Here is a 115,343-nt window from a genome sequence, read left to right on the forward strand (position 1 = left end):
TCCCCCTCCGAGCCATGAAGTCCCTCCTCATCAGCCTCCAGTTCCATCACAACGCCGCAGAAGGACGGCCCATCAAAAAAAATCCACTATGAAAAACCCCGAAACTCGTCCTGGACTGGGCCTCGGCGTCTTCACGCTGGTCATGATTACCCTGCTGATCGGGCTCGGCGTATGGCAGTTGCAGCGCCGGACCGAAAAGCATGCTCTTATAGCGGCCCTCTCCGAGCGCCTCGCGGAAAGCCCCTCCGCCTTGCCAAGACAGTCCGACTGGGCGGCGTTGTCGCCGGCCAAGGATGAATTTCGTCGCGTGAGCTTCTCCGCGACCTACGAAGCGCGCCCCGACGCCATGGTCTATACTTTCGGCTCGGCGGTGCGCCCCGACGTCGCGCTCGGCACTTGGGCATTCCTGCCCGCGCAACTGCCCGGCGGCGGCACCGTCGTTGTCAATGCGGGCTTCGTGCCCAACACCAAGCAGGACCGTGGCCAACAGGATCGCGCCGTCAGCCCGCTGGTGACCGGTCAGCCTGTTACGATGACCGGTTATCTGCGCTTTCCGGAGAAAGCCGGTCTGCTGACACCCTCACCGGATCGCGACAAGAGGCTGTGGTTCTCCCGCGATACCGGCACGATGGCCAAGGATCTCGGCTGGGAAAATGTTGCGCCATTTTATATCGACCTCGAATCGCCGGTGCCGGCGAGCGGGGTTCCGAAGCCAGGCCCGCTCGACGTGCATCTGAGAGATGACCACATGCAATACGCCATCACCTGGTTCGGCCTTGCCGCTGCCGTGACGTTCGCCTTCGGCGTCTGGTGGCGCAACCAGCGGCGCTCTGCATAGCTCACAAACCCAATATAATTCATATGATGGTCGCTCCTGTATCCGGTCGGACAGTTCGGCGACTTACCTGGAACGGACCCGCATCATCCGACCCGTCGTGGCCGCGTTCCGCGAAACGGGCTTTCGTCAGAAAACGCCAAAGCTTCTGCTGTCGAACCCGCATTCCGTGCGGCCTCATGACCGACGAATCGAAAACCGGCTCGCTGGTGCTGTAGCGTTGTCGAGCGAAGCATATCGTCGGGTTTCACTTGTGGACGGATCCCGGTTGGCGTGAAGAAAAACGCGTCAAGTCAAAATCATAGAGCGTTTTCAAGCGAAGTGGCTACCGGTTCGCGTGAAGAAAACGCGTCAAGTCAAAATCATAGAGATCGCGTCTGATTCCGCCAGGAGCGGAACTCCTGGTGAACGTCGAATGCCGTCGGCGATCGATTGCAGATGGCCAGAACACTTCGGTCGTGGAACCTCGTCCGATCGGAGGACGCCGTTGGTGGCAAGATGTAGCGAACGAGGGTCGTCGTCGCATCGCCGCTGTTTACATCATGCGATAATAGCGACCGAACATCATCCACAGCGTGCCGCCGACCAGAACAATGAGCACGACGGCTGCGAAGCCAAGCGCGGCAAGTTTGTTCTGCGACGACGGTTTCAGGTCGAGGCCCAGGAAATACAGCAGGTGGACGACAACTTGTGCAATTGCAGCGACGCCGATGACGGCGAAGGTCTGCTTCGGCGGTAGCGCGCGGGCGGCGACGAAGCCGAATGGAACAGCGGTCAGGACTGACGCCAGGACGACGCCGACCAGGCACGACCCGATCGTGACGACCTTGCAATGCCGCGAGGCGGGTCTGTCCGGCGGTCGCGGCGCGGCCGCCACGTTAGAGAAATCCCGGAAGGTAGACGAGGGAGAAGATGTTGATCCAGACGATCACGAGGAAGTGCCAGAACAGACCCAGCCGATGAACCCGCGAGACGACACAAGGGGTCAGTCCGCGCAATGCGACCTCGCATCCCAAGAGGACGATCCAGACCAGGCCGGCGCCGACGTGAGCTCCATGGGTGCCGACCAGCGTGAAGAAGGCCGAGAGAAAGCCACTTCGTCCCGGGCCGGCATCGGCGACGGCCATGCCATAGAGTTCCCAGATCTCCGCGGAGACAAAGCCTAATCCGAGCAGGAACGTCACGCCCAGCCAGAGCACCGCGCGCGGGCCATTTCCGGCTGCAATCGCAACGCCGGTGACGCCGAAGGTCGCGCTGCTCGCCAGCAGCAGCAGGGTTTGGACAAAAATGCGCGGGAGCTGAAATTGAAATAACGTATGTCCGGTTGGCCCCTCAGCCGTGCTATGCGCCATCGCCACGAAGATCGCGCACAGCAGCGCGAAGATGATCGCGTCGCTCATCAGGCAAATCCAGAAGCCGTAGATCTTCTCGTCGATCTCTTGGGCGGCTTCGGCTTGCTCGGCATGCTCGTCGGTGATGACGGCGTCGGTCACGTCGGCGCCCCGACTGCGAGTGCGGGGGATGCCGCGCGGCGGCTCTCGATCGCTTCGACCTCGCTTGCCGGAATACGATCTCCGTCATGATCATTGAATGTCTGCGACAGGACCGCGGCAAACATGCCCAACCCACCGAGGGCCGCCAGCCACCAGATGTGCCAGATCATTGCAAAGGCGAACACGAACGACATCGCTCCGAGCAGGATTCCGATGCCGCTGTTGCCGGGGATGACGATGTCGTGGAAGCGCGCGGGTGGCCTGCGGTTGGCAGTTTCCACCTGCTTCATGGCCCACCAGGGATCGATGCCGTGCACCTGTGGCACGACGGCGAAATTGTAGGCCGCCGGCGGCGAGGCGGTCGCCCATTCGAGCGTCCTTGCATTCCATGGATCGCCCCCGGAGACGGCAAGCGCCGTTCGATTGCGGATGCTGACGGCGATCTGGATGGCGAGGCAGGCGATGCCGCACAGGATCAAGAGGACGCCGAACTGGGCGACGATGAGATATGGCTGCCAGTCGGCGACGGCGGCGCGATTGAGGCGCTGCGGCATGCCCATAAGGCCGAGAACATACAGCGGCATGAAAGCCAGACAGAAGCCGACGATCCAGTACCAAAAGGCGCGCCGGCCCCATTTTTCATCAAGACGAAATCCGAACGCCTTTGGAAACCAATACTGGCAGCCGGCGAAATAGCCGAACAGCGCGCCGGGGATCAGCAGGTTGTGGAAATGCGCCACCCGGAAAGTGGTGTCGTGGATATTGGACGGCGCTACTGCGAACAAAAACCCGGAGATGCCGCCGACGAGAAACGTCACGATGAACCCGATCGTGAACAGCATCGACACCGAGAATTGCACGCGGCCGCGATACATCGTGAGCAGCCAGGCGACGATCGTCACGATTGTCGGCACGGCGATGAGCGGTGCGGCGCTGCCAAAGAAGGCATTCACGTCGGCGCCGGAACCGATGGTGAAGAAGTGGTGCAGCCAGACGACGAACGAGAGCGCGGTGATGGCCACGGTCGAGTAGATGAGCGCGGTATAGCCGGACAATCGCCGGCCCGAGAACGTTGCCACGACCTCGGAATAAATGCCAAACGCCGGCAGGATCAGGATGTAGACGTGAGGATGGCCCCAGATCCAGAACAGGCTGACATAGTTCTCGACGTTGCCGCCGCTTTCGCCGCCGGTGAAAAAATGCATGCCGAGGTGACGGTCGAGACCAAGCAGGGCAGCGGCGACGATCAAGGCTGGATAGGCGAATATGATCAGGATGCTGGTGCATAGCGCCGCCCAGGTGAACAGCGGCATCATCATCAGTTGCATTCCTGGCGCGCGCCGCTTGACGATCGTGACGAGAAAACTGATTCCCGTCAGCATCGCGCCAACGCTGCTGAGCAGGACCGCCCAGATCCAGTAATCGACGCCGACGCCCGGATTGAACTGTATTCCCGATTGGGGCGGGTAAGCGGTCCAATAGGCGGTCGAGAATTTGCCGATAACCAGCGAGATCATCACCAACGCAGCGCCGGACGCGGTGAGCCACAGCCCCACCGCGTTCATGAACGGAAACGCCACCCGACGCGCCCCGATCTGTTGCGGAACGACGATGTTGAGCAGGCCGAGCACGAACGGCATCGCCACGAAGAACATCATGATGGTGGCATGGGAGGTGAAGATCTGATCGAAATGGTCCGGCGGCAGATAGCCGTGCGGTTCGAATGCGAACGCCTGCTGTGTGCGTATTATCAGGGCATCGATGACGCCGCGCACCAGCATGATCAGCGCCAGCGCCACATACATGATGCCGATTTTCTTGTGGTCGAGGCTCGTCAGCCATTCGCTCCACAGGTAGCGCCATCGACCGAGCCAGGTGATGAGCGCGACCGCGCCCAGCGCGGCGCACACGACGGTCAATGCACCTGCCATGGCGATGCCGCTGTAAAACGGCAGGTCGTCAATCGTCAGCTTACCGAGCATACCAACTGGTCTTCAGACAGGGAGCAATGCTCGCACGACCTGGGCGATTCATTCTCCAGCGGTTCGAGAGTATCGGGTGGGAGCACGAGGTCAATTGAAATCGGGTGATACGGGTGATGAATCTTATCATAAGCATATCATTGATAATATTGATGAATCTAGATCATTTGTGGCCGCCGCCAGCGAACGGATCAGCGACGGGTGTATGACGCAATTCGGTTATCAGATCGCATCATGAGGTCCACAGGGGTCATCCCGGGGGCGTGATCTCGACCATGCTTATCCTGTAATGAGTTCTTGCGGAGACGACGTCACTTTGTCGACGAATTGCAGTTCCGGTCTCATCCGGGACAGAGCCGCTCATGCTCGGAACGCAAAACCGCGACCGCCGACATCTCCAGCGCAGCCAGATCGTCTAACGATTACCCGTCGCGTAAACCAGCATGTTTTGAGCGGTTGAATCTCCGTCCGCAAAGCAGAGACGGCCCGACCGCTCGTGGAGCGTGGCCATGGTCGTTTGAGCCTTTCCGCTTCTGGTGCCCACTTCGCTCGAAAACGCGATAGTGGGTTTTGAATTTGACATTCGCTTGCCAGGCTTGCGGCGAAGCGGATTTTGAACGTCAAATCCACTCCACCAGAGTCTGGTCCAACGTCGTTGAATCAGACTCTAGCCTTGATCAGAGCCTTAATCGTTTGAACGAGCTTGATCGTATCCGAAAACCGGTTCTCACCCCGGATCAAGTCTGGGGCAGGCTTTTTCGGGCTCATGACCTAACGGACTCATGACCTAATCGTCTTGCGCGCTCTCCAGGTCCTTCACCTTGAGGCCATGCTCGATGAAGAAGCGGTACTGTCTGGAGTTTTCCTCGTAGAATGGTTTGTCTTCCACCGGCCCGTACAGCTCAAAGGCATAGTTGTTGAACTCGCCGGATGGCGACTCGTCCTTGACGGAGGCCATTTCCAAGATCACGCCGAAAGACGGAGCGCGGAGGATCTTCAATTGATCGATCAGCTTGGTCGCCGCCTTGACGGATGCCCGCTGCAAAGTCACCACCGCCGGCGGCCAATTCTGGTGATCCGGAAACGAACATACGATCGAATACATGCGCGTGGCGGCGGGCGGCGAATTGGGATCGTTCGGATTAGAGCTGCCCCGTTTGTGCAGACCCGATGCCGCCACCGAGCGGCCGGTTCGCCACGTCACTTCATCGCCGCTCTTGAGCTTGACTATGAATTCGGAATCGGCGGGCGTCCAATGCTTGCCGTCGTCGGAGCGGGCGAGAATTCCGCCGCCGGCTTCCCGCGGACGCCACAGAATGAAGCACCAGTTGATGAAAACCGGGCAAATGCGAACGGTCGAACCGATGTTCCTGCCGAGCATGCTGTGCCAAAACTCGCCCTGTTTGGCCGTGTCGAATTGAGCGAGTTCGGGTGAGGAGGCCTGAAGCAGCTTCAGTCGCGGCACCTCCACGTTGTCAAGACTGCCAAGACCCGGATGGTCTTGCAGGAACGCGGGCAAGCGCGACTTGGCCATGATGTTCTCCTTGAACATAGGGGATGGAGTTCCGACGCATGATTGAAGATTCCGCGCCGGGCTTCAATTTAATTGATGGACTGTTTCGGACGGCCCGCCGGCCCGCCGCAGGCAGTTGACGGAGAAATCCGGTCTGGACCGCCGTCGCTGCCGCGGCGCGGCCAAGAGTCGCAACGGTCGGCTGGCCTGGCAAGTCCTTTCGTCAGTGCGGTGGAGCAACTTCGAGCGAGAGCTGCTTGTGAAGCGCTCTAAGCGACCGAGTAAAGCAGGTCTCTTTCGAGATTCGAGACGCAATCGGATCGCTCGATCCGCGGCGCTCCGATTGCGTTTACCCGGTCATGCCATGGCGTGCGCACCTGTTCGTGCCACTTTATCTCAGTCGATTTGAGTGTAAATGCTTGATAAACAGATGAGCGGGCGCCGCAATCGGAGTCGAGTGTGCCGGTTTTGACCGATGCGCTCGCGCAGCCGGGAAAAACAGGGCGACGGAGCATTGACGCAGGCTCTCTCGTTGCGCTGATCTTACGTTTGCTGTTGCGCAATGAGGCGAAAAAAATACACATTTCTGGGATCAACGCCCTTGCGCTTTCTAACGATTCTAGTCTAGCATAAACCTACCGTCGCCGATCATGTGGGTCTGAGAACGGCGGGTCACGAGCGGGAAACGTCTGTTGTCTAACATAAACTTAATGCCCGCCCGATCATATGGATCTGAGGACGAGGGATCATGAGCAAAAAGCCCCTAGCGTCATGGCGATTAATGCCACTTGTTGCGCTAGCTACGACTACAGCCATATGGGCAGCGTTGCCGACCGTGGCTAACGCAGCCGATGCAGCGGCAGGTAAAAAATTATTCGAGGAAAAGACGTGTAGTGCATGTCACTCCGTCGGCGGGGGGGACCTTGTTGGTCCCGACCTGAAGGGTGTCACGAAAGAGCGCTCCAGCGAATGGCTGCATGCCTGGATTTCGGCGCCGGACGCAATGATCGCCAAGAAAGATCCGATCGCGGTCGAGCTGGTCAAGAAGTATAACGGAATGGAGATGCCCAATCTGGGCCTCAATCCGTCCGAGATCGACAACATTCTTGCATTTTTGGGTTCGGGCGGGGGTGGCGGCGCGTCGGCCGCTGCGGCGCCTGCTCTCAAGGGAAATGCCGAGAAAGGCAAAGATCTCTTTACTGGCAACGAGCGGTTTGCGAATGGCGGGCCGCCGTGCATGGCGTGCCACAGCACCGGCGGCCTGGGAGCCTTCGGCGGCGGACACCTTGGTCCGGATTTGACCGAAGTGGCAAAGCGCCTCGGTGGAGCGAGCGGATTGACGGCTTGGCTCGGGGGCTTGCCCACGCCGACCATGAAGGCGGTCTGGTCGAAACAGCCGCCGACTCCTCAGGAGCGCGCGGATGTGGCTGCGTTCCTTGCTCAGGAAGGTTTGGCTGTCCGTTCGGCTTCGGCAATATGGCAGTTGGCTGGTCTGACTGGGTTGGGTGCTGTGATCCTGCTGCTGATTGCGGGGTTCCGGTGGCGCAATCGGTTGAAATACGGGGTGCGGCGTCCGATGATGGCGGCGCCTACGACGGGACGAAGCACTGGCCCGTATAACGGTGGTTGGTTTACGGGAACGTATGCCGACGGCTGGATAGCTAGGTTTAAGGGTATGGATGGTAGCAGGCCTCGCGGCCGGACGAATGCACCGAGGAGACACTGATGAGCTGGATACTTGATCTCGTTAATCCCCGGGAGCGCAAGTGGGAAGAGTTCTACCGCAACCGCTGGTCCCACGATAACGTCTTCCGCAGCACGCATGGCGTGAACTGCACCGGTGGCTGCTCCTGGGCGATCTACGTCAAGGATGGTATCATCACCTGGGAGATGCAGCAGACGGACTACCCGCTCCTCGAGCGCAGCCTGCCGCCTTACGAGCCTCGTGGCTGCCAGCGCGGCATCTCCGCCTCCTGGTACGTCTACAGCCCGATCAGGATCAAGTATCCGTACGTCCGCGGTCCGCTTTACGACATGTGGAAGGAAGCGAAAGCCTCGCATCCGGACCCGGTGCAGGCCTGGGCCTCGATCGTCGGAGACGAACAGAAGCGCCTGCGCATGCAGAAGGCGCGCGGCAAGGGTGGTTACCGCCGCGCCAAGTGGGAAGAGCTGAGCGAACTGATCGCCGCGGCTTGCTTGTATACCGCGCGCAAGCACGGACCGGACCGGGTGATGGGCTTCTCGCCGATCCCGGCGATGTCGATGCTGTCGTTCGCGGCCGGCACGCGTTTTCTGTCGCTCTTCGGCGGCGGGTTGATGAGCTTCTACGACTGGTACGCCGATCTGCCGACCTCGTTCCCGGAAATCTGGGGCGACCAGACCGACGTGTGCGAAGGCGCCGACTGGTACAACTCGAAGTTCATCGTTTCGATGGCGTCGAACATGAACATGACGCGTACGCCGGACGTGCACTTCATCGCGGAAGCCCGCACCGAGGGAACCAAGTTCGTCGTTCTTGCGCCGGACTTCAGCCAGATCGCAAAATACTGCGACGAGTGGATTCCGATCCAGGCGGGCCAGGACACGGCGCTGTGGATGGCGGCCAATCACGTCATCCTCAAGGAGTATTATATCGACCGCCAGGTTCCCTACTTCATCGATTACGTCAAGCGCTACACCGACCTTCCGTTCCTGGTGGAGCTGGAGCCCAACGGGAATACCTACAAGACCGGGCGTTTGTTGCGTGCCAAGCGCGTCGCGCGCTACCAGGACGTCGAGAACGGCGACTGGAAGATGCTCGTCATCGACGAGAAGAGCGGCGAGCCGCGTGCGTTCAAGGGGCAGGTCGGCGACCGCTGGGGCTCGACGCACGGCAAGTGGAACCTGTCTCCGGAGGATACGCTGGACAACAGTCCGATCGATCCGGTGCTGAGCTTCATCGATCATTCCGATGGCGTGGTGCAAGTCGGGTTCGACGACTTCGCGAACGGCCGCATCATCTCGCGCGGCGTGCCGGTGAAGCGCATCGCGACCGACAAGGGCGAGGTGCTTGTCGCCACCGGCTTCGACATCATGATGTCGCAGTTCGGTCACAGCCGCGGGCTGGAGGGTGCGTTTGCGACCAGCTACGATGACGAGGACGCGCCTTACACGCCGGCATGGCAGGAGCGTCACACCGGCATCGGCCGTGAAACCGCGATCAGGTTTGCCCGTGAGTTTGCGACCAACGCAGAGCTCACGAACGGCAAGTCCATGGTGATCGTGGGCGCCAGCGCCAACCACTTCTACTACAACAACCTCTGTTACCGGTCGGCGACGGTCGCCTTGATCCTGTGCGGCTGCTGCGGCGTCAACGGCGGTGGCATCAACCACTACGTCGGCCAGGAAAAGCTCGCGCCGGTTGCGCCGTGGGCTTCAGTGGCTCTGGCTCTCGACTGGTCCAAGCCGGCTCGGCTCGTACAATCGTCGACTTGGCACTATGCCCATAGCTGCCAGTGGCGCTACGAGCAGGAGTTTACCGAGTATGCCTTGACGGCGCCGAATCCGCGCTGGGCCAAGGGTCATTCGATCGACCTCGAGGCGAAGTCGGTTCGTTGCGGCTGGATGCCGTTTACGCCGAACTTCAACCGCAATCCGATCGAGGTCGTGGCTGAAGCCGAGCGTGGCGGTGCGAAGACGACGGAAGATATCGCGGCCTACGTCGCGGATCAGGTCGCGAGCAGGAAGTTGAATCTTGCGATCGATGATCCCGATGCCGCGGAGAACTGGCCGCGCGTGTGGTTCATCTGGCGCGGCAACGCGGTGCAGTCGAGCGCCAAGGGGCACGAGTTCTTCCTGCGTCACTACCTCGGTGCGCATGACAACGTGATCGCGGAGGATCGTGCCAGAGGCAAGACGACGACGGTCAAGTATCACGAGACGGCCCCGCGCGGGAAGTATGATCTGGTGATCGACATCAACTTCCGGATGAACACGACGGCGCTATACTCTGACATCGTGTTGCCGACGGCGTTCTGGTACGAGAAGAACGACCTCAACACGACGGACCTGCACTCGTTCCTGCACGTATTGGGGCAGGCGGTTCCGCCGGTGTGGGAGTCCAAGACGGACTGGGAGATCTTCAAGCTGCTCGCCAAGAAGGTCAGCGAGCTGTCTCCGCTGGCGTTCTCCAAGCCGGTGCGTGACGTGGTCCTTCAGCCGCTGATGCACGATACCCCCGACGAAATGTCGCAGCCGGAAATTCTCGACTGGGCGGAGGGCGAGTGCAAGCTGGTGCCGGGCAAGACCTTCCCGCACGTGCGGGTGGTCGAGCGCGACTATGCGAACTTGTACAACAAGTTCATCTCGTTCGGACCGAAGGCGCGGGAGGATGGTGTCTCTTTTGTCGGCGTGAATATTCCGATCAAGAAACAGTACGACCAGATGCTCGACAACCCCGTCATGCCGATGCCGGATGCAAGGCATATGCGGTGTGTGGAGTGGGGCGGCAAGCGGTATCCGAGCCTTGAGGACGTGCTCGATGCGTGCAACACGGTGCTGATGTGCGCGCCGGAAGCGAACGGTGAGGCTTGTTACCAGGGCTTCGTTCATGAGGAGCATCATGTCGGTCTGCCGCTTGCCGACATCGCTGAACCGACGCGTGGTGTCTCTTGCACGTTCTACGATCTGACGCGTCAGCCGAGGCGTCTGCTGACGAGCCCCTGCTGGACGGGTATGATCAACGACGGTCGCGCCTATTCTGCGTGGTGTATGAACGTCGAGCGCCTGGTGCCTTGGCGGACATTGACCGGCCGGCAGTCGCTGTACCTCGATCATCAGTGGTATCTCGACTTCGGCGAGCACATCCCGACCTACAAGCCGCGGCTGAACCCGCGCAAGACCGGCGATATCGTGAAGAGCCGGGTGGATGACCGCTCTCTGGTGCTGAACTACCTGACGCCGCACGGGAAGTGGAACATTCACTCCACCTACAAAGACAACCACCGCATGTTGATGCTGTCTCGCGGCATGGATCCTTGCTGGATCAATGACAGGGATGCCGAGAAGGTGGGTATCGAGGATAACGACTGGGTCGAGGTCTACAACGACAACGGTGTGGTCGTGACGCGCGCCAACGTGAGCCGGCGAATTCAGCCTGGCACCTGCATGTACTACCACGCGGTCGAGCGTACGGTGTACATTCCGAAGTCGCAGGAGCGGAAGTGGCGTGGCGGCGGGCACAACAGTCTGACGCGTATCCGCATCAACCCGCTGTTCCTGGCCGGTGGCTATGCCCAGTTCACTTACGGCTGGAACTACTGGGGACCGACCGGCATCTTTACGCGCGACACCCATGTCGTCGTGCGTAAGATGGAGAAGCTGGAATGGTAGGTGATCTCACGACGCATGATCATGACCACGATCATGATCATGAACCGGCTCCGGCGCATCTTGGTGCGCCTGAGCGGGTTAGCGTCGGGAAATACGTGACTATTAACTACACGCTGCGAACTAACGGTCAGATTCGCCACATTCGGTCTGCTGTGTGGGGCGACGAGCCGTTGGAGTATCAGCATGGGAGTGGACGACTGCTTCCTGCCCTTGAGCGAGCGCTTGAGGGCAGGGTTGCGGGCGAGCGTTTTGAAGTGACGTTGCCTCCAGAAGAAGCTTATGGAGAGCGAGACAAGGCGTTACAGCAGCGTGTGCCGGCTGAAACGTTTGGCGGTGTCGATCAGATTGAGGCGGGAATGTGCTTTCTCGCGCATAGTGATGACGAGCGTCGGGTCGAAAACGTAATGGTCACCGAGGTGGACGAAGATAACGGGTATGTGGTGGTTGATACCAATCATCCGCTCGCCGGTATGACGCTCGAATTCGAGGTGAGCGTTGTTGCGGTGCGGGACACCCCTACACCAGCGGGACATAGTCAAATTGACCCGACAATGGCCAGCATGGGTGATGGACTTGCGCTGGCTGCCGCAGAAGCGACGGTCGCGTCGCGGCGCAAGTCGAAGAGCGACGATACAACCAAACCGTCGGCGCCGAGCACTGTCGATGATACCGGCAACGCATAAGCGCCAAGCGATAACCGAAAACGAAGCCATAAGAACGAAGCCATAGGAACGAAGGAGTACTACAACATGGACATCCGAGCTCAAGTTTCGATGGTCTTTCACCTGGATAAGTGCATCGGCTGTCACACCTGCAGCATCGCGTGCAAGAACATCTGGACCGATCGCAAGGGCACCGAGTACATGTACTGGAACAACGTGGAGACGAAGCCGGGCACCGGCTATCCGACCCGTTGGGAAGACCAGACCAAGTATCGCGGCGGCTGGGTGGTCGACGGCCAGAGGCAGAAGAGCCTGCGGCTGCGGCTGCAGGGCAAATGGGGCACGCTGAGCAACATCTTCTACAACCCCTATCTGCCGACGCTCGACGATTACTTCGAACCTTGGACCTACGACTACCAGAACCTGATCAATGCGCCGCTGGCCGACGAGCAGCCGACCGCGCGCGCGATCTCGATGGTGACCGGCAAGTACATGGACACGATCGAGGCGGGCCCGAACTGGGACGACGACCTCGGCGGTTCGCAGGTCTACGCCAACAACGACCCGAACTTCGACGGCGCCTCGGACGAGGAGATGCGCCAGATCAACGAGATCAACAGCACGGTGTTCTTCTATCTGCCGCGCATCTGCAATCACTGCCTCAATCCGGGCTGCGTTGCGGCGTGCCCGCAGGGCGCGCTCTACAAGCGCGGCGAGGACGGCGTGGTGCTGGTGAGCCAGGAGCGCTGCCGCGCCTGGCGCATGTGCGTCTCGGGCTGCCCCTACAAGAAGACCTACTTCAACTGGTCGACCGGCAAGGCCGAGAAATGCATCCTGTGCTATCCGCGCCTTGAGAGCGGCCAGCCGCCGGCCTGCTTCCACTCCTGCGTGGGCCGCATCCGGTATATCGGCCTGGTGCTTTACGACGCGGACGCGATCGAGGAGACGGCGAAGTCGCCGCAGGATCAACTGGTGATGGCGCAGCGCAATATCATCAAGGATCCGTTCGATCCGGAGATCATCGCGGCCGCGAGGGCCAACGGCATCCCCGATGCCAAGATCGAGGCAGCACAGAAGTCTCCCGTCTTCCAGTTCGTGAAGAAGTGGGGCATCGCGCTGCCGCTGCATCCGGAGTTCCGCACGCTGCCGATGCTGTTCTACGTGCCGCCGCTGGGGCCGGTGCTCGCCAAGGTGGAGAACGGCGTGTACGACAACATCGCCTCCGAATCGAGACTGGGCCCGTTGATGAGCTCGCTCGAGCGGTCGCGCATACCGCTGCGCTACATGGCGAGCTTGCTGGCCGGCGGCAACGAGGAGTTGATCAAGGACGTTTACCGTAAGCTTGTCGCGGTGCGGGTATACATGCGTTCGAAGAAGGTGAAGGACATCCCGGAAGAGGAGGTGCAGCGGGCGCTTGCCGAAGGCAAGACCACGGGGGCCGAGGTCGAGGCGATCTGGCGCCTGACGTCGATGCCGACCTTCGAGGAGCGCTTCGTGGTTCCGCCGATGGAGCGCGAGACGGCGGTCGATGCGCTGTTCCCGCAACTCGATCCGGTGTCGCATAACTACCCGATCCGCAAGGGCGCGGTCGGCGTCGGCTTCCACACCGACCCGGCGAGAGGACCATAGGCCTTCTTCGTGCCACGGTGCGCGAGACGGCGGTTGGTTTCGGATGTCCAACCCAGTCTCGCGCAACCGCCCGGTTCGCAAAAGGCTTGGTCTGTGTTTGTTGCCACACTTAGTTTCTGTAGATGACCATGAGCCGCTTTTCGCATCGAGCAGATGTTTTGTATTCGAATCGCTCCAAGATCTTGGAGTTGTTCGCGGACATTCTCGACTATCCTGCTCCAGATTTAGGTCGTAAGGCTTTGGAATGTGCGGCATTGGTGCGTGCTGTACAACCGCAGGCGGCTGCGTTGTTGGAGAGTTTTCGAAACTTTGCCCAGGAAGTTACGGTCGGGAAGTTGCAGGAGGTCTATAGCGGCTTTTTTGATTTGAACTCGATATGCCATCCATATGTCGGCTATCAGCTATTTGGCGAGAACTACAAGCGTAGTATTTTTTTGGTGGAGCTCAAGAAGAGCTATCGTGCAAGTGGATTTGAGTCGAGTGCCGCCGAAATTCCAGATCGTCTCTCGATTATGTTGCGCTTCGCCGCACAGAGCGATAGCGAGGATGTTGATGCCTTGCTTAATAAGGGGTTATTGCCGGCGCTCGAGCGCATGACGACGAAGCCGGAGACCGACAGTCACCAGCACGGCCATGCCGATATCGATGGCGACACAGGCATTGAGCGCGCGAAGCTGGATGACCGGGAATTGCGCAAGCAGCTAAAGGACCAGCAGCGCGAGGCTCGAGAGGCTCTAAAGCTAGTTGAAGGGCAGGGCCAAAAGGACGACCGAAAGCAGATGACGGGCCAAAGCCAAGGCGATGTCCTTGAGGGCGGCTTCTTGCTCGCGCTGAGCGAAGATTACGATATCGAGGAAGTCGAAAAACGTACGCACCCGTACCACCAGGTGCTTGATGCACTTCGCCTGCTGTTGAATGAGGGCATGACGAAAAAGCGCGCCGATCGATCGGCAGAGCAAGAACGTGTGCTCGGGTGGACGCGGGAACGATTTAATCTCGATGAGGATGAAACCATTATGGTGTCGGAGCTTCCGTGTTCCGATCCTGGTTGTCCTCCGGTCGAAACACACGTCGTGTTCTGGACGCAGGCTGGGCGTCAGCACTTCAAGGTTTACAAGCCACTCGCGGAGGTCGCGGCAGACGACCTGCTAGATTGGCGAGCGTGAGAGGCACATCCCATGTATGACGGAGGCAGATTCTATGTTTGACGTATTCCTGTTTGCGGTTTGGCCATACTTGGCGATCGTAGTAGCAGTTATTGGGGGCGTCTATCGTTACCGCACCAATCGCTTCTCCTACTCTACTCTGTCCTCCCAACTGCTGGAGAACCGTCGACTGTTTTGGGGCTCGGTGCCATGGCATTACGGTATTGTCGTTGTTTTGTTTGCACACTTGCTGGGGTTCCTCGTACCCGGTATGTGGGCGAGTTTCACTTCTAACGCGACGACGCTGTATACGATTGAGTTAATTGGCTTTTCCTTCGGGTTGCTCGCGCTGATCGGGTTGATCGTATTGATCGTGCGCCGTTTCACGACGGAACGCATCCTCTCCGTTACCAGTCCGATGGACGCGGCACTGCTGGTGGCATTACTTGTGCAGGTGGGACTCGGCGTCTGGGTTTCTTTGGGTTACCGCTGGGGCGCTGACTGGTTTATCGATACGGCCGTGCCGTGGCTCATTTCCCTGGTCTCTCTAAACCCCCAGACGCACTATATTTCAGCGTTGCCTCTCCCGGTCAGAGCCCACATGGTTATGGGGTTTGTGGTGATCGCGTTGTTCCCGTTCTCGCGCTTGGTGCACCTGATCATGTTCCCGTTCTGGTACTTGTGGCGGCCGTATCAACTTCAGATCAGAAATACAGTAAGGCAAGCTCACTGACGCTTGGTGTGAGTGCCGGTAGTCTGATAAATAGCGCGAAGTTGAAGTTATCGCCGGCGAGTATTGCTCGCCGGCGAGTGTTATGTGCCTCGTCTCCGAGGATGAGGAGGGAACGACGGACGCATGTCTCTGGCATTGGCCCAGATCGCGAAAGTGGGACAAAGTGGGACGGTGAGCTTCTTAAGGGTCTAAGCCAACAAAAAGATCGCCTTGTTGATATAAACAGCACAAACGTTAGATTTTAGGAGCTCTTCGTGGAACATCCAGGTGTCGGGCTTGAGAAGACGGACGAGCCTAAGGGCAATGCCAGGATTCTATTTATATCGACTATGGCGTTTGCTCTCGGCTTTGCAATTTGGGGAATGTTTTCCGCGCTCGCCCCGTTTCTCATTGAGTGGTATCATTTCACGAGTACGCAGGTGCTCATTTTGGCTGCGATGGAGCCACTTTTTGCTGCTGCCATTAGCATTCCGCTGGGTATTTGGACGGACAAGTATGGTGGTCGTACCGTATTCACAATTTTGCTCGTCTGCCTTTCGGTCGTTCTGATTTTTGGGACCTACGCCGAGGGCTATTATTCCTTCCTCTTTCTCGGATCGATGCTCGGTCTCGGAGGTGCGACCTTCGTGGTGGGGAACGCTCACGTATCGTCTTGGTATCCGAAATCAAGGCAGGGTATGGCTCTAGGTCTCTTCGCCCTGGGCAATATCGGAATTACTGTCGGTATGATGCTCGTTACGTTCGTGATTACCAATGTCGTAGACGCAAATGACCCGGACGGTTGGCGTATCATTTTCCCGATTTTCGCCATCCCTACGCTGTTGATGGCGGCGGTCTACATGTTCTTCACGTCTGATCCGCCTAACAGAAAGCTCAAGAATACGTCGATGAAGGAGATTTTCGCCGTATATCGTTCCGGCTTGGTGGTATGGCTGGTGCCCGGACTCTACTGGGTAGCCTTCGGAACGCTGGTTTTCTTCGCATCCACGATGCCGACTTATCTGGTTGATCACTGGCATGTGGACGCTACCAGCGCATCAGCATTTTATACTCCTCTTCTCGTGGTCTGTGTTGCCATTACCCGACCTCTTGGTGGCTGGCTCGCTGACCGGTGTGAAGTGTTGTCTATTCTGAGCTGGATGTTCGGTATGATGTCTGTTCTGGCTGTGCTGATGGCCTTGCAGTTGTCGTTGAGCTTGGAATTGATTGCCATCTATGGGCTGGCGTTGCTATCCGGCGCAGCGGCGGCAGCGGTCATCAAGCTGATCCCGATTTACTTTGAGCATGTCGGTGCTGTGAGCGGACTTGCGAAAGCTGCCGGCGCGGCCTGCGGCTTCACGATGACGGCAATTCTGGCGGCGAGCAACTTTCTCTTGGGCGGTTATACCTTGGGTTTTGTTGTTTGGGCGTTGATGAACATCGCCGCGTTCTATGTGTCGTTCTCGCGCGTTGGCTTCAAGGATGCGAAGCCGGTCCGCGACGCCGTTGCCGAAGCTGTTCCTGCACATTGAGGGCAGAGCGTCCCACGGCGCGGCCTCTCTATTGATGTCCGACCAGTTAAAAGACAATCGCTACCGCCCCTAACGAAGGGCGGTAGCACTGAAGCGGTGCTTGAGCTTAGGGTTTATAAAGTCTAGTGCAGCCGTTCGATCAATCGAAACGTCGCTTCCGGCTTCGCATGCGCGGTGCCCGCCGCCTTTCACCCGCCTATTTTGCATTGGTCATGGCTACCGGTATCGTCTCCATTGCCTCGGAGCGGGCTGGTTTTCATCTGATTGCTGTCGTCTTGCTATGGTTGAATACGACACAGTTTGTGGTGCTCTGGGTTCTTACGTCGTGGCGGCTCATCCGCTACCGCCGGGCACTCATTGCAGATTTGACAGATCATCGATCGGCACCGGGATTTCTTTCCGCTGTGGCCGCGACGGGCGTGATGGCAAATCAGTTCATACTCGCCGGTGCCTTAAACCTTGCGCTGGGACTTTGGATTTTCGGTATCCTACTTTGGATCGTACTGACTTACACGATTTTTGCTAATCTGACGATCATGGAGAGCAAGCCGACGATCGACCAGGGAATCACAGGGGCTTGGTTGCTTGCCGTCGTCTCGACCCAGGCAATCTCGCTTCTGAGTGCGCTGCTTGCGCGACACATCAGTCAACCCCTCCGCCTGGACGTCAATTTTCTCGCCCTTTCGATGTTGTTATGGGGCGGTATGATGTACATCTCGATTATTTCGCTGATTTTTTATCGGTATATGTTCTTCAAGTTCTCTCCAGCCGATTTTGTCCCCTCCTATTGGATTAACATGGGAGCGATGGCCATTTCGACGCTCGCCGGCTCGACCTTAATTGAGAATGCAGCGGATGCATGGTTCCTTGACGAGCTGCTTCCTTTTCTCAAGGGATTTACGATTTTCTTCTGGGCTGCTGGAACTTGGTGGATTCCACTCCTTATTATCCTAGTCGTTTGGCGCCATTTCCATCGACGGTTTCCGCTCAGATACGATCCTGCATATTGGAGTGCAGTCTTTCCGTTGGGTATGTACACGGTCTGCACTTACGAGATGGCTAGCGCGATGCGGCTTGAATTCCTACGTCCTATTGCGGATGTGTTCGTTTATGCGGCTCTGCTTGCCTGGACGGCGGCCTTTATCGGCCTGGTCAAGAAGCTTGCAAGTAATTTGATTCCAGCTCTTAATCCTCGCTGATGTGAGGAAGGAGTAGCATGAAGCTACGAACTTTCGCCAACGGCTGAGTTCCGAGATCGAGGTCGGTCGTCTGGACGCATGGCGGAGTTTTACAGATCGATCGCTACGAACATCTCGATTTCGCTAACCCGCGGGGGCTTGGACGAAAGGATGTCTACGCCGTTTTTCGATCGGCCGTTCCCTATACGAAGCTATCGGACTGATTCCGAGTGACGTTGCCTCCACAGTTTCTGTCCCAGTTCGTTTGGTTTTGCCGTATTGGATGGTGGAGCGACGGACTGGCGCGGAGCCATTGAGGCAGCGCAGCGCGAGCGACCGTCGCGGGGTGGAAGGTGCTGGCGAACTCGTCCGGTCTCTGCCAGAAGCGGTGATGCTCGTGCGCGACCGCCTTCATCCGCTCACGGACCTCTCGATTGTCGGGACGGTTGGTCTCGTAACAAACCGTCATGCGGCAGCTCGCCGATGGCTTTACACGCCCGCCGTTTGCTCATTCCGAGGGCTCCTTCAGGCGAGCGATAGCTTTCCGCCTGCCCGTGGGTGCACCGCTCCTGTCCCAGGAGATTCTTTTGCCCGCATTGTCGAGCATAGCATCGACCAGCAGACGCTTCAGCCGCGTGTTCTCACATTGCAAGCAGGCTGCGCGCGCCTTCGAGGTCGTGAACGTTTCCGGTCGTGATCAACAGGGCGCGCCGGCGGCCGAACGGCGGCCTTGATGAGGTGGCATCCGCTGAAGCCGATCCGTACATGCCCGTCAGAGCATAAAAGATATCGGTCCAAATTCCCTGACGGCTCCAGCGATTGAGCGATTGTAGATCGTCGTGTAAGGCCCGTAGACTTCCGAGCAATCACGTCAGCGCGCCCCGCATCGCAGCATGTGAACGATGCCGCTGATCACCCGGCGATCGTTCGACCAGATGTGCCCCGCTCTCGCCCGATCATTCCCCCGAGACGCTACAGCAATACGCTCCCGGCGAACCGTTCGACGCGTCTGGCACAACCAAGAGGGCCCATGTCTCCTTCCGCAGCAGCCTCTGGAAGGTCCCGAAGCCTTCCGCGGCGAGACCTCGCCATCGGTCCGCCTGCCCAGCGGATGCTTTGCGGTCTGCTTCGGTGCAAACGAGATCGCAACCATCGATCTCAACGATCCGCGTAGCCACCAATAAAAATGTGTCAGGCATCACTCCGGGTTTTACATCAAGCCCGGCAATGACGGCCTGTTCCGTTTCCGTCAAAACATGAAATGCTATAGTTTGTTCTACTGATCGAGCCAGACTTTTAGCGGAATCTTTAAGCGGGAGTTTTTTCCGAAGCCGGTTTGCACTTTATCAGAATCATGCTCGAAGATAACCGCCGACAGTGAGGCTGGCGCGTGCGTCGTAAAATTGAGAAAATGTGGCCGCAGCCCTTTCCAAAGTAAATCGATGTTGCTACATACGCTTCGCGCTGCAGGCAATTGCCTGAGTTGCCTTCTCCGGAATTTTGGACGGAATTTGTCGGTGCGCGTGCGTCGATGAAGTGTCTCCTGCCTGGATCTTCGAGGGTGCGCAGAGGCTTAGCGCGGGGTGGAGCAGCCCGGTAGCTCGTCAGGCTCATAACCTGAAGGTCATAGGTTCAAATCCTATCCCCGCAACCACCGATCCCTGCGATAGCAGGTCATCCAAAACCCCGGCTTCCGAAAGGACGTCGGGGTTTTTCTTGCCTGCCACAAAGCGGAGGATTGCCGCCAAGTCGCCGCGCAGGACGATCGCGAGCGTTCCGCCGTCCGGAACGAGATCCACTTGGTTGACCAGAGACCGGAAGGTCTCGGCAGCCTGGGGCTCCGTTTTCCCACTCTGGAGTTCCCGGTGAAGGGCAGCGATCTTCTGGTGATAGATTTCCGCCATGTTTGGGTGCAGCAGGGGCGGCGGCTCTTGGGCGCTGGCCAGCAGTTCGGTCAATTTGGCCTTACGCGCTTCGAGCGTGCCAATCTTGTCCTTCAACCTGGCTCCGGGTACGCCATCAAGAATGGCCTGGATGGCTTTATCTAGCTCGCGTTCGGTCCGCTCCGATTCTCGCCGCCATGCTTCGAAATCGGTGCTTCGCTCGATCCGACGACGGTTCACCTCCCGCGTAAATTCCTGACAAAATTCCTTGAACAGGCCGGGCTCCATTAGGTGGGTATTCAACCCGGTCAGGATCGACTTCTCAAGTGCATCGCGACGGATATTCAGCCGGTTCTCGCAAATGCCCTTGTTGCGGGCGCCGAAGCACCCGAGCAGGTCCTTCGAAATCATGGTGTAGCCGTTGCCACAGCATCCACATTTGACGAGGCCGGTGAATAGATGCTTTGGCCGCCGGCGCTCGTTCAGCGTGTTTTCGCCCGGCTCCGTCGGCGGCTCATAAGCAAGGCTCTTCTGGCGCGCCTTCGCCGCGTCCCACACTTCCTGGTCCACAATACGCAGTTCTGGCACGTCCTGAATGACCCACTCGCTCTCCGGGTTGAGGCGCGAGACACGCTTACCTGTGTCCGGGTCCTTCAGATAGCGGAGCCGGTTCCAGACAAGCTTGCCAACATAAAGTTCGTTGTTGAGGATGCCGACGCCGCGCTTTGGGTTGCCGTGGATCGTCGTTGGGCCCCATTCGCTGCCCTGCGGCCCCGGCACACCCTCCTTGTTCAGTGTCATGGCGATCGTGCGCGACGACTGACCGGCCAGATAGTCCACGAAAATGCGACGGACAATGGCCGCCTCGGCTTCGTTGATCGTGCGGTCGCCGCGGATCGCTTCGCCATTGGCGTCAAATTGCTTGACGACATCATAGCCGTAACACAACCCGCCGCCCGACTTGCCTTCCGCGACACGCCCGCGAAGGCCGCGTCGCGTCTTGTCGGCCAGGTCCTTCAAGTAGAGCGCACCCATCGTCCCCTTGAGACCGATGTGCAACTCATTCACTTCGCCTTCCGACAGCGTCACAATGCTGATGCCGACAAAGCGCATGCGCTTGTAAAAGCCGGCGATGTCTTCCTGATCGCGTGACAACCGATCGAGCGATTCCGTCAGGATGAGATCAAATCGGCGCTTGAGGCCGTCTGCGATCAATTCCTGAACGCCGGGACGCAGAAGCGACGCGCCGGAAATGGCGCGGTCGGTATAGCTGCCAACAATCTTCCAACCTTCGCGGTCAGCGCGAGCACGGCACAGCCGAAGCTGATCCTCGATCGAGGCGTCGCGCTGATTGTCCGACGAATAACGGGCGTAAAGCGCGACTCTCATGAGATGACCTCCCTATTTACGGAGGCGATCGCGGGAGGCGCGCTCCCATTCCGTGTCAACGAACTCCCGTGCGGCTTGTCGCGCAAGCAGGCGGACCAGCGCGACGAGGCGCGGGTCGGGCGTTGCGGGGTCGTAAGCCTCCGCGCGCTCGGACGGCACGAGAACCAACCGCACGCTTTCGGCTGTCGTCCTTCTTGGTCTTGCCACCACCATCGCCTCGTCGCCGAGCAGCCCATTCCACTCACGGCGGACAGTGACCCCAAGGTTGGCAATTTAGAATGCGAATTTCCGGTCACGTCAGCGGTCTCCCGCGTAGAGCGCTCGCCGACTATGCTTTGCTTCGCAGATGATCGTAACGTCTGCGGCGACAAGAGCGAGCGTTGTCGTAAAAATACTTGATTTTGGCGGTTTGTCATGCGGCAGATGTCCAAATCCATACAAACCGAGAATGCTTCTATTTTACTCTGCGTCGAAGCCATTGCGTACCAGATCCTTGATACGGACAATCATGCTGCGACGCGGATCGTAAGGTAGCTCCTCGAAACCGAAACTTTGATAAAAGCTGCGTATCTCGTCATCGAGTGGATGCGTCAGCACGCCGTAGCAGCCGATTTCCCGCGCCACGCCCGCCGCGGTTTTCAGCGCGTAGAACATCAGCGATCGTCCAATCCCCATGCCCTGAAATCGCGTGTCGACGGCAAGTTGGCCGAGCAGGAAGATCGGAATATTCTCCGGTCTGTTCCGTTGCGACGCCTTTGGCAAATACTCGCGCTCGATATGTCCCATGCTGAGCGTGACGTACCCGGCGATCATTCCGGTTTCAACGTCGCATATGACCGTGCTTCGCGACACGTCGGTCTGCTGGTTGCGCCAGGCGTGTCGACGAAACCATTGGTTCATCGACTCGCGACCGCAATCGAAACTATTGCAATCGTCAACTTCCTCAAGCTGGCGCGGTGGCGTCAGTCTTGCCATACCGGGCGGCTCTTCGAGAGCTTTTTCAGCGCAGGAATATCCTTGGCTGGGCTGTTCACCCACGCCTCGAATTTCTTCCACTTCGCGGCCGGGATAATCACGCGATCCTGCTGAAGAAGCTCGATCTCGGCCGCTTCCACCGCCTTACGGCGAATGAAATCACTCAGATTGGTGCGGGATTGATCCGCTGCAGCCTCAAGCAGCTCACGTTCCTTTTGGGATACCCGCACGCTCACAGGCGCGAGATTGGACATGATGGCTTCCCTTTCTATTCGTATGACAATAGCATACGAATGCGCTGAGAGCGAGCAATTTTTTTGACGATCGTCAGTGTCCGACAGCAGCCATTGAATAGAGGCTACGGAGAGCCCCGCTCGCTTTGTCTTGATCGGCCGCGGCTGACGCCTTGCCGATCGTTGGTGGGGAGAGATGGTCTTAGCCATCTCTCCCCCGCGACTACCGCCTGCGCGATGGCAGGGCCGCGCGCTCGCAAAGCGGCGCTCATTTTCCGCTGTCCAATCATCCTGATCCGCCTCGCTCGCGGCGCAGCCCGGCCATGCTCGCCGGGGCAGCCGCCCCCCTCTCTGCCGCGCGCTCACGCGCCCCCGGGAGGCATGCCAGGGACATGCCTCCCGGCATGAACAGAGAAAGGATCAGGACAATGGCAAGGACATCGAAGAAGGCGAAGGTCGTCACGGTTACGACGGCAGATGAGGTTGCAAACTCGGTGGCGGAGATCGTCGGCGCGCTGCCCGCACCGGAAGCGGAAGCTGTTGCGGCGACCGAGACCGGGAGCACCCCGGAGATGGTAGCAAGTGGCGAGATAGCTTTTATTCCGCTCAACAAGTTGAAGAAGTCACCTCGCAATGCGCGGAAGACTCCGCACAGCGAGGCCGATATCGAAGCGTATGCGGCCAGCATCGCCGCCAAGGGCATCCTGCAAAACCTTGTGGTGGAGCCGGAGCTTGATGCGAACGGCGAGCCGATCGGCTTCTATTTCGTCACCATTGGCGAAGGCCGCAGGCTGGCGCAGTTGCTGCGCGCGAAGCGCAAGCAGATCAAGAGGACCGAACCGATCCGCTGCGTCATCGACACGGCGAATGACCCGTTCGAGATCAGCCTGGACGAGAACGTCACGCGCACGGCCATGCACCCCGCCGACCAGTTCGAGGCGTTCCGCGAGCTTGCGGAACATCGCGGATGGGGAGCGGAGGAAATCGCCGCCCGCTTTGGCGTGACCGCGCATGTGGTGAAGCAGCGGCTTCGCCTTGGCGCTGTCAGCCCGAAGCTGATGCAGGTCTATCGCGACGGTGGCTTGACGCTCGACCAGTTGATGGCCTTCGCCATCACCGAGGATCATGCGCGGCAGGAGCAGGTTCATGCGAACCTCTCCTATAATCGCGATCCGTCCTTCATCCGTCGCGACCTCATGAAGACGCACATTCCGGCAACGGATCGGCGCGCGATCTTTGTCGGCGCGGAAGCTTACATGGAAGCAGGCGGCAACATCGTTCGCGACCTGTTCACGGAGGATCGTGGCGGCTTCTATGAAGATGCCGCGCTACTGCACCGGCTTGTCATCCAGAAGCTGGAACGCATTGCTGCCGACATTCAGGCGGAGGAAGGCTGGAAGTGGGTTTCGGTCCATATCGACTATCCCCACGCCCACGGCCTGCGCCGTGCCTATCCGCAGCCGGTGGAGCTTTCGGAGAATGACGCCGCTGCCTACACCGCCGCGCAGGAGGAATACGACCGCCTGTCGTCAGAGTATGACAGCGCCGAGGAACTTCCCGACGATGTCGATCAGCGTTTCGGAGAACTTGAAGCCGAGATCGAGCGCATCGACGCATTGCGTCATGCCTACGATCCCGACGACACCGCGCGCGGAGGCATATTCGTCATGTTGTCCCATGACGGCGAAGCTCGGATCGAACGCGGCTTCATCCGCGCCGAGGACGAGAAGCCGGAGGAAGTGGCAGACGGCAGCGTGATCGACGGCGTTCGCGTCAACGATGATGGCGAGATCATCGAGGACGACGAGGACGGGAACGATGTTTCCGCGCTCGATGCCGAGGACGACGAAGCGGACGAAGACGGCAAGACGCTATCTGATCTTCTTATCCGCGACCTGACGGCGCACCGGACGCTTGGCCTGCGCCTCGCCCTTGGCGCTCAGCCGGATATGGCGTTGATCGCCGTGACGCATGCCTTTGCCACGCAGACCTTCTATCACGCCGTGAACGCCCATTGCCTCGACATCCGTCCTGTCAGTTCCGACCTTGGCGGGCATGCGGATGGCATCGAGGACACGGCGGCGGCGAAAGCGCTGGCGGATCGTCATGCCGGGTGGGCTGCGGACATGCCGCGCGACGTGGCGGGCCTGTGGGGCTTCATCGCTGGACTGGATCAGACGAGCATCATGGCGCTGTTCGCGCATTGCGCCTCGCAGACCGTCAATGCGGTGAAGCAGCCTTGGGAGCGCAAGCCCCGCGCCCATGAGACAGCCGACAGGCTGGCGACGGCGACTGCCCTCGACATGACGGCGCATTGGACGCCCACGGTGCGGACTTATCTCGGTCGGGTCACCAAGGCCCACATCCTCGCCGCCGTGCGCGAAGCTATCAGCGACGAGGCGGCGGATCGGATCGCCAGCATGAAGAAGCAGCCGATGGCGGAAGCCGCCGAGCAGCTTCTTGCCGAAACTGGCTGGCTTCCGCCGCTTCTGCGGACGGCGCAGCCCGCGTGGTCGGACGAGCCGCAGGCTGACGTCGATGCACGGATGGACGTGGCAGAGCCGGAGGCGGCGGACCTTCCCGCCGAGAACATCGGTGCGGCCGAGGAAGGCGAAACCTTCCACGAAGCGGCCGAGTGAACCGCCACGGCCGGAGCCGCCTTGGCGGCTCTGGCCAGCCTTTCGACAGCATCGAGAATTTTCCGGCCGCGCCTGATCGGCGCGGCCGGAGACCTCGACCGCACGACAGCAGGAATCATAACCATGAGAAGCTATTCAGAGCAGCGGGCGATGCTCGCCAGCATGGAGAGAGCGGAAAGAGCGCCACCTTTGCGTCATCGAACGGCAGATCGAAGCGCGCGCCAAGCGGATGACCATCAGCACCCGCGTCAAGGCGCGGCAGGCCGGAGCCATCGCGGCTTTCCACGTCCGCTACCGGATCAACGAATCGGCGCGGGAGAGCGGGTCATGACACGGCGCTTTCCCCGTACCGAACCGCTGATCCCCGACGAGTTGCTGGCCAAGCTGATCGAGAATGGCCGCACCAGCGAAGAACGGGACGACTTCGATCCGTTCCTAATCGGCATGGGCTGTCCAGAACTCGGCTACCTCTCAGCGAGATTGAGGATGTACGCGGCAAACTTGGCCTGCCGGTCGAACGCGACCTCTATTTCAGGGTCGAACACCGCCTCAGCACCTATCAAGCTCGCGCGCAGCGCCGGGATGATCTTCACTTGAAATCGCGTCCGGCGCGTCGTTGCGATGCGCCGGATCGTATCCATCGTAGAGGGAGGCCTCGACAAGACCGCAATGATCGTCGTCGCCGTGATGCTGATCGGCATGATGTGCGTCCTCGCTTATACGCTGGCGATCTACGCGCTGCCGTTCATGCTGGGGCTCGCGGCGATGCGCTTTGCCTACGGCACCGGAGCCGGCTGGCTCGGAGCGGGAATCGTCGGCCTTGTCGCTGGCGCGGCATCCTTCGGAATCCTGACGTTCCTGTTCGCAACGCTGCGCCCGCCGATCCTACGCATCGCCTTGGCGCTCATATTCGCCGCGCCCGCCGCCGTCGCGGGATATGCGCTTGTGCATGGCGTGACCGGCGAGGCCGTTCCTTTGCCGGTCTGGCGGCGACTTTTCTGCCTTGCAAGCGGCGCATTGGTGGGTGCGGCCGCCGTGATGCGACTGGCAACGTCCGCCGGTTCGCAAGGCTAAGTCGGTTCGTCGAACGCCGAAGCTATCGGCGCACCGCATATTCCGTGTTGTCCATGAGCGGATCAACATGGAATCGAAGCCGTTGGCGCGATCTCGCAAATAGGCGAGATAGTCTTTGCAATGCCCCGGAAGCCGCCAACGTCATCGGTCAGCACCACGCCGCCCGGCCGGATGCGCGACGCCAGCAGCTTCACAATGTTGAGCGCGCGCATCGGAAAGCCGTCGTTGAGCACGAGTCGATCTCCGCCGGATCGGTCGCAAGGCTTCCATCGCATGGCCTTCGCGCACTTCGGTCACAATCCCTTCTGACGCAAGAGAGGGCGGCAGCGGACATTTCGCCGGTCGCCCCGGCTCGCGCGAGCATCGCGTTGGACAGTCTCAAGCAGCACCGCAGCGGCAGATATCCACATGATCGAGCCATCCTCGCCGTCAGCCACCATGCCCCGCACGACATCGAGACGGGAGCGAGTCGTCGCAGCGGCTTGTGTAGCGAGGTAGTCGCTACCTTTGCGGAACTGTTCTTCCCGCGCCCAACACAATGGCGACGCGAGTGAAGGGCGGAGAGTCCGACTCCTTCCGTGTCGTCGATGACGACGACGTTGAGGACACATCATATCGGCGTTGAGGTTCAGGTGTTTGCTTGATGGAGCCGGAATAGCCGTGTTCGGTGCGAAGCGAGAAGTGTGCTTCCGATCCTTGTCGCCACATCGCGGTTTCTTCTGACTGTCTTTTTCAAGCCGCTCCCACGGGCGTCCTCGATTGGTTTGGTCTGACCGAAGACCGGCGACGAAAGCGTCGCCTCGATCTTGAACCTGCAACGTCCGCCGCCAGCTTTTTTCCGCCGCCTTCGGCTTTGCATCGCGAGCCAAAAAAGCTGTCGCCGGCCGCCCTCCATGGTGTTTCGGCCCCAAGGGGTGCAGTCCGATCGTCCCCGGTCTGTCGACCACCATCGAGGTTGCGATGGGCGCGGCCCGATAAGCAGAAGGAAACCACGTGATGGCTACGATCGGCACTTTCTCCCGCACCGAGAACAATGGCGGATACAACGGCTCGGTCAAGACTCTCACCCTCAACGTCAAGTCGGTAAAGTTCGTCCCAGTCGAAGGCGACAACGAAAAGGGTCCGCACTTCCGCGTCATCGCGGCTGGAACAGAGTTCGGTGCGGCCTGGAAGAAGAAGTCCGACAAGGGCAACGACTACCTCTCCGTCAAGCTCGACGACCCGTCGTTCCCGGCTCCGATCTATGCGAGCCTGGTCGAAAGCGAAGGCGAGGAACTGGCGCTCATCTGGTCGCGTCGCCGCGCCGCCGACTGAGGCCGGCCACCGGCGAGGCCCCGCCGAAAGCGGGGCTTTGTCATGCTCATGTCCGCGCAAAGCAAGATATAAGGTGAGCTGCGCTCCCTTTGTCTTGATCGGCCGCGGCCGGAGCCTTGCCGATCGTAGTGGGGAGCCAAGGGGTCTTACCCCTTGCTCCCCGCAAATGCCGCCTGTTGCGGAGCCGGGCCGCGGCCTCGCAAAGTGGCCGATACCCACGACTTCATCAGCATTGTCATCCGCTCCGCTCGCCTCGCAGCCCGGCTCCGCGCGCCGGCATGTGCCCCCTCCATCCCCGCGCGCTCACGCGCCCCCGGAAGGCATGTCGGGGGACATGCCTTCGGCATTAACGGGAAAGGAACAGAACAATGAATTCCATCAGCAGCAGCCAGAACCAACAGCAGGCAGTGAATAGCGGTTTCCGCGTGGACATCTCGCGCGGGCAGCGCATCGGCCGCGTGTCGTCCGAATGGTTTTCGCGCCCGGACGACGAGCGTTATTTGTCGCTCACCGAGCTTTACGATGCGGTGAAGACGCGCGCGGGTCGCGCCAAGACCCGCACCGTGGAAAGCCGCGCCGTGCGCGCGGAGGCGAGCCGGGAGAATACGGAGCGGCTTTCGCTCATCGTCCCCGGACAGGAGCGGCCCGTTGCGCCCACGCATTGGAGCTTCGGGCAGTTGTGCAGCCTTGTCGGCGCACCCGTCACCTATATGCGACAGCTTCCCGCGCCGCTCGCAGGCATCAACCTGCAGCACGGTTTGTTGTCGCATCGCGCCGAGCTTGTGAAGACTCTGGAAACAGAAGACGGACGCGTTGAATTGCGCGCCGTCACCGGCCCGGATTACGGGCGCATCTGGGATCACGAGCTTGTCGCCTCCGTCATGCGCATCGCCGGAAACGGAACGGGCGATACGATGTGGAAGGTGCCGGGCGTGTTGGATTGGGCGACCATGACGCACAATCCGTTCGTGGACATCACGAAGGACACCACCACGCTTTACGCCAGCGACCGCGACGTGTTCCTGTTCTTGGTGGATGATACGCACCCCATCGAAGCCGGACGCTTGCCAAATGGCGAGCCGGATTTGTATTTCCGGGGCTTCTATGCGTGGAATAGCGAAGTCGGGTCGAAGACGCTTGGCATCGCCTCTTTCTATCTGCGCGCCGTGTGCATGAACCGCAATCTTTGGGGTTGCGAGAACTTCGAGGAAATCAGCATCCGGCACAGTAAGTTTGCCGCGCAACGCTTCGCCCATGAAGCAGCGCCCGCGTTGACGAGCTTCGCCCATTCCTCGCCCGCGCCATTCGTGGCAGGCATCAAGGCGGCGCGGGAGAAGATCGTCGCCCGCACCGACGACGACCGCAAAACCTTCTTGCGCAAGCGCGGGTTCAGCAAGGCCGAGACGGCTAAAATCATCGAGACCGTGTTGCAGGAAGAAGGCCGCCCGCCGGAGTCGATCTTTGATTTTGTCGCGGGCATGACGGCCCACGCTCGCATCAAGGCGCATCAGGATGCGCGGCTTGAACTGGAGGGGAAGGCAAAGACCTTGCTGGAGAAGGCCGCATAAGCAGAGAAGCCCGCGCCGTCATGATCGACGGCGCGGCCGGGCATAAGGCCGTCTCGCACGGTTTCCGAATAGGCGAAGATTAGCAATTTTCCGCGGATCCGTGAACCCGGATCGGCAGCGGGGCCGCGCCTAGACGGCACGGCCGCCGCTCGCCGGGCTGAGCCCGGCTCGCGATTCACACACGAACTTGCTAATCATTCCGATGGGAAACGTCGAGCGCCGACGTGGGGTCAGCGCTTTGGCAGCCGGATCAGATCACAGGGATCGACGCCGAGTGCCTCCGCGATCTTGCCCAACACGCTCACGCTCGCTGACACCGCGCCGCGCTCAATCGAGCCAACATAACGCATGCTCAACCCTGACCGCGCGGCCAGTTCCTCCTGCGTCAGTTTCCTGTCATAGCGCAGCCGACGTATATTGATCGCCATGACCTCCGTGAGGTCCATGACGTATCGGAGCCAGAATCGGAACGATCGTTCTAGGAATGATCGTTCCTATTCGATATAGAAGGGATCAAACCCGACAGGAAAGTGGTTGTGATGTTTGGTCTTGTTGTCGCATCCGCTGCATAGCGGTATTCCGATTTTGGGGCGGGAGTTGCTGTCTAAATCCTGTTGCGAGCGACGCGAACTATCTATTTGGAAGCTAAGTCGCCGAAATTTGGAAATACGTCGATGACCAAAACCACCTTCAAGGACAGTCCGCCGCTGACCGAACGGGTGAATTCCTACGATGAAGCGCATCTTGCTACTTATCTTCGGCTTCTCGATGCGGCGGAGGAAGGGGCCGATTGGCGGGAGGTGGTAGCAATCGTGTTCGGCCTCGACGTCGATGTCGATCCGGAACGGGCGAAGCGCGTCCACGACAGCCATCTGGCCCGTGCGCGCTGGATGACTGAGAAGGGCTACCGGCATCTTCTCGAACGTCGCATGCAGTAATCGCCAATTGTCCACTTGTCGTTTACCCAGCGCCAACCCTACGTTGCGCGTTCCGGTTCAGCACTCTATTCCAAATATCCATCTTCCGACGCTCGCCGTCCCTCAATAGTCATCCGATGGCAACGGCTGCGCGGGGAGGCAGATATGGAGCCGCTTCAGGATTGGCGATCGCCGCAATTCGAGGATGAATTGAGCCAGCTTGATCGTGGCGGCGTGAGTTTTGAGTTTCTTCGTCGCAATCAAAGCTACCGGCGGGATCATACCGCGGCGCTGACGGAGATCGCCGCCGGCGGCACGACCAAAGCCGAAGCCATTGCGCGCCTCTCGCGCCGCTGGGGGCTTGCCTTTCCCGGCGGACCCCGCTGTATCGGCCCTCGCCGCGCGACCGATCTGGGAGCCGACACGCTCCCCCGCGGTGCTCACTGTCACGGCTGCTCCAAACGGCTTTGCAGCGTCTTTGCTTCCTGATTCACAGACACTTCCTGTCCGTGGACAATTAACCGGCGATGGATTGCATGCCGTCGCCGACGATGATGAGGGCGACCACCAGCTCTGGTTTGAGAACGGCGCGGGGTCAACGAGAGCGGCGATCTTGCTGCCGCTTGATCCGTATTTCTGGTGGCGCTACCGCAATGCAGGCCGTTTGATGCGACGGCTGGAGGGAAAGCGTTCTGGCCGCTGGCCACGTGAACAGCACCTGTCCCCATTCCAGCTTCATCGTGCAGCGCTCATGCTGCGCGCCTGGGACGGTGTGGAAGCCGGTGCATCGCGTCGCTTCATCGCCCGTATCCTTCTCAACAAGGACGTCGAAGCCCTGCGCGCGATCGACTGGAAAAATGCGCCGGAACGACGCCGGCTCGCGCGCATCCTGAAAGCTTGCCGTGACACGATCGAGGGCGGTTATCTGCGCTGGCTCGCGCCGCCCAACTCCCGCCGCTGATGCACCGTCGATGTCGCCGGGGTAGGGGGGACACTTTCCTTAGAGACCCCGATTTTTGTCACTCCGCCGAGCCGCTGATTTTTCGCCATCGTCGCAACCGACTCGCCGCCATGATGGCGGCTGCGACGGAGGCTCGCAATGCCGGAGAAGACCGAGAAGACTTGGCCGCGTTTCGTGCGCACGCCCGAGGCCGCGCGCCTTCTCGATCTCTCCCCACGCACACTTGAGAAGCATCGGTGTGATGGCACCGGCCCCGTCTATCATAAGCTCGGCGGCCGCGTGGTGTACGCCGTCTCCGACCTTGCGGCATGGGTCGATGCCTGCGCCCGCCAGTCCACAGCGGAATCCGCTGCGGGCCATGCAGCCGACACAGCGGGCTGATCGTCGCCATGTCCGCGCGCCGAACATACGACAACCAGCAACTCGAACTCTTTCGGGCACGCTCAGGCGGGATCGCCGCGCGTGACGCACAGGACCTGATGTCCTGGCCGTTCTTCTCGCTCGCCAAATTCCGTCGCGTGACGCCGATCGACTTTCGCATGGGCGAGGTGTCGATCCGCGTCGAAGCCACCCCCGAGCACGGCATGGCGACGATCTGGGATGCCGATGTGCTGATCTGGGCTGCCAGCCAGATCGTCGACGCGCGCGACCGTGGCTTGCGCACGTCGCGTCTGATGGCCGCCACGCCTTACGAAATATTGGCGTTCATCAGCCGCAGCGATTCCGGACTGAGCTACGACCGCCTGAAGGCGGCGCTCGACCGACTGCAATCCACCACCGTCGTCACCTCGATCCGCCAGCCGTCCGAACGCCGGCGCCACCGCTTCTCCTGGATCAACGAATGGAAGGAACGGCTCGATGCGACCGGCCGGCCGCTCGGCATCGAACTGATCCTACCGGACTGGTTCTATGCCGGCGTCCTCGACGACGCACTGATCCTCACCATTGACCGCGCCTATTTCCACCTGACCGGCGGGCTTGAGCGATGGTTGTATCGCCTCGTGCGTAAGCATGGTGGAAGCCAAACTCACGGCTGGAGCTTCGATCTTCCGCACCTGCATCTGAAATCCGGCAGCCTGTCGCCGCTACGCCGCTTCCGCTTCGAGCTGCGCGCCATCGTCCAGCGTCAGCCGCTGCCCGGCTACCGCCTGGCGCTGATCGACGATCCCGATGGACAGCAGCGCCTGATCTTCCAGCCAACGGAATCCGATTGCGTCGTCGCGCCGCGTAGGCGGCGGGGAGGCACGTGATGAGCATGTCCTGTCCCGGTGCAAAAGGTGTGGACGGACCCGTACTATTGGGAACGCCGACACCCGTACTATTCGGAACGCGACTCCCGTACTATTGGGAACGCGCGCGCCCCGTAACCATTTGGCGCGACAAGGCGGATTCGCCCCCCTCTAACTCTCCTAACTCAGAGTCCTTCGGACTCTTGCTAACGCGACCCGTCGGTTCGCGGGATTGTGGACGGTCGCACCGTGCCATCCAGACCTCGGGGCGCGTCGCATCAGGGCTGCCGTTCGCCGAAAGAACGCAGCCATGACAAAGGATCTCCGCGCAATCGGTCAACCTGGTGATCACACGCTGGTCGAACTGACCTGGCGCGAGAAGCGCATCGAGCATCGCATCCGCTTCGGCCGGATCGTCGACGAACACCGTCTCGATCGCCATCGGCGCATCGTCAGTTTCGCGCCGGACAGCGTCTTCGCCTTCGTTCGCTGGGCAGGCAACGAATACGGCACGATCATCTCGCGCATCGACATCGTGCGCACGGTGTCCTACGGGCAACCGTATCAAACATTACCCTTCGTGCGCCCCGGTGGCGACATCCTGTTGCGCATCGTCGGATGGCCGAAAGTCGAGCGCGTGCTTGGCGCGATCGAAGCCATCGAGGCGCTGGGCATCGACCCGGCTGAGGCAGCGCCGGAGCACTGGCGGCATCTCAACCATCGCATCAGCGTCAACGAGCCGTTCCGCGTCTATTCATTGGCGCAGCATCGCGCCTGGTTGCGCCGTCGCGAGGTGCTGCGATGATCGCGCGTCGCCTGATGCTGCTTGCGATGCTTGCCGGCGCGGCCTTGATCGTCGCTCCAGCCTGGAGCCCCCCGAACATCCGCTTCATCTGGAACGCGTCCGCCAGTGTGCCGGTCGGGCTCTATCGCATGGTGCCCGGCAACCATGTCGCCGTCACCGATCTCGCTGTCGTCATGCCGCCGGATGATCTCGCTGTCTTCCTCGACGAGCGCCGCTATCTGCCGCGCGGCGTGCCGCTCATCAAGCGCGTGCTAGCGCTTTCCGGCACGACTGTCTGTCGGCGCGGCAGCACCATCATTGCTTATGACGCCATCTACGGACAGGCGCTTACGCGCGACACGCGCGGTCGTCCGTTGCCGGACTGGCAGGGCTGTCGCACGCTCAGTGCCGGCGAAGCCTTCTTCATGAACTGGGACAGCCCCGACAGCTTCGACAGTCGTTACTTCGGTCCGCTTTCCCTCAGCACCATCGTCGGTCGCGCGATTCCGGTCTGGACTACCGACGACACCGATCCGGCCACGGAATCCCTCCGCGAGCCGGTCTCCGACGAGCCGTGACAGCTCGTTTCTCCAACCACGAAAGGACGACCACGATGCCTCAGATTGGCGCCTTCAATCGCAAAGACGACGGCTTCTTCGGCCGCATCCACACGCTCACCCTCGACGTGGAAGTCAGTATCCTGCCGGTCGAGGAATCGGAGGCGGAAAACGCGCCGAACCATCGTGTCTTCTTCGACAAGTTAGAGGTCGGCGCGGCTTGGGATCGCACCGGCGAGAAGGCCGGCGCTTACCTCTCCGTGACCATCGACGATCCGATGTTTTCCGATCCGATTCGCGCCCGGCTGTTCGAGTCCGACACCAAGAAGAACACATGGAGCCTGCACTGGGCGCGCCGGAAGAAGAACGACGGCGAGGCATGACCCGTCATGCGCTGCCATCGGTCTCGCGCGTGTTCAGATCCAATCCCCTTGATCGATCGAACGCCGATCAATCCCCTCGACCCGATCGCCCAACAGGCGGCCGGCGCGCGCGCGAAGGTCAAGGGCGGCAGCCAGTTTTCCTGGGGCAAGGCATGTCGTCCGACGATGGTCGTCCGGAAAACGTCGGCCGCCGGCGCAGCTTTGTCCTTGACCGAAGCGAGCACGATGGCAGGCTCATGACGTATCGGAACGGCGGCTGTTGCGCCGTCCTGTCGTCGATCATGACGATGCTGACCGCATGTATCGTGATCTTCTGCACGACGGCGGAAGCAACTGCAGAGTCGCCGTTTGCGACTCCGCCAGCGCACGCCGCGGTCACTGCTCCATCGTCCGATCCGTGGGGGGCGAATATCGCCGAGGCGGCAAAGCGCTTCGCCATTCCCGAGCGCTGGATACGAGCGGTCATGGCGATCGAAAGCACGGGCGACTCGACCGCGCTGTCGCCGAAAGGCGCAATCGGCCTGATGCAGATCATGCCGAAGACGTGGAACGAGTTGCGCGCGCGATACGGCCTCGGCAATGATCCCTGGCAACCAGGCGACAACATCCTCGCGGGCGCGGCGTATCTGCGCGAGATGCACGACCGGTATCGCTCTATCGACGCGATGCTGGCGGCCTATAACGCCGGGCCGAAGCGCTATGACGCGCATCTCGCGAGCGGTCGCGGGCTGCCGGCCGAGACCGTCGATTACGTCGCGAAAATCGCGCCGATGATCGACGGCACGGTCCCTATCATGCGCTTCTTGATCCTGTCATCACGACCGTCATGGTCGCGTGCGCCGCTCTTCGTTGGACGATCTAGCGTCCCCAGTGACGACGGTTCCGAGACGGCCGATCATCCTTCCGGCCGACCATCGAACGCACCCATAATCGTCGATCTGTCGGCGCTCGTGCCGCCGTCCGATGGCCTCTTCGTGCGAAGACCGGACGCGGGCGGAGAACAGCGATGAGCATCGTGTTTCCACGCTTCGCGTCAAACGCAATCGTAGACATGGCGAAGGGCTGCGGGGCAGCGCAGGCAACAACCGCACGAGGGCGGGATAAAAAGCCGCACATTGCGGCTCGGTCGGGCGGTTGTTGTGATTACGATTTCTGGAGTTTTGCGCACATCGCGGAGACCGCCCGCGAGGTGCGCGCTGCCAATTTATCGAACGCATTCAATGAATATTGCACATCGCGGTATTGGCCATGAGTCGGGACGATGATTTCCACGTCCGGCCAGGCCGTATCCGCTCATCGAAGGCGCAGCGAGCAAAACCCTTCGTCGCCCAGGCGCTCGCTGCCGCGCAAAGGGCCGGGGGACGCATCTCGCGCTCCGGCAAGATCACTTCGAGCCGCGGCTCGCGCTTCGGCCGTGGCCGCATCGCCAGCATCCGCGCCAATCGCCTTATCAGCAGCCGCTCACGGGGTGCGGTCATCAAGACCCGCTTGGTCAGGCACACCGCGCGCTCCGCACCGCTCACCGCCCATCTCAACTACCTGCGCCGCGACGGCGTCACGCGCGGCGGCGAGAAGGCGCGCATGTTCGGACCGGAAACCGACGACGCCGACGTCAAGGACTTCGCCGAGCGTTGCAAGGACGATCGCCACCACTTCCGCTTCATCGTTTCGCCGGACGATGCCTTGGAGATGTCCAATCTCAAGACTTTCATCCGCGAGCTGATGACACAGATGGAAAAGGACCTGGGCACCAAGCTCGATTGGGTCGCCGTCGATCACTGGAACACGGAGCATCCCCACGTCCATGTCATCTTGCGCGGCCGCGCCGATGACGGCCAGGACCTCGTAATCGCGCGCGACTACATCAAGGAGGGCATGCGCAATCGCGCGCAGGATCTCATTACCCAGGAACTGGGCCCACGGACCGATCTCGCTATTCGCCGCTCGCTCGAGCGCCAGGTCGCAGCCGAGCGCTGGACCCAGCTTGACCGCCAGCTTGTTCGCGATGCCGACCGGAACGGCGTCATCGACCTCGCGCCGGTCCCGGACCAGAAGCCCGACGAATATCTTGCCCTCAAAGTCGGCCGGCTGCGCCATCTCGAAAGTCTCGGCGTCGCCGAGTCGATTGGCGCTGGCCAGTGGGCGATGGCGGAGGGGGCGGAGCCGACGTTGCGCGAGCTGGGCGAACGCGGCGACATCATCAAGCGGATGCACCGCGCATTGACCGAGCGCGGCATCGAACGCGGCCTGACGGACTATATGCTCTCCGGAGAAACCCACGGTCAGCCGATCATCGGCCGGCTGGTCGATCGCGGTCTCGACGACGAGTTGCGTGGGTCAGCCTATGTGGTTGTCGACGGCATTGACGGCCACACCCACCACATCAAACTCCCCGATCTCGACGCCGCCGGCGACAGCGCGCCGGGTTCGATCGTCGAGCTGCGGTCCTTCGAGGATGCGCGCGGCGAGCGCCGCGTGGCGTTGGCGACCCGCTCCGATCTGTCGATTGAAGCCCAGACCACGGCGAGCGGTGCGACTTGGCTTGATCGTCAGCTCACCGCCCGCGATCCGGTCGGCCTTGGCGGCGGTTTCGGCCTCGAGGTGAAGCAGGCGATGGAGACCCGGACCGGACACTTGATTCAGGAAGGAATGGCGCGGCACGATAGCGAACGCATCCTGTTCAGCCGAAACCTCCTCAGTACGCTTCGGGAACGTGAGCTGGACGCTCTCGGCGACAAGCTCGCAAATGAGACCGGCCTGCCATTCCTGAAATCCGCCGACGGGGAATATGTCGTCGGCATCTACCGGCAGCGCTTCGCGCTCGCCTCCGGCCGCTTCGCCATGATCGACGACGGATTGGGCTTTAGGCTCGTGCCCTGGACCCCATCGATCGAGAAGTACATCGGCCAGCACATCGCCGGTGTCGCCCGCGCCGACGGCGGCGTTGACTGGTCCTTCGGCCGCAAGCGGGGACTGGGGCTTTGAACTATATTCTCTCGTGGAGAACGGTCCGCCAGTAGACGTCGATGATCCGATCGTCGTTGCCGCGGCGGTCCTTGAGTCTTGGCGGCGGCATCGGCTAATAGTAGATCACTTTTCGGCCCCGGCTCCTCCATCTTCGGCGGCGGCGACTGTGGTGTCGGCGCGGACTGCGGCTGCGGCCAGAACTGCGCGAGCTGCGCCATTATCGCCGGCAATCGCACACAGGCCGAACAGGATCGCCTCGAACAGGCCGGCGAGCAGCGGCCAGAAATAATTGCCTTTCGCCTCGAGCACGATTGGCATTATGCCGAGAGACGTCTGGCCCGAACCAAGCCGGCGTCACCGCAGAACGTAAGTATTTTTTCGCCGCTGTACGCGGCTTTACGCCAGCGCGGCCAAAAAATGTTGAAACGGTGCGGTGATTGTCTTTCTTCGGCAGTCTTGCGTTTCGGAGGGGTCAGCTCGCCGTGTCCGCCAGCCGCGTCATGTGGGGCCAGATCATGGTCGTGTTTGCGATCGTGCTTCTTGCGGTCTGGATTGCGACGCAGTGGATCGCATGGCGGCTCGGCTTTCAGGCCCAACTTGGCTCGCCCTGGTTCGAGCTTGCCGGAGTACCGGTCTATTCCCCACCCGCTATCATGTGGTGGTGGTTCTTATACGACGCCTATGCGCCGCACATCTTTCTGGAGGGCGGTGCCATTGCTGCATCCGGCGGCCTCGTCGCGATCGCCGCCGCCATCCTGATGTCGATCTACAGGGCGCGGGAAGCGAAGGATGTTCGCACCTTCGGCTCCGCCCGCTGGGCCGAGCGGCATGAGGTCGAAGCCGTCGGCTTGCTCGGTGAGGATGGCGTCGTGCTCGGCAAGGTCGATCGCGACTATCTACGCCACGACGGCGCCGAGCATGTCTTGTGCTTTGCCCCGACGCGGAGCGGGAAGGGCGTCGGTCTTGTGGTGCCGACGCTGCTGACCTGGCCCGGCTCGTCAATCGTTCATGACATCAAGGGGGAAAACTGGGAGCTGACCGCGGGCCTGCGCGCGCGGTTTGGCCGCGTATTGTTGTTCGATCCCACCAACGCGAACTCGGCCGCCTACAACCCGCTGCTCGAGGTGCGCAAAGGAGAGTGGGAGGTACGCGATGTTCAGAATGTTGCCGACGTGCTGGTCGATCCCGAAGGCTCGTTGGAGAAGCGCAACCATTGGGAGAAGACGTCCCATTCGCTTCTGGTCGGCGCGATCCTCCACGTCCTTTATGCCGAGAAGGACAAGACGCTCGCGGGCGTCGCGGCCTTTCTGTCGGACCCGCGCCGGCCGATCGAGTCAACATTGTCCGCCATGATGACGACGCCGCATCTCGGCGAGAAGGGGCCGCACCCCGTCATCGCCAGCGCGGCGCGTGAGCTGCTCAACAAGTCCGATAACGAGCGCTCCGGCGTCCTCTCAACCGCGATGTCCTTCCTCGGCCTCTATCGCGACCCCGTCGTAGCAAGCGTCACGGCCCGTTGCGACTGGCGCATCGCCGACATTGTGGCCGACGCAAAGCCCACGACACTCTATCTCGTTGTGCCGCCCTCGGACATCAGCCGGACGAAACCGCTCGTGCGCCTGGTGCTCAACCAGATCGGCCGTCGGCTGACCGAAGACCTGCACGCGAAAGGCCGGCGCCACCGCCTGTTGCTGATGCTCGACGAATTTCCGGCGCTCGGCCGGCTCGACTTCTTCGAGAGCGCGCTTGCCTTCATGGCTGGTTATCAGATCAAGGCGTTTCTCATCGCACAGTCATTGAACCAGATCGAGAAAGCCTACGGTCAGAACAATTCCATCCTCGACAATTGCCATGTACGTGTCAGCTTCGCGACCAACGACGAAAGGACTGCGAAAAGAGTGAGCGATGCGCTGGGCACCGCCACCGAGATGCGTGCGATGCAGAACTATGCCGGTCATCGTCTCGCGCCCTGGCTCGGCCATCTCATGATTTCGCGCTCCGAGACCGCGCGGCCGTTACTCACCGCCGGTGAGGTGATGCAGCTCCCCCCCGACGACGAGATTGTCATGGTCGCCGGCGTTCCGCCGATTCGCGCCAAGAAAGCGCGCTATTTCGAGGATGCGCGGCTCAAGGAAAGGCTGATACCTGTGCCTGACAATCCGAAGATCGGCCTTTCGCCGAAGCCCGATGACTGGTCAGCCTTGAAGCCGGTCGCCGTGCCGACTCGGACGGACAAGAACGCGGCTGTCCCGGACGTGCGCGCGATAAATGGTACAGGCAAGCCAGATGACGATTCGGCTAATGCGGGTCTTCGCCGCGAACCTGGGCTTGAGCGGCATAAGGACATCGCTCCGGAGCCACTGAGACCGCCCGCCAACGAGTTTGATCCCGATGCCGACGAGCCGGAGCGCGAGATTGTAACGAATCGCGCGCTGGCGCGCGACATGCGGCTGATGGCGCGGCGGATCGCGCTGGACCCCGGCGACGGAATGGAGCTGTGATTCATGTCCCATCCTCCCGACAAGGCTGGGCGAACCGATAAGAAGAAACGGCTGTCCGTCTATTTGGACCCGGACTTGATGCTTCTGCTGGCCGATTTCGCCGATCGTCGCGAGCAGTCGCGCTCCATCATTGCCGAAGCGGCCATCGCATCGTTCTTGTCGCCCGACGCAGATGAGCGGCAGGAAGCGGCCATTGCGAAGCGTCTCGACCGCATCGACCGTAACATTCAGCGCCTAGAGCGAGACGTCGGCATCGCCAACGAAGCCTTCGCCATCTTCATCCGCTTCTGGCTGACGTCGACTGCGCCGCTAGCGGACGCCGCCCAGGCAGCGGCCCGTGCCAAGGGTGGCGAGCGATACGATAAATTCCTCGAAGCGCTGGGGCGCCGGCTCGCCAAGGGACCGAAGCTCAGGCAAGAGATCGGGGATGATGCCGATAGATCGACGCCCGACCCATGATATCTGTGGGATGATGGAGATACGCGTTGCGTAAACAATGGTTGAGATCGCATTGCTACTTCATCGAACGATCAGTGCATGAAGCGACCGCCTCAGCGTCGATGTTGTCGCTCACGTCACCACCTTAGCGATATCGATCGCGCGGCGACAATGGTGGATTTTATGCGCGGTGGTGTATTGCCCCGAAACCATCGCTTGTTCTTGTAGGGTCAGATAGGCGTTTCCGTATTCTGCGTCTTTGTCTTTTGGTTTGGCGCACGCTTCGCAGTAGGTTGCCGCGTCCTGTTGCATTTCTTTGCCTGTTTGGCCGATCCCGCCCGGATCGATGACCAGCGCATAACGCAGGACGGAAGTTGGCGCGTTGGAATCGATGTCAATCAGGGCTTCAAATTCACGATAGTTCTTATCTGAAGGACACTTATCGCTAGACCGCGCAGCATTGTCCGAGTCCATCTCTACATGCCATGGAAAACGACTCCAGCTAAAGCGAGCAGGACAACTACGATCCATGGCGGTGATTTCCAGATAGTGAGGAAAAGAAAGCCAGCCAACGACAGGGCAAAATCATGGGGCGCAAGCACGGCGCTGGTCCAGACAGGATTATAAAGCGCCGCGCCGAGAATGCCGACCACCGCAGCATTCGCACCGCGCATGGCCGCTTGTGCTGATGGCTGCAGCCGCATCGCATCCCAAAATGGCAGCATCCCGTAGACGAGCAGCAGACCAGGAAGAAAAATGGCAACGAGCGCGATCGCCGCTCCGGCGAAACCGTTCGGCTCGGGTCCCATAACAGCGCCGAGATAGGCGGCGAAGGTGAAGAGCGGTCCTGGAACCGCTTGTGCCAGACCGTAGCCGGCGAGGAAGGAGTCATTACTCACCCATCCGGGTGTCACCACTTCCGCTTGCAGCAGAGGCAAAACTACGTGGCCGCCTCCGAACACAAGCGCGCCCGAGCGATAGAATGCGTCGAACAAGGCCACGGTTTGATAGCCCGTCGTGCTCGCGAGGAGCGGAGGGATCACGAACAGGCCAAGAAAAATGACCAGAGCGATCGCGCCGCTTCTTCGCGAAACCGGAACACTCAAGTGACCGGTGGCGGGTGTACTGTCGTCGCGACAGAGCCAAAGCCCGAGGACGCTGCCGCCAGCGATCGCGGCGATCTGCCCGAGCGAACCAGAGGCGCATACCGCAATGGCAACTGCGATAAGCGCTATTGCAGCGCGAGGCTTGTCTGGCGCCAGGCTTTTCGCCATGCCCCAGACTGCCTGGGCGACGACGGCGACGGCGACAAGTTTCAAACCGTGTAGGAATCCCTCCGCGAGAGGTCCTGTGAATGCGGACGAACCCAGCGCGAAAGGGAGCAGGACGATGGCCGAGGGCAGCGTGAACGCAAGCGACGCAGCGAGGCCTCCGACCACGCCATTGCCACGTAGTAGACCGAGAGCAAAAGCGACCTGACTCGACGCCGGCCCCGGCAGGAACTGGCAGAGCGCAACGAGATCTGCGTAGCCCGCCTCGTCGATCCACTTGCGGCGCACCACCAGTTCGTTTCGGAAGTAGCCGAGATGCGCGATTGGGCCGCCAAAAGAGGTCAGGCCGAGCTTAAGAAAAGCAAGGCAAATTTCGAGAACGGATATCTTGGTAAGACCTGCGGATAGGTTGGAACTATCGCCTGTGCTCACCTCAACCTCCCAACGAGATCGAGCGGTCATCGCTCGTGTGCGTGATTTTCATTCCATCATCTCGTCGCTCAGTTCGCGACAACTCCGACTTGCGCGTCGCGATTTTCTTTGGTTGAGAGCGGGGTTCTGTCAGATACTATGCCCGACTCTAGCGCGAGCGACCGGTTGCGCGCTTCGTAGCGCGCGTTTTCGCCTTGTTGCCTGGCGTACGCTTGGCGACGGGCTGCCGCGTCCTGGCGCGTTTCTTTGCCGGTTTGGCGATCGTTCCCGGATCGATCAGTTGCGCCCAGCGCGGGACAAACGGCGGTGTGGTGGAATCGATGCCAACCAGCGCCTCGAACTCCCGATAATGCTTTTCAAGCGTCTTATTGGTAATGCGCTCCATTTCTCGATAGCGTCTGACTACCTCCTTGCCCAAGGGTGTCAAGAACGCTCCCCTGTTGCGCCCGCTTCGTCGGATATCGACGACCGGTTCCTTGAATTGCGTATTGAGGTCCTGCACTTGTCGCCAGAACTGCTGAAATTTGAGGCCGACAGCAGGAGCACCGGCCGAGATCGAACCATATCGATCAATCGCTTCAAGGATGCAGACTCTACCGGTACCCATCCCCGCCAAAGATCCGAACTTCTCGCATCCTTTTGGATTCACGCGCGTGAACTCGATGCGGAAAAAAAGCCAGATCGACATGCCCACCCTCGAATCAGATTCAACGAATGCACGTTAGTAATCCAAGCGTTCGGAGAAAACCCCCGCTCTGAAACCTGAGTCTGCAAGGTAGATACCTTATTACGGTAGATACCTTATAACGGTATATACCTCTTGACGGTATAACGTAATCTTGCTTAGTAACGCTGTGTTGGTGTGGACATAACGACGGATCACGCACCATCAAGCCCGGACGATGGGGGTTGTCCGGCGAAGCGTTGGGCATTGCCCTGATCGACATGATTACGGTCACTGCTCCGCATTATATTAAAATGAATATAGCGTTACTACCGCTGGTCCCAGGAAGGACCAGTAACAAGGAAGCAGGGACACGAGATGAATGGGGCAACGGGGTTCCTCAAGGCCATCGGCCTGGGAGCGGTGAGTTCACTTGCGTTGATGGCCGGCGATAGTGGGCCAACCTTCGCACAACAACAGCAGCAGTCGGACCTTCCCGCGATTTACGTCGATCAGCCTCGCCGGACGACGCATCGTGCTCGTTCTTCCCGTCCTGCGCGCCGCGTCGCTGCAAGACGCGCGCAACCCTCACACGTGCGGCAACATGTTGAAGTACGTCCGATCAGGACGAACAACACCGTTTCGTCCGATGATCTGCACGAGGGCACGGCGGCGCAGGGCTACAGGGTCGAGACGGCCAAGACCACTGGCCCCTGGGGCGACAAACCTATTCTCAATACACCGTATTCGATCGGCGTGACATCAGCGGAGCTGCTGCAAAACACGATCGCGATGACGGACGATCAACTCTTCAAATTCAACCCTCTCGTCCAGGTCACTTCGGGCACCTCAAACTCGGGTTACGGCCTGAACCCCGTCGTAAGAGGCTTCACTGCAGGTAGAGCATTTGATGGCATCCCCTTCACCGGGTTCCGGTTTGCCAACAACGACCCAGAAGGCCTCGAGCGCGTGGAAGTTTTCTCTGGGGCCTCCGGCTTTCTTTACGGTACAGGCAGCGTCGGCGGAATGGTGAATTATGTCAGCAAACGTCCGACCGCGACTCCTCTGGTCAATTATACGGTTGGCAACGCTGGCGGCACGCAGTTTTTCAACCATCTCGATCTAGGCGGGCCGATCGATAAGGAAGGGAAGTTCGGCTACCGGTTCAACGTAGTTTATCAGGACGGCGATAACGCCCTCGGCGTCGGTGAGAAACGAGTCTACGTCAGCGGCGCGGTGGACTGGCATGTGACCGACTCTCTCAAAGTCTCGCTTAACATGGCACATCACGACTATTGGTCCACCGGGGACGTCGCAACCTGGTTCAATGTCGCACAAGCAGGACGAATTCCCTCCGCTTCGGATTTCGACACGCACAGGCCAATCTTGCCGAATTGGGGCACCTCCCATGACGTGTACGACTTGGTGGGCGCCAATGTTCGATGGGACATCGATGACGACACGACGTTGCGGGCGGCTGTCATCTCTAACAAAGCGAACAGAACCTCCACGGGACCGAACAGGTTGTTTCTACGAGCCGATGGGAAGTACTACTACCAAGCCTACTCCCAAGAGGGACCTCTATCCGAAGCGGCGGGCAGCTATCTCTACGTCGACCGGAAGTTCGACACGTTCGGCATTCAGCACAAGCTCACGTTCGGAGCAAACGGTAATACAACCGACTTCTTCGTCCCAACACCAACAGCCGCCTATTTTCAACTCATCACCAGCGCCGTATTTCCAACCCTTACAGCTCTCCAGAACTCCGCACCATTTGTGTTCGATCCTTTAGAAAACGGCCGCAAATACCGTTATAACAATCTCTCAGCCACCAATATCGTTATCGGCGACGACATTACCCTCAATCGATATTTCTCGATTCTGGTCGGCGCAAACCGCGCGACGATTCTTTCGACGAACTACGCGACAACGGCTGCCGTGACCAGCAGTTACGACAAGTCGGCCGTCACGCCGACCGCGTCACTGATCTTCAAGCCGACGTCCAACGTCTCACTCTACGGCACTTATATCGAAGCGCTCCAGAGCGGTGGCATCGTTCCCCTTCAGCCTATCTATACGAATGCCGGAGCGATTCTGCCGCCCACGATCAGCAAGCAGATCGAGTTCGGGGCAAAGGCCAATGTCGGCGGCGTTTTCCTCACCCTGGCGGCCTTTCAGATCGACAAGGCAAACAACTATATTGCCACCAATCCCGATGGCACATTGACCCAGAATCAGGACGGCCGTCAGATCCACAAGGGAATCGAATTCACCGCAACCGGCAAAGTCACCGACGACCTGACCATCAGGGGCGGCGTCACCTATCTCGATCCGAAAGTAACGAAAACCAATGATACAACTCTTCTCGGAAAACTACCACAGGCTGTGTCACCATGGAGAGCGTCACTTTATGGCGAATACCGGTTACCGTTCCTTCAGACGCTGTTCCTGACCGGAGGCGTGAGCTACGTCGGCTCGTCTTATCTCGATGCGCAAAATGCACTCCTTGTTCCGGCCTACGCTGTCGGTGACGTAGGTCTGCGCTACGAGACGGCCTTCAACGGCACACCGGTGATCATGCGCCTGAACGTGCAGAATGTCGCCGATCACCATTATTGGATTCAAAACGGCGCAGGCGCCATCGCCCTTGGATTCCCGAGAACTTACACGTTTTCGGCCACCGCCAAATTTTGATCCACGCGTATCAAGGTCATGTCGGGGCATGAGGAACGAGGAGTTTGCGTTTCGGTTCGATGGCCTTGCCTCGTCGATCCCATGCGCCCGGCGCAAAGGCCGCTCCCATGAGTAACCCTGCGCAGCCGAGGCATGAGACGAGTCCGCGCCGTCGCGTGATCGTTCTGGCGAAGGCCGGCTGGCGCATCGGTGTGCTTTGGCTCCGCTCGGAGGAGCGCTGGCAGGCGCGGGTGCTGCTGGCCGGGGTGGTCGCGCTCAACCTTGCCGGCGTGGGCGTGACGGTGGCGTCGAGCTACTGGAACGCGGCGCTGTTCAATGCGGTCGGCGCCAGGGATTGGAATGCCTTCCTGTTCCAGCTCTTTGTTGTCTTCAGTTGCATCACCATCGTCAACGTTGTTCTTGCGTTCGGGAATATCACGCTCAACAAATGGCTCACGATCCGCTGGCGGCGCTGGCTTACCGGACGCTATCTCGATGCCTGGCTCGCGGACGGCGCGCATTACCGGGTGCAGCTTGCCGGCGACGCGCCTGACAATCCGGACCAGCGCATCGCCGAGGACGTAAACCTCTATGTCACCTATGCGATCTCGACCGGCCTCGGCCTTCTGACCACGCTGGTGACGCTGGCTTCCTTCGCCACCGTGCTGGCGACAATCCCTGCCAACGCTCCGATCAAATTGATGGGGATCGCGGTCTCCATGCCCGTGTTGCTGGTGACGACCTCGTTTCTCATCGCGGGCCTGGTCACCTGGGTGACGCATCTCGTCGGCCGCTCGCTGGTCGGCCTCGACGCCGCGCAGCAGAAGGCGGAAGCCGATTTCCGCTTCTCGCTGGCGCGGCTGCGTGAGAACGCCGAGGAGGTGGCGCATTTCAACGGCGAGGCGGCCGAGCGCGCCGGGCTCGACCGGCGCTTCGGTTTCATCATCACCAACTGGTACGAGCTGCTGTCGCGGCAGCGCTGGCTGAGCGTCGTCGCGACCGCCTTCAACGGCATCGCGAACATGTTTCCTTATCTGATGTCGGTGCCGCTTTACTTCGCTGGCGCGATGCAACTCGGCGGCGTGACCCAGACCTCGGGGGTGTTCTTCCGCATCCGCTGGGAACTCTCGTTCCTGATGCGCAACTACACCAAGCTCACCGATTGGGGCGCGGTGATCGACCGGCTGTCGGGCTTCGAGACCGCGCTTGCGGTGGTGCAGGAGAGCGCGGCCGGCCGGATCGAGCATGTCGCGCATGACGGCGACGGTCCTGCGCTGCTTGCCCGCGATCTCGTGGTGCGGCGGCCGGACGGTGCGCCTATCGCTTCTGCTACTCACCTCGCCTTGGCCCCCGGCGAGCGCGTCCTGCTTCGTGGTCCCTCGAGCGCCGGCAAGACCAGCCTGATCCGAGCGCTGGCCGGCATCTGGCCGTTCGGCGAAGGTAGCGTGAGCGTGAAGCGCGGCGCGCGCCTGATGGCGTTGCCGCAACGCGGCTACCTGCCGCTCGGCAAGCTTCGCGACGCGCTTGCTTATCCTAGTATCGCAGATTCGATCTCTGACGGGATGCTGCGCGACGCGTTGGTCGCGGTCGGGTTACCGACGCTTATCGCTCGGCTCGACGACGATGACATCGCATCCGCATCCGGCCTGTCCGGCGGCGAGCGGCAGCGTATCGCCTTCGCTCGCGCGCTATTGCACCGGCCCGACATCCTGCTGCTCGACGAGGCGACCTCGGCGCTGGACGAGGAGTCCGAGGTCGCGCTCCATCGCCTGCTCGCCGAACGGCTTCCCGATGCGGCGATCCTGAGCGTGGGACACCGCGCCTCGCTCGCCGCCCTGCATACCCGCATCATTTACCTCGCCGCCGGCGAATGCGGCGGGTCGTGGCTTTCCGATATGCCGATCGCAACCGTTCATTGCTGCCATCGCCAGCTGAACCCTGCCGACCTGACTGAAAGGAACACTTCGTCATGAACCTGTCGATTCCGTCCTCCATCTTCGCGCCTAGTCATCCCTCCGCAGCCACGCCGGCCGAACTGTCGCCCACCCAGGCCGAGGCCCTCCAGCGACTGCGGGAGACCGTTCTCGCTGTTCCCGTGACCGTGCTCATCGGTGGGGTCGGGGCTGGAAAGACCACCTTGCTCAACTGGCTGATCGAGGAATTCGGTGGCAGCCGCATCTCCTGCCGCGACGTGCTGCAGGCTTCCGAAGGGGCGAACCATCCTTCGTATGAAGAGGAGCTGCACCGGGTGGTCGACGCCGCGCTCGACAGGGCCGACATCGTCTTTGTCGAGGACCTCGACCTGTTTTGCTTCACGAACAAGTTTCCAATGGCCTATCCGCGCCCGTATTATTTGAACATAACATTACAGGCGTTGTTCGAAACCGCCCGCGCCAAAGGCAAGCGGTTGGTGTTTACCGTCACAGATCGCCTCAAGCTGGTTCCCCAACTCGACGGGCGCGCGGTGTTCTTGCCGCTCGGTGCACTGACGCCGGACGACTACAGCTTCTTCCTCGAGTGCAACCTTGGTGCGGAGCGGGCCAGAAGGCTCGATGCCAGGCGCATCTTCAGTTTCGCCTCCAAGCTATCCGTCTATCAGCTCAACGAGGTCTGTGCGCTGATCCGCGATGATGCCGCGGCCGACGACCAGACCGTGCTCGACCTGCTCGACACCCGCATGCTGAGCAGCAACGTCTCGCTCGGCGAGGTCGCGAAGGTGGACTTCTCGAGCCTGAAGGGCTTCGAGGAGATCGCCGAGAAACTGCAGACCTTCATCGTCAATCCGATGATGTTCGATTCCCGCTTCGCCGATCTCGGCCTCACGCCGAAGAAGGGAATTCTGCTTTACGGCCCTCCCGGCACCGGCAAGACCAGCGTCGGCCGCGCGCTGGCGCATCGCATGAAGGGCAAGTTCTTCATGATCGATGGCACCATCTTCAGCGAGTCGGCCGATCCATTCTACAACAAGGTGCGGGCAGTGTTCGACCAGGCCAAGCTCTGCACGCCGTCCGTGATCTTCATCGACGACGCCGACGTGCTGATGCAGAGCGAGCGATTGCATGGCCTCAATCGCTACCTTCTCACCATGCTTGACGGGTTGGAGACGGAAACCGCCGGCAAGGTCGCGGTGATCCTGACCGCGATGGATCCCAACCAGATGCCCGCGGCACTGCTGCGGGCCGGCCGCGTCGAACTATGGCTGGAGACCAAACTGCCCGACGCGCGCGCCCGCCAGGAAATTCTCGACGGTAATCTTGCCAAGCTGCCGGAGAGGCTCGGCGCTTATGACGTAGAGCGGGTCAAGGCGGCGACGGAAGGCTTCAACGCCGCCGACATCAGCCGCGTCGTGGCCGATGTCAAGGCGCTTTACGCCGCCGATGTGATCCGCGACATCAAGCCCGCGACGCTCGACAGTTATTTCGACCGCGCCGCCGCGGAAATCCGCCGCACCAAGGAACTGATCGCTTCGGCTCAGGCCGGCACGCTCGAAACCTCCGAGCCACGCGGCAATTTTTACGGAACGAAATCACGGAGAAGTTCCGAATAGACCTCCGCCTGAATTCAGAACGGTGCGACGTCCTGAGCCTGAGTACCTGGGCAGACAGCAATGGCAGCCCAGCCTCAGCCCGCAGGATTTACCTGAAGCGGATTGTGATATGCACAAGCACGCGACATCCCAGCCTTCCTTGTCTCTTCGCATCGATCTTGCGATGGACGCTCGCATCGGCCCCGGTAAAATAGAACTGCTTGAGGCCATCGCAGACTGCGGGTCGATCTCGGCTGCCGGACGCGCAATGGATATGTCATACAAGCGAGCCTGGGATTTGGTCGACGAGATCAATCAAATCTGCGGCTGCAAAGTCGTGGCTCGACGAATCGGCGGCAAGAATGGTGGCGGCACGGTCCTGACGCCGTTCGGCACTTCCCTGGTTGCGCGCTATCGGAAAATCGAGCGCATTGTGGCAAGCGCCGTCCAGCAAGATCTCCTGGAACTGCAATCCGACATCGGACCCGTAAAGAAGTCGCGGGCACGCAAAACATATCGTTTTGAGTCCCGATCCCAACATGGACGTGGGTGCGAAGCTTGCGCAAGGCGTGCCCGCCCACTCCCGCATTGTACGGTTATCCGACGTCAATGAACCGGGTGCTACTGGGTATGGCGAGCTCTACTAGCGCATGGGACCGCGAGTCGATCGGTTGAGAAGCCACCAAGAAGATCGTTTTCTCCTGGTTCTTCACGCTGATCCTCGCAACAATGCTGGGCGATTGGCTTGCCGTCCATGCTAACGCTTAATTACTGACCAGGCGGCATTGAGTGCGCCGCAGTGCCGATAATCGTATCCCGCGCATGGCGGTCCTTGCGTCAGACGCTATTTCTTGTTCGCGTGCCGGCGTCCAGACGGGGCCTTCGTCGTCGACTTTTTTGCCTTTTTGATAAGTTGCCGTGTCTTTGTGCGTTTCTTTGCCGGCTTGGTAATCGTGCCCGGATCGATCACTTGTGCAAAGCGCGGAATACGCGGCGGTGCACTGGAATCGACGCCAACCAGTGCTTCGAACTCACGGAAGTCCTTTTCAAATGTTTGATTGGCAACACGCTCCATTTCGCGAAAGCGTGTGACCACCTCCTTGCCCAGGGGTGTCAGAAACGCGCCGCTGCTGGGTCCGCTTCGCCGGATCTTTATGACCGGCTCCTTATACATCGTATTGAGGTTCTGCACGATTTTCCAGAGTTGCTGGAATTTGCGGTCGACAGCAGGAGCTGCTGCCGAGATCGAGCCGTATCGGTCAATCGCTTCAAGGATGCAGACCGTACCGGGACCCATCCCCGCTGCAGACCCGAACTTCTGCCGCCCCACGGGATCTACGCGCGTGTGCTCTATGCGGAAAAAGAGCCAGATTGACATGCCCCACCTTCAAATCTGCGATTCCAAGAAGATCGACACCTTATCGAGCCAGGCGCTCGGAGAAAACAAGCCTCTCAAAGGGGGGCCGACCCATCGCTACGTTTTGATATACATCTTGACTATATATCAGAATCCTGCCTAGTGTCGCTGTGTTGATGTGGACATAACGTGGATGTCGCACATTCGGGGTGCCGGACGACGGGAGTTGCCCGGCAAGATCGTTGGATATGTTCTGATCAACGTGATCGTCGGTGACGGAACAGAAACACGAACTTCAACTCAGGTCCGGGAACGGTCAGCAACAGGGAAGCAGGGACACCAAGATGAATGGGGCGACGGGGAATTTCCTCAAGGCGATCGGCCTTGGGGCGTGGAGTTCTATTGCGTTGATTGCTGGCGCTAGCGAATCAGCCTTCGCGCAACAGCAGTCGCCGGATCTTCCCGCAATTCACATCGAAGAGCCCCGTCGGACGACACATCGTGCTCGTCCTGCCCGCCGCGCCGTCGCTGCAAGACATTCGCGAGCCTCGCGTCAAGCCGTGGTGAGGCCGGCCGGTACAGTTTCGCCGACTATCGTTCAACGCGCAAGCAATCCCAACTCGACGATGACACTAATGCCGCCTTACGCAGGCGGTCAGGTGGCGACCGGCGGACGGGTTGGCATACTCGGAAATCGCAGCGTGATGGACACGCCGTTCAATCAGACCAGCTATACGAGCAAGCTGATCCAGGATCAGCAGGCACAGACGCTGGACGACGTCTTGGCCAACGATCCGTCCGTGATTTCGGTGTACCCGCGACGAAGTGCCATGAATCAAGTCTATTTCCGTGGCTTCCCTGGTGGGGGCAACTATGGCGAAGGCTTCAGCGTGAATGGCCTGCCTAGCATGGGCGGTGGCTTTACGCAGCTAACTCCTATGATCGAGCGTGTCGAGGTTTTCAAAGGTCCAAGCGCGCTCTTGAATGGCATGCCGCCAAGCGGCAGCGTTGGCGGTACCATCAACCTTGTCACCAAGCGCGCTGGCGATGAGCCTCTGACGCAGCTCACTACAAGCTACATATCTCGCTCGCAGTTCGGCAGCCAGATTGATGTCGGTCGCCGCTACGGCCCCAATAATGAGTTTGGAATCCGCTTCAACGGCGCCTATAGCAACGGTGATACACCGGTCTCTCCGGAATCCGCCGAACATGGCGTCGGTGCTCTCAATCTCGACTATCGGGGTGAGCGCGTGCGGCTGTCCGCTGATTATTTCAATCAAATGGACAATTTACAACCTTACGCGCAACCGCTCGGGGTGACCGCCCTCACGACCGTTCCTGTTCCTCCGGACGCGAGCAGAAGTCTCCTGCCGGATTGGGCTTATACCAAAAATTCGTCTCAAACCGCCATGGTTCGCGGTGAAGTCGATCTGTCGGACAACGTGACCGCCTATGCCGCTGCGGGTGAGCGCAGGTATGAGCGCAACCTGCTCCTGGTCAATTTCCTGAATGCTCTCAATTCGAATGGGAGCTATTCAGCCAACACGGTGCCTCAGCAAATTATCATTCACAACCAGTCCGCCGAAGCCGGCATACGCGCAAACTTGACGACGGGGCTGATCAATCATGCCTTGAACTTCAATTATACAACAACCGAGCAGCGTCTCGGTTCGAGTCAGGGTGCTGGCGTTAGTCGTATTTCCAACATTTACAATCCGAGCCTCGGCCCACTGCCGTATTTCGCTCCTCTTGCGCCGGCGCAAGATAGCACTGTCGTTTCTTCTTCGGGTGTCGGCATAGCGGACACAATGTCGGCCTTCGATGGGAGAATCCAGTTCACGGCAGGTGTTCGCCGTCAGCAGGCGGCATCCGTCCTTCTAGCTCGGCCAGACTTGAACTACGACGCCTATGCATGGAGCCCGGCTTACGCGCTGGTGGTGAAGCCGTGGCAAAACGTTTCTCTCTATGCCAACTACATCGAAGGGCTCGAGCAGGGCACACTGGTCGGTAACACCTTCGCCAATTTCGGAGACGTGTTCCCACCTTATCAGTCGAAGCAAGAAGAAGCCGGCGTGAAGGTCGACTGGGGGAAGACGATAACCACCCTCAGCTTTTTTCAGATCGCGCGGCCCAGCACAATCTCGATCCCCGGCACACCGCTGCCAACACTCGCGCTGGACGGCGAGCAGGTTAACCGTGGTATCGAACTCAATGTCTTCGGCGAGCTGACGCCGGAATTGCGTCTGCTCAGCGGTGTGACATTCTTGGATGCAAGACTGACCAAAACGCAGGGCGGTGTCCGTGACGGCAGGCGAGCTCAGGGTGCGCCGGCGGTTCGAGCCATTCTCGGCGCTGAATGGGACACGCCTTTCCTGCGAGGCTTGACGATCAGTGGCCGCGCCACATGGTCAGACTGGCAATATGCCAGCAACACCAGTGATACACTGATTATCCCCTCCTGGACGCAAGTCGATCTTGGTGCCCGCTACACATTCGATGCGCCGTGGAACGGCAAGCCGGTGACGATCCGCTTCAATGTCGATAACGTATTCAACAAGAACTATTGGGTCTCGGGATTCAACGGGATGCTGGCTCTCAGCGAACCCCGCACTTACCGCCTCTCAACGACATTCAATTTTTGATGTGGGGTGCGCGGAGCGAGGAGTTCGCGGATCGGCCATATGGTTCGGTATCGTCATTCCTCAGCACCAAGGACTCCTTTCATGGGTAACCCCGCGCAGGCCGCGCACGAGGCGAACCCGCGCCGTCATGTGATCCTTCTGGCAAAAGCCGGCTGGCGCGTCGGCGTGTTGTGGTTCCGCTCGGAGGAGCGCTGGGAGGCGCGGACGCTTCTGGCTGGAGTAGTCGCGCTCAAACTCGCCGAGGTCGGCGTGTGGGTGCTGGGGAGCTACTGGAACGCGGCCCTGTTCAACGCGCTCGGTGCGAAGGACTGGGACGCCTTCGTCTTCCAGCTTTTAGTCTTCAGCGGTATCGCCGCTGCCGCTATCCTACAAGCGTTCGGGGACATCACGCTCACGAAATGGTTCACGATCCGCTGGCGACGCTGGCTCACCGACCGCTACCTCGATCCTTGGCTCGCAGGTGGCACGCATTATCGGGTTCAGCTTTCCGGCGATGCGCCTGATAATCCTGACCAGCGTATAGCCGAGGATGTACGCCTTTATATCACCCATACCATCTCGATCGGCCTTGGCTTTTTGACCACGGTGGTCGCGCTGTCGTCATTCGGCACCATCCTGGCAACGATTCCGGCAGCCGCCCCGATCGAGCTGATGGGCAGAGCGATCCCGATGCCCTTGTTGCTGGTGACGGCCTCAGTTCTCTATGCCGGTATCGGGACCTGGGTGACACATCTCATCGGTCGATCGCTCGTAGGCCTCGATGTCGCGCAGCAGACGGCGGAAGCCGATTTCCGCTTCTCGCTGGCGCGGCTGCGCGAGAACGCCGAGGAGGTGGCTCACTTCAAAGGAGAGGCGGCCGAGCGCGCCGAGCTTGGTCGGCGCTTCAGTTCCATCATCACCAATTGGTACGCGATATTGTCGCGCGAACGCTGGCTGAAGGTGTTCCAGGTAGTCATCAACCAACTCGTGGCCATTTTCCCTTATCTAACGGCCGTGCCGCTCTACTTCTCTGGCGCAATGCCGCTCGGTGGTGTGACCCAGACCTCGGGTGCGTTTATCCGCATCCGCCATGAAGCCTCCTTTCTGATCCGCAATTACACTGACCTCGCGAATTGGGGCTCAGTGATCGAGCGGTTGTCGAGTTTCGAGGAGGCACTTACAGCGGTGCAGGAGAGCGCGGCCTGCCGGATCGCGCATGCGGCGCATGACGGCCACGGTCCGGCACTGCTCTCACGCGATCTCGTTGTGCGGTTGCCTGGCGGCGCTCCCATTGTCTCCGCCGTCGACTTCGCATTATCCCCCGGCGGGCGCGTGCTGCTTCGCGGCCCCTCGGGCATCGGCAAGACCAGCCTGATCCGGGCGCTGGCCGGGATCTGGCCGTTCGGCGAAGGTAGTGTGAGCGTGAAGCGAGGCTTACGCCTGATGGCGCTACCGCAACGCGGCTACCTGCCGCTCGGCCGGCTGCGCGATGCGCTCGCCTATCCCGGTCTTGCCAACTCCCTCTCTGACGAGATGCTGCGCGACGCGCTCGTCGCGGTCGGCCTGTCGGCGCTCGCCGAACGACTCGGCGACGACATTGCCGCCACCGCCGGCCTGTCCGGCGGCGAGCGGCAGCGCATCGCCTTTGCGCGCGCCCTGCTGCATCGGCCCGACATCCTGCTGCTCGACGAGGCAACCTCGGCGCTGGATGAGGAATCCGAGGCCGCGCTTCATCGCCTGCTCGCCGAGCGCCTTCCCGATACGGCGATCCTGAGCGCGGGACACCGCGCATCGCTCGCCGCCCTGCACACCCGCACGGTGTGCCTCGCTGCCGGCGAGGGCGGCGGGGCGCGGCTTACCGACTGTGCTGTCGCTCATAGGCCGATCGAAACCGTTCGTTCCGCCGTGGCCGGATAAAACCTCCAGAACTGACCGAAAGGACCGCTTCGTCATGAACCTTCCGATCCCGTCCTCCCTCTTCGCGCATGGTCAGCGCTCAACCACTGCGCCAGCCGAGTTGTCGCCAACCCAGGCCGCCGCCGTCGAGCGACTGCGTGAGACAGTTCGCGCCGTTCCCGTGACCGTGCTCCTCGGTGGCGTTGGGGCCGGCAAGACCACCCTGGTCAACAGGCTGGCTGGGGAATTCGGTGGCATCCGCATCTCCTGCCGTGACGTGCTGCAAGCTGCGGAAGCGGCAAGCCATCCCTCCTATGAAGAAGGGCTGCACCGGCTGGTCGATGCCGCGCTCGACAAGGCCGACATCGTCTTTATCGAGGAACTCGACTTGTTTTCCTATACGAACAAGTTTGCGATGGCCTATCCGCGCCCGTACTATCTCAACACGGTGTTGCAGGCTCTGCTCGAGACCACCCGCTCCAGAGACAAGCGGCTGATCTTCACGGCCACCGATCGCATCAAGCTCGTACCCCACCTCGACGGGCGGGCGGTGTTCCTGCCGCTCGGCGCGCTGACGCCGGATGATTACAGCTTCTTCCTGGAGCGAAATCTCGGCGTGGCGCGGGCCAGGCAACTCGACGCCAAGCGCATCTTCAGTTTTGCGCCCAAGCTCTCAATCTATCAGCTCAATGAGGTCTGCGCGCTGATCCGCGACGATGCCGCGGCCGACGACCAGACCGTGCTCGACTTGCTCGACACTCGCATGCTGAGCAGCAACGTCTCGCTCGGCGAGGTCGCGAAGGTGGATTTCTCGAGCCTCAAGGGCTTCGAGAAGATTGCCGAGAAACTGCAGACCTTCATCGTCAATCCGATGATGTTCGATTCCCGCTTCGCCGATCTCGGCCTCTCGCCGAAGAAGGGCGTGTTACTCTACGGCCCACCCGGCACCGGCAAGACCAGCATCGGCCGTGCCCTGGCCCATCGCATGAAGGGCAAGTTCTTCATGATCGATGGCAGCATCTTCAGCGAGTCGGCCGATCCCTTCTACGCGAAGGTGCGAACAGTGTTCGAGCAGGCCAAGCTCAGCACGCCATCCGTGATCTTCATCGACGACGCTGACGTGCTGATGCAAAGCGAACGGCTGCACGGCCTCAACCGCTATCTTCTTACGATGCTCGATGGGTTGGAGACGGAAACCGCCGGCAAGGTCGCTGTGATCCTGACGGCGATGGACCCCAACCAGATGCCCGCGGCCTTGCTGCGCGCCGGTCGTGTCGAACTCTGGCTGGAGACCAAACTACCCGACGCTCGCGTCCGCCAGGAAATCCTCGACGCCAACCTCGTCAAACTGCCGGAGAGGCTCGGCCCCTATGATGCAGAGCGCGTTAAAGCGGCGACAGACGGCTTCAACGCCGCTGACATCAGTCGTGTCGTGGCCGACGTCAAGGCGCTCTACGCCGCCGACGTGATCCGCGAGATCAAGCCCGCGACGCTCGACAGCTACTTCGACCGAGCTGCTGCGGAAGTCCGCCGCACAAAGGAGCTGATCGCCTCGGCTCAAGCCGGCACGCTTGAAACCTCCGAGCCGCGAAGCAACTTCTATGGAACAAAACCGCGGAAGCGGGTTGACCAGACCGTCGTCTGAGTTCGAGACGGTATGTTGTCCGGCGTGCCTCGGCAACGCCGGCATCATTGTCTACGGGCGCAGGCCTTACTTGATGCGGGTTGTGATATGCACAAGCACGCGACGTTCCTGCCTTCCTTGTCTCTTCGCATTGATCTCGCGATGGACGCACGAATTGGCCCCGGCAAAATAGAACTGCTTGAGGCCATCGAGGCCTGCGGCTCGATCTCGGCTGCCGGACGCGCGATCGATATGTCGTACAAACGAGCTTGGGATCTGGTCGACGAGATCAATCACATCTGCGGTCGCAAAGCCGTGGACCGGAAAATCGGCGGCAAGAGCGGCGGCGGATCGGTGCTAACGCCGTTCGGTGTTTCCCTGGTTTCGCGCTATCGGAAAATCGAACGCATTGCGGCACGCGCTGTCCGGCAGGATCTGCTGCAGCTGCAATCCGACATCGAACCTGTAAAGAAGTCGCGGGCCGGTAAACGCACATCGTTCTAAATCGGACGACGGGCTGGGCGGCTTCCATCAGCGCCGATCCCGACAGAATTGAGAGCCGTCGCCTTCAACGTCTCGCTGAACGGTTTCAGCGCCGCTCACGCGGCCGATCAGGAGCCGAATGGAAAGGTAGCAAGCGCATGGACCTGCGCCACCTTCGCTACATCGTTGCCAGCGCCCGCAACGGCAGTTTCAGTGCTGCGGCGCACGAGTTCAATGTCAGGCAGCCGATCGTCAGCAAGCGTATCAAGGAGGTCGAAGACGAGCTTCACGTCACTTTGTTCGTTCGCTCAACCGCAGGCGCCCGTCTGACACTGGCCGGCGAGGCCTTCGTCGTCGAGGCGCGACGCATCATCGAGGACTTCGACCGCCTCGCAGAACGCGCGACAGCGAGCGGCGCCGGTACGCTGGGGCGGATCGTCGTTGGCTTATACAAATCGCTCTCGACCGGAGCGCTGCGCACATTCCTGAACGACTTCCGGCAATGCTATCCCGACATCAACCTCGAGCTGCTCGAAGCGCCGTTTACCGAGATTATCGCCGGCCTTCATTCCGGAAGGGTCGACGCGGCTCTCATCCTCGGCGATCTCGGCAAGGGCGAGGTTCTCGATTCCATTGCACTCTGGTCGGAGCATCTCGTGGTGGCGCTGCCTAACGGACATCCCCTTGCGGAAAAACCCGTCGTCTATTGGCCTGAGCTGAAGGGCGAACGCTTTCTCATCGGCCATCACGATCCCGGCCCCGATATCCGGAACATCCTGCTTCGCCATTTGGCAGCGCCGTCGGACCACCCTGAAATCGTCACGCTCCATCTCAACCGCGATAATATCCTCAGCGAGGTCGGCAGCGGCGAGGGCATCAGCCTGCAATGTGAATCCGCGTCCGGATTGACCGGCCTCGGCGTCGTCTTCCGGCCCCTGCATGACGGCACCGGGGCCACCCGACTCGACTATATCGTTTGCTGGAAACCGGACAACATCAATCCGGTGCTGGAAATTCTCCGCAATGCTTTCAAGGATGCGATGTTGATTCGGTCGTGACCCGAAGTTGCATCGGAAGCCGTCAGCGGCGCCGAGTATTTCAAGTATTTTTTCGATCGTCTACGACGCACTACGAAATTTAAAATTATCCTGTTGCTCACCTGTAAGTTCTGCCTTTCTTGATTGTCCCCGTTGCCATCCAGCCGTCGTGCGGATGGCCGGAACGGGGACACGATGGCGGGGCATCATCACAGCAGCGAAGGACTGTCGCGTGGCGCACGCATGTTGCGCACCGCGCTCGGCCCGGCCATCGCCCGCTATCTCGAAGACCCCGCCATCGTTGAAGTGATGTTGAATCCCGACGGCCGGCTGTGGGTCGATCGGTTACGCGAAGGTCTTGTCGCCACCGACGACGTGCTGATCCCGGCCGATGGCGAGCGCATCGTGCGCTTGGTCGCGCATCATGTCGGCGCCGAAGTGCATCCCGGCTCGCCGCGCGTCTCGGCCGAGTTGCCTGAGACCGGCGAACGCTTCGAGGGGTTGCTTCCCCCTGTCGTCATGGCGCCGACCTTCGCGATCCGCAAGCCGGCCGTCGCAGTGTTCACGCTCGCCGATTACGTCGCAGCCGGCATCATGACGGCGGCGCAGGCCGAGGTGCTGCGGCTCGCGGTTGAGCGTCGCAAGAACATCCTCGTTGCGGGCGGCACCTCGACCGGAAAAACGACGTTGACGAACGCTTTGCTGGCGGAGGTCGCGAAGACCTCCGACCGCGTGGTGCTGATCGAGGATACCCGCGAGCTGCAATGCGCCGCGCCGAACCTTGTCGCGCTGCGGACGAAAGACGGCGTCGCATCGCTCTCCGATCTCGTGAAGTCGTCGCTGCGCCTGCGCCCCGATCGCATCCCGGTCGGCGAGGTGCGCGGCAGCGAAGCGCTCGATTTGCTCAAAGCCTGGGGGACCGGCCATCCCGGCGGCGTCGGCACCATCCACGCCAACACGGCGCTAGGGGCGCTGCGCCGCCTGGAGCAACTCGTGCAGGAGGCCGTCGTCACGGTCCCACGCGCACTCATCGCAGAGACCATCGACATCGTGGCCGTGCTCTCCGGCCGCGGCACTGAGCGGCGTCTCGCCGAGATCGCCCATGTCGACGGGCTCGATTCCGCCACCGGCGATTATCGCACGCTCAACGCGCTGCTCCCATTCCCATCACCCCCGAAAGGAGACTCTGAATGATTCAGCCTGCTTTTTTTCATGTGCGCCGTCGCCTGGCCGAGGCAACCGCGCTTGCCACCATCACGCTGCTGACAGCGGCGCCCGCCCATGCCTCCGGCTCATCCATGCCGTGGGAAGAACCGCTGCAAAAGATCCTCGATAGCATCGAGGGTCCGGTCTCCAAGATCGTGGCGGTCATCATCATCATCACCACCGGCCTGGCGCTCGCCTTCGGTGATACGTCCGGCGGTTTTCGCAAGTTGATCCAGATCGTCTTCGGCCTGTCGATCGCCTTCGCGGCCAGCTCCTTCTTCCTCTCCTTCTTTTCTTTCGGCGGCGGGGCGCTGGTCTGATGGACGAAGACGTTCGCGGCTTCTTCGCGCCGGTGCATCGCGCGCTGACCGAACCCATCTTACTCGGCGGTGCGCCGCGCACGGTCGCCATCGCCAACGGAACGCTCGCCGGCGCGGTCGGCCTCGGCCTGCGTTTGTGGATCGCCGGTCTCGTCATCTGGGCGATCGGGCATTTCGCGGCCGTGTGGGCCACGAAGCGCGACGCGCAGTTCGTCGACGTCGGCCGCCGGCACCTTCGCTATCCCGCGCACATGGACGTGTGAGGTGCGCCGATGCTGAACCTCGCCGAATACCGGAAGAAGAATGCGCAACTTGCGGACTTCCTGCCCTGGGCCGCCTTGGTTGCGCCGGGCGTCGTGTTGAACAAGGACGGCAGCTTTCAGAGAACAGCGCGCTTCCGCGGCCCGGACCTCGACAGCGCCACGCCGGCCGAACTGGTCGGCACGACCGCACGGCTCAACAACGCCTTGCGCCGGCTCGGCTCCGGCTGGGCAATCTTCGTCGAGGCACAACGCCATCCCGCCACCGACTATCCCGAAAGCCTGTTCCCGGAATCCGCGTCCGCGCTCCTCGACATCGAACGGCGGGAGCAATTCGAGGACTCCGGCGTCCTGTTCGAGTCGAGCTACTTCCTCACCTTCGTCTGGCTGCCGCCAGCCGAGGAAGCCTCGCGCATGGAAGCCTGGCTCTACGAGGGCCGCGAGCACACCGGCGTCGATCCTTGGGAGTTGCTGAAGGGTTTCGTCGATCGCACCGACCGCGTGCTCAATCTGGTCGAAGGCTTTGTGCCGGAGGCTGACTGGCTCGATGACTCGGAGACGTTGACCTACCTGCATTCGACCATCTCGACGAAGCGGCATCGCGTGCGCGTGCCCGAGACGCCCATGCACCTCGACGCGCTCTTGGTCGATCAGCCGCTCGCCGGCGGGCTGGAGCCGCGGCTTGGCGATTTCCATGTCCGCACGCTCACCGTCATCGGATTTCCGACCACGACGTTCCCCGGAATCCTCGACGACCTCAATCGGCTCGCCTTCGTCTATCGCTGGTCGACGCGCGCCATCATGCTCGACAAGACCGATGCGACGCGGCTGGTGACGAAGATCAGGCGGCAATGGTTTGCGAAGCGAAAGAGCGTCGCCGCCATCCTTAAAGAAGTGATGACGAACGAGCAGTCGGTGCTGCTGGACACCGACGCCGCTAACAAGGCGGCCGACGCCGATGCCGCCTTGCAGGACCTCGGCTCCGATCAAGTCGGCGAGGTCTATGTCACCGCGACCGTCACGGTGTGGAGCACCGACCGCACCATCGCCGACGAAAGGCTGCGCCTGGTCGAGAAGGTCATCCAGTCACGCGACTTCACCTGCATTGTCGAAGGCGTCAATGCCATCGAAGCCTGGCTCGGCTCGATTCCGGGGCAGACCTACGCCAATGTCCGTCAGCCGCCGATCTCGACGCTCAACCTCGCGCACATGATGCCACTGTCGGCGGTCTGGGCCGGGCCGGCGCGGGACGAGCATCTCGGCGCGCCGCCACTGTTCTACGCCAAGACCGAGGGGGCGACGCCGTTTCGCTTCGCACTCCATGTCGGCGACGTCGGCCATACCATGATCGTCGGGCCGACCGGCGCCGGCAAATCGGTGCTGCTCGCGCTGATGGCGCTCCAGTTCCGCCGCTATCGCAATTCTCAGGTCTTCGTCTTCGATTTCGGTGGCAGCATTCGCGCCGCGACCCTGGCGATGGGCGGGGACTGGCAGGACCTCGGCGGCACGCTCAGCGACGACGCAGAGTCCACATCCGTCTCGCTCCAGCCCCTCGCACTCATCCATCACGTCCCCGAACGGGCCTGGGCCGCCGATTGGCTGGTCGACATTCTTCTCCGCGAAGGCGTCACCGTCACGCCGGACGTGAAGGAATACATCTGGGCGGCGTTGACCTCGCTCGCCTCGGCGCCGGTCGAGGAACGCACGATCACCGGCTTGACCGTGCTGTTGCAATTCTCGGCGCTGAAGCAGGCGCTTCGGCCGTATTGCATCGGCGGCGCACACGGCCGGTTGCTCGATGCCGAGCACGAGTATCTCGGCACAGCGAACGTCCAAGCCTTCGAGACCGAGGGGCTTGTCGGCACCAAGGCCGCGCCGGCCGTCCTGTCATATCTCTTTCACCGCATCGAAGCGCGCTTCGACGGACGTCCGAGCCTGCTCATCATCGACGAGGGCTGGCGCGCGCTCGATGACGGCGGCTTCGTCGACAAGATCAAGGAATGGCTGAAGACGCTCCGTAAGAAGAACGTCAGCGTCATCTTCTCCTCGCAGTCGCTCGCCGACATCGAAGCCTCGCCGATCGCACCCGTGCTAGTCGAGAGCTGCCCGACCCGCATCTTTCTCGCCAATGAGCGCGCGATCGAGCCGCAGATCACCGCTGTCTATGAGCGCTTCGGGCTCAATGCCAGGCAGATCGAGATCATCGCGCGGGCGACCCCGAAGCGCGACTACTACTGCCAGTCGCGCCGCGGCAACCGCCTATTCGAGCTTGGCCTTGGTTCGGTCGCGCTCGCGCTCTGCGCATCGTCGGACAAGGCCGCGCACGCGCTGATCGACGAGCTGCTGCGCGACGGAGCACGGCCGTATTTCCTCGAAGCCTGGCTGTACGCCAACGACCTCGCCTGGGCCGGCGACCTCGTTCCCGACCTCACCAATGTCATCGATGCGTCCGCCGGGACACATCCGCCGCCACCCGTCACGCCGTCCGAACAGGAGACGTCATCATGATCCTATCCGTGTCCCGCTCGCGCTATCTCAACGCGATTGCCGCAGGTGCGCTAGCGATCGGCATTGCGTTAAGCAGCGCCCCGACCTCAGCGCAGATCGTGTTCGATCCGTCGAACTATGCGCAGAATGTCCTGACCGCCGCGCGAGCTTTGCAACAGATCAACAACCAGATTACGTCGCTCGCCAATCAGGCGCAGATGCTCATCAATCAGGCGAAGCAACTCGCCAGCCTGCCGACCTCGGTCCTCTCCCAGATTGAGGGCAACTTCACGGAGATGAAGCGGCTGATGGGCGAGGCCGATCGGCTTGCCTACAACGTCAGCAATATCGAGTCGCAGTTCTCGTCGACCTTCCAGAATTTTGCGGTCGGCAAGTCCGACGCCCAGCTCATCGCTTCCGCACGCGAGCGATGGCAGCAATCGCTATCGGCTTACGAGCACTCGCTGAAGGCGGGCGCGACCGCCGTGCAGAATCTCGACAGCACGCGCACGCAAACCAGCACGTTGGTCAACACCAGCCAATCGGCGGTGGGCGTGCTTCAGGCGACGCAGGCCGGCAATCAGCTTCTCGGCGTTCAGACCAGCCAGCTCGCCGATCTCACTTCGATGTTGGCGGCGCAGGGGCGGGCCAACGCTCTGGAAAAGTCGCGTCAGGCCGCCGCGCAGGAGCAGGCGCGCGAGCAATTCGGCCGCTTCCTGACGGGCAGCAGCTACACGCCCACCACCGTTCGCATGTTCCACGACTGAGGGCGCGAACATGGATTGGAAGCTCGCCACCAGGGTCATTGCCGTCCTCTTCGTCGCGGCGCTCATGGTGGCGTGCGCGATCGCGCTGCGTCCCGATGCGACAGAGGAGGCGCCCGCACCAACGGTTCAGCCGCAGAGCGGCGAGCCCGCCTCGAGCGAATTGCTCCGCTGCCGCGAGATCGGCGCCGCCGCGCTCGACGACGCCGGGTGCAAGAAGGCATGGGCCGACAGCCGCCGTCATTTTCTTGAAGGCAATGCGGAGCGGTCGCGGCCATGAACACGGGCGTCATCGACCGCTTTCTGGAGACCTTCACCCGCTACATCGACTCGGGCTTCGGTCTGCTCGGCGGCGAGATCGGATTCCTCACCTCCACGCTGATCGTGATCGACATCACGTTGGCGGGCCTGTTCTGGGCCTGGGGCGCCGATGAAAACGTGATTGCGCGTCTCATCAAGAAGACGCTCTACATCGGTGTCTTCGCCTTCATCATCGGTAATTTCAACCGGCTCGCCGGCATCGTTTTCCAGTCCTTCAGCGGTCTCGGCCTGAAGGCCGGCGGATCATCGCTGACCGCTGACACCTTGCTTCAGCCCGGCCGCGTGGCGCAGGTCGGTATCGACGCCGGCAATCCCATCCTCAAGGCCGCCGGCGACCTGATGGGCTACATCTCCTTCTTCGAAAACTTCGTGCAGATCATGGTGCTCATGATCGCCTGGGCGATCGTGCTCATCGCCTTCTTCATTCTCGCGGTCCAGATCTTCGTCACGCTGATCGAGTTCAAATTGACCACGCTGGCGGGCTTCGTGCTGATCCCGTTCGCGTTGTTCAACAAGACCGCCTTTCTCGCCGAAAAGGTGCTTGGCAACATCGTCGCCTCCGGCGTCAAGATTCTCGTGCTCGCCGTCATCGTCGGCATCGGCTCCGGCCTGTTCAGCGAGTTCACCTCGGGATTCTCGGGCACGCCGACGATCACCGACGCACTCGCGCTCGTGCTCGGTGCGCTTTCGCTGATGGGATTGTCGATCTTTGGTCCGGGGATCGCGACGGGGCTTGTTTCCGGCGCCCCGCAACTCGGGGCAGGGGCGGCCGTCGGCACCGGCCTTGCCGCCGCAGGCATTGGGGCGGCGAGCGTCATGGGAGCGGGCGCGGCCTTGGGTGGAGGCGCCGCCGCAATCGGAGCGGGCGGACGCATGACGGCCGCGGCGGCGCGTGGCGGCGCGCATCTCGCCGGTGCTACATCGGGCGCGTATAGCGGCGGCGCATCCGGCCATGCCGGCATGGGCGCCGTAGCTGGCGGTCTCGGCGGCGTCGCCAAGGCAGGCGCTTCCGCTGCGATCCAGCCGGTGCGGCAGGCCGCGTCGCGTGCGGCAGCTTCCCTCAAAACCAGTTACGCCGCCGGCGGCGCTGCGACCACGGGCGGACAATCGTCGCCGGCAGCGGCCGCGGGCGCTTCGGCCACTCAATCTCCGTCAGCATCTGGCGCACCGCCGGCCTGGGCCGCGCGCATGAAGCGCAGCCAGACCATGAGCCACGGCGCTACCGCCGCCGCCCATGCCGTGCGCTCCGGCGATCACGGCGGCGGCTCGATGTCCGTTTCCCTTCATCAGGATGACCACAAATGAATCTCTTTCGCCGACCTTCGGTGCGCTATGCGCGCACGCCCGAACCCGAGACCCCGTATCTGAAAGCCGCGCAGGTCTGGGACGAGCGTATCGGCTCCGCCCGCGTGCAGGCCAAAAACTGGCGCTTGATGGCTTTCGGCTCGCTAGCGCTCGCCGGCAGCTTCGCGGCGGCGCTGGTCTGGCAATCGACGCAAGGCACCGTCGTTCCCTGGGTGGTGCAGGTCGACAAGTTCGGCGAAGCGCAGGCGGTGGCGTCCGCCGTTTCCGATTATCGGCCGACCGATCCGCAGATCGCATGGCATCTGGCGCGCTTCATCGAGCAGGTGCGCAGCATTCCGGCCGATCCGGTCATCGTGCGGCAGAATTGGCTTCGTGCCTACGATTACACGACCAATCGCGGCGCGATCGCGCTTAACGACTATGCGCGGGGCAACGATCCCTTCACGAAGGTCGGGAAGCAGCAAATCGCGGTCGAGATATCGAGCGTCATTCGCGCGTCGCCAGAGAGCTTCCGCATCGCTTGGCTGGAGCGCCGCTACGAGAACGGCCAGCTCTCCGGCACCGAACGCTGGACCGCCATTCTGACTGTCGTGATCCAGCAGCCGCGCACGGCCGACAAGCTACGCACCAATCCGCTCGGGGTATTCGTCAACGCAATCAACTGGTCGAAGGAGATGGGATAATGGGGGACAATAGAAAGAATGTCGCGCCGGCGCTGATCGCAGTCATGCTGGCGACGACAGCGCTCGCTGGCTGCGCCAACAAATTCATTCCGCCGGACATCGACTACGACGACGCGGCGCCTGCCGTGCTCAGCGCCGATCCGGTCGGGTCGGTGAAGGTGGTCGAGCTACCGAAGCCGCTGCCGCTGCCGGGCCAATTGAAACCCGTCAACGCAGGCAAGACCAAGCCCGAGCCGGCCGATCCCAAGAAGCGCGTCGCGCTGGCCAATGAAGCTGCGCGGATGCAGCCCGTGCGCAACGGCTTCATCAACGCCGTGCAGGTCTATCCCTTCGTTGTCGGCGCCCTCTATCAAGTCTACGCCGCGCCGGGCCAAGTCACGGACATCGCGCTTCAGCCGGGCGAGCAGCTTGTCGGCGCTGGTCCCGTCGCCGCCGGCGACACGGTGCGCTGGATCGTTGGCGATACGCTCAGCGGGTCCGGGCAAACCGCCCAAGTCCACCTCCTCGTCAAGCCGACGCGGCCGGACCTTCAGACCAACCTCGTCATTAACACCAACCTGCGCACCTATCATATGGAGTTGCGCTCGACAGAAAAGACCTACATGGCCTCGGTGTCGTGGCAATATCCGCAGGATCAGTTGATCGCGCTGCGGCGGCAGAACCAACAGACCGCGCTCATGCAGCCGGTCGCGTCCGGCGTCGATATTTCGAGATTGAACTTTCGCTACCAGATCGAGGGCGACAGCGCCCCGTGGCGGCCGCTGCGCGCCTTCGATGACGGCAACAAGGTCTATATCGAGTTTCCGTCGGGGATCGGGCAGGGCGAGATGCCGCCGCTCTTTATTATAGGCCCGTCCGGCAATTCGGAGTTGGTCAACTACCGCGCCCGCCAGAACTACTACGTCGTCGATCGTCTGTTCGCCGCCGCCGAACTCAGGTTGGGCGACAAGGACAGCGAGAAGCGCGTGCATATCGTGCGCACCGACGGCCGGCCGGGACTTAGCCCAAAGTTGTTCTGATGACCGACGCCCAAACTCCGCCTCCCGGCGATGTCCGTGCCGAACTGCGCTTGCGTCCTGAGCAGCCGCTCGTCACGCGCCTGTCGCGCAAGGTGCTCACTATGATCGGTGGTGTCAGCGCCGTCGCCATCATGGCTGCGCTGTTCTGGGCGCTCGACGCAAACCGCCGCGCCAACCAATCGCCAACCGAACTTTACAGCACGGAGAACCGCACGCCGGCAGATGGACTGGTCGGCCTGCCGAAGGACTACACCGGCATCCCCAAGCTCGGCCCTGCGCTCCCGGGCGACCTGGGGAGGCCGATCCTACGCGCGCAGGAAGAGGGGCGTCCTGTCGTGCCGCCGGATGTCCGCACGCCACGAGCAGACCCGGAGGAACAGCGCCGTCTCGCCGAGATTGAAGCCGCGCGCGTGGCGAAAGTCTTCACCGATAGCCGCGGAATGGAGGCGACGGTCGCACCAGCCGCAGCACCCCCCGTTGGCCGCGTCGATCCGGCGACGGGTCTCGCGCTGCCGACCGAGACGCCGCCGCTCGATCCAGGCGCCGCGCAGAACATGCAGGATCGCAAGCTCGCTTTCGTCAACGCCTCCATCGATCGACGCACCGTCACGCCTGACCGCGTGCAGGAGAAGGCGTCATCCTATGTCGTTCAGGCCGGCACCGTCATCCCCGCCGCGCTGATTACCGGCATCAAATCCGATCTGCCCGGAACGATCACCGCACAGGTGACGGAACAGGTTTACGACACCCCGACCGGCAAGCAGCTTCTCATCCCGCAGGGCGCGCGACTGATCGGCCAGTACGACAGCCAAGTCGCATTCGGGCAGTCGCGCGTGCTGCTCGTCTGGAATCGGATCATCATGCCCAACGGCACCTCAATCGTCTTGGAAAGGCAGCCGGGCGCGGACGCTCAAGGCTATTCCGGACTCGAGGATGACGTCGACTATCATTGGGGCCAACTCTTCAGGGCGGCGATCCTCTCGACCTTGCTCGGCGTGGGCACCGAGATCGGCGCCAGCAACAACGAGAACGAGATCGCCCGCGCGATCCGCCAGAGCAGCCAGGACACCGCGTCCGATGTCGGCCGACAGCTCATCCGCCGACAGCTTAACATCCAGCCGACGCTTACCATCAGGCCGGGTTTCCCGGTCCGCGTGATCGTTAATCGCGACTTGATATTGCAGCCTTATGGTGCCGCCAAGGAGCCGTCATGACCAAACTGAGACTCTCGGCTCTTCTCGATGACAAGCCGGTCAAGATCACCGTCGAGCTGCCGGCGGCCGTCCATCGCGATCTCGTCGCCTATGCCGAGATTCTGGCCCGAACCTCGGGCGAGGCCACGCCACCAGATCCCGCCAAGCTGGTCGCGCCCATGCTCCAGCGCTTCATGGCCACCGATAAGGGCTTCGCAAAAGAGAAATGCACGACTCAACGCTAAGGGATGGCGTTGAGCCCCACGCGACTTTCGTTCCGTTGGCATCGGTGACGACGAACGTGTCGGCATTTTTTTCTCATTAGCCGCTAGGCGGAAACCCGCGGCTCGCTGCTTGACCTATGAGAACAAAATAGGAACATTGACGGAGCAAGGTCCATCAGGAACTCGCAATGTCGGAAGCGGCGGGAGCCGATTCCATCTCAGAATCGGAACGGCTTGATATGGCCGTGGATCAAGCCATTGCGGAGCACGATGGTGATCCGCGGCGCACGATCCGGACGCTGCTTCTGGTGCAGTGGCGACTGGAGGCGAAGGTCTCACAAGGCTTCATCAGGGGCGTCCGATACGGCCGCTTTCGCTGTTACAACGGCTAGCCGCCTGCGACCGGCGCCTTCCAACCCGATCTTAACGGTTAAGCGGGTATTGACTGTGATCGATAAACGATCGACAGCGCGATGTGGGAACGGTCATGGCCGAGACACAAATTGAATGGACCGACGCCACCTGGAATCCGGTTGCTGGCTGCTCCATCGTCAGCGCTGGTTGTACGAATTGCTACGCCATGGAAATGGCGAGACGACTTCAGGCGATGAATGTCCCGAAATATAAAGGACTGACGCGCCGCAGCGGAAAACGAACCGTTTGGAACGGCGTAGTCCGTGAAGACAAGGCTGCCTTGGACATTCCGCTACGCTGGAAGAAGCCGCGAAAAATCTTCGTTAACTCGATGTCTGACCTGTTTCATGATCGGGTGACGGACGCCTTCATCCTGAAAGTGTGGGCTGTGATGCGTGCCACACCCTATCATCACTATCAGATCCTCACCAAGCGTCCCGAGCGTATGGGAGCGCTGGTTCGCTCCAAGATCGGCGAAGTTCTGCCGAACGTATGGCTCGGCACCAGCGTCGAGAACGCCAACGTCGTCGAGCGCATCGATCATTTGCGTACCGTTCCGGCGGCGATCCGTTTTATCTCTTTTGAGCCGCTGATCGGCCCGGTGGGGGCGGTCGATCTTCACGACATGCATTGGGCCATCGTCGGAGGAGAGAGCGGAAGATCGGCCCGCCCGATCCGTGAAGAATGGATCGATGAAATCTTCGATCGGTGTGCGATGCACAACACCGCGTTCTTCTTTAAGCAGTGGGGGACATGGGGGAAAGACAACAAGCGTCGTTCCAAAAAGGCCAATGGGCGCGTATATCGCGATCAGGTCTGGGACGAAATGCCGGAGGCTTCGCTCGCGCTCTGAGAATGACGCCTCTGGATAGCAGGATTCATTCGGGGGCGAATGTCGAAAAAACCGTATTCATGGGTCACGGGCGCGATTCTTGAGGAGCACTCAAGACGCAAGCATAAGGTCATCGGCGAATACGTCGCGCGCTATCTGGCTGTGCGCTGCCAGCTTCCTCAGCAGTCCCGGTTTCGTCTTGCCATTGTCGATGGTTTTGCGGGCGGCGGCCGATACAAGTGCGGCAGTCCCGGGTCTCCCCTGATTTTTATAAACGAGCTTCGTATCGCGACGGAGCAATTCAACATCAAGCGTCAGGCCGAGGGGATGTCGCCGCTCGACATCGAATGCCTGTTCATCCTGAACGACTTCGACAAAGAGACCGTCGAGCTGTTGAAAACGAATGCCGCTTCGTTTGTCGCCGAAATCAAGGAGAACGTGCCGAAACTCCACCTTCGCGTCGAGTATCGAAATGAGAAGTTCGACGAGCTCTATCCCGAAGTGAAGCAACTGTTGGAACGCGGCAGCTATCACAACGTCCTTTTCAACCTGGATCAATGCGGAACAGGCAGCGTTGAAATCAACACGATTGGCGACATTGTCGCGTCGTTCACGTCGGTTGAAATCTTCTACACATTCGGCATCCAGACGTTGCTGACGTTCTTGCATCAGACGGATCGGGCCGCGCTGGCCAAGCAGCTTGCGCCGTTTGGCGTCAGTCCTGATGATCTATCGCAGCTCGATGGTTTGATGACCAAGGACGCCTGGCTTGGCGCAGCGGAACGCATCGTCTTTGAGTCGTTTCGGCGATGCGCGAACTACGTCAGTCCGTTTTCCATCCACAATCCGGACGGATGGCGTTATTGGCTTATCCACTTCGCAAATTCGGTTCGCGCACGTCAGGAATACAACAATATCCTGCATCAAAACAGCAGCGCCCAGGCACATTTTGGCCGGTCCGGTTTGCACATGCTGTCCTACGACCCAAGTGAAGCCGACAGTATGCTCTATGTGTTCGATGCGGCGGGAAGGGCGGAAGCCAAAAAGCAGCTTCACGATGATATTCCACGGCTCATCACAAATTACGGCGATGCCATTCCGGTCGGGGAGTTTTACGCCAGCATCTACAACGCGACCCCGGCTCACATGCTCGACATCAGTTCAGCGATCATCGAGAACCCCGACCTGGAGGTTATCACTGAACAAGGCGGCGGCGAGCGCCGCAGAGCCAACACGATCAAGACCAGCGACATCCTGCGCTTGAAACAGCAGCGAAGTTTCTTTCCGATCTTCTTTGATAATCAAAGCAGGAGAGGGAAGAAATGACGCGTGCCTTCGTGCTCGCATAACGATTGGTGCCCGAATGGCGGACAATCGGAATACGCTCGCCCTGGTCGCAGCCGCTGCCGTCCTGGCGCTTGTATTGGGTTTTGCCTATGGCGCCACCTTCAATGGTGGTTGCGAGCAGATCAAGGATGCTCAATTTGGTTGTCTCGAATGGTGGTTCTCCCGCTACCAGACATTGATCGCAATGTTTGGCGCGATTTTCGTTGCTTGGCTTAGCGTCCAGCCTGTTTTGAAGCAGCTCAAGCTGTCATCGGTGCAGACCGCCGTCGCCTTGCAGCAGGTTCACGCAGATCGTGAAAAACGGTTGGAAAATTGGCTCAAGCCAGAATTGGCCGCGTTTCAAAAACTGTCTGAACAACTGGCCCGTGGCTACTACGAACGTGAGGATGACCATGGGGTGCTTCCTCACTGGGTATGGGATATGAACCAAACGGTCGACAGCGCCCGCGACCGCTTAATTCGACGGCAAGACAGAAACTTCGGACCTGCCGAGATAACGGCCGCCCGTCAAAACCTCATCGACATCCTCGGGCGGCTCAGCAAGTGCATGTCAGAATACAATGGATCTGTCTACGCCGACGACCCGGAGTACGATCTCTCCGACGACGATCGGGCGAAGATTGACGCAGCCGAGAACAAAGCGCGGGAAGATCTGCCGGCCCGAATTGATGAGGCGTCAGTGGCGATCAAGAAATTCGCTGAAGTTGTGGCAACGGACCTTCGGGAGTTGCGTTTGAAGCGTCGGCTCTATGATCAGTTGCTGGCGAGCGCCAACCTTCCGGCGGAGAAGTTGGACTAGGACGTCTGCGATAGCGTGGACGATGAGGCAATCGGCGATACGGATTCTTATTTGCGACGTGAACATGTAAGAGTTTTTCTCGCGAGAATTTCTGAAATGGCCGATGACCGCCACGTCGGGTTTTTCTTAATGCGAATGTCGTGATCCGGGCAGGCAAGCCAATATCGATTCTGAGTTCTCGTTTGATGACGATGATTTCGTCTGGGTTTCGATCGGGCCAAACGATTTCTCGCGCCGCACTTACATGTCGCCGGATAGATTAGCCCGCCGTAAAGCCCTTCCCTGTCAATCACCGCTAGACTGCGGGTACCGCATCCACCGAGTTAACAATTGCCGTTTGCTCGCGCCACTTTTTCGGCCGACAGCTTCTGCTTCATCGTTTGCTGCCACTTCTCCATCTCTGGCGTGACGGCTTTGTACACAGCATAGAATTTCGTGATCGCCCGCCAGATGGTCACGGGCGCTTCTATGTCGTCTATCGTGGCTGTATCGCATTTCTTGCCGTTATAGGTTCCGTGCTTGAGCCAATTGATGAAATCGTTTGGTTTCTGCGAGCCCTCGGCCTCGGGGAGGGTGGCGGCGAAGTCCTTTACCTTTTGGCGAAATGCGGGCTCATCCGGTTCGACAAGCATTCCTTCGGCTGCCGCCGCGAGGGTTATGGCGCATTCCTGCTCCCCTGCTGCATGGAGGTTCATGGCGGCATGGATCTGTCTCGCAGAAGCCAGCTTTGTGTTTGTTTCAGTTGCCATCGTTGCGCACCCCGCGAAATCAAAGAGTAGTCCTTTTAAAGCCTTTCGCTCAGAACGGGAGATTTTTAGTATCCCGGCTGTTGCGTCGATCTCGCATTCAGATTTTCGCGGTTGCGAGATCAGGTCCGTTCTTGGCGTTTTGCTGCTCTGACGCCCGCGGCCGTCGACGTCCGTTGTTGTACGCAATTCGGGCGAAGCTTTGTGGCTTAAGTCGCGAAAACTCTAAGAAATGACAAACGGCACTAGTCAGTGGGGCCTAATCGTCTTTCGACATCACATGGTCGCAGTAATCGCAGAGCTGTGAGTTGTTTACTGACATGTTTGAAACACCGAGCGACGTGCCGCAACGAGCGCAGCTTCCGCTGATGGTGTAGTCACACCAGAAGCACTTCACCGTATCGCCGGTCTCAACATAAGTGGAGTTAGAACATTCCGGACAGTCATGAATGACCGGTTCCGATCCGTCCTTCGCAGCCATATAGTCGTCGGCTCCAAACTGTGTTTCGACGAGTAGTTCAACTGTTTGTTCTGCCGAGAAGCTATCGCCACAGGCCTTGCATCGTCCCTTGATCTCGGCAGGATCACTATTGTTGGCGTCTTCTTGATAAAGTAGCGACGAGCCACACGTCGGGCAGCGGATCTCCGACCGCTCGGTTATCTCATGCCACCACGCGATCGCGTTCAACGACCCATCGCATTCGCTCTTCAACTTCTCAAAGAACTTCTTTTCCGCGAGCATCACATCCCAGGCATCTCCGAGCTCTGTTTTCGGCGACCGATCGAGGATGGCGAAGAACCCTTCCACCAATGGAAAGCAAGAGGCGATCGCCTGCCGGATCGCGTCTTTGGGAGCTTCGGAGTGATAGTGCTCGAATTCATTGCGGAGCTTCTGTAAATCCTTGATCTCTCCGGCCGGCCAGGTCAGCCGAAAGGCCTTAAACCGCTCGCGCAATTCTGCGAGGTCAATCGTCTGAAATCCCTTCGGTTGGTGGACGAGATCGCCGTCGTCGTTCAAGACCGGTGCGAATTTCGAGGCGAGAACGTTCATCGGATCCGCATCAGGCGCAGCATTCAGAAGACACTGTTTCCCGAGCAACAGCACACCCGCGTAAAAATTCCGCAGCGCGCTGACCGGCCGACGCTCGTCGTTGGACTGAAAGTCCTCGATTCCCATCTGGATAGAGTGAATTGCGTTCTCAAATATATCCGTCATGCTGTCTCAGCCGTTAGCTCGGCCTCCAGTTAAGGTTGGCCGCCGTAGGCCTGCTATTGGCTCGTCGCACAGGGGCGGCAATCGCTTGCGCCTAGCCGACGGATGAAATCGCATCGAGGCTCACTCACGTTGTGGGACGAGAATCAGGTGCAGTACTGGCCACCAATTCGAATTCATCAGGATGAGCTCCGAATGTAGCTTCGAACATCGCCTTTGCCCAGGCGACTAGGTCGTCATTTTCTCGACGGCCGGTTAGCCAGTGAAAGTCGTAGCGAAACGCTCCCTCTTCAAGAATCCATTGCCGTGTCAGATGGTAGAGTAGCGTCGAGCCGAAAAAGACATTCAGAGTCTCCTGCACGGCAGCTTGATCGCGACTAGGTACTTTCCTTGGAAAGATGCCATCATCGTCCGAGCGGTCCGAGAACAGGGAAAGATTCCGAACAAGCAACAGCAGTATAGCAGCGCGCTTACGGCGGAACTCGTGCTGGGGGCACTCGACGAGTATTGACGATACACGAGCTGCGGATTGGGTTTCTGACCCAACTCTCTCAGTCCCTCCTAGAGCATTTTCCGACCGGAATGAATCGGTTGGGATTCCCAAAACGGCGCGAGTCAGATTCAAGCTGGATGCTGGCGAGAGAGGTCAGCATGCATGACCAGGGCGCTTTCCGTTGATCTTCGCCAAAGGGTGTCGCCGCGATTGACGATGGCTTGTCCCGTCGGCGGGCCGCCGAGCGTTAGGGTATTGGCGCGGCTAGCGCGATCCGCTGGCGCAGTCGTCTCAAGGAAGCTGGCGACGTCGTTCCTATATACTACTAAAATTACTACGGTGATAAGGGTAGCTGATGCGGTTGACCGTTCTCCATCCAGAGGTGAGACCACAGATTGCGAAGTTCGCGGGCGGTTTGATGCCGGTTCGATTGCACGATGATGAGCAGCTTTCGCTGGTGATCAAGACGCAGAAAGAGGCGATCTTGGCCGCCAAGATGAACGGGTCCATCTCGTTTTATCTACCCGCGCTTCCCTCGTCGACCCTCACCACCACGTCGCTCATCACGGCGTTTTTCGATGATGATGACGAGCCGTTGACTATCAGAACTCCGCTGTTCGGCGACGACGATTTCTCACGAGGCATTATTGAAATCCTTAAATATGATGAAGTCGATATCTACTTCTTCGATGAGCACAATTACGAGTGGATGAGCTTTAGGACGATCGTAGAGGATAACGGCAGTTGCCTGATCGGCGATAAGGACATTCACCTGCTTGGATACCATCCGGAGACGGTGAAGAGCATCCATGGCGTGTTGAATGATTGGTTTGGGACCCGAACTCAGGAAGACGACGAATGCGCTATCCAGGCGGTGTTCAAGGAGGAGCTCGCGCCTCAAGATATATTCGTCCTCGACATGACACCGGAAATGAACGGCTATCAAGGCGGCTCGGGATACCGTCGCGATACCCTTGCGAGAACCGATCCAGGCTATCATCAGGAGCGAGACATTTCGGCCTGCCTGCTGCGTGCTTTTGAGCCGCAACAGATCATGATGAATCCGAGGCGCAAGGACACCTTCAAGGAAATCCTGGACCACCTCGTTTTGACGGATGAGTTGGCGATCCTCATCCAAGCCAAGGACAGCCCGACTACCGAAGCGGGAATCACTCGCACGCTTGAGCGGAAACGGCGCTCCACACATAGCCAGATCGATGACGCGATAAGGCAGATCAACGGCGCCGCTCGCTTTCTTGAGCGCGCGACAACGGCGAAGTTGGTTGTTAGCGACAACGATGTGGAGGTTTCGCTGGGGAAACGCCGGGTGATCGGGCTCGCGATCGTGAAAGAGCTGTTTGACGACGAGGGCAAAGCCTACGCGGCCGCTTGCAGAAAGCTCGCGAGTCTAAACGGTGGCGGCATGGTGATGGACTATAATTCGTTTCATGCTTTCACGCACCGCTTCAAATCAGAAGCCGAATTTGTCCGAGCTCTGGAAACGATGGTCGAGCGTGTGAAGACGAGCGGCTGGGTCAGGGTGAAAGACGAGGTGTTCGATGGGGTGTTGGACTGGGTGGAGCAGGTGAGGAAGGGCGGTTTGGATCGTTAATCTGAGGCTATAGAACGCCGCAGGACTTCGGCCTATCAGCCGAAACCAGGCGCGCCGCTTCCGGCTAGTTCGAATTAGACAGGAACGCGCCCGATCGCGGTAGCTCGATGTGGGGGAATGCTGACCCGAAAGCAACTGGACTGTGCGGCTGATTCGGGAAGCAGACGCGACAGTCGCACCTGCGTACGTCAGATCGTTCCGCTTACTTTCAATTGTAAGACCGTGATCGGCAGGCATCATCGATCATGATGGGCGGATGTTAGACTGGAATGACGCGAATGACCGGCAACAACACCATTGAGGAGCGATCAGCATCCATCGTAATCATCCCCTGTCCCGTAGCCTCTATTCATGGCTGTTTCTCGACAACGCCCCCTGGCGGTGGTTGGGCGCTTCCTTCCTCTTGGCAACCTATCCCACGCTTCATGGTGCGCCCATTCGCACGAGCCATTTTATCTTATCCTGCTGGATGATCTTGATGCGCGACTCGATCCAAAACTCGCATCGCCGCACTTCGATGCCTTCATGATTCCCAAAAGGGCGGAGCAGAGGTTCATGCTGATCGAAAGTCTTGCGCTCGCAGTAATCCGCCAAGAGGGCTTGAGCGCTCGCTATCCCGAAAGCTAGATTTATCTGGATTTGATGCCGGTCTTCACCCCCGCCGTCTGCCGTGTTTTCAAAGTGATGAAGGCCGCCGGCGTTCAATTCGAGGGGTATGACGCCGGCGTTTCTATGGAGCCCTTCGTCTCGGAGATTGAGATCGATCTAAGAACACCGATCTTCCCGGTGTCGCGCATCGGCGGGTAGCCGACGACATCACGGCCCATGTCGCCCGCGCCGGAAAACCGTTCGACCTCGAAATAGCCCTTCTTCAGCAACGCCCATCGCGCGCGAATTTTTCCAGCTCATCAGCTGGAAGCGCGACGATGTGGCGCTCAGGATGCAGGAGGGGCGAGGGGCAGGCACATACGGGAAAAGTACCTTCGATTATTGCCACGCATCTCGGTGCTGTGCCAAGGTCTCGCGTGCTGAACGGTGCAGAAATCCTATGGTCTGCGAAGGCGGGTGTGGTTTTAGCTGCGCGACTTTTACGGCGCGCTGCTATTGTTGCAATACGGCAGGTGCATTCATCGGAAATTCCGGGATTCAGGATCTATCCGTTCGCCGGTCGTGCTGCCGGTCCGATCGCGAGCGGGACGATTCGATATTGCTTCGGCAGAATTTTCGGACGATAAGCCGGGATCGAGTGAATACGTTGAAAAACCGATTCATGAATCCACGCATTCTCCTGCACGAACCGCGGCGCGGCCCGTGGCAAATAATATCCGGATCGCGAAGTGCGCGTAGCCCACTCCTTGTAAGAGTCGGCTTTCGGCAGCCACTCGAGCGCTAACCATGCTCCAGACAACGATCGGTGAGAATCCCTCGTAAAATCCGGTGCAACATAAGAAAATGGGCTTCCGCTTCTTTCCAGACTTATTTAATGGCCTGCTCGTTGCTGTTATTGATCTTGCTGAAGCGATTATGGGTAAATGTCTGCGGCTCTTTCCAGCTATAAAGCCTGGACATCCGCCGGCGCTCGTCGAGGGCGATCGCCTGACGAACGCTAGGATTTTGTCGAGTATGTGGAAGCTCCTTCTTCGGACTCAACGTGCCATTCGATTAGTCATTCGTGAATTATTATTTCCATTGGTTCGCGGGCGACAATCCATTTGGGTTCACGGCGTTGGACATCAAGTCGCTCCTCATGGGCGCGACGGGGTGCGATTGGGCCGATACGCGAGCAAAATGGCGCAGCGCCTATCCCTCGATTGAAAGGCGATCATCAGGCCCTGCATGATGCTGGCCGAGTTGTTCAGCTTGATCCGCGATAAACTCATGAAGAAATGCTAGAGCTTCGCCGGAGATTTAGAACCATGCGGCCCAGCAGCCAGGTCATCCGGGACATCGACTTTTTCCCAGTCAGGGCTGCTTTACTTTCAGCATATTATTGCAACCGGATTCCGAAGGCGTTGTAATGGCAGCTAAGAATAATCAGCCCTCGCTGGAAACGCTATTTGAACTCCCGGAAGACTATCTGCGTGGTCCGCAGCCTGAAGCGCTTCGACCCGGATTGATTGAAGCGGTCGATAGAAAGACCAAGCAGGATCGACTGCTGAAGTTCTGGCCGAAGACCGGAACCATCGCCGATGAGGAGCTTCGCGACCTCTGGCGCCACGAGCGGCTCCAGGTCGATCGCATCATGAGCTATCCGGGCGCCGACGAGGTTTTCGCCGGCGTCGTTGCGATGATCGAGACGTCGGACACGTTTTGTATCGTGCATGAACCGGGATCGATGCCTCTCGAAGGGAAGCTGAGGACGGCGCCGAAGCGGTTCTGGATGCGTAACCTGTCCGTTCCTGCAAACCGTGTCATCCTCTGGCAGAACCTTGGTCGGCTGGCGAAGGCATTGGGCATCCTGCACTCGCACGGACTTCTGCATGGCAGGATCGATAGCTATGCCGTCTTTACTGAGGGGGCGCAGGAGGCGGATTTCCGCCTGGGCGGCTTCGAATGGAGCCTGGTATTGGGCGAAGCGCGGACCGTTCACCCTCCGCTGCAACAGGTTCGGACCAAGATCCGACAGCTCACTTATTCCTATGCTCACGACTGGAAGGCTATTGCCTCGCTCTTCGCATCCTTCATAGGCATCGACCCGGGCGGATTGCGCAGAGCCGATCCCTATATCGACACGGACAACCCAATCGAATTGACGGACGGTGAAATCGATCTTCTGCGCCGGATGATCGATCCTGCACGTGAAGAGGTCGTCGAGGCGAAATCGGTCATGCGGTCAGTCCAGGTTCTCACGCGGGAGCTGGGCGGTCACCGCGAGACACGCGAATCCCGTCTGCTTCTCCTGTTTCGCCCAAACGACAAGATGGCCGAGACAATCTATACGCTGAGCGAAGAGAGCGTAGCCTTCGATGATATCCAGGCTCAACAGTCGTTCGTCGAAAGCGACCTGTCGAGTGGCGCCAGAATTGTCGCCCCTGCCGGCGATGACAATCCGGAGCGTCTCTTTCTGATAACCGATACGACGTCCTATCAGCTTCGCCGGTTCTCGAATTCGGGCGCTAGTACGTGGCAGGTTGCCACCGTCACGTCGATCATTGTCCGCGAGCCGGGCCGCGCATTTGGCAACAGCGAAATTCAGCAGATCCGGCACCCGGTCGAATTGGTCTCGAACAACAAGGAAGCGACCCGCAGATTGACCGAGCTGGGGGCGGGAGCGCTGGAGTGGACGCTCTCTCTCGTCAAAGAGAAGTCTCACGAAGAAGACCCAGAGACCCGCACGCTCAGGCACGCGATCCTGCTGATCCAGGTTGTCGAGGCGTTGTTGCACGTCCTCGAAATTCTTCCCGTTGCGATCGTGGGCACGCGTTCCGAACGAGGACGCGTCATCCTTCAGATCGCGCCGCGTGAATCGCCCAGAGACGATGTCGCTCGGAACGTCGGAGAGCGCAGCACGACCGACGTGATGGACCGGCTGTTCGAGAAGGACGACCAGGGTATCGACGTTGAGTGGCGATTGAGCAATTCAGGCGGCTTGGGCGGACGGGACGCGGGCGATGTCAGCCTGCGATTCGAGTCCGTCGAAAAGGACCGGTCTGGACACACCGTCTACGAATTCTCGGCTTTCGAGCTGCCCGCGGAGGACGACTGCCTGTTCTTGCGAAAGTATGGCGATCACGGCACGGAAAGCCTGATCCGACGGCGGCTCAGAACAACGCGCGCGCTTGCAGAGCAACGCGATCTCGTGACGCTGTTCTCCGATCCGAGGCGCAACAGCCGCCGCACAGACACGCCTCTTGCCAAAGATGAGTTCTACGAGGACCTGGACGAAGCAAAGCAGGGCGTTCTTGAGGACCTATGGACGCTCGAGCCGAGCTACTTCGTCGTCGGCCCGCCCGGCGTCGGCAAGACGAAGCTTGTCAGTGAAGTGCTGCGCCGAAAGGTGTCGGTCGACCCCGCGGCTCGCGTCCTTGTCTCAACGCAAAGCCATCAAGCCCTCGACCATATCCTGAAGGCGACGCGACGCGCGCTCAGCGGAAACGCGGAGGATGTCATTATCGTCCGCTCGCCAGGTCGTGACGACGCAGTATCTACCGAGGCGGACGTCCGGCGAACAGCCCAGGATTATTTGAAACGCGTTCGTGCCTCAGATCGCTTCGCAGAAGCGCCGCTCAGCGTGCAGTCGGGGATTGCAGATCTTGAGAAGGCGTTTGCGCAAGACGGGTTTGGTACGGTCCAACGGCGCGATGCGCGGGATGCCGAAGGAATGCGGGCGTTGACCGCATTGGTCCTCGGATCGGCGAACCTGGTGTTTTCAACGAGCGCATCGGCGGACATCGAGCGGCTGATCGACGAATCCGCCCAATTCGACTGGGCCATTATCGAGGAGGCTGCCAAAGCGACAGGACCCGACCTGATCGCTCCGCTCTCATTGTCGGGGCGGCGTCTATTTATCGGAGACCACAATCAGCTTCCACCGTTCGACACCGAACGCATGACCTCGATCCTCTCAGATCAGTCAGCGCTGCGGAATGCGTTGGTGAATTCGGATGAGATGATTGGGCCGACATTTTTTGAATCGGGGCTTGAGGAGCTTCGCAAGGCCGCCGAGGATGACGACACGCTCGCCCAGGTCTCGCGCGCCGCGCTGCGGGCATTTGAACCATTCCGCGTCCTCGTCGAAGAAGATGAAAAGCGCAGAAGCGTGGTCGCTGGCGCGAAGCGGTCAGTCTCAAGCGAATTGCTGGTGCAGCATCGTATGGACCCGCAGATCGCGGAGTTGATTTCGCTCTGCTTCTATAACGGACGGTTGAAGACTTCAGATCGCCGGACGAAGGAAGCATCGAAACCCCTGCCGTTCACATTTGGCGAAGGATTCCCCACGTCTCCTCTCGTTTTCATCGACATGCCCTATGTGAGCCGAACCGGAAAAGCTCCGCCGGTCGAATCCGGAAGGCCTCGATGGAGCAATGGATCTGAGGCGAGGGTCATCGTCGATTTGCTGGAGCGACTGCGTCTGCTGCCGCAAACTGGCGATCAAGAGGCGCCGTCGCTCGCCGTTCTCGCACCCTATCGGGCGCAGGTCGATCGGATCGAGCGGCAGATTGAGGCGCTTAAGGCGAAAGGGGACGATATCCTGCGCTTCAAGGGCTTCGCCGAGAATGGTCGAATTTGCGGGACCGTTGACGCGTCACAAGGTTCGGAGGCCGATCTGGTCCTCGTGTCGCTGGTTCGAAACAATCCCAGAACAGGGGTGCCGGCGCTCGGCTTTCTGCGCGATCGGCGCCGCATGAACGTATTGCTAAGCCGGGGCCGCCAGCAACTCGTTCTCGTCGGATCGCTGGAGTTCCTGCGGGAAAGCTCCCGGCATGCAACGAAGGATCCGAAAGACGAATTGTCGTTTGTCGTGACGTTTCTCGAAACGATCGAGGCGTTGCGCAAGCAGCAGGCCCAACGGGGCGGGCCGGCCGCGACGATCATCACTTCCGTGGAATTGATTCGGAGGGCCCGATGAGCGTCGTTGTAGCGATACCGATCCGCCGGGTTTCGACGCGAGCGGTGATTGAAAAAGGCCGTGGCTGGAGCGCCCTTGATGAGTTTGTCTTGTGGTCCTTGTCGCGCGAAGCCATGTCGGCGACGCGTTTGGCCGATGATCTTAATATCCCGCGGCGTGTCATTCTGGAGATCATCGTCCGGATGATGAGGTTTCGGCTGCTTGAGGCGGTCTTGATCGACGGCTTTCCGGCATTTCAGACGACGGCCTTTGGTGCGGCCGTGGTCGCGGGCGGATCGGAGATTCCAACGGACAAGCAACGGGTCACGCGAAATGTCTCGTTCGTTTACGACACGATCACAGGCACTGTATTTTCGCGACGAGACGTTGCGGGCAAACGCGCCGGAGTCATCCTTTCGCTGCGACAAAAGGGGATCGACGTCCGGGATATCGAGGTGCGCGGCGCGCTACCAAAGACCACACCTCAGGAGAATTTTGCCCGTATTCAGAAAGTCCTTCGTGAAGACGAGAAGCTGCTGTTCTTTGACGGCGACACATTCGTCGAGCGACAGAATGAATTCATGCTCATCGTCGTGGACGGCGCGTCGATGCGGAACCTGCCGGATCGTGCGCCTGAGTCTCTCAAGCAGGAAATCGCCCGCATTGCGGCATCAACGGATGGTGTGAGGCCGGTAGTCGTTGCATCCCACATCCAGGATGAGTCCGAAAAGGTTCTGCCTGATCCAATTTCCGTAGCATTTGAAGCGGATGACCTTATTTTTGGAGGTGACGCGCATCGTGAACGGCTCAAGCGAATCCTGGGAAGAGCGAGGCGACGTATATTCCTCCACTCGACATTCCTGCGGCTTGGAGGCTTCACCAGATGGCTTGACGAAATCCGCGACGCGGTCCGTCGTGGCGCCAAGATCGATCTGTTCTGGGGGGCTGGGGCGCCGGACAATCCGAATGAAAAGGCGTTCCTTCAGGCAGCGGAGATATCGAAGCTCATCGCCGCCGACGAACTCCTTCGAGAACGGGTCCGTATCCACCTCCGGTCAACCGGCTCACACTCCAAGCTGATTATCGCTGACGACGGCGACGAGGGATACGTCGCGGTCGTCGGATCCTGCAATTGGCTATATACCTCATTCGATCGATTCGAACTGTCGTGCGAATTCAGAGACCCGCGCCTCATCGCGGAAATCGCCGAGGCCTTCGGCGCGATGGTGGCTCGGCCGGGATTCAAGCCGGAGATCGGGACCGAACTCTATATTCTAGCGCGTTCGCTGCGACGGCGGCCTGAAAGCACCGGACATCATCGCGCTCGGGTGATCGCGGGACAAGCGCATGAGGCGATACTGCGTGAGGCCAGCGGCAGCCGGCCGAGCCGCTTCCTGGTTGCGAGCGACAAGTTCGGAAACTCGGCCTTCGCCAACGCGATCATCCCGGCCGAGGTTGCTGCGGCTACCGCTCGCACCGAGCCGGTTGTCATCTATGGAAGCACCGCCGGGCTGGTAAGTGGTCCGATCGCCGCTGGAATGACGTTCGACGTTCGCGAACGCGGTGTTCGCCTGCTTCGAATCTCCGAAGGCTTCCATGCGAAATTTCTTCTGTGGGGCGACGATGACGTCGTCGTCACCAGCATCAACTGGTGTTCGTGGACGTCGCCCCCGGATGCGCCCTTTGGTGAGATCGGCGTACATATATCGCGACCAGGCTTGGCGCGGCAGCTCGCGGAGCGCCTGCCTCTGATCTGGTCGCGGCTCTAACTCAATAAGCGGAGGAATTAAATGGCATCCGTCGCACGATATGTCGTTGAGCGGGCGCCGGACCAGGTCCGGCTCGCTTTCAAGAGCGTCCTCGATATCTGCATAGCGAAGAATATCGCGAGCGTGGCGTTGGTGGTCCCGCAAAAGAGCAGCTTCGATCGAACCATCGTGGCCGAATTCCTCGGACCAAATATCGTGAAAGCGCTGGTAAAGGGGCAGGCCGTTCAGATCGCCCAGGGCGTTCAGATGAAACTGGAAGGTGCTCAGGCCTTCCGGGGAAGCAGGTCGGAAGGGCTTCTGATTGGCGCCCACATCTCGGACAAAGACATGAACAAGCTAGACGACTCGATTGGAGTGCAAGCGATTGTCTATCTTCCTTGGAACGACACCGAAGGCAAAGACTGGCAAGCGACGTGGGGAGCCCAGATAGTGGGAGTAACCACTGCGCCGACGCCCGCCGGTAGTTTGCCCGCCCCTGTAGAGGCGGCGCTGCAGAGCCTGACTCAAGCCATTAACTTGGGTACGGGTCTCAATCATCCCTCAGACAAGAAACATGCAGAGCGCACAATCGCGCGGCTTCGTCAGGAAGGCCATTCATTCGATCCTGTTGAAGTCCGCCGGTGGGCTCAGCGGAACGGCTGGTCGTCAAGCGCGGCCGTTGACTTGGAAGCGGTGGCTCGCAAATCGACTAGATAACGCGCAGAAGGATTGCATATGTCGGACCTGTCATGGGCATGGGTTCCGCACGATGATCCGGCATGACCTCAACGAGTTCCCCCGCTTCCAGATGGATGCGAACGTCATAAGCCGGGATCTGGATCAACTCGAGGCCCGCCAGACAACAGGCGATGTATGCCTCGGCGCTGTTGACGGTGGCGCGACCACGCAGCGGCACCGTGCGAAGCGCATCGTGTTCGATCCACTCCTAGTCCTCGACCCGCCCGTTGGAGGGTGACGCATAATTGACCGCCCAATGATGCCCGAGATCGTCAGGTGTGCGCGGTGTTCCGTGGGCTTTCAGATAGGCAGGGCTGGCGACATTGATGAGCGGCAGACTGCCAATCGGTCGCGCTATCAAGCCTGAATCGCTTAGACTGCGGGACGAGATTCAGACCGTTGCACGCGAGGTCCGCCATATGCGGCTCCTGAGGCGCGGTGCCCAGAACAAGGCACGGCTGGCAGAAGCCTGGCGTACGCACGGCGTTTACCGAAATGCCCGCGAGCTTCTGCATGCCGCAGTTGTCGAAGATCAGTTCGCAGCGATCACCCGGCCTCACCGTGGTGTCACGGTGATGACGATCCATAAGGCCAAGGGGAAAGAATTCGACAGGCGATCGTTTTTGAAGGGCTGTACCAGCGATACTTGCAGCCACGAGGTGCTGACGCCGAGCGATCCGCTCTGCTTTAATCTGCATGTCGCAGCGACACGGGCGCGCGCCGCAGTCACCATCATGACCTCGTCGCGTGATCCGTGTCGCTTGCTTCCCAGTATTGCTGAGTGACCTAATCCTCGGCGTCGATAGGGACGAGTTGTTTTCAAGGATCAATGCTCATGCATTGATCCTTGAAAAGGCGATCATGTACTCCGCGAGCGAGATCGTATTGTAAAAATTTGCAAAGCGGATCCTAGGCGAGCCGCTCGAGATCGTGCTGTCGAAAAAGATTGTCACTCAGGGTGGCGATCGGGAAATTGTCATCAACGAAGGAGGGTGAAAATTCAACGTGTCGAGAAGCTCGACATTCCCTCGCTCCTTATCACGACCGGCAGATCGTCATCCTCAAACGGAACGCCTGCATTGATTGATTCGATCCGTCCGTCCCAGCCATAACATTGATTAGACCTCTTTCAGTGGGATCGCTTCATGTCGAACGGATCGGATGACACACTCGATCAAGTGAGTCGCAGCGATTTTGGGCGTCTGTTGGGGGCGAAGGGTGGGAACAGAGATTTCACTAGATATCGGCGGAATGACGATCGACTGGAGCAAGAATAGCATGGGCGTCGATCATGGGCCGCTTTTTCAGGAGGGCGATCGGAAGGTCATTCGCTCGGATCAGATCGACTACGATTACTTCGCTGAGAATGACGAGGATCCGACGTCAATGGAGATGGCCCTCGTCCGTTATCTTGAAGACGTGGTTCCCCGACTTGAACTTCTCGGCTTCACCCTTGATAGGGCGAGGGACGAATATGATGGCGCGATAGCTGCAGACCGGGAGGAACGATCGAGCCTCGACGACGAACCAACCACACCGCGCGACCTCATGAATTTCGACGAATTCCGCGCGTTCGCGACCAAGTATCCCGTTCAAAGCCTTGACGGCACGTTCGTCGAGTCCGGCGACCAGCGGAAGGCACGAGGGCGATTTTCGGATGTGGGCGTCACCGACCGCATCCCCTGCAGCGCGTTCGGCCGGTCCCCGGCATATTCCGAACGCAGTCATTTCGCGGAGCTCGTAGGTATACTCCATCCCTATTCTCTATTGCGCGTGCTTGCCGAGAACTCTGCGAATCTCGACGCAGAATTGGTCTGGCAGTACGGACCCTTGATCCATGCCGGATGGGCGAGCGAACGAGACTTCGTGCCGGCGGCCCGGCGGGGCCATACCTTCCTGATCGCCACGGAAGGAAGTTCGGACGTTCACATCATCAGACACGCCCTTTCCGTCCTGCGTCCCGAGATCTTCGACTTCTTCCGTTTCATCGACGTGAGCGAAGGTCACCCGTTTTCCGGCACCGGCAATCTGCTGAAGTTCGCAGAGGGATTGGTCAAGATCGACGTCCAGAACCAGCTCGTCTTCCTCTTCGACAACGACGCAGAAGGCTTCGACGCCTATCGCCGTCTCCAGAGATTGACGCTGCCGACGAACATGCGGGGCATGATGCTTCCCGAACTCGACGTGTTTTGGAACTTTCCGGCTCGCGGGCCTGACGGCATCGGCACCGCCGATATCAACCGGCGCGCGGCGGCGATCGAATGCTACCTCGATCTCAATCTCGCGGCTTATCCGCCGGCGAAGGTCGTCTGGACGAATTACAAGCGCGACATCGACATGTATCACGGCGCGCTAGAGCATAAAGACAGCTACACAAAGGCATTTTTCGACCAGACGCCGGAAACCCTGTCATCGGGCAACTATGATGTGTCAAAGCTGCGCGCGGTTTTGGACGCCATCGTCAGGGAATGCACCACGATAGCGGAGGGTGTTGAAACAGAGCGCGCTTGAGCGATCGCCGGATCAATCGTCCTCGCCGGTGAGCTCCTTCCAGCGAGTGACGTCGACGTCGACGTAACCGGCGGGGTAATCACGCGCCATGGTCGTGAACGTCGGCTCGCCTTCGGTGTGAATCTTGATCACGGCTGCTGGGGGTAAAGCCGTCGTAACATAGAGATCGAAGGCAGATTTCTCCGGAAGCGCGCCGCGCCATCGCGCAAAGGTGGCTACGACGGCGTTGCCGGCGTTATGGCTGCGCGTCGTGGAGGACAATGGGACGGCCACTTCGACAATCCTGCGGCGGCCGATCGCACGAAGAGGTTTCGCGAGGTCGGCCTCCCTGACCCACATCGAGGCAACCTCACCGCCCCACTGCGCTATAAGGGGCGCAACCCCACCGTCGTCGACGATCACAGGATAGGACGATAGCCAAAATTTCCCCGACCGCGCGGCGAGCTGATCGCCGTGGAACGGGCTCTTCGCATAAAGCTGATCCGCCGCATCGACAGTCAGCTCTCCCGATGCGACCACGGCGTCGAGGCGGCGCCGCAGTGTTTCCGGCGTCGAGACATGGATGCCGGAACGAGAGAGACGCCCGATCTCGTCATCGGTCAGCCGTGTGTAGTGGTAGGCGCGGATCGATCGCGCTTCCATCTCACCGCCCATCTTATCCAGCAACCGATAGAAGGCGCCGGCATGCTGGTTCTCGGGGCGCCAGGGAGGACGCTCCGGGTCGCGTCCGAGATCGAAAGAAAGAAAAATCTCGTTTTTCCGTGTCGAAGTAAGCCCGCATGGTGAGCTCGTTCGCTTCAAGGATTGTCACCAAATCAGGATCGAAGGTCGCAACATCCCAGACATCGATGATCGGCTGCTTGTCAGTCACTCTGGTTTCCATGATAGGCGGCCGGTCGGCGCAACAGCTGGGCCATTGACTATAAGCATCCTAGGCCGAGTATGCGTAAAAAATGGTCTTTAGAATGGAATCGATGACGTTCAGGGTTTTTGACGACAGGGAGAGAACAAGGACCGGCCCGATGAAACCGGGGGAAGGCGAATTCGCGTTCTACGATTCATCCGCGCGCAAGCCTTACGTGGTCTATCGCGCCTGCGTGAACGAGTGGCTCTCGAAGCTGCCTGCCAGCGAACAGCCGGAGATGGCGAAGCGGCTGCGCACCGGGACAAACCCCCAGTATCAGGCGGCACTCGCCGAACTTGTCATCCATACTGCGCTGCTCCAGCTCGGGCATGTTGTCGAGATCCATCCGGCCTGCCCGCATCCCTCCCGCCGACCGGATTTTCTGGTTAAGGACGCATCCGGCAAGGCGCTGGCGTATGTTGAAGTGACAACTTTCGGCCCGGACGCGGAAACCGTGAGCGGGGATAACCGTGAAGCGGCCATCTACAACGCGCTGGACACCGTCAATCTGCCCGCGGGATGGTTGCTTGGCTACAGCGTCGAAGAGAGAGGCACCAGTTCGCCGAGCTTGGCGAAGCTGAAAAAGGATGTCGAGGCTTGGGCGGCGGGGGCTTGCGGCGATGATCCCGCGCTCATGCCGAGAAAGGTGTTTGAGGCGGACGACTGGCGGATCGAGCTGACGCTCTACGGAGGCTTCAAGAAGGACGTCGTCTACGAGCGGAAGATCGGCGCGGCTTCGACGGGCGTGCGCTCGGTCGCGCCTCACATCGATCTTCGCCAAGCGCTCGATTTGAAAGGGCGCCGATATCGGATCGAAGAGACACCGTATCTGATTGTCGTGGCGGATTGCAAGGATTCGATCCCGACCGGCGACGCCGTCGATGATGCCCTCATCGACGCGCTCTTCGGTACGCCAGCGGTCGTATTCCGATGCTTTGCGGATGGCAGGACCGAAGAGGAAATGACGCGTACGAATGACGGGTTTTTCGGCCGGCATGGAGAGCCGCGCAACCGAAATGTCAGCGGCGTTCTGCTTTTGCCCGAGCCCAACCTGTGGAAGCTGCGCGACGAACGATGGCAGCCCCTGATCGCGGACAACCCGTTCGCAATCAATCCCCTGCCGAAGAGCCTGCTGCCGCTTCCCGGGTATGCCTATGTCAAGGAGACGGACGAATTCTGCCGAGCGGACGGCACGATCCTGGCTGATATTCTCAACCTGCCACAGCCATGGCCGCCGGCGGACTGAACCGAGGTATTACCCCTCGCCGCAATCTCCCCGGGGGAAAGGACCGTAAACGCGATCCCTTGTCCTGATCGAAGCGGTCCTGGGGCTCGCCGCTTCGACATTTTACTTACGACATGCGGCGAGGAATTCCTTGCCCACCGGCTGAGTGGGGACATAGATTGCGTTGAAATCGCGGGGGCGTTTCAATTGAACACTGCGTTACAAGAGGTCATGCTGGCCTTAGGTGACCCCGACATCGCAGAAAGTGGTGGGGCTCATAATCAGAAGGGGATCGAATTCCAGAAGAACTGGGCGATCGTGAAGATGTTTGCGTTAAAGGAAAAGGGCGCGGTCAACTTCCTATTCCTGTTTGAAGCCGTTCAGGACATAGCCATACTAAACTCTCCTACCGCGCCCACCAGCATTGAAGTCTTTCAGGTCAAGAAAAAGGATCGCACGGAATGGACGTGGACTTCGCTCACGAACCTGCATGTCCCCGATGATCCTGTGAAAAAAGGGAAGAGCAAAGTTAAGAAAACGAAGCCGTTGGATGGGATTGCCGACAGCCCACTTGGAAAGCTCTTTGCTTCACTCACTTGTTTCAAGACTTTGGAAAGTTCGGGTGGGTTCATCTCCAACGCGGGATGCAACCTTGTGCTCGCTTCGGGGGGCAACGTCGCAACTTCCCTCCCGGTCGCGCTCTCCGAACTTCCCTCACACTTCACGGATCTGCTCCAGGCAGCGCTCAACGCGGTGCACAAGTCAGCCAGCGCGAAATCTGACTGTTATTCGGCCTGCAATATTGACCCCCTGAGCCGGGGGATCGGCGTCCAAAATTGACCCCCGATAGGTTGGTCTGTTGCGCTGCCTGCTTTGGAACGAAGCAGGTGGTTGGGGATGCTGATCGTGGAGACGATTGCGCGGATACGCCGCGAGCACTTCATCAAGGGCAAGACGATCAAGGAGATCGCACGCGACCTGAAGGTGTCGCGGAACACGGTCCGCAAGGTGTTGCGGTCTGGGGAGACCTCATTCGAGTACGAACGTGCGGTGCAGCCGCGGCCGAAGCTGGGGCGATGGGCCGCTGATCTCGACGGATTGCTGGCGTCGAACGTGGCGAAGTCCGCTCGCGAACAGCTGACGCTGATCCGGGTCTTCGAAGAGCTTCGCGGGCGCGGCTATGACGGCGGCTACGATGCTGTGCGACGTTACGCCAGACGGTGGAGCCAGGAGCGCGGACAATCGACGGCGGCGGCCTATGTCCCGCTGAGCTTTGCACCGGGAGAAGCCTACCAGTTCGACTGGAGCCATGAGGTTGTCCTGCTGCATGGCGTGACGGTGATCGTGAAGGTCGCTCATGTCCGGCTCTGTCACAGCCGGATGCTGTTCGCTCGCGCCTATCCGCGCGAGACGCAGGAGATGGTGTTCGACGCCCACGACCGGGCATTCGCTCTGTTCAAGGGCACCTGTGGCCGCGGCATCTACGACAATATGAAGACCGCGGTGGAGACGATCTTCGTCGGCAAGGATCGTCGCTACAATCGCCGCTTCATACAGATGTGCAGCCATTACCTAGTCGACCCGGTCGCCTGCACGCCGGCCTCGGGCTGGGAGAAGGGCCAGGTTGAGAACCAGGTCGGACTTGTCCGGGAGCGCTTCTTCACGCCACGGCTGCGGTTCAAAACCCTCGACGAGTTAAACGCCTGGCTGCTGGACAAGTGCATCGCCTACGCCAAGGCACACCGGCATCCGGAACTGACCGAGCAAACAGTCTGGGAGGTGTTCGAAGCTGAGCGGCCAAAGCTTGTTCCCTATGCCGGCCGGTTCGATGGATTCCATGCGGTATCCGCGTCGGTCTCGAAGACCTGCCTGGTGCGCTTCGACAACAACAAATACTCGGTCACGGCCAGCGCAGTCGGACGTCCGGTCGAGGTTCATGCCTATGCCGACCGCATCGTGATCCGCCAGGACGGACGCATCGTCGCCGAGCATCCGCGTTCATTCGGCCGCGGCGAGACGACCTACGATCCCTGGCATTATGTGCCGGTGCTGGCTCGCAAACCCGGCGCGTTGCGCAACGGCGCTCCGTTCAAGGACTGGGTGCTGCCGGCCGCGATCGAGCGTGTACGGCGCAAGCTCGCCGGTGCCGACGATGGCAATCGGCAGATGGTCGACATCCTCAACGCGGTGTTGACCGACGGACTGCCGGCAGTCGAGGCGGCTTGCGCCGAGGCAATCGCCCACGGCGTCCATTCTGCCGATGTCGTTCTCAACATTCTGGCCCGCCAGCGTGAGCCGGCGCCACCAGCCAACATCCTCACCCCGGCGGCGCTGACCTTGCGTTATGCGCCGATCGCTGACTGTGCCCGTTACGACAACCTCAGGAGACCGGTCTGATGGAACGCACTCAACTGTTTGACCTCATGAGCGAACTCAAGCTCTATGGCATGAAGGCCGCCTTCGACGAGATCATGGCGACCGCCGTCAAGCGCCAGCACGAACCGCAACGCATTGTCGGCGACCTGCTCAATGCCGAGATCAACGAGAAGCAGGCGCGTTCGATCAAATACCAGCTCACTATCGCCAAGCTGCCGCTCGCCAAGGATCTCGATGGCTTCCAGTTCGAGGGCACCCCCATCAACCAGACGCTGGTCAATGATCTCGCCGGCGGTGGCTTCATCGCCCAGCAACGCAATGCCGTTCTGGTCGGCGGTACAGGCACCGGCAAGACCCATCTGGCCATCGCCATCGCCCGAAGCTGCATTCGATCCGGTGCCCGCGGGCGCTTCTACAACGTCGTCGACCTCGTCAATCGTCTCGAGATCGAGACCCGCAACGGACGCCAGGGTCGTATCGCCGAGCATCTGACCCGAATGGACTTCATCGTCCTCGACGAACTCGGCTACCTGCCATTTGCCCAAGCCGGCGGACAACTTCTGTTCCATCTCGTCAGTCGGCTCTACGAGCGCACCTCCATCGTCGTCACCACCAATCTCGCCTTCGGCGAATGGCCCAGCGTGTTCGGCGACGCCAAGATGACCACCGCGCTGCTCGATCGTCTGACCCACCACTGCGACATCGTCGAAACCGGCAACGACAGCTGGCGCTTCAAAAGCCGCGACGATGATCAAACAACCCGCGCTCGGTCCGTCTCCGCAATCCCGGCCAGCTCCGACGGACCGAGCGCTACCGCTAAACCCCGTCGATCAAAGGGGTCAAATTTGGACGCCGATACGGGGTCAAACTTCGGCGCCGATTGACAGCTTGGTTTCCCTCGTTTTTTCGATACGCACCTTCGCCGCACTTGACTTAGCGTTGCGTTCGGAGGGCAACGCTCTATCCAGCTGAGCTACGGGTGCGAGGCGTTCCGTTTAGCCGATTGACCGGGCGGCGGCAACGCCCGGCAAGGCCGGTTTTGAGCTTAAAGCGCTCGGTTGGAGGGTTGCGTAGCCCTCTTCAGGCAAAGGTCACACGTTCGAATCGTGTCGGGTGCGCCAGGAAAGCCTGTGGCGGACGTGCCGGGATTGTGGCGGGCTACTTGTTGTAATTTGGAAACTTCTGCTTGAGCCGATCCACCGTGAACCGCCATTTCGGCGTCTTTGGCTTGCAAACTGTGTTTTGGTTGCCGAACATTCCGACCTCCTGGACCGCTTGTTCAAGTGGAACGGTCTCAAGCCAATCGACCGGCACAAAATACTCGGCACGATCCGGGTCAGCTTCCCCGCTGTTGCTGTAATGTCCTTTTAAGACTTCGAGCGCGGCCTTTTCGCCGGCAGAGGACGGCAACTTGAACTCCGACGCAGCCACTGCTTTGCCCTTCACCCTGCCAACGCCGACAAATCCGTGACCCGGGGCTTTGACCCAGATGCGATCGCCCGGGTTCAGCAGATTTAAAGAGTTGCTATACCAGGTGCCGCCACCGGCGGAGATGAAGCCATACTGGCGAGCCTCAGACCACAAGCGGCCTTTCTCGTCGTGGCCGAAGGACGCGTAAACCTCGCCGTTCCACGGCTCTTTCTCGCGAGCTGGCGTGACGGTGGCGTTGGTCTGCGTTTCGGCCGGATCGATCAGCCAGGCGCGGCTCAACAGTTGCTCGTCGCCATTGGCAAACACCTGGAAGCAAAGGATATTGATCGCGATGTCCCGCTCATTGAGATAGCGGACAATACGAGCAGTGCTGGCATCGATCGCCGCTGCCACCACGACGATCTGATGGCTCTCGTTGAGTGTCTCTTCGTCGAGCGCCTGGCCGAACCTCGCCTTGAAGTCATCGGCGAGATTGTGGCCCGGCGCGAAGTCGTCATAGATCTTGGCGATCCTGTCCGACTCCAATCCCTCGATGAAAGTGGCGTAGTCTATCGCCTGCGCCACGACTTCGCGCGGTGTCTTGTTACGCTTGAGCTCGATGAGGATCAGTGCGCCATCGGGCGCGATCGCCAGCAGGTCAATTCGGCCACCGAATCCAGTATCGACCTGCCGGCCAATTAACATCCATTGATCGTGCAGGATCTCCGAGGCCGCGACGATCATGTCCTCGAGCTGCTTCTCGCTCATGAGGACTGCTGACGACAGCCCCACCGGCTTTGCGCCGACTTTCCAGATCGCATGGCGAATTGTCATTTCATTCTCACCTTTGAGTTCTATCGTCCGTGATCGTTTCGCATGGCTACGCCACCGCGCTCTCATTCAGCGTCTCGATCTTGGCGAACAGCTTCGTAACCCGCTCATCGCCGAACAGATCGTCCGGTCCCGTCGGCGCGACGTCGGTGAATGGTGGCTCGTAGAGCAGCGCCGGGTCCATTATGCCCTGATCGGTCAGGTGCTCGACCACCATGTTGATGAACTCGATCTGGGCAGCGGATGCCGTGCCGCTATTCAGGAAGTCCCCGAATGCTTCGTTAACTGCAGCCCGGTCCAATCCGACGAGGGTCCGAACGAACCGACCGAAGCCTTGGCTGGCCTCCCGCGCCCTTTCGATGTCGCCGGCTTCGCCAATGCCAGCGTCGAGCAGCATCCTTTCGAGCTCGTTTAGGTCGGTGGGAGTGAGCGGCCTTCCCTGGCGCAGCTTGTGCAGCACGAGATGATTTTCGTGCGCTTTCAGGAAATGCCGCGCCTTCTGCTTGAAACGGGCGAAGTCGGCCTCGCCGACCTGGGGCAGTTCGTGCTCGATACCGTCGCCGATCTCATCGGCGAAGTTCGAATAGACCACCGCCTTCTTGGATTTCTCGATGTGCTGGACCAGATTGCGCAGCCGCAGCCGGACCAGTTCCAGCAGCGGGACAGTAACCCCTTCCCACCATTGGTCGGTCTGGGTGTCCTCGATCAGTGCGGCCTGCTGCGCGATCGCGGGAATTCCGGTCTGGTCCTCCAGCGCCGATGCGATCTCCAGCAACTGCTTCTTAAGCGAGGCGAAGCGCTTCGACCCCTTCAGCAGCGCGAGCTCTAGCTGGAACATCAAGAGGTCGAACCGCTTGGCTTCCTCGGTCCCGAGACTTTGCGCCGATGGCAGCGGGGCGATCTCCTCGACCAACTCCTTGCGGCCTTCGTCGTCGAGTTTGGCCCATGCCTCCGGTTTGGCGAACTTTTCCACCGCGCGGCGATGCTGCCGGACAATAAAGTTATCGAGATTGAGCCCCACTACCGTTTCTTGCAGCGCTTTCAGCGCGCCGGTGCGGATCTCGTCCTCGCTGGGCGGTTGTTCGCCATCAGCGCCGTAAGGCGCTTGGTCGCCGGCCGCGAAGCCGTCCGGCTTGTCTTTCTTCTTGTCGAGAGCGGCGATTAGGTCGAGCCGCGCGGCGAACAGGCGCTCTGACAGGGATTTCGTGGAGCTTGCCTCCTTCAGCTCTGGATTCGCGCCGAAGAATTCCAAATTCTGGCAGTAATCGAAGACTCGGAAGAATTCCTTGTCCTGCCCGGGGCCGAACAGGTCGGGGCAGAGACGGGTGCCCCGCCCCATCATCTGCCAGAATTTGGTCTTGGAGCGGACCTGTTTGAAGAAGACGAGGTTGACGACCTCCGGCACGTCGATGCCGGTGTCGAGCATATCAACCGAGATCGCGATGTGCGGGTTGGCGTTCTTCTTGGAGAAATCGTCGATCAGCGTCTGGGCGTAGGAGCCGCACTCATAGGTGATGACGCGTGCGAAATGCCCGGCCAGATGCGGATAGGCCACGTTGAACCGCTGCTCGATGAATTGCGCGTGCGCCTGATTCTTGGCGAAGATGATGGTCTTGCCGAGTCGGTCGCCGCCCTCGACCTTGACGCCGTTCTGCATCAAATGCGCAATCACGAGGTCGACGGTGTCGATATTGAACAGCCGCTTGTTGACCTCGGCGGCGTCAACGCTGTCGGGGATGTCCTCCTCGCCCCATTCGAGGCTGTCCCACTGGTCCTTTTCCTCGTCGCTGAGGTCGTCGTAGCGCAGGCCGGAGCGCACGATCTGGAGTGGCACGGAGATCGCCTTCGGCGGCACCAGATAGCCGCCGGCCACCGCCTCGTCGAGCGAATAGGCGTCGGTCGGCACACCGTCCTCGAGGTCGAACAGCGAATAGGTGTTCTTGTCGATCTCGTCCTTCGGCGTCGCCGTCAGCCCGACCAGGAACGAATCGAAATACTCGAAGATCGCCCGAAAGCGCTGGTAGACCGAGCGGTGCGCCTCGTCGATCACGATCAGGTCGAAATGGCCGGGGCCGAACTTGACCTTGCCGTCCTGCTTGCCGTCGATCAGGTTCATCATTGTCGGATAGGTCGACAGGAACACCCGGCCCTCACTGGTGCGCTCAGTGACCAGATTGACCGGTGCCGAGTCCGGCAGATGGGCCTTGAAGGCGCCGGTCGCCTGGTTCACCAGCGCGATGCGATCGGCCAGGAACAGCACGCGCTTGACCCAGCCGGCGCGCATCAAGAGATCAACCAGCGCGATCACGGTGCGGGTCTTGCCGGAGCCGGTCGCCATCACCAGGAGCGCCTTGCGCTCGCCGTCGGCCTCGAAGCTCTTGGCGATGGCGCGGATCGCGCGTTGCTGGTAGGGCCGCTTGTGCCCGGCGATCGCGGTGTTGATCTTGGTCTCGGCAAGCTTTTTGCGCGAGGCGCGGCGCTGGATCAGCAGTTCCAGTTCATCGCGCTTGTAGAATCCGCCGATCTGGCGCGGCGGATAGCGGGCGTCGTCCCAGATCCAGTGCTCGTAGCCATTGGAATAGAAGATCACCGGGCGCTGGCCGTAGCGTGCTTCCAGGCAATCGGCGTAGAGCTTGGCTTGCTGCTGGCCCTGGCGGGCGTCCTTGCGGGTGCGCTTGGCCTCGACCACGCCGAGCGGCTTGCCGTCCGCGCCCCACAGCACGTAATCGACGAAGCCGACGCCTTCCGCGTTCGGCATCCCATCGACGCGAAATTCCAGGTCGTCGGGCTGGTCCAGCGCCCAGCCGGCTTCGCGCAGCAGCAGGTCGATGAAGCGGTCGCGGGTCTCGGCCTCGTTGTAGTCGTGCTGATCCGGTGTCGCCTCGGCGGCCTTGCGAGCGGCGGCGACGGCGCCGCGCAGCGCTTTCAGTTCGTCATCCAGGTTCTGCCTGTCGGCGAGCAGTTTCGTCAGCTCACCGTTCTTGGCATCGAGTTCGGCTTGCTGTGCCTTGAGCTGGCCGAACGCCTTCTTCAGCACATCGTCGCGACGCGACAGCGCGGACGGGTCGAAGGCAAGACCGTCGGCTGGCTTTCCTTTGCGCGCATAAGTGCGAGCGAACCAGAAGCAAACGTGAAACAGCTCCTTCACCGCGCCAACGGCATCACCGGGGCTAGTCTTCTTCTCTTCGTGCACCGCGCGATTGCGCAGGCTGTTGATGTATTTTGCCTTGGCAAACACCGCCTCGCCTGCCGCACGGCGGAAGCTGGGCTCGTGCAGCAGCGCGGCGATGTTGTCCTGATAGGGCAGCTTGAGATTGGGGTCGGATCGAAACGCCCATTTCACCGCAATCTCGACCGCCTTGCCGGCGAAGAACGCCGCAGCCGTCGGTGATACTCCCGCCTGACGCTCCGCCTCCACCGCCGCCTCGTGCACGGCAGGAAATTCATAGGCGAGGAACGCGAAGTTGGACATGCGAGTGTCCGATCAGAGCTGGCCGGAAAAGGCGCGGGATTGGAGGGAGGAGAACGCAGCGTTTACTAGCTCAGCGTCTGCTCGATAAGGGATTTCCAAATGAGAAACCTGCATGATTGCCTTTTCAAAGCGAGTCTGGTCGCCTTTGCTTGGGAGTATAATTTCGATTGGATAAATTCGACTGCCTGAGATTAGGGGCTGCGCAGCGCGTCCCGCGTATTGGTTCAGATTCGTTTCGACTAATGCATATCTCAAATATAGCTGTGAGACGGGCTTCTTGTATTCCGAAACGTAGAGAGCGTTATCCGTAACCCAACTCTTGGGTTTCGTTAGATGAACTGCACCGCAATAGACCCCGACGCGACCGATTGCTAACTGGGGCTCATCAAACATAAAACGGTCGTGATACCCATTGATTCCGTTGCCGCCGTAAACTGGAAACAAGCCACCTGGCGCCATGTCCTTAGCAACTAAACCATTCCCGCTCTTAACCTTGATAAGATCACCGAGCGTAATCTTGTTTAGTTTCTTAGGATTGCTGACCGGGTCGCCAAACACCTCCAGAAAAATTGATCGCGTGAGGCTGTCGAGCAGGTCGAGCGTGCGCCTGCGCTTGCGGCGCAGTGCATCCGCCTTGTCCAGGATCGCCGCGATCCGCCGCTGCTGATCGAGCGGGGGAAGGGGGATTTCGAGCGTAGCCAGATCGCGAAGAACAATGCGACGAATGGCGCTACCTGTCTTCTTTTTGGTCGCCGCATCAATGGTAGATGGAGTGCGCAGGAAGTGGGCAAGATATCCGCCGTCTACGTGTTTCGACGGGCGCAAGATCGCCAACGAAGATAGAACGGCAAATGGTCGATTTTCTTGCACAAGATGCACCTTGCCAACGGTGCCGTCCTTCGAAAACAGAACATCGCCGAACCTCGGGGCGGAATTTTGCTTTCTTGCCGCTTCATATTCGTCTGTCGCAATCTTCGAACAGCCGATAAAGTCCAAGCTGTTGCTACCTACGTCCTTCACCGTAAGAAAGGGTATCCCCTCTCCGATGTCTGGCGGCGTGTAGTGAGTTCCATCTGTTAGCAACTCGGTTGCGTCTGCGAGCGAAGCGATCGGCCAGTTCACAGCATCGCCTCCAGCTCTTCCAACCCGTTCGCGATCTCCTTCTCCAGTTTTTTCAGCTCAGCGATGATCTCCTTCGGCGGGCGATGCTCGGCTGCCTCGTGCACCACTTCCTTGTAGCGGTTGATCGACAGGTCGTGGCCCGCTGCGACGATCTCGGCCCTCGGCACGCAAAAACTCTGCGCAGTGCGCGGGCGGTCGAGCTCGGTGCCAGCGCGTTGCTTCCAGCGCGCGGCGATGTCCGGCAAGTTATTCTTGGCGTGCTCGGCCTCGTCGATCTTGGCCTTCGGCCCGATCTTCTCCGTTGGCAGCAGCGAGTTGCGCTTGTCGTCGAGCGACAGGCCGTCCGCCTGGCAATCGTAGAACCACACGTTGTCAGTGCCGCCGGAATTGGTCTTGGTGAACAGCACGATCGCGGTGGAGACGCCGGCATAAGGCCGGAACACGCCGGAGGGCAGCTTGACGATACCGTCGAGGCGATGGTCCTCGACCAGCATCCTGCGGATCGTCTTGTGCGCGGTCGAGGAGCCGAACAGCACGCCATCCGGCACGATCACCGCCGCGCGCCCGCCGGCCTTCAGCAGCTTCAGGAACAGCGCCATGAACAAAAGCTCGGTCTTCTTGGTCTTGACCACCGCGAGCAGATCCTTCGCCGTGGTCTCGTAATCGAGCGAGCCGGCGAATGGAGGATTGGCGAGCACCAGCGAATAACGGTCCTCGTCACCGGCATGTTCCTGCGCCAGCGAGTCCTTGTAGCGGATGTCGGGATCGTCGACGCCGTGCAGCGTCATGTTCATCGACCCGATCCGCAGCATGGTGCCGTCGAAATCGAAGCCGTGGAACATCTCCTGGTTGAAGTGGTCGCGGCTTTCGGTGTCGTGAAACAGCTTCGGATGATTGTCGCGGAGATATTCGCCGGCCGCGACCAGGAAGCCGCAGGTGCCGCAGGCGGGATCGACGATAATATCCTTTGGCCCCGGCGCCATCATCTCGACCATCAGCGCGATGATGTGGCGCGGGGTGCGGAACTGGCCGTTCTGGCCGGCGCTGGCGATCTTCGACAGCATGTATTCGTAGAGGTCGCCCTTGGTGTCGCGATCCTCCATTGGAATCTCGGCGAGAAGGTCGACCACCTTGGCCAACAGCGCCGGCGTCGGGATGGTGAAGCGAGCGCCCTTCATATGGGTGGCGTGCGCCGTGCCCTCTTCGGCCATCGAGCGCAGGAACGGGAAGACGTGCTCTGAGACGATCTCAAACATCGTCCCGGGGTCCTTGTTCTTCAGCTTGGACCAGCGCATCTTCTCATAGGCGACGCCGCCGTCCTTCCCCAAGCCGTCCTTGCCTTCCGGGAAGATACGGCGCTCGATCGGCCGCTTCAGCCGGTTCGCCTTGTTCTCCTCCCGGGTATAAGCCTCGTCCAGGCCGCGCATGAACAAGAGGTAGGTGATCTGCTCGATGACCTCGATCGGGTTGGCGATGCCGCCCGCCCAAAAGGCATTCCAAACATTATCGATTTTAGATCGTAGCTCGCCCGTCAGCATTCCAGTCCCCCAAATCAGGGTGAATTTAGATGGCGGGGGGTCGGGATGGAAGGCACTTGATACAGCGCGGGAAACGCTCGTGGTGGACGTTCTTTACCCACTGTTATCCCTGACGGTCGCCTCACCGGAACGGCCGGCTTTGACAAGGCTTAACTCCTGAGGGAGTTAGGCGATGGATGAAATAGCGCAAATCGACCGAACCCTGGACGATTTACTCGTCAACCTGGGCGAAATGGTCTTGCGACTGTCGCACCCCACCGTGACAAAGACGCCAGACGAGCGCGAAGCATTGGCTCGATCGATCGCCCAATTCTCAATCTGTGCATGCCGCTCGGCCGACCCGCGTGTGCACAGACTTAAAGCCGAACTCGAAGACGTCCTGAAACGTCGACTGAGGCTGGTCGCCAGCAAATAGCCGGCCAACTATGCGACGCCCACCGAACGGCCTTGCCGAAGATCAAGGACAAATGGAATTATCCTCGGCGCAAACCAAAGGCCGATCGACGCCGACCATCGTCCAGCCGCACGCCAGAGTATTTTTCGGGTGAGGGTTTTTCCACTCTCACTCACCGGCATATCGACGATCTGAGCACTCGTCGACGCGCTCTTCGGGCCGGGAGAAGCATCGATCTGCTCGTCGAAGGACGTGTATTCGACCTTTAAAATCGCGGGTTTCCTCGATTGTCACCCATGCGCATCCTGGTCTCAGAACCAGCTTTTCGCACCTATTCGCTGGAATGACGCACGCTCAAAGCTTCCCTCATTTTTTTCTGAGCTGTTTTTGGCTGGCGGCGCGAAAAACTGCAGCAAAAACAAAGAACCTAGTTTCTATTCAGAGCTATTCGACAACAATTGGGCGGTTTAAATTTCTATTTTCGACCGGAATGGCATCGCTAAGTTTCGCTTTTAGTTTCTACTGGAGGCTCGCTTGTTTCTATTCGGGGCCTGTTAGTTTCGGTTTTTGCCATTTTGTTTCTATCGAAGCCAGCGTGGCTTCTCAATCAGACGCCGAGTGCGAAGCTGAACGACGTTGTCGAGCGAAGCTTGACCAGCTCCCCGTCGCCAGTGCTGGAAGCATCGTTGACAATCACTTCGACCTGCATGGTCCGTCAGTGCGAGCGACCACCGAGGGTGAGGTGTTTAATACCTTTTTGGATTGGCACGTAGACAGACCGAGCGCGCGTCCCGACGCCGAAACCCCAGCCCAAAACAACAAAGGCCGTAGAATGCGTTTAGAAGCTCACTGGTGAGTCGGTATGCTTGGCGCTACCCAACACCCGCCGGCGAGGAAAACGAATCAGCGAGCCTCTGGCACTATTCTGGAGCCCCGACGCTACGGACGACGAATAGACCGACACTCGAACGGGCGCCACGACGCATTCAGAGGCTCCTCGGTGAGACCAGCCGGCGATTGGCCAGCGATCCCGACGGCTCTTCTACTCGATGGCGAAGCCACTGACCGGGCTGATCGAGCAGAGCCTCGCCATCAATTCGAAACACCGACAGACTCGGTTCCACTCAAGGACCGAAGGCATGCTAGTTGAGCCTGTTAAGTTCTTATTTCCGAGCTGTCTCCCCCGGAGTGATCTTCATGGCCGCGGCACCGGGAGCGGAGCGACCGGGAAGCCGCGGGACAAAAGATACAAGCCGAGAACTCCCACTGTAACGCTTCCCATACAACTCTCTTACTTACTGAAGGATATTAAATATATGGGAAGCGTTACATCTCCGGAGGCAAGGACCTCCGGTCATAGATACATCTATTAAGAAGCAATTGAGGATTTCGCAGCCTCCGCGGCTGCTCTCTTCCTTGCCCGGTGGTCATTGACACGTTTCCTAGTTTTGATGCGCTTCCTGGCCAGGACTGGGTCGTCCCCACCAAAGTGGCCAACAATGTGCGTGGAAAGTGTGTCGGTCACGGACTTGCAGTGTCCGCTGAACATGCAAGCCTCACACGCAGATGCTGCCCCGTCGTAGGCATGCAAGATCCCGAAGCAACTTGGGCGCAGCTCATTCATATCGACGGGAGTTGGGATGGCTATCGGTTGCGCCATATTCGCGGCTTCTTCACGGGCCCTTTCAAACCTGGCCGGTCCAAACTCAAATAGTGCTCGCGCGGCCGGCAATACGTTGTCTTCCAGACACGCCTTCACTATGGCGCCAATCCTCATATGCCGCGCACGAATCTGCTCAACTACCCAATCCTGGTGGGCGTGCTGTGCTGGTTGGCTTCGGAAGTTCTTTAGGTGGTAATGGGGGAGCTTCGAGGTCATGAATTCCAGGTCGAAACAGTGTTCACGCCACGCCTCCATTACATGCTCTGCAATGGCTTGCTTGTTTTTCTCGGCATAGAGCTGGTTGGGACGAGCCGGCCTCGTGTAACCCTTGCGGAGCAGAAACTCCAAGGCGTGATTGCAAAACAGGCCATAAGGAACTCCCAGTTCGTCCGCGAACTGGCGTGCCCTCCAGAAGGAGATGAATTCGGTTTGGCTGCTGCGCCAATATCCACCCCGTATGGCCAACTTGTGCGAGGCCTCCTCGGTCGAGAAATTCGTGTCCCATTTCCTCTGATATACGGCAACATAATTTCGGACAAACTCGTCAGTCGCGGTGAGCGGAGACATAAACCTGTAATCGAACCATTTTGTCCTCATGAGACCACGCTCAGCGATTCCGTCCTTCTTTGAGATCCGTCGCGCAATGGTCGCACACTTGTTGATGATAATGCGGTTGGCTTTCTCTCGACGATTGGTGTCAGACATGCGCTTTCATTCAGCCCGTGACGGCTGCTCCTTATTCTCCGGAATTAAAGTCGAGCTGTGAACATAGCGTTTTCGTCGAAGATCTGCCGAGCTCTTGACAACTTTTTTAAATCTCCCCAGAGACGGATAGATACATCTACAACCAGATGATTAGGTTGGTTAGTGATGAGTAAGAAACGGGATGCAGCCTATTACGAAAGCCGCCTTAAGAGAGATTTCCCCGCAATCTACGCCGATTTGCGCTCGGGTAAGCTAAAGAGCGTCCGCCAAGCCGCGGCTAAAGCTCGGTTGATACATCTACCAGATCGACTCACCGCGATGAAAAGGGACTGGAAACTGTCATCTCAGCATCAGCGGTCGGAGTTCCTTAAATGGGTAAGATCAAGCGGTATCGGCGTCAGATCCCGTTCCGCGGGATCGATTGCCGATGCAGATGGTCGATTGACGTCGCGGGTAATAGCGTTCCTCAACGACTGGTTACGGAAGGAACACCTGACGCCGGGGCAGATTATGAAGCAAATGGGCTACTCAAACTTCGACTACCGCCTAGCGGAGTCGCTAAAGGGCAAGGTCGGCCTACCATCGGATGTCCTGGAAGCGCTGCGGCGATGGTTAGCCAAAAACGGGTTTTAGTCATGAATGGTCAGTTGGGCATTGGCCAAGGCTAAGTGGAAAAAACCTCTGCCGACCCATTACGCATAGGATTGGATACGTCAAATTGCTTCTAGGACTTCGACGATTGAAGGCCTTATCCCAGTCGTGCGACCAGATCGACGGCCCTCAGATGCGTGTAGCGCTGCAGCATTTTGAGTTCGCGATGCCCGCTGATCGCCGAGACTTCGGCGATGTTGAGTCCCTTCTCGAATAGCCGGGAGATCGCCTCGTGGCGCAGATCGTGGAAATGAAAGTCCGACATGCCGGCTCGGACGCGCAAGTGCTCGAACGCGAGTCTCACAGAGTTACCCGTCATCGGGAACACTCGCTCTTGTTTGGCGCCAGCAGTGCGGAGTTCTTGCAGGGTGCGGACAGCACACCGCGACAGAGGAACGTCCCGGCTATCGCCGTTCTTGGTCAGCGGCAAATGTGCGACGCCAAGTTTGAGGTCGACGTGCTCCCAGCGCAGGTCGAGCAGTTCGCCACGCCGCATCCCGGTTTCGATGGCTATTATAATGAGTGGCTTGAGCAGCGGTGTTCGCCCGCGATCGCAGGCATCGAGCAGGCGCTGCTCCTCGCCCTTTTTTAGTCGCCGAGTGCGCCCACGTGGGACTGGAGGACGTCGCACCAACTTGACCGGATTGCGCGGGATCCAGAGGCCCCATTCGCGGGACGCTATCTCGAGGGCGTGCGAAATCGTATTGAGCTCGCGAACGATCGTCGCCGGCGCCACCGTCTTGAGCCGCTCGTCGCGATAGGTCGCGACATCTGAGCTGGTCAGCTTTGCCAGCGTTCGGTGCGCTATGGGGCAGCGCAATATTGAGTTAATTCGCGATTTCTCGGATACGGCCCCGCGCTTGGTAGGTGTCACCTCAGCGCAGTAGCGCGTCAGTAGCTCGCCCAGCGTCGTTTTTTCGGCAGCGCGCGTGTCAGCGACCCACCCACTCCTGTCAGCTTCCGCTTCGAGATCGCGGGCCCAACGTTCTGCATCAGCGCGCTTGTCGAACGACTTGGCCCGTGGGGGCACGCCACGACGTCGGACCTGAGCCTGCCATCGACCTCGTAGTTTGCGGATTGTCGCCATCGTCTGCCGCTCAAATCACTCTTGTTTACTGAGTGAAGGACGCCAGCGACTCGGTGCCAAGGACTATCCCGCAGCGGTGCAGAAATATCTGGCTGTGCCGCTTCTGTGCCTATTTCGAGCCACACCAGGAGCGAGGACTCAGAAAGACCTTTCGGATCAAGGACGTCCGAGTGTCGTTAGCGAGTAGCGCTGTCGAGAGGCGTTGCCGTGACGAGGCAACGCTCTGTCAGTTCATTCAGCGAGCTGCCCACAGTCTGTAAATGACTATTTCCGCGACATGGGCGTGGAGATCAGTCAGGGTGAACTTTCATCTTCCGGCTTGGCATCACCGATCCATTCCAATAAGCCGGATACTTGGATGAGCAGTTCACATACTACCGGTGCACAAGGCACATGAGCCAATTCGTGAGGAGGTCGAGGCCGTTCTGTTCTCGGGATTATGAGCGCTCTTGCGTATTGACGACCGCCATGTTCAAGCCATCTCTGCTCGCCCGCTTTGGATAAGACCATTCCGGTAGCTTAAGTTCGTCCGGAATGATCAATTCATCACTTAGCGGGGGCTGACTGTTCGGGCGGGATCGAAGGAGTGCCTTCCGGTTCTCAAGTCGGGTGACTTCGAGAGCCAACACCTTCACGGTCTGAATAGGGAACACGTATTTGCTTACGTAAGGTTTCGGGTCAGTGCCGAGCTTCTCGCAATGTGCCAGTTCCAAAATTCGATAATGGGCACAAACTCTCGAAAGATAGGGCTGCAATTTCAAATCGACCATTTTGGCGTTCTTGACAATGAATTTCCTGAGCTCAGCTGCATTGGCCACTAGTTCGTCAACCAACGTCTTTTGATCTTGAGGAAGCGCGCGCAACCACTCACGATCAAAGAGCTTTTCGACGAGTAGGAAGGTGGATGAGTCCGTTTGTCTGCTGCGCAAATCCCTCGATAGCAAGGCATTCGTCTCCGACATCCGCGTGAACGGACCATAGAAACGATCTAGCTTCTCCTGAATCTCTTTTATTTCTAGCTCGTTAGCCTTTTGCCAAATCGTCGCTTCATTGTTTAGCTGTGAGACGCGAAGTGTCTTTGAATTCATTATCGCGCTAGCTATCAGCGCAACAATTCCGACCAATGCACTGCCTACAGGCGAAACCACCGTAGCGATGTCTTTTGCCGTCCAAACGTCGCTGGCCGAAGTGACTGCCTTAGCAGTTTCTATAAATGCTCCTCCAATAGACATGACTTACTCCGTTAGGACGGATTGGTCGGTAAAACACCCGCAGCCACCATAGTCCGAGTCGCCGGTGGCATTGTTGCCGTCTTTCTCAAAGCGCTCTCTGAAGGCGCGCAGTGTGAGCGGTCGTTTTCTATTTCCATTTCGTCGATCTGCGAGAATGGAGACGTCTTTTTTCAGATATGCCCTTATCTCTTGCTCTTTCTGCTCATGATAAGAATATACGTCGGGCAATGTCTGCAAAAGAAGACGATAATGGGCGTGACCCGCCTTAATGCAGAAGCCGAAGCAATTATTGTGACTAAAGCCGAGTGAGTATAGCCTGGGCGGCGCGATGTTCTCGCCTTGCATCAATTCCATGATGTCCCACTTTGCCATCCACGGTTCTGAACAAAGTGGAGCCTCATATCTCCAACCTTCTAAGGCACGTCTCGGACCGAGGCCGCCACCAGAGCCGTCATCGAAACGGTGCGCTTCCGTAAAATCGATCCCCACGTAACAAATGGTGTTGTGGGGATCGCAATTCTTAGTCAGCCATCGATCCGCTTCGCGGCGCTTGAGAATTTTGCTGCAAGGATCGCGCCGACTGTTGCCGAGAAACCTTTCGTCAAAAAAGACATCCCAGACATCGCGCCCGTCCTTGAGCCAAATAAGCTGGGGCATGTGCACACTCACTTGCGCACGCAATTCGTGCAGATAGAGCCGCCACTTGGATCGATCGCGGAAGTCAGGAAACTCCGTGTGTGATGGGACGTTCATCTTGTCCGCGAGGTCGAGGCCAAAAACGTTCGCCGCCCCTTCAATCAAGAAGCGATACGCATCTGGGTCTTCCATCAGCGTGTCGGTAAATAGAAGACGTAAGTCTTTGAGGCCGAAACGTTTGGCGACGACCTTTGCAGCGGCCCAGGAGCCTGCACCCGCACTGAACATTACAATATGCTGCATACGAATTATCACCGCTAAGCGTATAACGTGGCCCGGGCGTGCCTTTGAAGTCGAAAACACGTCGGGGACGCTGCACCAAGCTCAAATTCAAAGGGGTTTGCAACGACACCGGTCCAGCTTCGGAGGGCAATGGTCATGCAGCCAACCTCGGAACGACTTGTTCTATCAATCGTAGGAATTGGTTGCTGGTCGCCCCCGCAACCATTGATATCGGCGATTCCCCGCTTTGAGGAGTGTCGGGTCCATTTCGCAGGGATCGGGTGTTGTGCTTCCCCGCAACCACCGATACCGACACTCCCGTGAGCCCGGCTCCGGGAGTGTCGTTTTTTCTACCTTTTCCAATGGCTTGGCGCTCGGTCCATTCGAGAATGGTCCGCAGTTCGCCATGCAGCGTGGCAAGAATTTCGCCCCGTTTCGGCCCCGGCGTCAGCACGATCCTCTCGATTAGCATCCGCAAAGCCTCCGCCGCCTGCTGCCGTTCGTTGGGACGGTTCAGGGCTTTGGTCAGAATCGTAACCTTCCTCGCATAAATCGCCGAGGCCGAGGGCAGCCGGTCCGGCGCGTCCTCTGGCACGTTGGTCAAAAGCTCCGTCAACTCCTTCTTGCGGTCCTCCAGCGCATCCATCGCAACTTTCATAGATGGTTGATACATGCCCTCCTTGATGGCCTCGATGATGCCACGGATCTGCTTCTCGACCCTCATCAGTTCCGCCTTCCACGAGTCGCTGTTGGAGCGGCGTTCACGGTTCAGCCGGTTGGTCTCTTCGGCGCAGGCGCGCATCGCCTCAGCGGCGACTTCCGGGGCCATCATCCGGTCCTTGAGGCCGGCCAGCACGCGGCGTTCCAGTTCCTTGCGCGGAATGGTGCGCGTGTTGGAACAGGTGCCGTTGCTGATACGATTCGAGCAGGCGAAGCGATCCGCACCGCGCAGCGAGTAGGGACCGCCACAGCAGCCGCAGAAGATCAGACCTGACAATAGCGACCTCGGGCGATGCGCGCTGTTCAACCGGCTCTTCCTGTGATGCTCGCGCACGGCTTCCGTGACGTTCACGAACTTTTCGGCGATCTCGCCTTGACGCTTGCGAACTGCCTGCCAGAGTTTGTCATCGACAATGCGCAGTTCAGGCACCTCGGTCGTGATCCAGGCGCTCTCCGGGTTGAGCCGCGACACCCGCCTTCCGGTGGACGGGTCCTTGAGGTAGCGCAGCCGGTTCCAGATCAGCCTTCCGATATAAAGCTCGTTGTTCACGAGACCTGTCCCGCGCTTGACGTGCCCCCGGATCGTCGTGTCTTTCCAGAGCTTACCGTTTGGGCCGGGCACGCCTTCCTCGTTCAGGGTCCGCGCAATGGTGTGTGGCCCAACGCCGGCGGCGAATTCGCGAAAAATACGGCGCACGAGATTGGCTTCGGCCTCGTCGATCTCGCGGTCGCCGCGGATCGGCTCGCCACGCGCATCGAGTTGCTTCACCACCTTGTAGCCGTAGCAGAGCCCGCCGCCCGACTTGCCTTCCTCAACCCGGCCACGGATGCCGCGATGGGTCTTGGCGGCGAGGTCCTTGAGAAACAGCGCGTTCATCGTGCCCTTGAGGCCGACATGCAACTCGCTGATCTCACCCTCGGACAGCGTGACGATCGGCACGCCCGCAAATTTGAGATGCTTGAACAGCGTCGCGACATCGGCCTGGTCGCGGCTGATCCGGTCCAACGCCTCTGCCATCACCACATCGAACTGGCCCGCCTGCGCATCCTGTAACAGCATCTGGACGCCGGGCCGCAGGATCATGCTCGCGCCGGAAATGCCCGCGTCCTTGTAGACGCCCACCACCTTCCACTTCTCCCGCTTCGCCTGCTCGCGGCAGATGCGGAGTTGGTCCTCGATCGATGCGTCGCGCTGATTGTCGGAGGAATAGCGGGCATAGAGGGCAACGCGGGCCATGGGCGCACTCCGTTCAGGCAACTTTATCGAACCGGCTAGGCCGGATCAGAACCTCGGCCGAGATGCCGAGACGGTCATGCAACTGCCGGATCATCTCGATCGACAGGCTCCGCTTGCGGTTCAGCACGTCCGGCACCCGGTTGCGCGGTCCGATCATCGGCTCCAGGTCTTTCCGGCTAAGGCCCTGCTACACGGGGCTGGAGCCATGGCTGAGGCTGTCACCATCCAGGGGCTCGGTCACGCTTATGTGCCGGGCAAATGGATCTTCCGCGATCTGTCGGCCGGCATCGCGCGCGGCTCGTCATTTGCGCTGCTGGGACCCAAGGGGCGAGGGAAGACGACGCTCTTGAAGGTGATGCTCGGCGTGCTGGTCCCTACGGAAGGAAGCGTCGCCATTCAGGGACGGCAGGCCTTCGTGCCGCAATTGTTCCAGGTCAGCTTCGATTACAGCGTGCTCGACATGGTGCTGATGGGTCGCTCCCGCAAAGTAGGCTTGTTTAGCCAGCCGACGAAGGAGGATGAAGATGCGTCGCTGGTCGCGATCGAGCGCATGGGGCTTGCGAACGCAGCTCGGCGACCCTTTCACGAGTTATCCGGCGGACAGCGCCAGTTGGCTATTCTAGCCCGCGCGCTGGTGGCGGAAGCCGACATCCTTGTGCTGGACGAGCCGACATCGGCGCTGGACCTGAAGAACCAGGTGCTGATCCTCGACTGGATCGACCGGCTGTCGCATGAGCAGGGACTGACCGTGATCTTCACCACGCATCATCCGCACCACGCGCTGGCCGTCGCGGATAGCGCGCTACTGATGCTCGGCGAACATGACTACGTGACGGGTCCGGCGGCAAACGTGTTGACGGAGACGAATCTCGCCAAGCTTTACGGCGTGCCTCTGAAGCGTGTGAACTTTGATCATGAAGGGCGCACGGTCGAGACGTTGACGCCCGTTCTTGGCTCCGCGCGTGCTTTCGGAGGTGTCTAGAGTTGGCGGCATGCTAAAGCCGTGTTATCGCGCTTGTGAGGCCGTTCGTCAGAGTTATGCAGCTTCTCTCCAGAACCGACATGGCGAGTGCCAACGTGCGAAAGCGATTTGCACGACTAAGATTCCAGCCAAAGAGAAGTCGTCAGCAATATGATATCCGTGAATCGATGAATGCCGAGTCTCTGCTCCATTTATGTAGGCCCTGGCGCGCATCCAAGGAGTTTCGCGACTACGCAGCATCCGGCCAGCGAAGACACCGACCGCGAATTTCCAAGGAATCGGTCGCAAGTCAGCCTTTCAAGAACAGCCGGATTACCCCGGTGACGACGCCGAGCGCGACGACGCTCGCGATCCAGATCGCGCCCATCCAGACAAGTCGCTTCCAAAGCGGTAAGGCTTTCCCCATCAATGATAGCCCGTTCCGCCGGCTTTGCCTCGGAACACCCAATATGCCCAGCTCGTGTAGGCAAGTATGAGCGGGATGATGATGAGCGCTCCAACCAACAGGAAAAGCTGGCTCTGGGGTGGTGCAGCCGCATCCCAGATCGTCACGGCGCGCGGGACCGCGTACGGATAGACGCTGATGCCAAGCCCGACGAAGCTTAGAAGGAACAGAGCGAGCGCCATCAGGAAGGGCAGTCTTTCAGACCTGGCGCGCAGGCTCCAGAAGAACGTCGCCGCGCAGATCACAACGAGCACTGGGACCTGCGCGGTGAGCAGCACGCCGGGCATGGCGAACCATCGTCGCCAGTAGTCGTAGTTCAGAAATGGCGTGGCCGCGCTGACCGCCGCAAGCGCGACAAGTGTTCCGACGCCGAGCCAAAACGCTGCCCGCCTGGCATGGCTCTGGTTCGTTCCCTCTGTTTTCCAGATGAGCCAGGTCGCGCCGAGCAAGGCGTAGCCGATCACCACGGCCACGCCTGTCAGCACGCTGAACGGGCTCAGCCAATCAAGCCAGCCTCCCGCATACGCGTCATTCTCGACGCGGATCCCTTGCAGGATCGCGCCGAGCGTGACGCCTTGTGCAAAAGCCGCAACCAGGGAGCCGAGCGAAAAGGCAAAATCCCAGAGCGGCCGATGGCGTGGATGACGCCAACGGAATTCGAAGGCGACACCACGGAAGATAAGCCCGAGCAGCATCGCGATGATGAGCGGATAGGTTGCCGGCAAAATGATCGCATATGCCAGCGGAAAGACCGCAAGGAGCCCACCTCCGCCCATGACGAGCCAGGTTTCGTTGCCGTCCCAAACCGGTGCGATCGAGTTCATCGCCCGGTCGCGTTCATCTGCGACCGCAAAGGTCGGGAATAAAATACCAATGCCGAGGTCGAAACCGTCCAACACGACATAAGCCATCACCGCGAACCCGATGATGCCCGCCCATATGAGAGTGAGATCGACGCTGCCCATGACGTTCACTCCGACGCCAGGGAGTCTGAGGCCGCGCCTCTTGCCGGCGTGATGCCTGCGACGCGCGGCGGCACGCGAACCGGTTCTTTCTCCTCCGGTTCGGGTGGCTTCGACATCAACCGCAGCAGGTAGTAGGTGCCAGCACCGAAGACTGCGAAATAGACCAGGATAAAGGCGACAAGCGAAGCCGCCACCGCCGGTGCTGCGATGGGTGAATGAGAGTCGGCGGTGCGCATCAGGCCGTAGATCGTGAAGGGTTGACGGCCGACTTCCGTCGTGACCCAACCTGCGATCACCGCAACGAAGCCAGCCGGTCCCATCAATATCGCGGCGCGGTGCAGCCAGGGCCAGTCGAAAAGCCTTCCCCGGAGGCGGGCGAGCAGGCTCCAGAGGCCAAGGCCGAACATCGCAATCGCCAGTCCGACCATGATCCGGAACGACCAGAACACGATTGCCACCGGAGGCCATTGATCTTGCGGGAAGTCCTTGAGCCCCTGAAGCGGCGCGTAAGGGTCGTGCTTGAGGATCAACGAACCGATATGCGGCACCGACCACGCGTAGCGCACGCGTGCGGCTTCATTACTTGGCAGGCCGAACAGGACAAGCGGCGCTCCATGGGGGCTCGGCTCAAAATCACCTTCCATTGCGAGTACCTTGACTGGCTGGTGCTCCAAAGTGTTCAGCCCATGCGCGTCCCCCGCCAGAATTTGAATCGGAGTGACGATGGCTGCCATCCACATCGCCATCGAAAACATCTTGCGCGCGCCTGGATTTGTCCGGTCCCGGAGCAAGTGCCAGGCGCCGACGCCGCCCACGGCAAGAGCGGTCGTGAGATAGGCTGCGATCACCGTGTGGACGAGGCGGTAAGGGAAGCTTGCCGTAAAGATGATCGGCAGCCACGATCCGGCCGGAACAAATTGCCCCCTGGCGTTGATCGCGAATCCTGCCGGTGTCTGCATCCAGCTATTGACCGCGATGATCCACGTCGCCGAGATGAGCGTTCCGAGCGCCACCATGCAGGTCGCGAAGAAATGCAGGCCTTTCCCGACCTTCGTCATGCCGAACAGCATCACGCCCAGAAAGCCGGCTTCGAGGAAGAACGCCGTCAGAACCTCATAGGCCATCAACGGACCGATGATCGGCCCGGCCCTGGTCGAAAATACCGACCAGTTGGTTCCGAACTGGTAAGACATGACGATGCCGGAAACGACGCCCATGCCGAACACCACGGCGAAGATCTTCAGCCAGTAGCGAAAGAGGTTGGCGTAGACATCCCGGTCCGTCGCGAGCCACAGCCCCTCGAGCACCATCAAATAGCTTGCGAGCCCGATCGAGAAAGCCGGGAAAATGAAGTGGATCGATACCGTGAAGGCGAATTGCGCGCGCGCGAGGATGACCGGGTCGAGAATCTCAGGCAACAACATTGCCGCTTCTCCCTTCACAAAGCCCCGTCTCTCCTCGTCAAATAACGATCCGTCGACGCCGCTGCACATCGGTCGTCGTAAACGCCGCGATCGCGGTCGTCGTGGCTGTAGACGCTGGTGTTGAACTGGTCATGCGAACGCACCGTTGCCAATCACAGCATCGTCGGGTCCGAGACCGGAGCGTTCACTTCACGGCCAGGGAAAGGCAGGCAGTTCGCCTTGCCGCCGGGCCGTAAGCTATGCACCCCAGCCCTGGTGAAGCATGGTATCTCATCATCTGATCGATATCCATGGATCGTTGATTGTTCCACCTACCTTTTCAGGCGTGAATAGTCATCGGTCGGCGCGGTTTCGTGGCCTCGGTTCTCGTAATTGTGCATCGCGCGGAATGATCAGTTAGGCTTCTGGGCCACGCCGACAAGCCTCCCGGCCTGGCGTAACCCATCGGCAAAGATGTGGTAGGCACCTCGTTCGATTTTGCAGAACCGTGCCACGAACTTTTGCGCTTTGGCGTGACATAGGCACCGCCGCTGCGGCCGCGTGCCGTGACGACGGCTCCGTGGAAACGTTTATTTAAGAACCTGATCTTGCGCCGCGCCTGGTTCTCGCCGGCGCCTCCCTCCGCGCTCGCCTTGGTTTTGCATGTTTTCCCGACGCCGATTGCGGAGTGATCGACGTTGACCGGTGAAAAGGTGGTTGGCGTAGACCGGAGGTAACGACGGCTGCGACTGCTGCTCTCGTTTGGAAGCTTGTCCGGAATTCGCTTCCTGGGCTGAAGCGATTCGCATTCCGTCGCAAAGTAACAGCATGGAAACACCAGCAAACAGCGCTAGAAAACGCATCAAATCAAAAATAGAGCCCCGCTTCTGATTCCATCAGAAGCGGAACGGCTCTTAAGCGCTGCATAGCTGAGGGAAAGCATTTCCTGCCTATTAACGGCGCCTCGTGTGATGGGACAACCTCGTGGAGGGCTTCTTGGCGGGCTTTCGTTTTCTGCTGGTTTTGGCGGGCTTGCGCTTTTGTTTGGTCGGCGCCTGCGGAGATCGCTTTTGCTTCTTTGCGATGGGGATCGTGGCCGGGTCAACGATCCTGGCCTCACGGGGGATCGGCGGCGGCGCGTTGGGATCGAGCCCGACCGATTTCGCAAGATCGTGTAAATGCGGCTTCAAAGCCTCGTCAAAGACCCGCTGAATTTCGCGGACGCGCCCAAGAACCTCCTTTCCGAGCGGGGTCAGGTAGGCGCCGCTGTTGCGGCCACTCCGCCGGATGCCGATCAGGGGCTGATCGAATAGATTATTGAGTTCCTGAACCAATTCCCATGATTGACGAAACATAAGATTGACCGCTGGCGCCGCAGCCGAGATGGACCCGAAGCGGTCGATCGCCTCCAGCATGTTAGCGCGGTGTGGACCGAGCGTTTTGTCGATCGTCCCAAAATGAAGGCAGAAAAACATCCAGATCGACATTCTGGGTCTCCGAAGGATGTGCAAGCCAAAGACGCTGTCCCACTCACAAAGGGTGTACAGGCCCGGCCATCAGAAGCCAAATCAAAAGACCCCGCGGACCGTCTCGGTTGCTTAACTCGATATGTCCTCTTTACGCATGTCGATTCAGACAAGATATGTTGATTGACAACATATCGGAACCAAGTCTATTGTCGATATATCCAGTTGGATAGATCGATGAGCGTCAGGGGGTGTTTGCGCCACCGAGCCGTATGGCAGCGGCTGGGATCTGAGCACCATCGTGTTGTTGGCAGATCGGGACCGGGGGATTTGATGACGAAGTCAAGAAGGCTTGGCGCGCGGCGTATTGAGTTCGCCTGTGTCGCGGTGATGAGCGTGGCGATTTCCGGACATGCCTTCGCTCAAGAGCAGCAGCCGCAGCAGTCGTTATCCCCGGTCTATGTCGAACCGCCTTCTCGCCGCGCGGCGTCGGTCACTCCGCGTTCGGTTTCGGGGCAACATGCAAAACCAAGGCGAGGCCGGCGCGCTGCGCGGCGGGAGGCTCCAGCGACCACACCCGATGCCTCCGCCAACGCGCCAGCGGTACAACGGGCAGATGGGTCGGTCGCGGCTGGTTACCGCGTGGACGATGTAAAAGATATTGGTCCCTTTACCAACATGAGGCTTCAAGATACTCCGTATTCAGTCAGTGTTCTCTCCAGCGATTTTCTCAAAAACACTCAGTCATATGCCACGCCCGAATCGTTTGCTGATAAATTCCCGTCTTTTCAGGTCGGTTATACTGATCAGCGTCCAATTACAGGCAGCGGAAACTTCCGTGGCATCGGCGCGCCGGATCAACAGTTGGTTGAAGGTCTGCCGGTACCCGGGACATCCAGCCTGAACTTCTTGGAGCCGTTCGAGCGTGTCGAAGCTCTCTCCAGCGTATCGGGATTTATGTACGGCGTCGGCTCGTCCACCGGAAAGTTCAACTACGTTTTAAAACGGCCGACATCCGACCCCTTCTTCGCAAACATCATGACCGGAGTTTTGATTGGGACAAGTCCCTACGGCTATGCGGATTTTGGCGGAAATTCACCTGATGGACGCGTCGGGTATCGGTTCAATATTGTCGGTCAGACTGGCAATACGAACGTGGATAATGAAGGGCAGCACAAATATCTCTTAAGCGGCGCATTTGATTTTCATCTCTCGGATAGAGCGCTTCTGCAAATAGATGCCTCTTATTCCAAATGGAATGGCACTTCGCCCTCGGCTTGGCTTGTGGCTCCCGGAGTCAAATTCTCCTCGACGTCGATCCCTGACCCCTCAAAGCTTTGGAGCCAACCATGGTCGTATGTCGATACATCGACCGCCTCGGTCGGAGGGAAATTCACCGCGGAGTTGACGGACAACATCACCTCTCGCACAAGCGTTCGCTATTTCAATGAGCCGTACGGAAGCATCTTTATCAACAACACGATTCAACCCAACAACACCTACAATCAGACGATCTTCGCCATCGATCCTAGCTACACCCACTCCACTATAGGCGGCTATCAGTACTTCGACATAGCATTCGAAACTGGCCCGATTCACCATAAAATCACGACAGGACTTCGCGCGACAAACGCCAGAGAGACAGAGGCTGCAGATTACTTCGGTGTTACCGTAGGCGGCATTTTTAATGGGTTGCCGCTGGGCTACCCGACATATCTGCCGAAGCCGGTTTTTAATATCGGGACGAAGCCCGTATATACCTTCGAAGAAGTCAATACCCGAGATTACGCCATCGGCGATCAGATCGATTTCAGCAAACATCGGAGCGCGCTGGTCGGCGTGACATATGCGACAATTCATGATCAGACTTTCGATCCGACTGGCGCACAAGCGACCAACTATGACGTTGGCAAGGCCACGCCGACTGTAGCGCTCATGTACAAGCCCGTCGAATGGCTCACAACCTACGGATCTTACGTCCAGGGACTCCAACAAGGGATCACGGTCGTAGGTCCGCAGTTTACCAACAACGGGTCGGTACTCCCTCCCTATTTGCGCGAGCAATACGAGGTCGGGGCAAAAGCGACTGTCGGGAATGTGTTCTACACGTTTGCGTTGTTTCAGATCGACAGCGCGTCACAGTATCTTGTCGATAACGGGGATGGCACCCTGACGTATCGCCAGGATGGACGCCAACGCAATCGAGGGGTCGAGCTTTCGGCAACGGGACAGATAGCTCCCGGTCTCCGCGTATTGAGCGGGCTTTCATACATTGATGCGCGTATCCTGAAAGACGACTCCGATCCTTCGCTCGTCGGGAAAACGGCACAGAATGTAGCGAACTGGCTCTTTAAGAACACCATCGAATACGATGTCGCTCCTATTCCCGGATTCACGCTCACGGGTGGCGCTTACTACACCAGCGGTTTCTATGCCGACATAGATAACACGGACCGGGTCTCTGGACGCGTTCTCTTTGATGCTGGCTTCCGCTACGCGACAAAGATCGCCGAACGTCCTGCCATTATACGATTCAATGTCAGCAACCTTTTCGATCAACGATATTGGGTAGGTGTCTCGGTGCTGGGCGAGCCTAGACGGTTTGCGGGTACAATCGAGATGAAATTCTGAGCCTTCATATCACTTGCCCGGTTTTGACACCTGTCAGGAAGGATCAGTCACGTGGAAAATGGCATGCGCGAAAGCGGCAATATGGCGGGAGCAGGAATCTACTGGCGCGTTCAGCCGCGAGTCCACGACCATGCGATGGCGTTTTTCTCCGCGAAGTCCAAGGAAGACCGCTGCTTGAAATCGTGTTGCGCTCGCAGAAGTCGATTGCTCGATCGACCGGTAGAGGTCGACAATCCATGCGCCATGCGTCGCGAGGGTCGCACCGCCGTGCGTTTTTCCCGGGGGGAAGGCGAGGAGGACGATTTTGACTCAGGATGCCGGTTCGAATACCGGCGTCAGCGTCTCGACCTTACGACCGTCGTGCTCGAAGGCGATCCGCTTCATGGCGGTGCCATAAAGCCTTGTGAGATTCGGTTCAGTCAATGTCGTCTCGACGCTGCCCATTTCATGCTCGGTGTGACCCATCATCAGCAAGGCGTCATCGGCGACCCAGAGCGCATGGTGAGGATGATGGGTCGTGAATATCACGGTCAGTCCTTCTGTTTCCGCGAGCCGCCGCATCCAGCGCAGAACCACGACCTGATTCTGAAGGTCGAGCGCGGAGGTCGGTTCATCGAGGATGATGATATCGGCTTCCGCCACCAATGCCCGTGCAAAAATGACAAGCTGGCGTTGTCCGCCCGAAAGCGTATCAAAGGGATGATTTGCCAGGTGGGCGATGCCGAACCGATCCATC

Annotated in this window: 97 protein-coding genes, 2 tRNA genes and 5 pseudogenes (1 of these 104 running past the window's edge); 71 read left to right on the forward strand and 33 right to left on the reverse strand. The window is 59.8% G+C overall.

Annotation, left to right across the window (positions count from 1 at the left end):
• A pseudogene (locus ACMDCM_RS16965) lies at positions 1-92 on the forward strand (DUF983 domain-containing protein); the annotation flags it as partial.
• The gene (locus ACMDCM_RS00005) at positions 89-838 is read left to right on the forward strand and encodes an SURF1 family protein (protein WP_412771637.1); all 750 of its coding nucleotides are present in this window, start codon (positions 89-91) and stop codon (positions 836-838) included. The pseudogene ACMDCM_RS16965 and the gene ACMDCM_RS00005, both read left to right, overlap by 4 nt.
• 532 nt (positions 839-1,370) lie before the next feature.
• Here ACMDCM_RS00005 and cyoD read toward each other — a convergent pair.
• From cyoD to ACMDCM_RS00025, 4 genes are all read right to left on the reverse strand, one after another.
• On the reverse strand, positions 1,371-1,712 hold the full coding sequence (cyoD, locus tag ACMDCM_RS00010; protein ID WP_412771638.1) for a cytochrome o ubiquinol oxidase subunit IV: 342 nt from the start codon (positions 1,710-1,712) through the stop codon (positions 1,371-1,373).
• 1 nt (position 1,713) lies between these two features.
• Positions 1,714-2,328 carry a cytochrome c oxidase subunit 3 gene (locus ACMDCM_RS00015; protein ID WP_412771639.1) on the reverse strand — a complete coding sequence of 205 codons (615 nt, stop codon included), beginning with the start codon at positions 2,326-2,328 and terminating at the stop codon, positions 1,714-1,716.
• On the reverse strand, positions 2,325-4,310 hold the full coding sequence (locus tag ACMDCM_RS00020) for a cbb3-type cytochrome c oxidase subunit I (RefSeq protein ID WP_412771640.1): 1,986 nt from the start codon (positions 4,308-4,310) through the stop codon (positions 2,325-2,327). Before ACMDCM_RS00020 ends, ACMDCM_RS00015 begins: the two co-directional genes overlap by 4 nt.
• Positions 4,311-5,097: 787 nt before the next feature.
• Positions 5,098-5,844: a hypothetical protein gene (locus ACMDCM_RS00025; RefSeq protein WP_412771641.1), complete on the reverse strand. Its 747-nt coding sequence runs from the start codon at positions 5,842-5,844 to the stop codon at positions 5,098-5,100.
• 814 nt (positions 5,845-6,658) lie between these two features.
• On the opposite strand from ACMDCM_RS00025, the gene ACMDCM_RS00030 reads away from it, so the two are divergent.
• From ACMDCM_RS00030 to ACMDCM_RS00075, 10 genes are all read left to right on the forward strand, one after another.
• Positions 6,659-7,549, forward strand: coding sequence for a c-type cytochrome (locus ACMDCM_RS00030; protein ID WP_412771642.1), 891 nt, complete (start codon positions 6,659-6,661; stop codon positions 7,547-7,549).
• Entirely contained in the window at positions 7,549-11,193 is a 3,645-nt protein-coding gene (locus ACMDCM_RS00035) for a nitrate reductase subunit alpha (RefSeq protein ID WP_412771643.1), read from the forward strand. Before ACMDCM_RS00030 ends, ACMDCM_RS00035 begins: the two co-directional genes overlap by 1 nt.
• Positions 11,187-11,876, forward strand: coding sequence for an FKBP-type peptidyl-prolyl cis-trans isomerase (locus ACMDCM_RS00040; RefSeq protein ID WP_412771644.1), 690 nt, complete (start codon positions 11,187-11,189; stop codon positions 11,874-11,876). The genes ACMDCM_RS00035 and ACMDCM_RS00040 overlap by 7 nt, the downstream gene beginning before the upstream one ends.
• A gap of 66 nt (positions 11,877-11,942) precedes the next feature.
• The gene (gene narH, locus ACMDCM_RS00045) at positions 11,943-13,484 is read left to right on the forward strand and encodes a nitrate reductase subunit beta (RefSeq protein ID WP_412771645.1); all 1,542 of its coding nucleotides are present in this window, start codon (positions 11,943-11,945) and stop codon (positions 13,482-13,484) included.
• A 122-nt stretch (positions 13,485-13,606) separates the two neighbouring features.
• On the forward strand, positions 13,607-14,650 hold the full coding sequence (narJ, locus tag ACMDCM_RS00050; protein WP_412771646.1) for a nitrate reductase molybdenum cofactor assembly chaperone: 1,044 nt from the start codon (positions 13,607-13,609) through the stop codon (positions 14,648-14,650).
• Between the two features lie 34 nt (positions 14,651-14,684).
• Entirely contained in the window at positions 14,685-15,362 is a 678-nt protein-coding gene (gene narI / locus ACMDCM_RS00055; protein ID WP_412771647.1) for a respiratory nitrate reductase subunit gamma, read from the forward strand.
• Positions 15,363-15,616: 254 nt separating this feature from the next.
• A complete protein-coding gene (locus tag ACMDCM_RS00060) occupies positions 15,617-16,873 on the forward strand; it encodes an MFS transporter (protein WP_412771648.1) in 1,257 nt (418 codons plus the stop codon).
• Between the two features lie 125 nt (positions 16,874-16,998).
• Complete coding sequence (locus tag ACMDCM_RS00065) at positions 16,999-18,072, forward strand: tellurite resistance/C4-dicarboxylate transporter family protein (RefSeq protein WP_412771649.1); 1,074 nt, start codon at positions 16,999-17,001, stop codon at positions 18,070-18,072.
• Between the two features lie 1,556 nt (positions 18,073-19,628).
• A tRNA-Met gene (locus tag ACMDCM_RS00070) sits at positions 19,629-19,705 on the forward strand.
• A gap of 211 nt (positions 19,706-19,916) precedes the next feature.
• Positions 19,917-20,099, forward strand: coding sequence for a hypothetical protein (locus tag ACMDCM_RS00075; RefSeq protein WP_412771650.1), 183 nt, complete (start codon positions 19,917-19,919; stop codon positions 20,097-20,099).
• 147 nt (positions 20,100-20,246) lie between these two features.
• On the opposite strand, the pseudogene ACMDCM_RS00080 reads toward ACMDCM_RS00075, so the two are convergent.
• The 3 genes and pseudogenes from ACMDCM_RS00080 to ACMDCM_RS00090 all read right to left on the reverse strand — a co-directional run.
• Positions 20,247-21,323 (reverse strand): annotated as a pseudogene (locus ACMDCM_RS00080) (recombinase family protein); the annotation flags it as partial.
• A gap of 459 nt (positions 21,324-21,782) precedes the next feature.
• Positions 21,783-22,298: a GNAT family N-acetyltransferase gene (locus ACMDCM_RS00085; protein ID WP_412771651.1), complete on the reverse strand. Its 516-nt coding sequence runs from the start codon at positions 22,296-22,298 to the stop codon at positions 21,783-21,785.
• Positions 22,286-22,552, reverse strand: coding sequence for a type II toxin-antitoxin system TacA family antitoxin (locus ACMDCM_RS00090; protein WP_009800169.1), 267 nt, complete (start codon positions 22,550-22,552; stop codon positions 22,286-22,288). Before ACMDCM_RS00090 ends, ACMDCM_RS00085 begins: the two co-directional genes overlap by 13 nt.
• Positions 22,553-22,959: 407 nt before the next feature.
• Between ACMDCM_RS00090 and ACMDCM_RS00095 the strand changes: the two genes are divergently transcribed.
• Positions 22,960-25,170 (forward strand): ParB/RepB/Spo0J family partition protein, encoded by a 2,211-nt coding sequence (locus ACMDCM_RS00095; protein WP_412771652.1) that lies wholly within the window; start codon positions 22,960-22,962, stop codon positions 25,168-25,170.
• A 621-nt stretch (positions 25,171-25,791) separates the two neighbouring features.
• Positions 25,792-26,244 (forward strand): hypothetical protein, encoded by a 453-nt coding sequence (locus tag ACMDCM_RS00100; RefSeq protein WP_412771653.1) that lies wholly within the window; start codon positions 25,792-25,794, stop codon positions 26,242-26,244.
• A gap of 62 nt (positions 26,245-26,306) precedes the next feature.
• On the opposite strand, the gene ACMDCM_RS00105 is transcribed toward ACMDCM_RS00100, so the two are convergent.
• Positions 26,307-26,477: a hypothetical protein gene (locus tag ACMDCM_RS00105; protein ID WP_412771654.1), complete on the reverse strand. Its 171-nt coding sequence runs from the start codon at positions 26,475-26,477 to the stop codon at positions 26,307-26,309.
• 763 nt (positions 26,478-27,240) lie between these two features.
• On the opposite strand from ACMDCM_RS00105, the gene ACMDCM_RS00110 reads away from it, so the two are divergent.
• Both ACMDCM_RS00110 and ACMDCM_RS00115 read left to right on the forward strand, forming a co-directional pair.
• The gene (locus ACMDCM_RS00110) at positions 27,241-27,558 is read left to right on the forward strand and encodes a DUF736 domain-containing protein (protein WP_412771655.1); all 318 of its coding nucleotides are present in this window, start codon (positions 27,241-27,243) and stop codon (positions 27,556-27,558) included.
• 368 nt (positions 27,559-27,926) lie between these two features.
• Positions 27,927-29,126, forward strand: a complete 1,200-nt coding sequence (locus ACMDCM_RS00115; RefSeq protein WP_412771656.1) for a DUF932 domain-containing protein — start codon at positions 27,927-27,929, stop codon at positions 29,124-29,126.
• Positions 29,127-29,356: 230 nt separating this feature from the next.
• On the opposite strand, the gene ACMDCM_RS00120 is transcribed toward ACMDCM_RS00115, so the two are convergent.
• Positions 29,357-29,572, reverse strand: coding sequence for a helix-turn-helix domain-containing protein (locus ACMDCM_RS00120; protein ID WP_412771657.1), 216 nt, complete (start codon positions 29,570-29,572; stop codon positions 29,357-29,359).
• Positions 29,573-29,800: 228 nt separating this feature from the next.
• Between ACMDCM_RS00120 and ACMDCM_RS00125 the strand changes: the two genes are divergently transcribed.
• From ACMDCM_RS00125 to ACMDCM_RS00180, 12 genes and pseudogenes are all read left to right on the forward strand, one after another.
• Positions 29,801-30,064: a DNA -binding domain-containing protein gene (locus ACMDCM_RS00125; RefSeq protein WP_412771658.1), complete on the forward strand. Its 264-nt coding sequence runs from the start codon at positions 29,801-29,803 to the stop codon at positions 30,062-30,064.
• Between the two features lie 144 nt (positions 30,065-30,208).
• Positions 30,209-30,532 carry a transcriptional regulator domain-containing protein gene (locus ACMDCM_RS00130; RefSeq protein ID WP_412771659.1) on the forward strand — a complete coding sequence of 108 codons (324 nt, stop codon included), beginning with the start codon at positions 30,209-30,211 and terminating at the stop codon, positions 30,530-30,532.
• Positions 30,522-30,569, forward strand: a pseudogene (locus ACMDCM_RS00135) (hypothetical protein); the annotation flags it as partial. The gene ACMDCM_RS00130 and the pseudogene ACMDCM_RS00135, both read left to right, overlap by 11 nt.
• Before the next feature lie 6 nt (positions 30,570-30,575).
• Positions 30,576-31,004: a DUF2285 domain-containing protein gene (locus ACMDCM_RS00140; RefSeq protein ID WP_412774619.1), complete on the forward strand. Its 429-nt coding sequence runs from the start codon at positions 30,576-30,578 to the stop codon at positions 31,002-31,004.
• A gap of 138 nt (positions 31,005-31,142) precedes the next feature.
• On the forward strand, positions 31,143-31,385 hold the full coding sequence (locus ACMDCM_RS00145) for a helix-turn-helix transcriptional regulator (RefSeq protein WP_412771660.1): 243 nt from the start codon (positions 31,143-31,145) through the stop codon (positions 31,383-31,385).
• 8 nt (positions 31,386-31,393) lie between these two features.
• Positions 31,394-32,254 carry a replication initiator protein A gene (locus ACMDCM_RS00150; protein WP_412771661.1) on the forward strand — a complete coding sequence of 287 codons (861 nt, stop codon included), beginning with the start codon at positions 31,394-31,396 and terminating at the stop codon, positions 32,252-32,254.
• Positions 32,255-32,543: 289 nt separating this feature from the next.
• On the forward strand, positions 32,544-33,038 hold the full coding sequence (locus ACMDCM_RS00155) for a DUF2840 domain-containing protein (RefSeq protein WP_412771662.1): 495 nt from the start codon (positions 32,544-32,546) through the stop codon (positions 33,036-33,038).
• A complete protein-coding gene (locus ACMDCM_RS00160; RefSeq protein ID WP_412771663.1) occupies positions 33,035-33,595 on the forward strand; it encodes a S26 family signal peptidase in 561 nt (186 codons plus the stop codon). The genes ACMDCM_RS00155 and ACMDCM_RS00160 overlap by 4 nt, the downstream gene beginning before the upstream one ends.
• 35 nt (positions 33,596-33,630) lie before the next feature.
• Positions 33,631-33,957: a DUF736 domain-containing protein gene (locus tag ACMDCM_RS00165; RefSeq protein ID WP_412771664.1), complete on the forward strand. Its 327-nt coding sequence runs from the start codon at positions 33,631-33,633 to the stop codon at positions 33,955-33,957.
• Positions 33,958-34,193: 236 nt separating this feature from the next.
• Complete coding sequence (locus ACMDCM_RS00170; RefSeq protein WP_412771665.1) at positions 34,194-34,967, forward strand: lytic transglycosylase domain-containing protein; 774 nt, start codon at positions 34,194-34,196, stop codon at positions 34,965-34,967.
• Positions 34,964-35,209: a hypothetical protein gene (locus ACMDCM_RS00175; protein WP_412771666.1), complete on the forward strand. Its 246-nt coding sequence runs from the start codon at positions 34,964-34,966 to the stop codon at positions 35,207-35,209. The genes ACMDCM_RS00170 and ACMDCM_RS00175 overlap by 4 nt, the downstream gene beginning before the upstream one ends.
• The gene (locus tag ACMDCM_RS00180; RefSeq protein ID WP_412771667.1) at positions 35,206-36,942 is read left to right on the forward strand and encodes a relaxase/mobilization nuclease domain-containing protein; all 1,737 of its coding nucleotides are present in this window, start codon (positions 35,206-35,208) and stop codon (positions 36,940-36,942) included. The genes ACMDCM_RS00175 and ACMDCM_RS00180 overlap by 4 nt, the downstream gene beginning before the upstream one ends.
• A gap of 105 nt (positions 36,943-37,047) precedes the next feature.
• Here ACMDCM_RS00180 and ACMDCM_RS00185 read toward each other — a convergent pair whose 3' ends face one another.
• Positions 37,048-37,233, reverse strand: a complete 186-nt coding sequence (locus tag ACMDCM_RS00185) for a hypothetical protein (protein WP_412771668.1) — start codon at positions 37,231-37,233, stop codon at positions 37,048-37,050.
• A 173-nt stretch (positions 37,234-37,406) separates the two neighbouring features.
• Between ACMDCM_RS00185 and ACMDCM_RS00190 the strand changes: the two genes are divergently transcribed.
• Complete coding sequence (locus tag ACMDCM_RS00190) at positions 37,407-39,425, forward strand: conjugal transfer protein TraG (protein WP_412771669.1); 2,019 nt, start codon at positions 37,407-37,409, stop codon at positions 39,423-39,425.
• Positions 39,426-39,428: 3 nt separating this feature from the next.
• Entirely contained in the window at positions 39,429-39,884 is a 456-nt protein-coding gene (locus ACMDCM_RS00195; protein ID WP_412771670.1) for a CopG family transcriptional regulator, read from the forward strand.
• Between the two features lie 111 nt (positions 39,885-39,995).
• Here ACMDCM_RS00195 and ACMDCM_RS00200 read toward each other — a convergent pair whose 3' ends face one another.
• The 3 genes from ACMDCM_RS00200 to ACMDCM_RS00210 all read right to left on the reverse strand — a co-directional run bounded on the left by ACMDCM_RS00200 (position 39,996) and on the right by ACMDCM_RS00210 (position 42,254).
• Positions 39,996-40,337 carry a hypothetical protein gene (locus ACMDCM_RS00200; protein ID WP_412771671.1) on the reverse strand — a complete coding sequence of 114 codons (342 nt, stop codon included), beginning with the start codon at positions 40,335-40,337 and terminating at the stop codon, positions 39,996-39,998.
• 2 nt (positions 40,338-40,339) lie between these two features.
• Positions 40,340-41,566 carry a chromate efflux transporter gene (gene chrA / locus ACMDCM_RS00205; protein WP_412771672.1) on the reverse strand — a complete coding sequence of 409 codons (1,227 nt, stop codon included), beginning with the start codon at positions 41,564-41,566 and terminating at the stop codon, positions 40,340-40,342.
• Positions 41,567-41,714: 148 nt separating this feature from the next.
• Positions 41,715-42,254, reverse strand: a complete 540-nt coding sequence (locus ACMDCM_RS00210) for a winged helix-turn-helix domain-containing protein (protein WP_412771673.1) — start codon at positions 42,252-42,254, stop codon at positions 41,715-41,717.
• Positions 42,255-42,608: 354 nt separating this feature from the next.
• Here ACMDCM_RS00210 and ACMDCM_RS00215 point away from each other — a divergent pair, with 354 nt between their 5' ends.
• The 4 genes and pseudogenes from ACMDCM_RS00215 to ACMDCM_RS00230 all read left to right on the forward strand — a co-directional run.
• Positions 42,609-44,924, forward strand: a complete 2,316-nt coding sequence (locus tag ACMDCM_RS00215; protein ID WP_412771674.1) for a TonB-dependent siderophore receptor — start codon at positions 42,609-42,611, stop codon at positions 44,922-44,924.
• A gap of 107 nt (positions 44,925-45,031) precedes the next feature.
• Positions 45,032-46,876: an ABC transporter ATP-binding protein/permease gene (locus ACMDCM_RS00220; RefSeq protein WP_412771675.1), complete on the forward strand. Its 1,845-nt coding sequence runs from the start codon at positions 45,032-45,034 to the stop codon at positions 46,874-46,876.
• On the forward strand, positions 46,873-48,450 hold the full coding sequence (locus ACMDCM_RS00225; protein ID WP_412771676.1) for an AAA family ATPase: 1,578 nt from the start codon (positions 46,873-46,875) through the stop codon (positions 48,448-48,450). Before ACMDCM_RS00220 ends, ACMDCM_RS00225 begins: the two co-directional genes overlap by 4 nt.
• 109 nt (positions 48,451-48,559) lie before the next feature.
• A pseudogene (locus tag ACMDCM_RS00230) lies at positions 48,560-48,937 on the forward strand (winged helix-turn-helix domain-containing protein); the annotation flags it as partial.
• Between the two features lie 336 nt (positions 48,938-49,273).
• Here ACMDCM_RS00230 and ACMDCM_RS00235 read toward each other — a convergent pair.
• Positions 49,274-49,807: a winged helix-turn-helix domain-containing protein gene (locus ACMDCM_RS00235; protein WP_412771677.1), complete on the reverse strand. Its 534-nt coding sequence runs from the start codon at positions 49,805-49,807 to the stop codon at positions 49,274-49,276.
• A gap of 251 nt (positions 49,808-50,058) precedes the next feature.
• Here ACMDCM_RS00235 and ACMDCM_RS00240 point away from each other — a divergent pair, with 251 nt between their 5' ends.
• From ACMDCM_RS00240 to ACMDCM_RS00335, 20 genes are all read left to right on the forward strand, one after another.
• Complete coding sequence (locus ACMDCM_RS00240; RefSeq protein WP_412771678.1) at positions 50,059-52,428, forward strand: TonB-dependent receptor; 2,370 nt, start codon at positions 50,059-50,061, stop codon at positions 52,426-52,428.
• An 81-nt stretch (positions 52,429-52,509) separates the two neighbouring features.
• The gene (locus ACMDCM_RS00245; RefSeq protein WP_412771679.1) at positions 52,510-54,324 is read left to right on the forward strand and encodes an ABC transporter ATP-binding protein/permease; all 1,815 of its coding nucleotides are present in this window, start codon (positions 52,510-52,512) and stop codon (positions 54,322-54,324) included.
• Between the two features lie 34 nt (positions 54,325-54,358).
• Complete coding sequence (locus tag ACMDCM_RS00250; protein ID WP_412771680.1) at positions 54,359-55,948, forward strand: AAA family ATPase; 1,590 nt, start codon at positions 54,359-54,361, stop codon at positions 55,946-55,948.
• Positions 55,949-56,035: 87 nt separating this feature from the next.
• Positions 56,036-56,431, forward strand: coding sequence for a winged helix-turn-helix domain-containing protein (locus ACMDCM_RS00255; protein ID WP_412771681.1), 396 nt, complete (start codon positions 56,036-56,038; stop codon positions 56,429-56,431).
• A gap of 137 nt (positions 56,432-56,568) precedes the next feature.
• Positions 56,569-57,468 carry a LysR family transcriptional regulator gene (locus ACMDCM_RS00260; protein ID WP_412771682.1) on the forward strand — a complete coding sequence of 300 codons (900 nt, stop codon included), beginning with the start codon at positions 56,569-56,571 and terminating at the stop codon, positions 57,466-57,468.
• A 174-nt stretch (positions 57,469-57,642) separates the two neighbouring features.
• Positions 57,643-58,641 (forward strand): P-type conjugative transfer ATPase TrbB, encoded by a 999-nt coding sequence (gene trbB, locus ACMDCM_RS00265; protein WP_412771683.1) that lies wholly within the window; start codon positions 57,643-57,645, stop codon positions 58,639-58,641.
• On the forward strand, positions 58,638-58,973 hold the full coding sequence (locus ACMDCM_RS00270; RefSeq protein WP_412771684.1) for a TrbC/VirB2 family type IV secretion system protein: 336 nt from the start codon (positions 58,638-58,640) through the stop codon (positions 58,971-58,973). The genes trbB and ACMDCM_RS00270 overlap by 4 nt, the downstream gene beginning before the upstream one ends.
• Positions 58,973-59,236, forward strand: coding sequence for a VirB3 family type IV secretion system protein (locus tag ACMDCM_RS00275; RefSeq protein WP_412771685.1), 264 nt, complete (start codon positions 58,973-58,975; stop codon positions 59,234-59,236). The genes ACMDCM_RS00270 and ACMDCM_RS00275 overlap by 1 nt, the downstream gene beginning before the upstream one ends.
• Positions 59,237-59,245: 9 nt before the next feature.
• Complete coding sequence (gene trbE / locus ACMDCM_RS00280) at positions 59,246-61,741, forward strand: conjugal transfer protein TrbE (protein ID WP_412771686.1); 2,496 nt, start codon at positions 59,246-59,248, stop codon at positions 61,739-61,741.
• A complete protein-coding gene (gene trbJ / locus ACMDCM_RS00285) occupies positions 61,738-62,487 on the forward strand; it encodes a P-type conjugative transfer protein TrbJ (protein ID WP_412771687.1) in 750 nt (249 codons plus the stop codon). Before trbE ends, trbJ begins: the two co-directional genes overlap by 4 nt.
• A gap of 10 nt (positions 62,488-62,497) precedes the next feature.
• On the forward strand, positions 62,498-62,764 hold the full coding sequence (trbK-alt, locus tag ACMDCM_RS00290) for a putative entry exclusion protein TrbK-alt (RefSeq protein WP_412771688.1): 267 nt from the start codon (positions 62,498-62,500) through the stop codon (positions 62,762-62,764).
• Entirely contained in the window at positions 62,761-64,110 is a 1,350-nt protein-coding gene (trbL, locus tag ACMDCM_RS00295) for a P-type conjugative transfer protein TrbL (RefSeq protein ID WP_412771689.1), read from the forward strand. The genes trbK-alt and trbL overlap by 4 nt, the downstream gene beginning before the upstream one ends.
• Positions 64,107-64,793 carry a conjugal transfer protein TrbF gene (gene trbF / locus ACMDCM_RS00300; RefSeq protein WP_412771690.1) on the forward strand — a complete coding sequence of 229 codons (687 nt, stop codon included), beginning with the start codon at positions 64,107-64,109 and terminating at the stop codon, positions 64,791-64,793. The genes trbL and trbF overlap by 4 nt, the downstream gene beginning before the upstream one ends.
• Entirely contained in the window at positions 64,793-65,812 is a 1,020-nt protein-coding gene (gene trbG / locus ACMDCM_RS00305; RefSeq protein WP_412771691.1) for a P-type conjugative transfer protein TrbG, read from the forward strand. Before trbF ends, trbG begins: the two co-directional genes overlap by 1 nt.
• A complete protein-coding gene (locus ACMDCM_RS00310) occupies positions 65,812-67,026 on the forward strand; it encodes a TraB/TrbI/VirB10 family type IV secretion system protein (protein WP_412771692.1) in 1,215 nt (404 codons plus the stop codon). The genes trbG and ACMDCM_RS00310 overlap by 1 nt, the downstream gene beginning before the upstream one ends.
• Positions 67,023-67,250 (forward strand): DUF2274 domain-containing protein, encoded by a 228-nt coding sequence (locus ACMDCM_RS00315; protein WP_412771693.1) that lies wholly within the window; start codon positions 67,023-67,025, stop codon positions 67,248-67,250. Before ACMDCM_RS00310 ends, ACMDCM_RS00315 begins: the two co-directional genes overlap by 4 nt.
• A 218-nt stretch (positions 67,251-67,468) precedes the next feature.
• The gene (locus ACMDCM_RS00320) at positions 67,469-67,621 is read left to right on the forward strand and encodes a hypothetical protein (RefSeq protein ID WP_412771694.1); all 153 of its coding nucleotides are present in this window, start codon (positions 67,469-67,471) and stop codon (positions 67,619-67,621) included.
• Between the two features lie 95 nt (positions 67,622-67,716).
• A complete protein-coding gene (locus ACMDCM_RS00325) occupies positions 67,717-68,496 on the forward strand; it encodes a phage Gp37/Gp68 family protein (RefSeq protein ID WP_412771695.1) in 780 nt (259 codons plus the stop codon).
• 39 nt (positions 68,497-68,535) lie between these two features.
• Positions 68,536-69,801, forward strand: coding sequence for a three-Cys-motif partner protein TcmP (locus ACMDCM_RS00330; RefSeq protein WP_412771696.1), 1,266 nt, complete (start codon positions 68,536-68,538; stop codon positions 69,799-69,801).
• Positions 69,802-69,838: 37 nt separating this feature from the next.
• Positions 69,839-70,621 carry a hypothetical protein gene (locus ACMDCM_RS00335; protein ID WP_412771697.1) on the forward strand — a complete coding sequence of 261 codons (783 nt, stop codon included), beginning with the start codon at positions 69,839-69,841 and terminating at the stop codon, positions 70,619-70,621.
• Between the two features lie 323 nt (positions 70,622-70,944).
• Here ACMDCM_RS00335 and ACMDCM_RS00340 read toward each other — a convergent pair whose 3' ends face one another.
• Both ACMDCM_RS00340 and ACMDCM_RS00345 read right to left on the reverse strand, forming a co-directional pair.
• On the reverse strand, positions 70,945-71,370 hold the full coding sequence (locus tag ACMDCM_RS00340) for a hypothetical protein (RefSeq protein WP_412771698.1): 426 nt from the start codon (positions 71,368-71,370) through the stop codon (positions 70,945-70,947).
• A 256-nt stretch (positions 71,371-71,626) separates the two neighbouring features.
• The gene (locus ACMDCM_RS00345) at positions 71,627-72,583 is read right to left on the reverse strand and encodes a hypothetical protein (protein WP_412771699.1); all 957 of its coding nucleotides are present in this window, start codon (positions 72,581-72,583) and stop codon (positions 71,627-71,629) included.
• An 845-nt stretch (positions 72,584-73,428) separates the two neighbouring features.
• On the opposite strand from ACMDCM_RS00345, the gene ACMDCM_RS00350 reads away from it, so the two are divergent.
• The 6 genes from ACMDCM_RS00350 to ACMDCM_RS00375 all read left to right on the forward strand — a co-directional run bounded on the left by ACMDCM_RS00350 (position 73,429) and on the right by ACMDCM_RS00375 (position 82,698).
• The gene (locus ACMDCM_RS00350; protein ID WP_412771700.1) at positions 73,429-74,685 is read left to right on the forward strand and encodes a hypothetical protein; all 1,257 of its coding nucleotides are present in this window, start codon (positions 73,429-73,431) and stop codon (positions 74,683-74,685) included.
• A 351-nt stretch (positions 74,686-75,036) separates the two neighbouring features.
• A complete protein-coding gene (locus tag ACMDCM_RS00355) occupies positions 75,037-75,312 on the forward strand; it encodes a hypothetical protein (RefSeq protein ID WP_412771701.1) in 276 nt (91 codons plus the stop codon).
• A 15-nt stretch (positions 75,313-75,327) separates the two neighbouring features.
• Positions 75,328-75,492 (forward strand): hypothetical protein, encoded by a 165-nt coding sequence (locus tag ACMDCM_RS00360; protein ID WP_412771702.1) that lies wholly within the window; start codon positions 75,328-75,330, stop codon positions 75,490-75,492.
• A 1,210-nt stretch (positions 75,493-76,702) separates the two neighbouring features.
• Positions 76,703-80,254: a DEAD/DEAH box helicase gene (locus tag ACMDCM_RS00365; RefSeq protein ID WP_412771703.1), complete on the forward strand. Its 3,552-nt coding sequence runs from the start codon at positions 76,703-76,705 to the stop codon at positions 80,252-80,254.
• Positions 80,251-82,002 (forward strand): phospholipase D-like domain-containing protein, encoded by a 1,752-nt coding sequence (locus ACMDCM_RS00370; protein WP_412771704.1) that lies wholly within the window; start codon positions 80,251-80,253, stop codon positions 82,000-82,002. The genes ACMDCM_RS00365 and ACMDCM_RS00370 overlap by 4 nt, the downstream gene beginning before the upstream one ends.
• A 21-nt stretch (positions 82,003-82,023) precedes the next feature.
• A complete protein-coding gene (locus ACMDCM_RS00375) occupies positions 82,024-82,698 on the forward strand; it encodes a hypothetical protein (protein ID WP_412771705.1) in 675 nt (224 codons plus the stop codon).
• Between the two features lie 28 nt (positions 82,699-82,726).
• Here the strand turns inward: ACMDCM_RS00375 and ACMDCM_RS00380 are convergent.
• Positions 82,727-83,095, reverse strand: a pseudogene (locus tag ACMDCM_RS00380) (LysR substrate-binding domain-containing protein); the annotation flags it as partial.
• Here ACMDCM_RS00380 and ACMDCM_RS00385 point away from each other — a divergent pair.
• Together ACMDCM_RS00385 and ACMDCM_RS00390 are read left to right on the forward strand one after the other, a co-directional pair.
• Positions 83,046-83,504: a hypothetical protein gene (locus tag ACMDCM_RS00385; RefSeq protein WP_412774789.1), complete on the forward strand. Its 459-nt coding sequence runs from the start codon at positions 83,046-83,048 to the stop codon at positions 83,502-83,504. The pseudogene ACMDCM_RS00380 and the gene ACMDCM_RS00385 sit on opposite strands and share 50 nt — an antisense overlap.
• A 433-nt stretch (positions 83,505-83,937) precedes the next feature.
• Positions 83,938-85,230, forward strand: coding sequence for a HEPN/Toprim-associated domain-containing protein (locus tag ACMDCM_RS00390; protein WP_412771706.1), 1,293 nt, complete (start codon positions 83,938-83,940; stop codon positions 85,228-85,230).
• Positions 85,231-85,242: 12 nt separating this feature from the next.
• Here ACMDCM_RS00390 and ACMDCM_RS00395 read toward each other — a convergent pair whose 3' ends face one another.
• Positions 85,243-85,872 (reverse strand): hypothetical protein, encoded by a 630-nt coding sequence (locus ACMDCM_RS00395; RefSeq protein ID WP_412771707.1) that lies wholly within the window; start codon positions 85,870-85,872, stop codon positions 85,243-85,245.
• Between the two features lie 437 nt (positions 85,873-86,309).
• Here ACMDCM_RS00395 and ACMDCM_RS00400 point away from each other — a divergent pair, with 437 nt between their 5' ends.
• From ACMDCM_RS00400 to ACMDCM_RS00420, 5 genes are all read left to right on the forward strand, one after another.
• A complete protein-coding gene (locus ACMDCM_RS00400; RefSeq protein ID WP_412771708.1) occupies positions 86,310-87,380 on the forward strand; it encodes a hypothetical protein in 1,071 nt (356 codons plus the stop codon).
• A 186-nt stretch (positions 87,381-87,566) separates the two neighbouring features.
• Positions 87,567-88,199: a dsDNA nuclease domain-containing protein gene (locus tag ACMDCM_RS00405; protein ID WP_412771709.1), complete on the forward strand. Its 633-nt coding sequence runs from the start codon at positions 87,567-87,569 to the stop codon at positions 88,197-88,199.
• A 57-nt stretch (positions 88,200-88,256) separates the two neighbouring features.
• Positions 88,257-89,756 (forward strand): IS21 family transposase, encoded by a 1,500-nt coding sequence (gene istA / locus ACMDCM_RS00410; protein ID WP_412771710.1) that lies wholly within the window; start codon positions 88,257-88,259, stop codon positions 89,754-89,756.
• The gene (istB, locus tag ACMDCM_RS00415) at positions 89,756-90,619 is read left to right on the forward strand and encodes an IS21-like element helper ATPase IstB (RefSeq protein ID WP_412771711.1); all 864 of its coding nucleotides are present in this window, start codon (positions 89,756-89,758) and stop codon (positions 90,617-90,619) included. The genes istA and istB overlap by 1 nt, the downstream gene beginning before the upstream one ends.
• Positions 90,620-90,785: 166 nt before the next feature.
• Positions 90,786-90,856, forward strand: a tRNA-OTHER gene (locus ACMDCM_RS00420).
• A 37-nt stretch (positions 90,857-90,893) separates the two neighbouring features.
• On the opposite strand, the gene ACMDCM_RS00425 is transcribed toward ACMDCM_RS00420, so the two are convergent.
• From ACMDCM_RS00425 to ACMDCM_RS00440, 4 genes are all read right to left on the reverse strand, one after another.
• Positions 90,894-91,913, reverse strand: coding sequence for a hypothetical protein (locus ACMDCM_RS00425; RefSeq protein ID WP_412771712.1), 1,020 nt, complete (start codon positions 91,911-91,913; stop codon positions 90,894-90,896).
• Between the two features lie 112 nt (positions 91,914-92,025).
• Positions 92,026-95,448: a DEAD/DEAH box helicase family protein gene (locus ACMDCM_RS00430; protein ID WP_412771713.1), complete on the reverse strand. Its 3,423-nt coding sequence runs from the start codon at positions 95,446-95,448 to the stop codon at positions 92,026-92,028.
• Positions 95,449-95,460: 12 nt separating this feature from the next.
• Positions 95,461-96,570, reverse strand: coding sequence for a restriction endonuclease subunit S (locus tag ACMDCM_RS00435; RefSeq protein WP_412771714.1), 1,110 nt, complete (start codon positions 96,568-96,570; stop codon positions 95,461-95,463).
• Complete coding sequence (locus tag ACMDCM_RS00440) at positions 96,567-98,108, reverse strand: type I restriction-modification system subunit M (protein WP_412771715.1); 1,542 nt, start codon at positions 98,106-98,108, stop codon at positions 96,567-96,569. Before ACMDCM_RS00440 ends, ACMDCM_RS00435 begins: the two co-directional genes overlap by 4 nt.
• A 172-nt stretch (positions 98,109-98,280) precedes the next feature.
• Between ACMDCM_RS00440 and ACMDCM_RS00445 the strand changes: the two genes are divergently transcribed.
• Both ACMDCM_RS00445 and ACMDCM_RS00450 read left to right on the forward strand, forming a co-directional pair.
• The gene (locus ACMDCM_RS00445) at positions 98,281-98,523 is read left to right on the forward strand and encodes a hypothetical protein (RefSeq protein WP_412771716.1); all 243 of its coding nucleotides are present in this window, start codon (positions 98,281-98,283) and stop codon (positions 98,521-98,523) included.
• A 322-nt stretch (positions 98,524-98,845) separates the two neighbouring features.
• Complete coding sequence (locus tag ACMDCM_RS00450; RefSeq protein WP_412771717.1) at positions 98,846-99,358, forward strand: hypothetical protein; 513 nt, start codon at positions 98,846-98,848, stop codon at positions 99,356-99,358.
• 513 nt (positions 99,359-99,871) lie between these two features.
• On the opposite strand, the gene ACMDCM_RS00455 is transcribed toward ACMDCM_RS00450, so the two are convergent.
• From ACMDCM_RS00455 to ACMDCM_RS00480, 6 genes are all read right to left on the reverse strand, one after another.
• Positions 99,872-100,870 (reverse strand): hypothetical protein, encoded by a 999-nt coding sequence (locus ACMDCM_RS00455; RefSeq protein ID WP_412771718.1) that lies wholly within the window; start codon positions 100,868-100,870, stop codon positions 99,872-99,874.
• Positions 100,871-101,618: 748 nt separating this feature from the next.
• Positions 101,619-102,608, reverse strand: a complete 990-nt coding sequence (locus ACMDCM_RS00460; RefSeq protein ID WP_412771719.1) for a tyrosine-type recombinase/integrase — start codon at positions 102,606-102,608, stop codon at positions 101,619-101,621.
• Positions 102,609-103,045: 437 nt separating this feature from the next.
• Positions 103,046-103,840: a hypothetical protein gene (locus tag ACMDCM_RS00465; RefSeq protein WP_412771720.1), complete on the reverse strand. Its 795-nt coding sequence runs from the start codon at positions 103,838-103,840 to the stop codon at positions 103,046-103,048.
• Between the two features lie 3 nt (positions 103,841-103,843).
• Complete coding sequence (locus ACMDCM_RS00470) at positions 103,844-104,779, reverse strand: hypothetical protein (RefSeq protein WP_412771721.1); 936 nt, start codon at positions 104,777-104,779, stop codon at positions 103,844-103,846.
• A gap of 133 nt (positions 104,780-104,912) precedes the next feature.
• Positions 104,913-106,715, reverse strand: a complete 1,803-nt coding sequence (locus tag ACMDCM_RS00475; RefSeq protein WP_412771722.1) for a recombinase family protein — start codon at positions 106,713-106,715, stop codon at positions 104,913-104,915.
• 13 nt (positions 106,716-106,728) lie between these two features.
• On the reverse strand, positions 106,729-106,872 hold the full coding sequence (locus ACMDCM_RS00480; protein WP_412771723.1) for a hypothetical protein: 144 nt from the start codon (positions 106,870-106,872) through the stop codon (positions 106,729-106,731).
• 48 nt (positions 106,873-106,920) lie between these two features.
• Here ACMDCM_RS00480 and ACMDCM_RS00485 point away from each other — a divergent pair, with 48 nt between their 5' ends.
• Positions 106,921-107,697 carry an ABC transporter ATP-binding protein gene (locus tag ACMDCM_RS00485; RefSeq protein ID WP_412771724.1) on the forward strand — a complete coding sequence of 259 codons (777 nt, stop codon included), beginning with the start codon at positions 106,921-106,923 and terminating at the stop codon, positions 107,695-107,697.
• Positions 107,698-107,986: 289 nt separating this feature from the next.
• On the opposite strand, the gene ACMDCM_RS00490 is transcribed toward ACMDCM_RS00485, so the two are convergent.
• The 4 genes from ACMDCM_RS00490 to ACMDCM_RS00505 form a co-directional block, all read right to left on the reverse strand.
• The gene (locus ACMDCM_RS00490) at positions 107,987-108,103 is read right to left on the reverse strand and encodes a DUF2474 family protein (protein WP_412771725.1); all 117 of its coding nucleotides are present in this window, start codon (positions 108,101-108,103) and stop codon (positions 107,987-107,989) included.
• Complete coding sequence (gene cydB / locus ACMDCM_RS00495) at positions 108,103-109,107, reverse strand: cytochrome d ubiquinol oxidase subunit II (protein WP_412771726.1); 1,005 nt, start codon at positions 109,105-109,107, stop codon at positions 108,103-108,105. Before cydB ends, ACMDCM_RS00490 begins: the two co-directional genes overlap by 1 nt.
• 5 nt (positions 109,108-109,112) lie before the next feature.
• Positions 109,113-110,531: a cytochrome ubiquinol oxidase subunit I gene (locus ACMDCM_RS00500; protein WP_412771727.1), complete on the reverse strand. Its 1,419-nt coding sequence runs from the start codon at positions 110,529-110,531 to the stop codon at positions 109,113-109,115.
• A gap of 932 nt (positions 110,532-111,463) precedes the next feature.
• On the reverse strand, positions 111,464-111,997 hold the full coding sequence (locus tag ACMDCM_RS00505) for a winged helix-turn-helix domain-containing protein (protein ID WP_412771728.1): 534 nt from the start codon (positions 111,995-111,997) through the stop codon (positions 111,464-111,466).
• 312 nt (positions 111,998-112,309) lie between these two features.
• Between ACMDCM_RS00505 and ACMDCM_RS00510 the strand changes: the two genes are divergently transcribed.
• Positions 112,310-114,607: a TonB-dependent receptor gene (locus ACMDCM_RS00510; RefSeq protein ID WP_412771729.1), complete on the forward strand. Its 2,298-nt coding sequence runs from the start codon at positions 112,310-112,312 to the stop codon at positions 114,605-114,607.
• A gap of 309 nt (positions 114,608-114,916) precedes the next feature.
• Here the strand turns inward: ACMDCM_RS00510 and ACMDCM_RS00515 are convergent, their stop codons facing one another.
• Positions 114,917-115,343, reverse strand: partial view of an ABC transporter ATP-binding protein gene (locus ACMDCM_RS00515; RefSeq protein WP_412771730.1) — the 3' portion only. It continues 353 nt past the right edge of the window; 427 of the gene's 780 nt are visible here — the last part of the coding sequence; its start codon lies off the right edge, out of view — the gene reads right to left on this strand; it ends in the stop codon at positions 114,917-114,919.

Origin of the sequence: Nitrobacter sp. (genome assembly GCF_047149785.1) — a bacterium.
In the GTDB taxonomy this organism is placed as follows: domain Bacteria; phylum Pseudomonadota; class Alphaproteobacteria; order Rhizobiales; family Xanthobacteraceae; genus Nitrobacter.

Excerpts from the sequence above, each read along its gene's own strand:
- ACMDCM_RS00005 (WP_412771637.1), top strand. The coding sequence starts at position 89 with ATGAAAAACCCCGAAACTCGTCCTGGACTGGGCCTCGGCGTCTTCACG.
- ACMDCM_RS00020 (WP_412771640.1), bottom strand. The coding sequence starts at position 4,310 with ATGCTCGGTAAGCTGACGATTGACGACCTGCCGTTTTACAGCGGCATC.
- ACMDCM_RS00025 (WP_412771641.1), bottom strand. The coding sequence starts at position 5,844 with ATGGCCAAGTCGCGCTTGCCCGCGTTCCTGCAAGACCATCCGGGTCTT.
- ACMDCM_RS00035 (WP_412771643.1), top strand. The coding sequence starts at position 7,549 with ATGAGCTGGATACTTGATCTCGTTAATCCCCGGGAGCGCAAGTGGGAA.
- ACMDCM_RS00040 (WP_412771644.1), top strand. The coding sequence starts at position 11,187 with ATGGTAGGTGATCTCACGACGCATGATCATGACCACGATCATGATCAT.
- narH (WP_412771645.1), top strand. The coding sequence starts at position 11,943 with ATGGACATCCGAGCTCAAGTTTCGATGGTCTTTCACCTGGATAAGTGC.
- narJ (WP_412771646.1), top strand. The coding sequence starts at position 13,607 with ATGACCATGAGCCGCTTTTCGCATCGAGCAGATGTTTTGTATTCGAAT.
- narI (WP_412771647.1), top strand. The coding sequence starts at position 14,685 with ATGTTTGACGTATTCCTGTTTGCGGTTTGGCCATACTTGGCGATCGTA.
- ACMDCM_RS00085 (WP_412771651.1), bottom strand. The coding sequence starts at position 22,298 with ATGGCAAGACTGACGCCACCGCGCCAGCTTGAGGAAGTTGACGATTGC.
- ACMDCM_RS00090 (WP_009800169.1), bottom strand. The coding sequence starts at position 22,552 with ATGTCCAATCTCGCGCCTGTGAGCGTGCGGGTATCCCAAAAGGAACGT.
- ACMDCM_RS00095 (WP_412771652.1), top strand. The coding sequence starts at position 22,960 with ATGGCAAGGACATCGAAGAAGGCGAAGGTCGTCACGGTTACGACGGCA.
- ACMDCM_RS00100 (WP_412771653.1), top strand. The coding sequence starts at position 25,792 with ATGCGCCGGATCGTATCCATCGTAGAGGGAGGCCTCGACAAGACCGCA.
- ACMDCM_RS00110 (WP_412771655.1), top strand. The coding sequence starts at position 27,241 with ATGGCTACGATCGGCACTTTCTCCCGCACCGAGAACAATGGCGGATAC.
- ACMDCM_RS00115 (WP_412771656.1), top strand. The coding sequence starts at position 27,927 with ATGAATTCCATCAGCAGCAGCCAGAACCAACAGCAGGCAGTGAATAGC.
- ACMDCM_RS00120 (WP_412771657.1), bottom strand. The coding sequence starts at position 29,572 with ATGGACCTCACGGAGGTCATGGCGATCAATATACGTCGGCTGCGCTAT.
- ACMDCM_RS00125 (WP_412771658.1), top strand. The coding sequence starts at position 29,801 with ATGACCAAAACCACCTTCAAGGACAGTCCGCCGCTGACCGAACGGGTG.
- ACMDCM_RS00130 (WP_412771659.1), top strand. The coding sequence starts at position 30,209 with ATGGAGCCGCTTCAGGATTGGCGATCGCCGCAATTCGAGGATGAATTG.
- ACMDCM_RS00145 (WP_412771660.1), top strand. The coding sequence starts at position 31,143 with ATGCCGGAGAAGACCGAGAAGACTTGGCCGCGTTTCGTGCGCACGCCC.
- ACMDCM_RS00150 (WP_412771661.1), top strand. The coding sequence starts at position 31,394 with ATGTCCGCGCGCCGAACATACGACAACCAGCAACTCGAACTCTTTCGG.
- ACMDCM_RS00155 (WP_412771662.1), top strand. The coding sequence starts at position 32,544 with ATGACAAAGGATCTCCGCGCAATCGGTCAACCTGGTGATCACACGCTG.
- ACMDCM_RS00160 (WP_412771663.1), top strand. The coding sequence starts at position 33,035 with ATGATCGCGCGTCGCCTGATGCTGCTTGCGATGCTTGCCGGCGCGGCC.
- ACMDCM_RS00165 (WP_412771664.1), top strand. The coding sequence starts at position 33,631 with ATGCCTCAGATTGGCGCCTTCAATCGCAAAGACGACGGCTTCTTCGGC.
- ACMDCM_RS00170 (WP_412771665.1), top strand. The coding sequence starts at position 34,194 with ATGACGTATCGGAACGGCGGCTGTTGCGCCGTCCTGTCGTCGATCATG.
- ACMDCM_RS00175 (WP_412771666.1), top strand. The coding sequence starts at position 34,964 with ATGAGCATCGTGTTTCCACGCTTCGCGTCAAACGCAATCGTAGACATG.
- ACMDCM_RS00180 (WP_412771667.1), top strand. The coding sequence starts at position 35,206 with ATGAGTCGGGACGATGATTTCCACGTCCGGCCAGGCCGTATCCGCTCA.
- ACMDCM_RS00195 (WP_412771670.1), top strand. The coding sequence starts at position 39,429 with ATGTCCCATCCTCCCGACAAGGCTGGGCGAACCGATAAGAAGAAACGG.
- ACMDCM_RS00200 (WP_412771671.1), bottom strand. The coding sequence starts at position 40,337 with ATGGACTCGGACAATGCTGCGCGGTCTAGCGATAAGTGTCCTTCAGAT.
- ACMDCM_RS00210 (WP_412771673.1), bottom strand. The coding sequence starts at position 42,254 with ATGTCGATCTGGCTTTTTTTCCGCATCGAGTTCACGCGCGTGAATCCA.
- ACMDCM_RS00215 (WP_412771674.1), top strand. The coding sequence starts at position 42,609 with ATGAATGGGGCAACGGGGTTCCTCAAGGCCATCGGCCTGGGAGCGGTG.
- ACMDCM_RS00220 (WP_412771675.1), top strand. The coding sequence starts at position 45,032 with ATGAGTAACCCTGCGCAGCCGAGGCATGAGACGAGTCCGCGCCGTCGC.
- ACMDCM_RS00225 (WP_412771676.1), top strand. The coding sequence starts at position 46,873 with ATGAACCTGTCGATTCCGTCCTCCATCTTCGCGCCTAGTCATCCCTCC.
- ACMDCM_RS00235 (WP_412771677.1), bottom strand. The coding sequence starts at position 49,807 with ATGTCAATCTGGCTCTTTTTCCGCATAGAGCACACGCGCGTAGATCCC.
- ACMDCM_RS00245 (WP_412771679.1), top strand. The coding sequence starts at position 52,510 with ATGGGTAACCCCGCGCAGGCCGCGCACGAGGCGAACCCGCGCCGTCAT.
- ACMDCM_RS00250 (WP_412771680.1), top strand. The coding sequence starts at position 54,359 with ATGAACCTTCCGATCCCGTCCTCCCTCTTCGCGCATGGTCAGCGCTCA.
- ACMDCM_RS00255 (WP_412771681.1), top strand. The coding sequence starts at position 56,036 with ATGCACAAGCACGCGACGTTCCTGCCTTCCTTGTCTCTTCGCATTGAT.
- ACMDCM_RS00260 (WP_412771682.1), top strand. The coding sequence starts at position 56,569 with ATGGACCTGCGCCACCTTCGCTACATCGTTGCCAGCGCCCGCAACGGC.
- trbB (WP_412771683.1), top strand. The coding sequence starts at position 57,643 with ATGGCGGGGCATCATCACAGCAGCGAAGGACTGTCGCGTGGCGCACGC.
- ACMDCM_RS00270 (WP_412771684.1), top strand. The coding sequence starts at position 58,638 with ATGATTCAGCCTGCTTTTTTTCATGTGCGCCGTCGCCTGGCCGAGGCA.
- ACMDCM_RS00275 (WP_412771685.1), top strand. The coding sequence starts at position 58,973 with ATGGACGAAGACGTTCGCGGCTTCTTCGCGCCGGTGCATCGCGCGCTG.
- trbE (WP_412771686.1), top strand. The coding sequence starts at position 59,246 with ATGCTGAACCTCGCCGAATACCGGAAGAAGAATGCGCAACTTGCGGAC.
- trbJ (WP_412771687.1), top strand. The coding sequence starts at position 61,738 with ATGATCCTATCCGTGTCCCGCTCGCGCTATCTCAACGCGATTGCCGCA.
- trbK-alt (WP_412771688.1), top strand. The coding sequence starts at position 62,498 with ATGGATTGGAAGCTCGCCACCAGGGTCATTGCCGTCCTCTTCGTCGCG.
- trbL (WP_412771689.1), top strand. The coding sequence starts at position 62,761 with ATGAACACGGGCGTCATCGACCGCTTTCTGGAGACCTTCACCCGCTAC.
- trbF (WP_412771690.1), top strand. The coding sequence starts at position 64,107 with ATGAATCTCTTTCGCCGACCTTCGGTGCGCTATGCGCGCACGCCCGAA.
- trbG (WP_412771691.1), top strand. The coding sequence starts at position 64,793 with ATGGGGGACAATAGAAAGAATGTCGCGCCGGCGCTGATCGCAGTCATG.
- ACMDCM_RS00310 (WP_412771692.1), top strand. The coding sequence starts at position 65,812 with ATGACCGACGCCCAAACTCCGCCTCCCGGCGATGTCCGTGCCGAACTG.
- ACMDCM_RS00315 (WP_412771693.1), top strand. The coding sequence starts at position 67,023 with ATGACCAAACTGAGACTCTCGGCTCTTCTCGATGACAAGCCGGTCAAG.
- ACMDCM_RS00320 (WP_412771694.1), top strand. The coding sequence starts at position 67,469 with ATGGCCGTGGATCAAGCCATTGCGGAGCACGATGGTGATCCGCGGCGC.
- ACMDCM_RS00325 (WP_412771695.1), top strand. The coding sequence starts at position 67,717 with ATGGCCGAGACACAAATTGAATGGACCGACGCCACCTGGAATCCGGTT.
- ACMDCM_RS00330 (WP_412771696.1), top strand. The coding sequence starts at position 68,536 with ATGTCGAAAAAACCGTATTCATGGGTCACGGGCGCGATTCTTGAGGAG.
- ACMDCM_RS00335 (WP_412771697.1), top strand. The coding sequence starts at position 69,839 with ATGGCGGACAATCGGAATACGCTCGCCCTGGTCGCAGCCGCTGCCGTC.
- ACMDCM_RS00340 (WP_412771698.1), bottom strand. The coding sequence starts at position 71,370 with ATGGCAACTGAAACAAACACAAAGCTGGCTTCTGCGAGACAGATCCAT.
- ACMDCM_RS00345 (WP_412771699.1), bottom strand. The coding sequence starts at position 72,583 with ATGACGGATATATTTGAGAACGCAATTCACTCTATCCAGATGGGAATC.
- ACMDCM_RS00350 (WP_412771700.1), top strand. The coding sequence starts at position 73,429 with ATGCGGTTGACCGTTCTCCATCCAGAGGTGAGACCACAGATTGCGAAG.
- ACMDCM_RS00355 (WP_412771701.1), top strand. The coding sequence starts at position 75,037 with ATGGCTGTTTCTCGACAACGCCCCCTGGCGGTGGTTGGGCGCTTCCTT.
- ACMDCM_RS00360 (WP_412771702.1), top strand. The coding sequence starts at position 75,328 with ATGCCGGTCTTCACCCCCGCCGTCTGCCGTGTTTTCAAAGTGATGAAG.
- ACMDCM_RS00365 (WP_412771703.1), top strand. The coding sequence starts at position 76,703 with ATGGCAGCTAAGAATAATCAGCCCTCGCTGGAAACGCTATTTGAACTC.
- ACMDCM_RS00370 (WP_412771704.1), top strand. The coding sequence starts at position 80,251 with ATGAGCGTCGTTGTAGCGATACCGATCCGCCGGGTTTCGACGCGAGCG.
- ACMDCM_RS00375 (WP_412771705.1), top strand. The coding sequence starts at position 82,024 with ATGGCATCCGTCGCACGATATGTCGTTGAGCGGGCGCCGGACCAGGTC.
- ACMDCM_RS00385 (WP_412774789.1), top strand. The coding sequence starts at position 83,046 with ATGAGCGGCAGACTGCCAATCGGTCGCGCTATCAAGCCTGAATCGCTT.
- ACMDCM_RS00395 (WP_412771707.1), bottom strand. The coding sequence starts at position 85,872 with ATGGAAGCGCGATCGATCCGCGCCTACCACTACACACGGCTGACCGAT.
- istA (WP_412771710.1), top strand. The coding sequence starts at position 88,257 with ATGCTGATCGTGGAGACGATTGCGCGGATACGCCGCGAGCACTTCATC.
- istB (WP_412771711.1), top strand. The coding sequence starts at position 89,756 with ATGGAACGCACTCAACTGTTTGACCTCATGAGCGAACTCAAGCTCTAT.
- ACMDCM_RS00425 (WP_412771712.1), bottom strand. The coding sequence starts at position 91,913 with ATGAGCGAGAAGCAGCTCGAGGACATGATCGTCGCGGCCTCGGAGATC.
- ACMDCM_RS00430 (WP_412771713.1), bottom strand. The coding sequence starts at position 95,448 with ATGTCCAACTTCGCGTTCCTCGCCTATGAATTTCCTGCCGTGCACGAG.
- ACMDCM_RS00440 (WP_412771715.1), bottom strand. The coding sequence starts at position 98,108 with ATGCTGACGGGCGAGCTACGATCTAAAATCGATAATGTTTGGAATGCC.
- ACMDCM_RS00445 (WP_412771716.1), top strand. The coding sequence starts at position 98,281 with ATGGATGAAATAGCGCAAATCGACCGAACCCTGGACGATTTACTCGTC.
- ACMDCM_RS00450 (WP_412771717.1), top strand. The coding sequence starts at position 98,846 with ATGACGCACGCTCAAAGCTTCCCTCATTTTTTTCTGAGCTGTTTTTGG.
- ACMDCM_RS00455 (WP_412771718.1), bottom strand. The coding sequence starts at position 100,870 with ATGTCTGACACCAATCGTCGAGAGAAAGCCAACCGCATTATCATCAAC.
- ACMDCM_RS00460 (WP_412771719.1), bottom strand. The coding sequence starts at position 102,608 with ATGGCGACAATCCGCAAACTACGAGGTCGATGGCAGGCTCAGGTCCGA.
- ACMDCM_RS00465 (WP_412771720.1), bottom strand. The coding sequence starts at position 103,840 with ATGTCTATTGGAGGAGCATTTATAGAAACTGCTAAGGCAGTCACTTCG.
- ACMDCM_RS00470 (WP_412771721.1), bottom strand. The coding sequence starts at position 104,779 with ATGCAGCATATTGTAATGTTCAGTGCGGGTGCAGGCTCCTGGGCCGCT.
- ACMDCM_RS00475 (WP_412771722.1), bottom strand. The coding sequence starts at position 106,715 with ATGGCCCGCGTTGCCCTCTATGCCCGCTATTCCTCCGACAATCAGCGC.
- ACMDCM_RS00480 (WP_412771723.1), bottom strand. The coding sequence starts at position 106,872 with ATGATCGGACCGCGCAACCGGGTGCCGGACGTGCTGAACCGCAAGCGG.
- ACMDCM_RS00485 (WP_412771724.1), top strand. The coding sequence starts at position 106,921 with ATGGCTGAGGCTGTCACCATCCAGGGGCTCGGTCACGCTTATGTGCCG.
- ACMDCM_RS00490 (WP_412771725.1), bottom strand. The coding sequence starts at position 108,103 with ATGGGGAAAGCCTTACCGCTTTGGAAGCGACTTGTCTGGATGGGCGCG.
- cydB (WP_412771726.1), bottom strand. The coding sequence starts at position 109,107 with ATGGGCAGCGTCGATCTCACTCTCATATGGGCGGGCATCATCGGGTTC.
- ACMDCM_RS00500 (WP_412771727.1), bottom strand. The coding sequence starts at position 110,531 with ATGTTGTTGCCTGAGATTCTCGACCCGGTCATCCTCGCGCGCGCGCAA.
- ACMDCM_RS00505 (WP_412771728.1), bottom strand. The coding sequence starts at position 111,997 with ATGTCGATCTGGATGTTTTTCTGCCTTCATTTTGGGACGATCGACAAA.
- ACMDCM_RS00510 (WP_412771729.1), top strand. The coding sequence starts at position 112,310 with ATGACGAAGTCAAGAAGGCTTGGCGCGCGGCGTATTGAGTTCGCCTGT.